Below are 115,343 nucleotides of genomic sequence, written 5' to 3'. Positions count from 1 at the left end.
ATGTGCGGGCTGGCGAACCCTTTGGGGTGGACAGCTACGGCCTTTACCAACCGGTGCGCTGGACGCGCTACGCCGTGAATCCGCTTGCCGCCCTGCCGCCCATGACCAACCGGGCGGCCCTGCCCGCCGGGCCTAAAGTGCTGCCCGTTCTGGATTCGGCCACCACGCGGCCTGGCGAGGCGTTTCGTTTTGCTGATGCAGGCCTGTATGCGTTGCGCGTGGGCGGTGCGGGTGGTGTGGCGCCCCGCACCCTGGCCGTGCTGGTGGCCGAGAACAATTACCCCGCCCTTACCACCGCCGCCGAGCTGATTGAGCCGCTGCGCTACCTCACCACCAGCCAGGAACGCCAGCACCTCACCGATGCGCCCGACCCCAAGCGCGCCGTAGATAGATTCTGGCTCGACATTGCGCAGGGCAACCAAACCCTCGGCAAGGACCTGATTCGGCGCTATTACGGGCGGGTGACGGCGGCCAACCACCTTTTTGCCGCCCACAAGGCCGGCTGGCTCACCGACCGCGGCTTGCTGTACGTGGTGCTGGGCCCGCCGCCCAGCGTGCGGCGGCTGTATAATGGCGAGGAGCGGTGGTTTTATTCCGAAGGCGGAGTGAACGGCGGACCCGTTACCTACACCTTCCGCCCGCGGCCGAGTACCTTTGCACCTGATTACTACGAATTGGTGCGCCGACCCGAGTACGAATTGCTCTGGTATGCCGCCGTTGAAAAATGGAGAACCCCACCGACCGCCCTGACCGGCCCGAACGTCCCGCGCGCCCGGTAGCCGGCCGCCGCTTCTACGACGGCGCCAACCGCCCCGTCACCCCCAAGCAGTTCCGCCCCGACCGCGGCGGCAGCGAGTTCGACGACCGCCCCGCCCGCCCCAAAGGCCGCGGCGGCAGCGACAACCGCGACGAAGCCGCCGGCGACCGCACCGGCCGCTCGGACCGTGGCGAATCGCGCCCGCCCTTCCGCGAGCGCAGCAGCGGTGGTTCGGACGACCGGCCCCGCTACGAAAACCGCCCCGCCGCCGACCGCAGCATCGACATGCTCTTCGGCCTGCGCCCCATTCTGGAAGCGCTGAGCGCGGGCCGCACCTTGGAGAAAATATTCCTGCTGCGCGGCACCAAAAACAGCCTGGTTTCGGATATTTCGACGGCTGCCCGGGCGGTCGGTATTCCGGTGCAGCTGGTGCCCGGCGAAAAGCTCGACGGCCTCACCCGGAAGAACCACCAGGGTGCTGTGGCCTTCGTGTCGCCGATTGACTACGCGCCGCTCGAAAACATCGTAACGGGCTTGTTTGAAGAAGGCAAAGTGCCGTTTCTGCTGCTGCTCGACCGGATTACGGACGTGCGAAACTTCGGCGCCATTGCCCGTACCGCCGAGTGCCTGGGCGTGCAAGCCATTGTGGTGCCCGGCCGCGGTGCCGCCCAAATCAACGGCGATGCCCTGAAAACTTCGGCCGGCGCCTTGAACATTCTGCCGGTTTGCCGCGAGAATAATTTGCAGGAAAGCATTCGCTTTCTCCAGCAGTCGGGCGTGACCATTGTGGCCTGTACCGAGAAAGCCGACGATGCCGTTGGGGCAGCGGAAATTGATTTCACTGGCCCCGTGGCCGTGCTCATGGGCTCGGAAGAAGACGGCATTTCGCCGGAATTGCTGCGCCTGGCCGACGTGAAGCTGAAGGTGCCCATGGCCGGCCAGATTCAGTCGCTGAACGTGAGCGTGGCCGCCGGCATCATGCTGTTTGAAGTGGCGCGGCAGCGAGTGCAGGCTTCGTAGAACAACAGCTCCCCTCCTTGGTAAGGAGGGGATGCCAAGCCGCAGGCTTAGCTGGTAGTTGGGCAGTTGCGCCGTTAGCAACCTAAAAACGACCTATTGGGAAAGCTTGAGAAGCTCTGCCAATAGGTCGTTTTATTTTATTGTTCCGGTGTCGTTCAACGAAGTCAACCACCCCAGTTTTCGCTACCGCGAAAACGTCCCCTCCCCATCTGAGGGGAGTTGGTTTCTGCCCTAATTGTACCCGTTGCCCTTTTTGGCCTTCACGTCGGCCACAAAGTCCTTTACGCGCTGCTCTTCGCTGCGCTTGCAAATCAGCAGCACGTTGTCGTACTCGGCCACGATGTAGTCTTCTAGGCCTTGCACGACAACCAAGCGCTCGGGCGGCGTTTTAATGACGCAGCCGGTGGTGTCGTAGAGCAGCACGTCGCCGCTCACCACGTTGTCGTTCTCGTCGTGCCGCCCGATGCGGTGCAGGGAATCCCAAGTGCCCACGTCGCTCCACCCAAAATCAGCGGGCAGGACGTACACGTTGTCGGCTTTTTCCATCACCCCGTAGTCGATGCTGATGTTGCGGCAGCGGGAATACGCGCGTCTGATGAACTCTTCTTCTTGCGCCGTGCCCAGCATCTCACTGCCTTCCTCAAAGACTTCGGCGATGTCGCTCAGGTAATGATGAAAAGCGGCCAGAATAACATCAACCCGCCACACAAACAGCCCCGAATTCCAGAGAAAATCCCCGCTGTCGACAAACATGCGGGCCAACTCCAGATTGGGCTTCTCGGTGAAGGTCTTGACTTTATGGAGTTGCCCACCGGGCAGGGACTGCTCGTCCATGTACTGGATGTAGCCGTAGCCCGTGTCGGGCCGGGAGGGCTGAATACCAAGGGTAATGAGCACATCGTTGGCCCGCGCTGCCGCCACGGCAATGCCCATAAGCCGGATGAATTCATCGTCGCGCATCACGGCGTGGTCGGCGGGCGTGACGATGATGGTGGCCTTGGGGTCTCGTTGGGCAATGCGGTAGCTGGCGTAGGCAATGCACGGCGCCGTGTTGCGCCCGATGGGTTCGCCCAGAATCTGGTCGGCGGGCAGTTCCGGCAGGTGCTCGTGCACCAGGTCCTTGTAGTCCCGATTCGTTACCACGAAAATATTTTCCCGCGGACAAACCGTGGCAAACCGGTCAACGGTAAGCTGAAGCATGGAACGCCCGACGCCCAGAACGTCATGAAATTGCTTGGGGTGTTGTGTGCGGCTGAATGGCCAGAAACGGCTACCAATGCCGCCGGCCATCACGATTAGGTACGTGGAATTCATCGAAGCAAATGTAAAGCAGAAGGAGGGACGGCTTCAGTATACGCGTTACACCAACCCCTCGCGCAATAAATCATGCAGATGAATGAAGCCGGCAAACTGCCCGTCTTCCGTCACCACCAGCTGCGTGATGTTGCGCTGCTGCATGCGCGCCAATGCCTCGGCAGCAAAATCTTCGACGTCGATGGTGGCAGGGTGGGGCGTAAGGATGTCGCGCGCGTTGAGCTTTTCCAGGTCGGAAAAGCTGCCGAGCATGCGGCGCAGGTCGCCGTCGGTGATGATGCCAGCGAGTTGGCCAGCCGTATCGAGCACGGCCGTAGCGCCGAGGCGCTTGCCCGAAATTTCCAGCAACACCTCTTTTAGCGGTGCGCCTTCGGTCACTTGGGGGCGTTGGTTTTGCCGGCTCAGGTCGCCCACTTTCAGGTAGAGGCGCTTGCCGAGCGTGCCGCCGGGGTGCAAGCGGGCAAAATCGGCGGCGGTGAACTGGCGGCTTTCGAGCAGGCACACGGCCAGGGCATCGCCAAGGGCCAGGGCGGCGGTAGTGCTAGTGGTGGGGGCTAAGTTGTTGGGGCAAGCCTCCTTTTGCACCGGGGCGTGCAGGATGTAGGTCGCCTGCTGACCCAAGTACGAATCGGCGTTGCTGACCAGCGCAGCCAGCGGCACGCCTTTGCGGCGCAGCAACGGCACCAACACCTTGATTTCGGGCGTGTCGCCGCTCTTGCTGATGGCCACCACAAAATCCTCGGGCTGAATCATGCCCAAGTCGCCGTGAATGGCGTCGGCGGCGTGCATGAACAGCGCCGGCGTGCCCGTGCTGTTGAGCGTAGCCACGATTTTGCCCGCAATGTGGGCGCTTTTGCCGATGCCCGTAACCACCACGCGGCCCTTCAGCTGCAAAATGGCCTGCACGCAGTTCACAAAGTCGGGCGTGGCGGCGAGAGCATTGGCCACGTCGTGCAGGGCCGCGGCTTCGGCGTGCAGCACCTGGCGGGCAATGGTCAGCACGTCAGTAGCGGCAGCAGCATCAGGAGCAGTTGGCAAGGCGGCGGATTGGGGGGAAGCGAGCATGGGCGGGGCAAATGGAGGGACCACAAAATTGGGACATAGAAACTAAGCCGAGCACCGGGCCCCTACCCCAGGGCAGGCCACGGCCAGGGCTAGACTTGGGTATTCTCTATGTTCAATCCTAATTTAAGGCTTCTTGTGGTGGCGGTTATTCCAAGCAAAGAATCCTTACGCTTCAATATGATTAAATTGTTTTCCACAATTCACGAAAAACACCATTTTTTACGCTGAAAAAGTAGGCTCGTGCTTATCTTCGTAATGAACCGTGCGTCCGCACGCATGCCACCTGAGCTCCCGCCCCATGCCGTCTGCTGCCCTACAAGAAGCCCCGACCCTCGTCGCCGATTTAAAACATACACTAAAAGAGGTTTTTGGCTACGGTCAATTTCGGGGCACGCAGGAGGCTGTTATTCAAAACGTACTGGCCGGCCATAATACTTTCGTCATAATGCCGACGGGCGCTGGCAAAAGCCTGTGCTACCAGTTGCCGGCCTTGGTGGTGCCGGGCACGGCCATCGTCATCTCGCCCCTCATCGCCCTGATGAAAAACCAGGTTGACCAATTGGCCGCTTTCGGGGTTAATGCCCAGGTGTACAATTCGACGCTGACCAAAACGGAGATGAATCGGGTGAAGAAAGACGTGATGAACGGCGACGTTCGTCTGCTCTACGTAGCCCCGGAAAGTCTTACTAAGGACGACACCATTGAGTTCTTGTTGAAGTCGACCATCAGCTTCGTGGCCATCGACGAAGCCCACTGTATTTCGGAATGGGGCCACGATTTCCGGCCCGAGTACCGTAAGATTCGCGGCATCATTGACAACCTGGGCGGCAATGTGCCCATCATTGCCCTCACGGCCACGGCCACGCCCAAAGTGCAGCTGGACATCCAGAAGAACCTGCAGATGGACGACGCCTCGGTGTTCAAAACTAGCTTCAACCGCACCAACCTCTACTACGAGGTGCGCGCCAAGCACAACACCAAGAAGCAGTTGATTCAGTACGTGAAGCAGCACAAGGGCAAGGCTGGCATCATCTACTGCCTGAGCCGCAAAAAGGTGGAGGAGATTGCCGAGCTGCTGCGCGTGAACGACGTACGCGCCCGCCCCTACCACGCCGGCCTCGACCAGCAGGTGCGCATCGACAACCAGGATGCTTTTTTGAACGAGGAATGCGACGTCATCGTGGCCACCATTGCCTTCGGCATGGGCATCGACAAGCCCGATGTGCGCTTCGTGGTGCACTACGACGCACCGAAATCCATTGAAGGCTACTACCAGGAAACCGGCCGCGGCGGCCGCGACGGCCTGGAAGGCAACTGCCTGATGTTCTACAGCTACGACGACATTCTGAAGCTGGAGAAGTTTAGCAAAGACAAGCCCGTGACCGAGCGTGATAACGCCCACCAGTTGCTGGCCGAAATGACCAACTACGCCGAAAGTGCGGTGTGTCGGCGGCGCCAACTGCTGCACTACTTCGGCGAGCAACTGGACACGGATTGCGGCTTTTGCGACAACTGCAAGCACCCCAAGGAGCGGTTCGAAGGCAAGGAGGCCGTGGGCCTGGCCCTGCGCGCCACGGTGCAAACCGAAGCGCGGTTTAACCTCAACCACATTGGCCAGGTATTGCTGGGCCTCAATAACCCGCACATTGAGAGCTATGCCCACAACGCGCTGCCGGTGTACGGGCAGGGCAAGGAGCTGGGAGACGCGCAGTTCTGGCACTCGGTGCTGCGCCAGTGCTTGCTCAATGGCTTGCTGGAAAAGGACATTGACAGCCTGGGCTTGGTCCGCATCACCGAAAAGGGAATCGATTTCATCGAAAACCCGCGTTCCATCACGCTCACCAAGGACCACAACTTCGATGAGGAGCAAAAGGCCGACGAGGAGAAAGTAGAGGAGCAGCAGGCCGCAGGGCACGACGAGGCCCTGTTCGTGCAGCTCAAGGAGCTACGCAAGCAGGTAGCCAAGCAGAAAAACCTGCCGCCCTACGTTCTCTTCCAAGACCCGAGCCTGAAGGAAATGGCCACCACCTACCCCACGTCGCTGCACGACCTTACGCACGTGTCGGGCGTGGGCCAGGGCAAGGCCCAGAAATTTGGCGCGCCGTTCGTGGCGGCTATCAAAAAGTACGTGGAAGACAACGACATCGAAACCGCCGAGGACGTGGTGGTGAAGTCGGCCGTGAACCGCTCGAAAATCAAGATTTACATCATCCAGCAAATCGACAAGAAGATGATGCTGGAGGACATTGCTTCGTCCAAAGGCATTTCGATGGGCGAATTGATGGAGGAAATCGAGCACATCTGCTACTCCGGCACTCGGCTGAACATCGATTACTACCTCGGCGAGATGGTGGAAGAAGAGGCTCAGGACGAGATTTACGACTACTTCATGACGGCTAGCACCGACAATATTGCGGTGGCCATGACTGAGCTAGGCGACGATTTTACGGAGGAAGAGCTGCGCCTGGTGCGCGTGAAATTCCTGAGCGAAGTGGCCAACTAGCCAAGACCTTTTGCGCCGTAGCCGGCGCCAACAAAAAAGCCCCGCTTCATCAGCAGGGCTTTTTTGTTGGCGCCGTGCGGGCAGATAATTTGAACCGTCCCCGCGTTGAGCGCGTATTGACAAGCGTACGTATTGTGCTGCTTAGCTGCTATTTCCGGGGATATATATGTGGGTGTTTTTTGCTTTGCTAGCGGCAATGGTTTCCGCTTCCGTTGTCACTTTGTCCAAAGCGGGCATCAAGAATGTTCCCCCGAGCCTGGCATTTGCCGTGCAGGCCGTGCTCATCATTCTGGTAGCTTGGGGCACGGTGCTGTGGGAAGGGCTGCTGCCCGATATTGGCAAAATCGAGCGTCGGAGCTGGGTGTTTCTGATTGCCGCGGGCGTACTCACGGCGGCTTCTTCGCTGCTGTCTTTCCGGGCGCTTTCCATTGGCGATGCCTCGCGCGTGTCGCCGCTCACGAATGTGGCACTGGTGTTCTCGGTGGTGCTGGCGGCCGTGTTCCTCAAAGAGAAGCTCACGTGGCAGGTGATGCTGGGGGCGGCGCTCATGGCCAGCGGCGCCATCGTCATTGCCATGGCCAAGCCTTCGGAGAAAACGGATACGGGCAAAAAAAATGGTCGCCCCGAAAGCGGAACGACCATTTACGAATCCAAGCCGACGGCCCGGGTCTAGCAGTACTCTTCGAACGCGCCTTGCAGGTTGTTCACGATGCGCATGGCGTCGGAACCTTCGATGTGGTAGCGCTCAATCATGTGCACCAGCTCGCCGTCTTTGAACAGGGCGATGCAGGGCGACGAGGGCGGGTACGGCAGCAGGTGCTCGCGCATCTTGGCCACGGCTTCGGTTTCCATGCCGGCAAATACGGTCACGAGCTTGCCGGGCTTCTTGTCGGCGCTGGCCAGGGCCATTTTCAGGGCCGGACGGGCTTTGGCGGCGGCGCAGCCGCACACCGAGTTCACGGCCACCAGCACGGTGCCTTCGTTCGAAGCCAGTGCGGAATCAACTTCCTCGGGGGTCATCAGCTGCTCAAAACCCACTTCGGTGAGGTCTTGGCGGATGGGCGCCACCATGTATTCGGGATAAACTGCCATTGTCTTGTAGTTAAAAAGCGGGGGGGCCGCGTGCGGCACAAAAGTACGAATGGCTAAAGCATTAGGCGGCACGGAAAGTTTCGCGGGGGATTGGCGACGTTCACGCGGGAAATTCGTCCCCTTACCCTCGAGCGGGCATCGGTTCGGTGTAGTTAGTAGCGTGGACTCTGCGAGTCCGCGCCCCGGTCGCGCCGTTCGGGTTTCGTTCTAGCGGGCGCGGACTCGCAGAGTCCACGCTACAGTCATCAGCTCCCATCAGGCATTTTTCGGGGCCGGGGCGAAGTTTAAGGCACAATCGTCTCAATGCCTCCATCGGCGCGGCGCTTCATTTCCGTGACTTTGATGTTGCGCAGCCAGGTTTTGCCCGAGAGCTGGGTGTCGTGGTAGAAGATGTACCACTTGTCCTTGATGGGCACGATGGAGTGGTGCGTGGTCCAGCCCTGCACCGGCTTCATGATGACGCCCTGGTAGGTGAAGGGGCCGGCGGGCGAATCGCCGGTGGCGTACACCAGCAGGTGCGTGTCGCCGGTGGAGTAGGAGAAGTAGTACTTGCTGTTGTACTTGTGCAGCCAGCCGCCCTCGAAGAACCGGCGGTTGTTGTCGCTGGCCAGTAGCGGCTTGCCGGCTTCATCCAGAATGACAACTTCCTTCACCGGCCCATCGAATTTCTTCATGTCGGCCGTCAGCTTGGCCATGCGGGCGTTGAGGGCGGGCACGTTGCCGTTGGGCTCTTTTTCGGGGGCGTTGGGATTGTATTTGCCGCCCTGCCAGCGCTGGAGCTGGCCGCCCCACAGGCCGCCGAAGTACATGTAGGAGCTGCCGTCGGTGTCGGTGAACACGGCCGGGTCGATGCTGAAGCTGCCGGCAATGGGCGCGGGCTCGGCCTTGAAGGGGCCCGCGGGCGACTTACTGGTAGCCACACCGATGCGGAACACGTCCTGCTTGTCCTTCACAGGAAAGTAGAGGTAGTATGTGCCGTTTTTGAAGGCTGCATCGGGCGCCCACAGCTGCCGGCCGGCCCAGGGAATGTTCTTAATATCCAGCGCCACGCCGTGGTCGGTGACTTTGCCGCCAATGCTGTCTAGGGACAGAATATGGTAGTCGCGCATGGCGAAATGGTCGCCCTTGTCATTCTCCGGAATGCCGGCTTCGATGTCGTGCGACGGGTAGATGTAAATCTTGCCCTCGAATACATGCGCCGAAGGGTCGGCCGTATAAATGTTGCTGATTAGCGGCTCGGACAGCGGCTTTTTGGCGGTGGTATCGGCTTGCGCAGTTGACGCTTCGGTCGCGGTTTCCTGCTTGGTAGGATTGCTCTGGCAGGCGCCGACTAACGCCAAAGAGGCTGCCAGCACCGGGCCGGCTAGTTTCGTTTTCAAAGAAGTAAGCATGGGGGAATTTTAGGAAATGACGGCCGTTTTCACCGCTTATAAAAGGCGAGCAGGGGGCGTAGCTGGCACGCCAGCCCGCGAGGATGTGGCGCAAATATAGAAGCCCCCGCCATCCGTGCAACCCTTTGATTGATAATGGTTTTTATTCAAAAACTACCGAAACCGATTGTGATAGGCTGCCCCCAACCATCTGCCTTAAGCCTCGTTTATTCCGGCCAGGGCCGATAACTATTTTGCGCCCAAATGCTTTTATCAACCGGCTGCCTGCGGTAGCCCATTACCCAGGATTTTCTTCGCTCATCATGGACACGACAACAGATACCACTTTTCGCCGAATCTTTCAGGTTATCGATGGCAACAAAAAGGCCGTGGGCGACGGCTTCCAGGTGACCAGCCCCATGCCGGGGCCGCGCATCCGCCAGCTCAGCCCTTTCCTGCTCATCGACCACATCGGCCCCATGACGGTGGCCCCCAGCGACAAGCCCCTGGGCTCGCCGCCCCACCCCCACCGCGGCTTCGAAACCGTGACCATTATGTACCAGGGCGTGCTCGCGCACCGCGACACGGCCGGCCACGCTGGCAACATCGGCCCCGGCGACGTGCAGTGGATGACCGCCGGCGCCGGCCTCATGCACGAAGAGCTGTACGAGAAGGAATTCACCCGCCAGGGCGGCACGCTGGAAGTGGTGCAGCTCTGGGTGAACATGCCCCAGAAGGACAAAATGGCCCCGCCGAACTACCAGGATATTCCCGCCGCGGCCATCAAAACCCTGCCCACGCCCGACGGCAAAGGCACCATCCGCGTGATTGCGGGCACCTACGAAGGCGTGAGCGGCCCGGCCACCACCTTCTCGCCCATGACCATGCTCGACGTACACCTCACGAAGGGCGCCGAGTTGACTCTGAACTTGCCCGCCGACTACAACGTGGGCCTTTACGTTGTGAAAGGCGACGTGCAGCTCCACGGCAACCGCCCTGCTGCCACCAAGCAGCTGGTGGTGCTGGGCTGGGACTCCCAAGAAGCACACATCACGGCCACGGAGGACAGCATTGTGTTGGTGCTGGCCGGCGAGCCCATTGAGGAACCGCTGGCTACTTACGGGCCATTTGTGATGAATACTAATAAGGAATTGATGCAGGCCATTGCCGATTTTGAGAGCGGCGCAATGGGCAAGTTTGAGGACGACGAGTAAAAAGCAACGACACCTGAATAAACAGAACGTCATGCTGAGCGCAGTCGAAGCATCTCGCGTGCAATAGTAATCTGACTTAATACCACACGCGAGATGCTTCGGCTCCGCTCAGCATGACGGCCTTTTTTTGCCTGCCTCGCTTCGTTCCTGCGTCTACCGGCTGCCGTAGCGCTGGCCGAAGAAGTCGCCTTTATTCCAAGTGGGGCGCACGGGGTTTTGCGCCACCTGGTAGCCAATTAGGAAGCAGAACTGCACGTATTTCTTGCCAGCTTCGAAGTCGAAAGCGCCGTTGATATCGTCCTGCGGTTTGTGGTAAGTGACAGCGCGCCACTTCTGCACCTCTTCGCTGAGGTTGTTTTTGCCGTCGGCGGTTTTGTTGCCGTATTTGATGTGCAGGGCGGGGATGCCGGCCGTTACGAAGTTGTATTGGTCGCTGCGGATGAAGCGGTTTTGCTCCGGCTCGGGGTCCGGCTCCAGGGCAATGCCCATGTAGGCGGCGGCGCGGGCCACGGGCTCCAGCAGCGTGGAGTGCTGGCCGCCCAGCGCCACCACCGACAGCAGCGGCGCAATGATGGTGGGCATGTCCATGTTCACATCGGCCACGATGCTGGCTTTGGGCACCGTGGGGTTGGCGGCAAACGCGGCCGAACCGAGCAGGCCCAATTCCTCGCCAGTCATAAACACGAACAGCATGCTGCGCTTGGGCTTCTCCTTCAGCTTGGAGTAGATTTTGGCAATTTCCAGCACGCACGCCACGCCCGAGGCATTGTCGTGGGCGCCGTTGTTGATGGAGTCACCCTTCACCGGGGCGGTGATGCCGAGATGGTCGAGGTGGGCGGAATGCACCACGTACTCCTTGCGCAGCGTGGCATCGGAGCCCGTGACTTTGCCCACCACGTTGTAGCTCTCAATGTCCTGATACGTGGACTGCGCGCTGGCGCTGACGATGGTTTTCAACGGCGACGAAGCCGGCTTGCCGCCCTTCATTGAGGCAAAAACCGTAGCCGTGTCCAGCCCGGCCGTTTGCATGAGGCGCTGCAGCGTGGCGGCGCTAACCGCCGCGTAGAGCTGCTGCTGGCTGCTCACGGCAAAGGTGCGCGACGCCGCCACCTTGCCCTTGGGACCCAGCACGCTGTAGGTGCCGCGCTTCAAATCCGGCAGCGCGCCGGCGCGGGTCGAGGCCACAATCAGCCCCACGGCCCCGCGTTTGGCCGCCGCCTGCAAAATGCCCGACAAATCCTGGCTGGCCGAGGCCACCGTGGAGGCAAACGTGCGGGGCGCGCCGCGCACAATTACCACCACTTTGCCTTTCACGTCGAGGCCGGCGTAGTCGTCGTAGCCCAGCTCGGGGGCGCTGATTCCGAAGCCCGCAAAAGCTAGCGGCGCATCCGTAACGGTGGTAGCGGGCAGTTCGGGGCTGGGGTAAATGATGTAGTCCTGGCCGGCCGTGAGCGGCGTGGCTGTTTGGCCCTCGCGGGCCGTGAAGATGGCGCCGGGCTTGAGGAAAGCTTTCCGCAGCTTTATTTTTTGAACGTAAGTTCCGCCTTCGCCGGCGGGCTGCACGCCCAGGCTTTTCAACTGCTTCGTGACGTAATCGACGGCCATCTGGTAGCCGGGCGTGCCGGCCTGGCGGCCCTGCAGGCGGTCGTCGGCCAGGTACGCAATGTGCGCTTTGATGGCGGCGGGCTGCACTTGGTCGAGCACTTGCTTGACGGGGGCGGGCACCGTGAGCGGCGCTTGCGCCTGCGCAGTGCCGGTGAGGCTTACGCTGGCGAGGATGCTTAAAGAGAAAAAGAACTTCATTAGCATTTAAGTGAATACCACGAATTACAAAAGAACGTCATGCAGAGCGCAGCGAAGCATCTCGCGTGCTACCACTAATCTTGACGATTGAATTACTAACACAAGCAAGATGCTTCGCTGCGCTCTGCATGACGATACAAATCATGGCATGCTAACGATTATTTCAACGCCAGAATCTGTTTCAACTCCGCGTCCGTTACCGTGAGGAGGCCTACTTTGGGCAGGCGCTCGGTGAGGGTACGCCAGTTGGGTTCCTGCTTGAATATGGGGCGGAGCAGGGCCAGCGCGGCGGGCACCTGCTGCTTGTTGGCGAGGGTGATGGCGTGCCAGTACTTCATTTCCAAGTTTTTGGGAAACATCTTTTCGGCGGCCTCATACTCGCGGATGGCGGTGGGCATGTCGTTTTTCTCCACGGCGAGGTCGCCGGCGTTCATGTGCTCGTAGGCGCGGTGCAGGCTCAGGAGGCGGCGCAGCTCGGGGAGCGGGGCGGCGTGGTCGTCCACGCGCAGGTCCACGAGGCGGTCGGCCCAGGGGCCTTCGGTGGCGGTGCCGCGCACCACGAGCAACGCCGCCGATTGCCGGCCGCGAATGTCGCCGCCCTGGGCTTCGGCAGCCTCGAGGGCGGCCAGCACCCGCTCGGCCAGGGGCAGTTTGGCGTTCTGCTCGTAGGCCTTGGCCATGGCGGGCCATACTTTGTCGGAGAGCATCATGTTGGCCTGCACCGAGAACTGAGTGCCGGTAATGTGGCCGGCTTTGTCGACGCATTTTTTGCCGGTGTGCACGGCCACGCGGCCCTGATTGTCGAGGATGGCGACTTGGCGCACGTCGCGGCCGTCGTCGTTGGAGAGTAATTCGTCCAGCGCTTGCTGGGCGGTTTTGCCACTTTTCAGCAGTGCCAGCCCGCGCAAGCCGAAGGACTTATTCGTGAACGACTGCGTGGCCACCACGCCCACGCCGGCCTCGCCCCAACTTACGGACGTGCCCACCGAAAACCAGTGGCTTTGTACGGCCACGGCCATTTCGCCGGTGGCCGGGTCGCGGGCTACAATGCTGAAGGTATGTGCAAAAGGGTCGGTAGTGGAGTACATCTGCGCCGTGGCGGGCAGAGGCAGCAACAAGAGGAACAGCAGCGGCAGCAGGTATTTGTGCAACATGGAATGGGGAAGAAGAGTGGGATTGATAGAGCGGCCAAGGTACGGGCCGGAGCCCACGACTGCAGCCGTACCACCCAAACCGAATTGCACCGGTTGGGTTTACCTTGCCTCCCTACTCTCACCATGCCTGCTACACCTTCGCCCGTTGTCCGCGTTTCTCACCTCAGCAAGCGCTTTGGAGCGCACACCGTGGTGCAGGAAGTGAGTTTTGAGCTAGCCGCCGGCGAAACCCTGGTGCTGCTCGGGCCCAGCGGCTGCGGCAAAACCACCCTGCTCAAGATGCTCAACCGGCTGATTGAGCCCGACAGCGGCACGGTGGAAATCAACGGCCAGAATGTGCTGCGCCAGCAGCCCGAAACCCTGCGGCGCGGCATCGGCTACGTCATTCAGCAAGTGGGCTTGCTGCCGCACTACACCGTGGCCGAAAACGTGGCCGTGGTCCCGCGCCTGCTCAGGCACGCGCCGGCGGCCATTGCGGCGCGCACCACGGCCCTGCTCACCCGGTTGCACCTGCCGCCGGAGCGCTACGCCAACCAGTATCCGCATCAATTATCGGGTGGGCAGCAGCAGCGCGTGGGCCTGGCCCGCGCCCTGGCCGCCGACCCGCCCATCATCCTCCTCGATGAGCCTTTCGGCGCCCTCGACCCGCTCACCCGCAGTAGCATCCGCCGCGAGTTTCGGGAGCTGGAGGAGCTGCGCAACAAAACGATGGTGATGGTAACTCACGACGTGACCGAAGCCTTCGAGCTGGCCGACCGCATACTCTTACTTGAGGCGGGGCAAGTGCAGCAGCTGGGCACGCCCCGCGAGCTGCTATTTCAACCAGCCAACGACTTTGTGCGAAGATTTTTCGCAGCTGAACGGCTGGCGCTGCAGTTGCGCACCCTAACGTTGGGCGACGTTTTTGGCGACATTCCGCAATTGAATAGGTTAGATAACAACCCCGGCAGCTCAGACACTTTCAGTATTCAAACCACGGTAAATGAAGCCCTGGAGGCCCTGACCAGTGCCGACGATGCTTCCTCCGCATTGCCTTTTACGGTGGCGGAACTTATGGCCGCGTTCGGGCAGGCGTTGCAACGAGAGGAGGACGCATGGAAACGCTAACCGCGCTGCTCACCTTTTGGCGCGAGCAGGCCGGCAAGCTCGGCGAACAAACCCTGCAGCACATCGGCCTAACGGCGGGCTCGCTGCTGCTGGCGGTGCTGCTGGGCGTGCCCGTGGGGCTGTGGCTATCGCGGCGGCCGCGCTGGGCGCCCCTGGTGCTGGGGCTGGCGGGCGTACTGCAAACGGTGCCCAGTATTGCGTTGCTCGGCTTCCTGATTCCGCTGCTGGGCATTGGACCGAAGCCGGCCATTTTCGCGCTGTTCTTGTATTCGCTGCTGCCTATTATTCGCAACACGCTGGCCGGCATTCGGGGCGTGGCACCAGCCGTGGTGGAAGCCGCCCGCGGCCTCGGCCTCACCGACGGGCAGGTGCTGGGCCAAGTAGAATTGCCGCTGGCGCTGCCAGTGCTGATGGCGGGCATTCGCACAGCGGCCGTTATCAATGTGGGCGTGGCCACGCTGGCGGCCTACGTGGCGGCGGGCGGGCTGGGCGAATTCATCTTCGGGGGCATTGCCCTGAACAACCCGGCCATGATACTGGCCGGGGCCCTCCCGGCGGCCGGACTGGCGGTAGCTTTTGATGCGCTGCTGGGTGGCGTGCAGAAGCTAAGCGCCCGCCGCCTGGGCCAAGTGGGTGTGGGCCTGCTGGTGGCGTTGCCGCTGCTAGGCGCGCTCTACCTGCTGCCCCGCGCCACGGGCAAGCTGCTGGCTGGCTTTAGCCCCGAGTTCGTGGGCCGGGCCGATGGCCTGCCCAGTCTCACCAAAACCTACGGCCTCACGCGCTTGCCCAGCGTGGTGCTGGCTCCCACGCTGGTCTACGAAGCCGCCCGCAACGCCAACGTGGACGTCATCGACGGCTACTCTACCGATGGCCGCATTCAAGCTTACAACCTCCGGGTGCTGCGCGACGACCGCCGCGTGTTTCCGCCCTATTACGCCGTGCCCGTGGTGCGCCCCGCCCTACTGCGCGAACACCCCGAGCTGACCGCCGTGCTGGCGCAGCTCGATGGCCAGATTTCGGATTCAGCAATGACCAACCTGAACTACCGCGCCGACCACCTCCACCAGTCGCCCCAAGCCATTGCCGAAGGATTTTTGCGGCGGCGCGGGCTGTGGCGGGCACCTCGCCCCAGCGTGGAAGGCGCCCCGGCCGTGCGCCTGGGCTCCAAAATTTTTGCCGAGCAGTACATTCTGGCCGAGATGTATGCCGCCCTCATTCGCGGCAATACCAACCTAGCCGTGCAAACCAAAACCGGCCTCGGCGGCACCACCATCTGCTTCGATGCCCTGCGCGACGGCGCCATCGACCTCTACCCGGAATACACTGGCACGGGCTTGCTCGTGCTGCTGCAGCCCACGCCCGCCGTGGTCGATTCACTGGGCGGCCGGCCCGATGCCGTGCTCAACTACGTGCGCCACGAATTCCGGCGGCGCTACAATCTGGAATGGCTGGCCCCGCTGGGTTTCAACAACACCTACGCCCTGCTCATGCGCCAGCAACAGGCGCAGGAATTGGGCATTGCGTCGGTGTCGGAGTTGGGGCGGTACTTGCGGCAGTAAATAATAACAAAAGGCTGTCATGCTGAGCTGGCGAAGCATCTTTTAACCTCTGAACAACTTGTTCTAACCTCAGAAGATGCTTACTTCGTCAGCATGACAGATGGTGCGAGCAAGATGCTTTGCGGCGCTTGGCATGACGGACTTTTAGCTCAATTTTTACCCATGACTTTTCGCCTCACCACTGCTAACCCCGCCGATGCCCCGCGCCTCACGGCCCTCGTGAACAGCGCCTACCGCGGCGACTCGTCCCGCCAGGGCTGGACCTCCGAAGGCCACCTGCTTGACGGCCAGCGCATCGACGAAGAAGGAATCCGCGAAATGCTGGCCGTGCATGATGCCGCCATGCTGCTCTGCCTGAGAGAAAACGACGAGTTGCTGGGCAGTTTCTACGCCCACTCCACGGGCAACAAAGTCTACCTGGGCATGCTGGCCGTGGCGCCCACGAGCCAGGGCCAAGGCGTGGGCAAATTCCTGATTCAAGGCGCCGAGGACTACGGCCGCCAGCACGGCTGCACGGTGAGCAAGATGACCGTCATTTCGGTGCGCCCCGAACTCATTGCCTTCTACGAGCGGCTGGGCTACCACCAAACCGGCGCCACCGAGCCCTTCCCCACCGACCCGCGCTACGGCATCCCCAAGCAGCCGCTGACGCTGCTGGTCTTGGAGAAACCTTTACAATCCCACCGTTTGAACAAGCAGCTAAATAGGTTCCCTTAGCATTGTGTTCGTCTAAGCCAATAAACAAGAGGATTCCAATCTGTTACTCGTCAATTCTTCGACGAGTGTTTTCACTGTCTTGAATTTGGTTGGTTGCTCAAGACATCGAAGACAATAGTGGTTTCTTTTCAACCGGGGCCTTGTGCCCGGGCCCATCAAAGTCCATCCGTATTTTTACAGCGATGACCGCGCTGCGTTCAGCTTCGAGTTGCCCCATGCGGGCTGCCCCAACGTGTAGCAGGATTTTGCCAGACACAGGCTGTATGTGTTCGCCTGGTTACCCCATGCGGTCCTTTATCGAAAGATGAGAAAGCGAATGGCGAAATACCATCCGCCTTTAAACACCGGCTTCTTCAAATGGTGGGTTGCCGACCTACCCGTTTTCAACCTAGTCTTTCAATAACTAGTGGGCGTTGCCGTGTGGAAAAGTACCGAATTGACAGCGGCCTAGCGTCGTTTCAAAGGCTCCTTTTGTTTTTCCGACCGATAAAGTGAAGGACGGCGCCGGACAAGGAAAAAGCTACCTTTACCCTTGGCTCAGCAGGCTCAAATACCTCCTTCCTGCTTCTCTTTCTATCGCTCTTCCCATTGCGAATGCTCCCTTTCTACCAATGCAACACGAATGTTATCCGTTACCTGCTTTTACTGCTCTGCTTCTTTTCGCGCGCGGGGCAGGCGCAAGCGCCGATAAGTTGCGATTTGGTGGCCTTGGATGCACCGACGCCTCAGGCGGACAGTTTTTTTGGTTCTCGCGTCAGTATCGGAACACGTTTCGCCATTACGGGAGCGAATGGCAATCCAACCACGCGGACGCCCGGCAGCGCGCAGATATATGAGTTTGTCGCAGGGGCCTGGGTCCATCGCCAGACTCTGAGCGAGGCAACTTCGTTGCTTGCGGACGCCTACGGGAACAACGTGTACATTGACGACTCGACGGCGGTGGTGGCGGCGTACAGCTATTCTCGGCCCAGCGCACCGGGCCAGATTGGAGCGGTGTACATCTACACCCGGCAGGGCAGCCAGTGGGTCAAGACTGGTTTCATTTCCAATCCGAGCCAGACTACGTCCACGTTTGGGTGGGCCCTGGCAAAAAGTGGCACAGACTTGGTTATCGGCAACGGCGACTCCAACATAGCACTGACCAAGTCTGTGTTTGTCTACCGGCAGCCGCCGGTGCCCACGCAGCCTTGGACGCTCGTGGCGACGCTAACGCCGTCAGCGACTACTTTTGGATATGACTACGGGTACAGCGTGGCCATTGACCGAGACAACTTGATTGTGGGCGCTGTTGACCGCTTCACGCGCGGGCGCAACGCCGCTCACTTTTACCACCGCACCCCGGCGGGCGTGTGGCAACTGGAACAGGTTGAGTCTTATGCCAGTGGGACGCTGGCCAGCAATACGGTGGGTGTACGGGGCAACTACGCGGTTATTGGCACGGATTCCAACCAGGGGGTTCGCATCTACGCACGCACCGCGGCCGGCTGGCAGCTCCGCCAAACGCTGTTTAGCCCTGACAGCTTTGGGGGCCGCTTTGGCCTCGCGGTGGCCATCAGCAACAATGTTTTGCTAGTGGGCAACCCGACTGGCGGGGTGTTGCCTGTGTTGTGTGGCGTCGTGTTTCGCTACGAACTGCAGCAGGGCGTGTGGCGCTTGCAGCGGCGCTATGCCGTTCCGCAGCCGCTCACGGGCGATGCGCTCGGCGTGTGGGTTGGCCTTGACCCCGCCAGCAACAACCTCATTATCGGCGCCCCACGCCGGACGTCGAACGGCATTGCGCAGGCGGGGCAGGCCTTTGTCGAGTGGGGGCCGGTGATTCAGCCGCCGCCCTCTCTCTGTGCCACGGCTTTACCAGTTTTGCTTCAGGCGACAGGCCCCGGTGGGACGTGGGCGGGGCCCGGAATTACCAACCCACAAACGGGACGGTTTGACCCTGCCCGGGCGGGCGTCGGCGCGCATGTTATTACCTATTTGCTCGTGGCAGGGGGCTGCACTCACCGGGATACCGCTGTGGTTACGGTGAAGCCCGAGTTGCGAATTACCCGTCCGGTTCTGCCGCAACTGACGTGTGCCCGCGATACGACGATTACGCTGGCCGCCAATGCCCCCGGGGGCCAGTGGAGTGGTTTGGGCATCACTGACCCGCAAACGGGTGCCTTCCATACTGCGGCCGCGGGCCCAGGCCGTCATGTCCTTTCCTACACCCTGAGTAGCGGCAGCCTCTGCGGCATGCAAGACACCGTCAGCGTAGTGGTTGGCGCCGTGGCGGTGCGGCTGCTAGCCGTTCCGCGCCTGTTCAGTTGCGCCCACGACACGGCGTTCACCCTAGGCGCTATGCCGCTGGGGGGCACTTGGCACGGGGCCGGCGTCACCAACCCAACCACTGGCACCTTTAGCACAGCTGCGGCCGGGCCAGGGCGGCATGTACTCACCTACCGCCTACCCGGTACCGGTGCCTGCGCGAGCCAGGATACTGTGAGCGTCGTGATTGCGCCCGTGGCAGTGCGCGTGCTCACGCCGTTGCTCACGGTGTGTCGCCTCGACTCCACCCTAACGCTGAGCGCCGTGCCAGTTGGCGGCGTGTGGCGGGGTACTGGTATTATCGATGCCCAGCAGGGATATTTCCGGCCTCCGGCTCCTGGGCGGTACGTGCTGCGCTACGAGTGGGGCAGCGGAGCCTGCCGCGCAGCCGATTCAGTGGCAGTGGTGGTCAGCCCGGTCCCCACGCCGCTGCTGGCCCCGAGCGGCGTGGTCGAGCTGCGTTGCGGGCAGTCCGCTGGGGAACTCCGGTACGAGTCTGCCCCACTGCCCGGTGCACGCTTGGTATGGCAATACGCCCCGGCCCCCGGTTTACCTTGGCAAATGCTGGCCGTGGGGAATGGGCAGCCCACCTACCAGCCAGCGCAGCCGGGGTTGTACCGACTCGAGGTGGTGCAGAACGGTTGCAGCGTGCGCTCCGCGGCCACGGAAATTCGGGTAGAAACCGTTCAGACCTGGCCGGTTCCCAATGTTTTTACACCAAATGGCGATGGTATCAACGATGCGTTTGAGTTGAAGCTGCAGCACCCGCGCACCTCCCGCCTGCAGGTCTTCAATCGCTGGGGCCGCGAAGTATTCACCGCTACCACCTACGGCCATTTCTGGACAGGAACCGGGGCCTCGAATGGGCTCTACTACTATATCTGGCGCTATACTACCGAGTGCGACCCCGCGGAACGCGTGGTAAAAGGCTGGGTGGAAGTCGTGCTCTAGTATTCTCCTTTCGCTACAACTGCTTGTTAAATCTGCCAGCCCTGCTGGAGATGGCTATGCTTCGGGTGCCAAGTGATAGCTGGTGCTGCGCCCCTCCGCACCATTGTGCACCCGCCCTCCCTTTGTCCACAAGATGGGCGATGTCGTGGCCGGCCGTATTTGAGGAGAAGTGGGCCATGTGTGCCCACTTCGAGGACGTGAACTGGCCCTCGAAGCCATCGAGCAACCGCGTGAGCAATTGAGCGAGCGGTCCAATAGGTGGAGCCTGTAGATGTGCACCGTGTTGCCCGGGCGCACCTGCAAGAGCAGTTTGCCGAGTTCAGCGCGGGCCGCCAAGGCGCCAGAGTCCTTCTTTGGGTTAACAAGCTCGCAGGCCGGCCTAGGCGAGAGCATCGAGTTGCAGTTCTAAACTGTAGTTGTGGACCAAGACACGGGCGTATCCAATCGTCATGAAGCGGAGGTTAGAAAACTTATCGGATGGCGCAGTTTCGTAAACCTTAATTAATAGAAGGATTTATTAAATTCGGTATTCACAGTAGATAGCTGTTTGCGTCTCTTGTGGAACACGCAGGCTGGCCAGATTAGCGATTCACTGAAAAGAACCAAATGCTAACTGTGATTGTCAGAGTTGCTTTTTATCTTCTTAACCACTAGGGATGCCATGATGGCCTTCTGCTTTGCCTGTTACAGCAGGGCGGCTTTCAATGCCCTTTTCGTTTCGGTTAGCGCAATAACTTTCTCAATGCGCTGAGCCACTACGTGACGCCCCACAACCGGCAAGAGGGGTCAAAGCCTTGCGGATTGGGTTGATTTTTGTCGAAGCCAACCGGACGTGCGAACGCCTCATTCGGCCCGGAATAAACTAGTTCATATCCCGCCGTCTATCTACTAATGCGTGGGGACACACCGTTATTCTACGAGATGAATGGCAGTGGGAGCTGCAAAGCCATGCAGAGAAGTTACTGTCACGAGACTGCCACATGAACAGGCAGTTTGCCCAGTAGACGCCATCGCCCACACTTTAGGGCAAGTGAGCTGTTTCCTTCATCTTCCTTCATCGGCAAAACCGGAGTGTCGACTTTATTACTTGGGAGCGCTAATTCGCACATTTTTGCAGGTAGAAGCTGGGTTTTAGTAGCCATTTAGGGCCTATTCAACTACCACCTACACCTGTTCAGCGAAACGGTCTGACTAATAAAAGGAGAGCGTTTTTCACTGTAAATGCTCGGGTAGTTCGTATTCGTGGACATCGTACCAATCCAGCCAAAAATGGCACCTACACGATGCGGGCCAAGGCGTGCACGTTGCGACCCGTAAGTACGGTCGCGAAGCACGTCTCCTCGGTCTCGAGCACGAATGTGCAGGACCAAGTTGTCGCCGAAGAGCTCATCGACCCAGTACCCGACGGGGCAATAAACCTTAAAGTGAGAGCCATACGAGCAGGCCTAATGGCCGTGGGTTCGCAAAGCCAACCGGTCAGCAGGCCGAGGGCCGACGCTTTTACACTTCAGCGAAACGGTCATGATAGAAAAGGAGCCGTTCAATTGACAGCGCATCGCCCATTAGTCGCGCCAGAGTCCCCACTTGAAGCGTCACGGCTATTGTTGCCAGTGGTAGTAAAACCGAGGGCAGCGGCCCCTTGCCTACGACGGGATGTGGACCGCTACGTGAAACGGCGGGCAGCCTTCCCGCGCATGAAGAAGGGCCGCTCCCTCCGGGCTCAGCCGCCGGTCGATGCGCAACGCCATTCAGGTGAATAAATGGCTTGATATCTCATTAGGACTGCTTTAAAAAATTTGACATGATACATTTTGCTTGCGGGCTGTAGTTACTGCGCATCAATTGCGGTTCTGTCAGCATAGGCAGGACATTAAAGCTTCCACTTGGTCATGTAGAACTGATGTGGGAGAAGGCTTGAAATAGGCTCCATTCTGCTCGCAATTATTGGGCGGCCAACATGGTTCCCACTATCTGTTATTATAAAGAGCGAATTCGGTTCAGCGTTTATCCTCCTAGCACCTTATTAGTAAATCGGGAATTGTGTGGGGTTTTCGAGCGACACACTACCCTTCTTGGCGGTTATTATAGAGGATGTATACGTCGTTTATCTGCTTGACTTAGCTCGGCCACCTTACCCTGCGTGGGGCGGCTAATTGGCAGAAATGTTCTGCCCTACCGTGATGCTCTAGCTGTTCTCAGGCTAATATCAACGGTTTTTAGGCTTTCGAGTAGACCATTAAATAGCATAGCCGCGAAGGAGGATTAGTAATGGAGCCAGCCCATCACTATTATTCCTTTTTGCCCAGAATATTTGGCCCAGCAGTAATTAAATCAGCAACTCTTATTCGCCCCGATATCGCATTCATTAACAATAATTTAGCACGTTAATCGGAAACTATAGCCGCAATGGCTATACACGCACATTCTCCAGTGTACGCTTGATAACCTAATTCGAGAAGTCGACTAGCAAGTCGTATCCCCACTGGTAACAATGCAGTCATAATGCAAAACAGGTTGGCTTGGTAAAGTACAGTTTATCCCAAAGTGGAATATCAATTGAATAATAGTGGGGCAACTGGGCATCTAACTGTGCAGATAAGGGGCAAATTAAACAAGCTCATCAATTTATAAGTCATAAAATTTAATGATATTGTATAAATTATTTCAACTCCTATTGCTCACAAACACAAGCTTATTTAATTTAGTCAAAGGGTAATTAATAAAGCAAATTTACCATATTATACATCAACACGACGTGCCATATTTACGCACAAAATGCAAGCCCATCAGTATTACAAGCGGTTTACAATGTTCTAATACAAAGACCAATCTAAGATGTAAAGTTAAAATTATTCAATATACACTATCACCATATATGTAATAGCTATGAACCGTTTTTCAGCACCGCAATGCCATTCTTGCCCAAGTCGTCATCTGTCCCTGCTTCAGTGCTGCGGACCAACTGCACAAGACGAAATTTCGCTTCATAAATCAGCACAACACTACGCAATTGGACAGACCATATTCTTGGAAGGAAGCAATCCGGCAGGGTTATACTGTGTTCACAGTGGAATGATAAAAATCTCCAAAATCGGTGGTGATGGCAAAGAGCAAATCATTCGACTTGCCAAAGGCGGAGACATCCTCGGCTATCGAGGGCTGGTGACTGGCACCCTGCACTCAGCTTCGGCTATTGCCATCGACGATTGCATTGTCTGCTTAATACGAAAGCCCGATTTCTTCCAGCAGATGAACGAAAACAAGGAGTTTTCCAATGGCTTGCTTCAGTTGCTTTCCAAAGCACTTGGGGAAACCGAAGAACGCATGCTCCACCTGGCATACAAGCCCGTGCGCGAACGCCTCGCCGAGGCCCTGCTCCTGCTCCTGCGAACCTTTCGCACTGAGGAAAACCCCGAAGCGCTTACCTTTTCAATCTTGCGCGATGACCTGGGCGCACTCATGGGCACCACGAAGGAAACAGCGACGCGGATGCTTTCCGAATTCAAAGCCGAAGGCATGCTGAGCACCCACGGCAGTGCTATTACCATTCGCGACCCCCTCAAATTGGTTAGCATCGCGACGCAGTACGATTAGATTCAATGGAATTGCCACCTGCTAAATCGTACCAATTGGTGAGTATCTATCAGCCAGGCTTATGTATCGGTGGCTAATAATAGCAGCACCGGAATGGGGCTTTGCTGAAAAAGCGCTGCCATAGTTCCCGCGCAAAAATCGGTTTCTGCCAGACTACGGTGCCGAATAATTAGGACTAATAAGTCCGCTCGGATTTGCTTTACGCCCGCTAATATGCCTGCTACTAGATTATCGGCCTGAATTTCCAGAGCGGCAATGGACGGATAGCGCGTAGCCAAGCCGCATGCCAAAACGGATTGCAAGGCGTCGGCCAGCGAAGAATAGGACTTTGGTATCGGCGCGTGCAACACGGCGATTTTAATGGGCAGGGTGAGCAACAACGCGTGCATAGCCCGTTGCCCGTGCACCAAGGTAAAAGGGTCACCATCTGTCACGAGCGCAATACGCAAAGGAGGTGCTTGGGCTTCTGTATTTTCCGGCACCAGCAGCAACGGTTGACGGGTCGTTTGCAACAAGGAATGCACGGCTTTAGCCAACTGCCCAAGCGGGTACGCCGTGCTTGGCAGGCGCTGCATGACGACCAGCAACGGCTCTTGTTCCACCAGCGCGGCCGCCAATTCTTGTGGCATTACAGCTCTCGAATCATCGACATTTCCGATAATGGTTGTAATTCGGTTGCCGGGATAAAAAGCCTTTATCGTGAGCGTGTTACTGCTTTCCAATGCCTGCGTAGCACGGGTATTCACCCGAAACTCGCGCAGGGGCACAGCCATCGTTCTCGCCAAGTGCGCCGCGTAGGATACGGCTTCCTGCGAAGACGAAAGGCCTTCACTAAGTACAACGATGGAGGTTGACATGAAAACAAGGCTTGTAGACCCCAAAAAGGCTACTTAGCAGAACATGGCAGCCTAGTTGTAACGCATCCAGGCTGCTACTAATCGTCTAATCTGTATATAAGCACCACCATTCGATGACGGAATAGCTAACGGTCCGGCTTAGCTGTCGTGACATAAAGTTCTTATTCCGCTTCGTTATCATAAATGACCCTGCATAGTTCCATGAATGAGGTTAGTCAGCTTATTCAACATTGCTGATAGGACCAATTTATCAGCAGCAGTGATGCTACGTGAGACCAAAAGACGAATACGTGACAGGCCTGCAAGTGAGCGGCCTGGAATATTGAGCGGCCATCGTGGCCACTCGGCTTACCGGTGGTGGGCGCGTCGGCGCTGCCGCGCGGAGAAATTGCCACGGGCATTGCGGCAAGACGTTAGGCTGGCCCGGCACTTAATCAGCAGACGGCAGCGCCAAAAAAAGCCCAAGTTTACGGGTCGCACTTTTTCAGCGGCGACATGCGAAACGGCCCACGCTGGCCCTTTTTTGTTCTATGGCCCGGCTCGACGGCCTGCGGAGGCATGAAATGCTTACAACCACCATCCCGCCCCCGCGCCGCCAAGCTGCAGCAGGCTACTCCTTGGCAAAGCGCAGACTCTGGCCGCGGAGCGAGCCGCTGAGCACGCGTAGCACGTAGGGGCCGACCGGTAGCGCTGCGGTGGCCAACGGCACGCCCGGCCCCTGGGGAACCGCCCGCACCCGCTGGCTGCCCGCGAGCCGCCCCTGCGGGGTATAAATGCCCAGCTCGAGGATTTCGGCCGTGTCTACGGGCAACTGGAGCAGCGTTTCGGCAGTAACTGGATTCGGGTACAAACTCAGCGCCGGGGCAGCCGAACCCAGTACATTCGAACTCTCAATCAACGCGGCGTCGGGGCCAATTTTAACCCTGTTTCGGATGAGTTTTTGTTGCCAGAGGGCGAGTTCGTTTTGCTCGGTGGCCAGGGTGATGGGGTTGGGCAGGTGGACGGTGCCGGTGCAGGTGGCGCAGGCGCCGTTGGACAGGTCGTGGCGGCCGGGGTAGGGAATGGAATAGGCCGGGTTGCGGTAGCCGATGGTGTTGTTGCGGACGGTGTTGTTGAAGAAGATGGCGCTCGAGGCCTGGGTGCCGTTGAAGACGGCCGTGGCCGCGTGCACGGCCCGCAGCGCGGTGCCGTCGGGCAGCCGGGCGCTGGTGACCAGGCGGTTGTTGTAGTAGTGGATGTCGTGGCCGGCGGCGATGTTCATGGCCGCGTTGCAGGTCGAGACGAACTGGTTGTTGTACGCATTCACGAACGCAGTTGTCATCCGCCTATTCGTCATCAACAGAGCCGTTGCCTGGGTGGCCGTCATCTGGCTGGCTTTAATCTGGCTCACTGCCGGTACGGGTGTGCCGTCGGTGGTCATGCCGGTGCCGGTGAAGGTGGCGGCGGTGGCGGGGAAGGGGTAGGCGCCCTGCACGTAGTTGTCGTGGACCCGGGCCGGGCTCTGGGCCGTGCCGCCGGAGTTGTAGAGGTTGATGTTGTCCTCCACGGAGGAGAGGTTGGGCTCGTTAATCACCTGGTTCCAGGCAATTTCGATGCCGGGCAGGTTGCGCACCGTGTTCAGGCCCACGAAGTTGGCGATTTGCGTGCCCCCGTTGCGGGTGCGCCCGTCGACGTTGCGCACCCGGTTGCGCAGGATGCGCACGGTCTGGTTGGCCGAGCCGTCGCCGCTGAAGCGGTAAATCGTGAAGCCGGTGGTGTGCTCGAGGTAGTTGTGCTCGGCCCGGATGTTGCGCGCGTTGGTGGCGGCCACGAACCGGCCGCGGCCACGATTGCTGCGCGTGGGCACGGTGCCGTAAGCCCGGCAGTGAAGGATGGTGAGGTCGGCCGGCGCGCCGTTGGCCTGAATCAAATCGCCGGGGCCGACGAGCACGCAATTGAGCAGGGTGACGGGGGCCGAGGTGGCGATGGTCACGGCCGGCGTGGCCGAGCTCGTGCTGCGGTAGTTGCCCGTGTAGGCCCCCCCCTGCGTGATGGTTATCGGTCCTTGGTACACCACCGATGGCACTATCAACCCGCGCGCGCCCAGCGACTTCAGGCCCGAATTCACCGGGAGGGCCGACTTCGGCCATATGAGGAGCCGGTCGACGGCGTTTGCCAGCGAATTGCCGCTGCTATTGGCCGGCGCGCCAAAGTCCGGTAGCAAAGACAAGGTCCAGGAAAGGGCCGCCACAACAAAACAGAAACAAGCCGTGCTTTTCATCATGTTGCTTAGAGTTAAATGGTGCGCTTTCCTTGCGGTTTTGCTGGGCCCTTCCGGGCTATTGCTTTGGCCGACTGCTTATGTGCTTGCGGCCATTGCCTGCTACCCCAATCGAGCAGCTACGGGGCCAGCGCCGCTGACTGGGCTGCCCGCCGCTGAATGAGCGCACGGCTGGCCCAGATACTGGCCCGGTTACGCCACACGTAGCGGTACGCTCGTAGCGAAGGCCGCTCCAGCAGCAGGCAGTAGAACAGTATACCCAGCTGTCGGGGCAGCGCCCGGAGCCATAGGCGCACCAACTGGCCGGCCGGTGGATTTTTGAGCAGCAGCAGCCACTGGTTTTTCACCGCGTCGGCCTTGATGGCGGCGTGCAGCCGGAGCCGGCGGCGTAAGTCAGCAGGCCGGAATTCGCGCGGGTGCAGGGCTCGGCACCGGGGCTCAAATAATGTGCGCCAGCCGTAGAGCTGCCCGCGCCAAGAAATGTCCCAGTCCTCCTTGTGCGCAAAAAACCGTTCGTCGAAAAAGTAGCCCTCTACCCGCAGGTCATCAACGAAAGCGCGGCGGTAAAGCGGCAGGGCACCGTCGGCGCCGTCCACTTCTTCCGTGGTCAGCGTCAGCTCGTGCAGCAGCCGGCCGTGGTAGCGCAGGGCATAGCGCCCGCCGGCCTGCCGTACCAGGCCCGCGCTGTCGATGCGGGGATTGGCGCCGCGGCTTTGCAGCAGCAGCCCGCACACCGTACCGATGGCCGGGTGGGCCTGCAGGGCCGCCACCGCCTGGCTCAGGTAGTCGGGGTCCATTTCTACGTCGGGGTTCACCAGGAGCACGGCGTCGGAGGTGCTATGGTTCAGCGAGTAGTTGTGGCCGCCGCAAAACCCCGTGTTGCGCTCCAGGCGGTGCAGTTGCACCCGACTATCGGCGGCGGCCACCACGGCCACGCGCGCGCAGGTGGCATCACCTGACCCATTGTCGACCACCCAAACGGCAAAATCGGGGTAGGTCTGGGCGAGGCAGGCCGCTAGGCACGCCTCAATGACGTCCGCGCTGTTCCAAGTGACGATGGAGAGCAGAATGTGGGCCATGAGATGAGGAATTCAATTTATCGAAGAGCCTTTCGCATTAGCTGGCACTGCCGCCAATAGGCGGCAAATAGCTGCGCGCAACTGGTCTGGGTCTATCCATAGGTCGAGGTGCCGGGCGGCGTTGTGGTTGGTGCTGGCGGCGCTGGGCTGGCCGGTGAGCCAGTGGTAAGGCAGGCCGACGCGGTAGCAGATTTCCATCGACTCGGGCCCGACGTACGCATCGGGGTGCAGTTCCAGCACGGGCGTGCCCGGCGTGGCAAACACGAGGTTGGTCATGCCCGCGCCCAGCATGCCAATCAGCGCATGGGCGCCGCTGAACAAGTGGACTTTTTCGGCGAAGGAAAGGTCGCTGAGTACATAGGAGTGGAAGTTGAACTCACGCAGCACTTCCTCCACGGCGGACTCGTTGAGCAGGCGGCGCATGGCGGCGTCTCGGCGGCTGATGAACACGCGGGGAGAAAAGCGGGCGCCGGTGAGCGATGCAGGCAGGTAAGCACGGCGCAGAAACGGGCCCAGCCAGAACGGCAAGTGCCGGCCGTTGCCCCGCACCGGACTGGTCACGAGGAGTTGTTCGGCCCGCAGGTGCCGGTGCGTGGCCACGTCGATGAGTTGCTCGGGCCGAATGCCCAGCGCCAGCAGCGACTCGCGCACGAAGCTGCAGTGTTTATCGTAGACCAAAAAGTAGTCTATTTCAGCAAACAGGCCCGCTTCGCGCACCAAGTGCAGGCGGGGGACCGAGTCGATGAGCCAGTGGTAGTAGTTGCCCATGGCCGCGCCCCCGCCCGCCAGCAGGCTCAGCACGGTGCCGGCCACTGGCACGGGTTCCTCAAAATAGAGTTGCTCAAAAATGTTGTTCTGGGCCGGCGCCGTCATGGTCCAGCCCCGCCGGGTGTGCTGAAACGACACGTCGCCGACGAGCTTATTATCGGCGGCAATCACGGCCACGCTGTCCCAGTTATCGGCGTAGAGTCGCCCGTGGGCCAAGGCCAGCACAAAGGCTTCGGACATTTCCTGCTCGAAACACGGCTTGCCGTGGCCCACGCTTTCGTACACCGACACGGCCTCGTTGAAGCCCGTGGGCACTTCCAGGCGGGAGGTGTAGGCGGGCACCACCGGCCAATAGCGCGCACCTGACGACGCATGGCGGGCCAGCTCACGGCTGCTGTCGTGGATGCCGATGGGGCGGTAGTGCAGGCGGTGGGGCAGCCATTCGCGCAGCACCCGGCCCGCCCGGCGTTTCACTCGGTTCAATAAATCTGGCATGAGAAGAACCCGACGCCGGGCTGTTGTTTTGAACAAAACCTACACCCACCACAATGCGCTAGAAGATGGCGGCCAGCAGCGCGCGGTTGGTTAATCAACTTTTTGACCTGCCTTTTCTGTCCGCTTCGAGAGGAAATCACGGCGGTAAACGTCCTCAATGCCTTCCCGCAAAGCGATGGTGTAGCCCCAGCCTAATCTGCACATTTTGCTAACATCAAGCAATTTGCGCGGAGTGCCGTCGGGCTTTGAATAGTCGAACTGAATGGCTCCTTCGTAGCCGGTTATCTCCTTAATCAGCAGGGCCAGGTCCCGAATAGAAATGTCCAGCCCCGTACCAATATTGATGGGGTTGGCGCCAGTGTAATGCAGCATCAGGTGCAGGCAGGCATCGGCTAAGTCGTCGACGTGCAAAAACTCCCGGCAAGGGGTGCCGGTGCCCCATATCTGCACTTCGGGCAGCTTTTGCACCTGCGCCTCGTGGAACCTGCGCAGCAGGGCCGGCAGCACGTGCGAGTTCTGCAGGTGGTAATTGTCGCCGGGGCCGTACAGATTCGTCGGCATGGCGCTGATGAACTGGCAGCCGTATTGGTCGTGCAGTGCCTCACAGAGCTTAAGGCCCGCTATTTTGGCAATGGCGTAGGGTTCGTTCGTGGCCTCCAGCGGCCCCGTGAGCAGGTATTCTTCCTTGATGGGCTGCGGCGCGTGCTTGGGATAAATACAGGAGCTGCCCAAGAACAGCAGCTTTCTCACTTCATGCCGGTGGCTTTGCCCGATGACGTTGGTGTTTATCAGCAGGTTATCGTAGATAAAATCGGCCCGGCAAGTGTTGTTTGCGACGATGCCGCCCACTTTGGCGGCAGCCAGGAAAACGTAGGCCGGCTTTTCATCGGCGAAAAAGGCGGCGACCTCGGCTTGGTTGCGCAGGTCCAGTTCCTGGGAGCTGCGCATGACCAGGTTCCAAAACCCGGCCCTTTGCAGCCGGCGCACCAACGCTGACCCCACCATTCCGCGGTGCCCGGCCACATAAATTTTAGCGTCGCGTTGCATGAGCGTGGGGGTTACGCGTTATTGATGCCTCTCTCCTACTCGTAGGCGTTTGCGGTGGCGTGGCCGCCGGCTTGCAGGTAGGCGTCGCGCTCGAAGAGCCGCAGGTCGGCCCGCACCATTTCTTCCACCAGCGCGGCCAGGGTGTAGCGGGGCGCCCAGCCCAGGTCGCGCTGGGCCTTGCCGGGGTCGCCAATGAGCAGCTCGACTTCGGTGGGCCGGATGTATCGTTCGTCAATCTGCACCACCACGGTGCCAGTTCGCAGCTGGTATTCGGGATGGTGGCAGGCCTTCACCCAAGCTTGTTCGTGCACGCCCTCGCCGCTGAATTCCAGCTCGATTCCCAGCTCGGCAAAAGCCAGGCGCACGAACTCGCGCACCGTAGTGGTCACGCCCGTGGCGATGACGTAATCCTCGGCTTTGTCCTGCTGCAGCATGCGCCACATGGCTTCCACGTAGTCCTTGGCGTGGCCCCAATCGCGCTTGGCGTTGAGGTTGCCCAGGTACAACTTGGCTTGCAGGCCCAGGGCAATCTGGGCCACGCCGCGCGTGATTTTGCGGGTCACAAAGGTTTCGCCGCGCAGCGGGCTTTCGTGGTTGAACAAGATGCCGTTGCAGGCATACATGCCGTAGGCTTCGCGGTAGTTTACCGTAATCCAGTAGCCGTAGAGCTTGGCCACCGCGTAGGGAGAGCGGGGGTAAAAGGGCGTGGTTTCGGACTGCGGCACCTGCTGCACCAGCCCGTAGAGCTCGGAGGTACTGGCCTGGTAGATGCGGGTTTTTTGGCCGAGGCCGAGAATGCGAACGGCTTCCAGCAGGCGCAAGGTGCCCATGCCGTCGACGTCGGCGGTGTACTCCGGGGTTTCGAACGACACCCGCACGTGGGACATGGCGCCGAGGTTGTAAATCTCATCGGGCTGCACCTGCTGGATGATGCGAATCAGGTTGGTGGAATCGGTCAGGTCGCCGTGGTGCAGGAAAAGGCGGCGCTCACCCTCGTGGGGGTCTTGGTAAAACTGGTCAATCCGCTCGGTATTAATGAGCGAGGACCGACGCTTGATGCCGTGCACTTCGTACCCTTTGCCGAGGAGGAGTTCGGTGAGGTAAGCCCCGTCCTGGCCCGTTATGCCTGTGATTAATGCGCGCTTCATAAGCCCATGGGTTGAGGAATGGATAGCCGGAAACAGCACCGGAAAGGCGGCAGTCTTACAAAGCTCGCGGCGCCCCCAGTCCCGAAAAATGAGTAGCATCAATTTTGGAAGTAGCCCTCCTCATTTTTACGGTACCCACTAGAGTTGACTTTGTGTCCTTCGCTAGCGGTTTATCCCGCTTGCTGCCGTGGCTACCGCACTGTCTGCTGGGCTTTCCCTCAGGCATATGCTCGCGCCAATGCGCTTCAATCCCGGTCTGTTTCGGTCTTTTTAGAGCATTGGGAAGCAGCCATAACCTGCCATACCGCGCCGCTGGCCGAGGAGGCCACAATTCGCCGGCGGCAGGCTTCATGCGGGCCTCTTTTACGGTTCAGGCAATGGTAAAAACCCAGCCATTAGGCAGTTATAATAAATGAGCAGCCTTAATGCAGAAAGTGATGCTGCTCATTTTTAAGGATTGGAGCGCGGGCGAGGTTTGTAAGGTCGCCGCACCCAGGATTTTACCTCAGCGGTGGCAATGCCCGCTAAATAGCTCCCCAAACCGGCCAAGCTGTTGCCCGAAACCCACCTCGGCTGGACTTCCAGAACCCTCTCACCCGCCTTTCTATGCCCACTACCCGATACGTCTCCTTGTGGTTGATGGTGCTGGGGGCGTTGCTGCAACTAGGCGGCTGCATTGAGCAGCGCCGCCTGCCTTATATACAGAACCCGCAATACTCAGCCAGCAGCCCGATAACCGTGGCCAATGCGCGGCCGCAGTACCGGGTGCAGGCCAACGACGTGCTGTCCATCCGGGTGCAGAGCGTCCAGTCCGAATTCAATGAGCTGTTCAACACCACCGACACGCGGACCATTTTCAACAGCGACCCCGGCGTCATGTTCCTGAGCGGTTATTCGGTGACCGAAGACGGCGAAATCAGCCTTCCCACCGTCGGCAAGCTCAAGGTGGGCGGCCTCACGGTTGAGAAGGTGCAGGAACTGGTGCAGCAGCGCGTGGGCAGTTATGTGCGGGGCGCCAACGTGATGGTCCGGCTTCTGAGCTTCAAGATTACGGTGCTGGGCGAGGTCCGCGCGCCGGGCCGCTACTACGTGTACAACGGGCAGGCCAGCGTGCTCGAAGGCCTGGGCTTGGCCGGCGACCTGACCGAGTTTGGCAACCGCCAAAACGTGAAGCTGATTCGCCAGCTGCCCACGGGCTCCGAAGTGGTGCTACTCGACCTCACAGATGGGGCCTTGCTGCGGTCTCCCTACTTCTACCTCCTGCCCAACGATGCACTGTACGTGGAGCCGCTAAAGGCCCGCACTACCCGCGCCAACGCCAACAACCTGGGGCTGGTTTTCTCGGCCATTTCAGCCGTTGTGCTCCTGCTTGGCTACATCCGCTTGAATTAACCGCCCACCAGCAGCCGCTGACTTTATTTCTGCTTCTGTGGTATGAAAACGCCCTCCGCCCCCGCTGCCTCTGCCGACGAAATCGACTTGAACGTGCTGTTTTTCAAGCTGCGCAGGCGGTGGCCGGTCTTCGTCGTATCCCTTCTGCTGGCTGCTGCCGGAGCCTACCTCTACCTCCAGGTGACGCCCCCGGTCTACACCTACCGGGCCACCATGCTGCTGGGCGACCAGGCCACGGGTTCCAAGCGGGCGCAGGACCTGCTCCAAATGCTGGAAGTGCAGCAAAAGGGACTGAAGATGGAAGACGAGCTCGGGCTAATTACCTCCGCCGGCACCGTGCAGCAAGCCGTGCGCCGCCTCCCCTACGCCGTCGAATACCACCAGGAGCCCGCCACATGGCTCAACGGGTTCCGGCCCTTGGTGGTGCGCCAGCAACCCGCCACCGCCATGCCTTTTGCCGTGGCGCCCGCGCTGGCCACCCCGCAGCTCACGAACGTGCGCGTGTACGTGGAGCCCGCCGGGCCGGGCCGCTTCCGCTTGCACGCCGATGCCAAGCGTGGCCAGCTGGTGGACCTGCGCACCGGCTACCTCATGCGGGAACTGACCGACGTGCACCTCGACGAAACGGTGAAGGCCGGCGATACCCTGCGGCATCACCTGCTGCGGCTGGTCATTCGGCCCAACCACACTGTGCCCTTCGGACAGACGGGCGAACGCCACTCCTTTTTGCTGCGCGACTTGCCCACGGCGGCCGGCCTGTATGCCAGCGGCCTGGCCGTGCGGCCCCTCGCCCACGACTCGCGCATTCTGGAGCTGCGGCTCAAAAGCACCGTACCGGCCCATGCGGTCATGTTTCTTGACACGCTGATGGCGGGCTACGTGGCGGCAAATTTGCGCGAGAAAAACAACACGGGCCGCAAAACGCTCGCCTTTATCGACGAAGAAATTGCCAAGCTGGGCCATGCGCGCCGGCAGGCGGCCGATAAGTTGTCCGAGTTTCGGTCCAGCCAAGGCGTGGTGGATGTGGGCGCGCAGTCAACCGCCGGCATTCAGCGCCTGAATGCGCTGCAGACGGCGCGGGCCCAGGCGGCCACCCGGCAGCGGTATTGCCAAGACATGCTGGCCTACCTGCGGGCCAACCGCGACGCCACCCAAATGGCGTCGCCCAGCAGTGCGGGCATCGATGACGGGGTGCTGAGCAGCTTGATTTTACAACTCGGCGAGTTGAACGGCCGGCGGGCCGCCCTGAAAGTGAGCGGCAGCGACAACAACCCCCTCATTCAAGTGGTCGACGAGAGCATTCGCTCCACCAAGCAGGCCCTGATAGAAACCCTCACCAACATGAGCCGCACGGCCAGCATCGGCCTGCGCGACCTGGACGCGCAATTGGGCCAGATTCAGGGACAAATCAGCCGCATGCCCGAGAACGAGCGACAGTTCAGCCTGCTCAAAGGCCAAAATGATTTCAATGAGAAGAAGTATACTTTTCTGGTAGAGCGGCGCAGCGAGGCGGCCCTGGCCCTGGCTACTAATGCGACTGACAAACACATCGTGGACCGGGCACAAGCTGCTGGCAGTGGCCCCGATGCGCCCAATCCCAAGCTGGTGGGCCTGGTGGCCCTGCTGGCGGGCCTGCTCCTGCCCGCGGGGGCGGTGGTGCTCCTCGACAAAACCAACCGCTCCATTCAGGGCCAGGAAGACCTTGCCGAACTGACCGATATCCCGGTGCTCGGCATCGTGGCCCACGGGTCGCGCGCCGACACCCAGGACCTGCTCCACAAATCCAAGGGACCGCTGGCCGAGTGCTTCCGCTCCATTCGCGTGAACCTGCAATACCTCGACAAAGGGCCCAAAAAGAAGGTCCTGGGCGTTACCTCCTCAATGCCCGGCGAAGGCAAAAGCTTCTGCGCGGCGAACCTAGCCATGGAACTGGCTAGCACCGGCCACCGGGTGATTCTGGTTGAAACCGACTTGCGCCGCCCCACGCAGGCTGGCTATTTCAAAATACCCTCCGATGGGCCGCACGGCTTGGCCAGTTTCTTAAGCGGGCGAAGCTCGCTGGCCGAGGCCTGCCGCCCGAGCGAAGTGCCAGGCCTGGACTTGTTGCTGTGCGGCACCCCGCCCACCACGCCTACCCACCTGCTGGAAAGCTCGCGCCTGACGGAATTGCTGCAAGACTTGCGCACCGAGTACGATTACGTGGTGCTCGACACGCCCCCGATGGTGCTGGTGGCCGAATACTTCGTGCTCATGCGCTACCTCGACGCCACGGTTTATGTGGTGCGGCACAACCACACCGACCGCAGCCTGGTGAGCCGCGTCAATGAGCTGTACGAGGCCGGCAAAATCCGCGAAGTGTACATCATCATCAACGACGTCCGCCTCACGCGCAGCTACGAGTACCGCCACCAGCAAAATGCTTACGGCTACTACCGCTAATCCTTTGGCATGTTCTCATGGCCAGCACCAACAACCTCACCGCAAGCACCCTGCATAGCATTAGCTGGACCACCGCCGCCACCGTCGTGACGGCCGTGCTCCAGATTGGCTACACCGCCGTCATGGCCCGCTTGCTCACCCCGGCCGCTTTCGGACTGGTGGCCTTGGCCGGTGTGGTGCTGCGGTTCGGCACGTACTTCTCGCAGATTGGCCTGGAGCAGGCCCTGGTGCAAAAAGCCGAGATAAGCGAAGAGGACGTGCGCGCCGCCTTCACATCGGCGGCCCTGCTCGGTGGGCTTTGTGCGGCGGTACTGGCGCTGAGTGCCCCGCTGGCTACGCTGGTGTTTCAGGAGCCGGCCGTGGTGCCGCTCGTGCGGGTCATGAGCCTGGGGCTTTTGGTGAATGGCTTGTCCGCGACGGCTTTGGCCATTCTGCGGCGGCAGATGGCGTTCCGCACCCTGGCGGTGCTCGAAACGATTTCTTACGTGCTGGCTTACGCCGGCTTGGGCATTGTGCTGGCCTGGCGGGGCTTTGGGGTGTGGAGCCTGGTGGCGGCTAGCTTGGCGCAGGGCGTGCTGGTGGCCGTGCTGGCCTACGGCGCCACGCGCCACAGCCTGCGGTTCTACTTTCACTGGTCCCGCTACCGCCCGCTGCTGAGCTACGGCTGGCGCATCTCGTTCACCAGCTTTCTGGAATTCATCACCAGCTCGCTCGATACGCTGCTCATTGGGCGGGTGCTGGGGGCCACGCTGCTGGGCATCTACAACCGGGCGGCCATGCTCATTACGCTGCCACTTTACTTGCTCACGCACAGTGTGTCGCGCGTGGTATTTCCCGCGTTCAGCCAGATTCAGGCCGATGTGGTAAAGCTGCGCGCCGTGTACCTGGGCAGCGTGACGCTGGTAGCGGCCGTGGTGCTGCCCCTGGGGGCGGGCGTGGCCGTGGCGGCGCCGGTGCTGGTGCAAACGCTGCTGGGGCCGGGCTGGGAAATGGCGGTGCCGGTGCTGCGCATTTTATGCGCCGCCGTGCCGCTGAGCCTCATCACCATGTTTGCGGGCATTGTGTGCGATGCCCGTGCCACCCTGCGCGCCAAAGTCAACGCAAACTTGCTGGCTCTGGCTACCCTAGTAGGATTCTTCTGGCTGCTGCACGGCTACGGTCTAGTAGGATTTGCGGGCGCGCTCGTGCTTAATGAAGGAGTGCGCACCCTGCTTTATATGCGCCTCATGCACTTGGACCTTGGACTCTCCTACCGGCGCCTAAGCGCGGCCTATGGGCCTGGGTTATTGCACGGGGCGGCGGTAGGCGTGGCGCTAGGGGGAGCAAGCTTAGCATTAAGCTACTGGGCTTTGCCGGCACCCACGGCGCTGGCGCTGCTTATGCTGGGTGGAGCCCTCGTGTTGGCCATGCTGATGCTGGCTTGGCCGCGCCCGCTGCTGCGGCGCGAGCTCCACAGCCTGCTGAGTCGCTTAGCCGTGGGCCAGGCGCCGGGGGCGCCGGGGCCTGCTACGCGGGCATTGGCGCGCTACCTGCAGTTTCTGAACCAATCGGCCCCGTTTGCCGGGCGGGGTGTGCCGGAGCTTGAATCGGTTTCTTCCCTCCAGTCATGAACATTCTGCTGACTTCATTTCTGCATCCTGACGCGCCGTCCGGGGTGCGGGTGCATTACTTGCAGTTGGCCGCGCAACTGCGCTTGCAGGGGCACCTCGTGGACGTGGTGACACCCGCCACGCTCACCGGCGGGCGGCGGCACCTGCTGGCGGCCCTGCGCCACGTGCTCCTGCGCTTAGGGCCCAGGGCCCAAGCGCTAGCGGGCAATATTTCGTGCTTCCTGCTGGTGTGTTGGGGCATCAACCGACGCCGGGCTTATGACGTGGTGAACGCGCAGGACGTGGGCAGTGGAGTGGCCGCCCAGTGGGTCCTGGGGCCGCGCGTGCCCGTGGTGGTTACCGGCCACTTCAACGAGCACCCTGCCACGGAGCAGCTTCGCCAGCAGCCCTGCGCTGGCCGGGCGGCACGGGGCGTGCGCCGCTGGTACGACGCATTGCTGGCGCGGACCCAGTACTTCATCAGCGTCTCGGTCTTTGGGCTGCGCCTGATTCGCCCTTTCCTGCCGGCCTCTGCCGAGTGCCGGGTGGTGCACAACGGACTGGACCTGGACGCATTGCGCGCCCGCCCGGCCCGGGTCGACCTGCGCAGCCGGTTTCCCCATCAGCAGATTATTCTCAACATCGGGCAGTTGGAAAGCCGTAAAAATCAGGGACTACTGGTGGATGCCGCCCGCGAACTGCGCCAGGTGCGCACCGACTTTGTAATAGGGCTGGTGGGCAAAGGCGAAGACGAGGACTTACTGCTCCAGCGCATTGCCGCCTACGGCCTGCAAGCCCATGTCGTTCTGCTCGGCTACCACCACGACGTGATGCCCTGGCTACGGTGCGCCGATTTATACGTGCACGTAGCCAGCCACGAAACCTTCGGCTTGGTGCTCCTCGAAGCTGCCGCAGCCGGCGTGCCGGCCCTGGCGCTGGCCGTGGGGGGCGTACCCGAAGTGCTGCACGCTACGCCCTGTGCGCTGCTGCCGCCCGCTACTGACGCGGCCGGCTTGGCTGGTCAATTACACCACTGGCTCAACGCGCCCGCACTGCGCCAGAACCTGGCGGACCGGCAAGCCGCCAGCGCCACCGCCCACTTTGGCGTGGCCCGCATGGTGAGTGAAACCCTGGCTTTTTACCGGCACGCTATCTGGCACCATCGGCTTCAACTGTTGGCGGTGGGGCATCCGTCCGGGTGCCCGGCAGCGCCCTCGCCTGCGGCCCTGAGTGGAAGTTGATGTTGACCCTTTGCCTGCTGCCTGCGCCTTGCCATGACACTAAACCTGCGCTTTTTATATCTGCTGCCGCTGCTGGCGATGCTCTTCACCAACCCCGCCCTCAATGCCTTCCTATTGGGCAGAGAGGACGAGGCCGGAGGGGCCCGACTGTTGGAGTACGCCCTGATAGGCCTGTCGCTGCTGGCGGTACTGACCTACTACCGGTACCTGGAAGGCTATATGCGGCTGTGGTTCTGGGTGGTGGTGGGCGGCGCGCTGGCCCTGTCCCTGGAATCGTACGCCCATTGGCAGTCGTGGGTGAAGTACCCGCACGTTTTCAGCAAGCTCACGGAGCTTCTGCCGCTATTTGGGCTTTATGCATTTTACCGCCGCTTCCCGCCGCCTTCGTTTGGGCAATTGGTGGCGGTGCTGCTGCCGCTGCTGCTGCTCAGCCTATTCATTATCTATCCCGAAGCCCTGTCGCTGAGTTCGTTTCTGACAACCGAGCGCGGCTTCAGCGTGACATCGGCCTACCTGCTGCTGCCCGTGGCGCTGCTGTGCCTGAACTGGTATCTGACTGCGCACAATTTTATGTATGGGCTGGCCTTTTTGTTGTGCCTCGTGCTGATAGTGTTTTTGCAGCACCGCACGGTGTGGGTGTGCACGGCGGTGGCGCTGCTGGTAGACGTGGCACTGGTCGCCCTGCGCGTGCCCGGGGCCCGGAGCTGGGGCAGCCGGTTGGCGGTGCTGGCTGGGCTGGGGCTTGCGCTGGGCATCACCAGCGGCCTGGCCGTAGTGCTCGACAACCCCGACGTAATGCAGAAGCTGGCCGCCAGCATCGACGACATTCAGAACCCCACGACGCAGGGCACGGGGACGTTCCGCATGGAACAGTTCCGCGCGTACTTCCCCTTGGTGGAAGAGCGGCCCCTGATGGGATGGCGCATGGAAGGTTTTGAACTGCCCATTCAGTTCTTCAACGCCGACTCGGGGGAACCGGTGTGGGCCGACTTCACGGGCCATCATTTCCACAGCTTTTACCTCGACCGCCTGTTTTACTTCGGGGGGCTGGGCGTGCTGCTGGTGCTAGTTGTGCCCGTGGTAGCACTGGGCCGGCATCTGCTGCAGCGCACCCCGCTCCCTAGCAGCATGGCCGCGCTGCTGGCCTTTGCCGTCACCTTCCCTGTGTTCGGGCTTTCCTACGACTGGCCCAGCTACCTCTACGGCCTGCTGGGCCTGCTACTGGCCATCACCAGCCGGCCGCTGCCCGTGCTCGAGCCAGCCCGGCGCCGGCCGGCCCGCAAGGCCGTTTCCCTCACCTCTTATGCTCCCGCCCCATGAAGATTCTTTGGCTCGCGGCATATCCGTCGCCGCACATCACGCGCGAACACCCCGTGCCCTGGGTGGTCACCCTGGCCCGCCTCGTCAGCCAGCACCCCACCGTGGAGCTGACCATTTTGAGTTGGAATTGGGACCTGAAGCACCCGGTTGAAGAGTTCAACCACCAAGGCATTCACTTTATATATCTCCGCACTCCACTGTCTCGCTTCGACATCCTTACCCTTTACCAGACGCGCATCCGGCGGACGGCCGCCTACCTGCGCCGGCACTGCCACCGCTACGACCTGATTCACCTGCACGGCTCGGAACTGCAGTTTCAGGCGGCCACGGCGGGGCTGCCGGTGCCGGTACTGCTCTCGGTACAAGGGCTGGTTTCGGAATGCGTGAAGGTGCTGCCGGGCGTGTTTTCCTGGCGCCGGCTGCTCTGGAACCTGGCCGGCTACTACGAGCGGAAGTACCTGCCGCAGGTACCAAATTTTTCCTGCCGCACGCACTGGGATACCGCGCAGGTGGCCCGAATGTGCCCGGGCAGCCGAATTTTTCATAATTGGGAAGCCATTCGGGAAGCATTTTTTTCGGCGGCCGCCCAGCCCCGGCTCGCCCCCACCGGGCGGCCCATGCTGCTATTTATGGGCGGCACGCAGCTGATGAAAGGCTACCACGAAACCCTGGTTGCATTCGACCTCATCCGGCAAACTACCGATATGCGGCTGGTGGTGGCCGGGGCCGTGAACCCCGACGAACTGGCCGAGGCGCGCCGGCGCTTCCCGTTGCAACACGCCCAACCCGCCGACATCGAGTACCGCGGCTTTCAAACGGCGGCTCAACTCGCCCAATTATGCCGCGAGGCCGTGTGCCTGGTTCATCCCTCCTACCTCGACAACAGCCCCAATAGCGTGTGCGAAGCCCAGGTGGCCGGCTTGCCCGTGGTGGCCACCAACGTGGGCGGCGTCAGTTCCCTCATAGAAGACGGACGCACAGGGCTCTTTGCCGACCTCAACCCGCGCAGCCTGGCCGACCAAGTCCTGCGCCTCCACCACAACCCCGCCTTGCGTGCCCAACTGGCCCGGCAGGCCATGGCCGTAGCTCATCGGCGCCACAACCCCGAAACGGTGCTGCGCCGCACGGTAGAAATCTACGAGGCCATCTGCCACCGCGGACTCACGCCCCCGGCAGCCGTGCCCACCGTGGCCGAAGCTTCCCTGGACGCAATCACCGCCCTACCTCATGAAAGTACCGCATGAAAGCGCCCCATCCTGTAACACCCTCCGCCGAAGCGGACAGCCGCCCTGACCTCCAGCCCCCGGTCCTGCTCCTGATTTTTAACCGGCCGGATGCGACGGCGCAGGTACTGGCGCAGCTGTTAAAGGCCGGCGTGCGCCGGCTTTACGTGGCCGCCGACGGGCCGCGCCCCGGCCACCCCACCGATGCCGCGCGCTGCGCCGAAGCCCGCGCGCTGGTGCAAGATGCCGGCTGGGGGCCCGACTGCGCGGTGCGTACGCTGTTCCGAAACAAGAACCGGGGCTGCGGCACCGCCGTGGCAGAAGGCATCCACTGGTTTTTCGAGCACGAGGCCGAAGGCATTATCCTGGAAGACGACTGCTTGCCCGCGCCCGATTTTTTTCCGTTTTGTGCCGAGCTGCTGGCCCGATATCGCCACGACACCCGCGTGATGCACATCAGCGGCAACAACTTTGGCCCGGGCGCTGGGGCCGCCCTGAGCCCGGGCCGCCCGTCGTATTATTTTTCGCAGCAAATCCACAGCTGGGGATGGGCTACCTGGCGGCGGGCCTGGCATTTTTTTGACATATCCCTGCGCGACTTGCCCGAGCTGGCCGACAGTGGGCACCTCCGTTCCAGCTTCAGCAGCCGCCTGGAAGAGTGGTACTTTCTGCGCAAGTTCTGGGACCTGTACGACGGGCCCCGGCCTTCCACCATTTGGGACTACCACTGGCATTTTGCGCGGGCCGCGAACTCGGGTCTCGCCGTTATGCCCGCCGTCAACCTGGTCACTAACATAGGGTTCGGCCCGGAACACGCCACGCACACCCACGACCCCGCCGACCCGCACGCGGCCCTGCCCACCGGCACGTTGGCCTGGCCCCTGCACCACCCCGCCCACGTGCTCTGCGACCGGCCGCGCGACCGGCGCCAGTTCCGGGCCTTTTTAGTTGGGCGCCTGCAAGCCAAGCTGCGGCGGCTGCTGGGCCGCGCCGTGACTCCTCTATTCGTTTTGGTCACTATTTACTCCGCTTCCGCATGAGAATTCTTCTTTCGGCCTACGCCTGCGACCCCACCCACGGCGGCGAAGACGGCAATGGCTTCAACTGGGCCTGGGAACTGGCAGCGCGCGGCCACGAGGTGTACTGCTTCACCGCTGTGGTGGGCCGTGAAAACATCCTGGCGCGCTTAGCAGATAGCTCCCAAGGGCCTTCCCCCGCGGGCCTGCACTTTGTATTTGTGGGCGTGCCGGCGTGGGTCGATTTTCTGTACCGCTGGCAGTTTGGCGTGTACCTGCATTACATGGTGTGGCAGTACCGGGCCTGGCGTGCAGCGCGCCCGTACGATGCGCGGCGGCCATTCGATTTAGTTCACCACGTCACGTTCGGCAGCCTGCAATTTGCGTCGTGGCTATGGCGCTTGGGCCGGCCCATGGTGTTCGGGCCCATAGGCGGCGGGGAGGCGGCACCCAAAAGCTTGCGCCGCTACCTGCCCAACTGGTTCAAAACCGAAACGATGCGCAACGCAATCAGTTGGCTGCTGGTCACCTTTGACCCCAACGTGCGGCAAACCTTGCGGCGGTCTGCTTTGGTGCTGGCCTCCAACCGCGAAACCGTCGCCCTGGCTCGGCGCCTGGGTGCCGCGCGCGTGGAATTGGCCATGAATGCGGCACTGCCGCTAGACTACTTTCCGGCGGCGTACCCGCCCCGGGCCCCGTTGGCGGGGCGGGCGCTGCGCATTCTGTGGGTGGCGCGGCTGTTCCCGCGCAAGGGTCTTCATCTGGTGCTGGAAGCCTTGGGCCGCGTGAACCCAGGGGTAGAGTTCCACCTCGATATTTATGGCGACGGGCCCGTGGCGGAATTGGTACCGGGCTGGATTGCCGCTGCGGGCTTGCAAGCTCGGGTGACCTGGCATGGAGGCACCCCCTACGGCACGTTACGGGACATATACTTATCCCACGACCTGTTCATGCTCTGCAGCCTGCGCGACGCCTACGGCGTTCAATACCTGGAGGCCATGGCCATGGGTCTGCCCATTCTCTCGCTCGACCACCACGGGGCCGCTGATTTTATCCCCAAAGAAGCGGGAATCAAGGTGCCGGTTGGGCCGCCTGAGGCCACTACTGCAGCCCTGGCCCGTGCCGTGGAGCACCTTTACCACCACCCGGCCGAACTGGAACAGATGGGCCGGGCAGGCTGCGCTTTTGCAACTCAGTACGGCTGGCCGGCCCTTGTCGAGGGCCTGCTTGAGCGTGTGGCCCTCGTGCGGGCCTGTGCGCCGCCCACCGTCGGGCAGCAGTCTTCACCCTTGCAGCATTCCACTAGGCTGTGTGCCGAAGGCGTGGTGGAGAAGCGCTGAAAGCGTTGCTTCGGTCCTACAGGACGCAGTCGAAATACCCAATAGGCCCTACGCTCATGCTTCACATTGTCATTCCCGTTTTCAACCGTTTGCATTTCACGCGTGCTTGCCTGCAGTCTTTGCGGCGCCAAACTCACCAAGCCTTCCGGGTCATCGTTGTCGACGACGGCTCCACCGATGGTACGAGTGAGCACCTGGCGCAGGAATTTGCCGAGGTGGAAGTGCTCCGCAGCAGTGGCGACCTGTTTTGGACGGCGACAGTAAACCTGGGCATCCGCCGCGCCCTGGCCCTGGGCGCCGACCGAGTGATGACCCTCAACAACGACGTGGTAGCCCCCCCGGACTTTGTGGAGCACATGCTGCTCTGGTCGCAGCGGCAGCCGCGGGCGTTGATGGGGCCATTGGAATTAGACGCGGCCACCGGCAAGCCCGTTTTTGGCGGAGAACTATTCAGTTTTCTTACCCACCGCACCCGCAGCCTTCTCGATATACTTGGCCCCGACCAGCGCACCGGGCTGCACCCGGTTACATTTTTGCCCGGACGGGGCCTCCTGGTGCCCGCCGAGGTATTCCACACCGTGGGCTTGTTTGATGAGGGCCGCCTGCCGCATTACCTCGCCGACTACGATTTTACCAGCCAAGCCCGGCGGCAAGGCTTCCCGGTATACGTCAATTACGCCACCCACCTCCTCACCTACCCCGACGAGAGCGGCCAAACCCAAACCCGGCGGCACCGCAGCTTTCGCGGCTACTACCAGCACTTGTTCGGCATTCGCGGCGGCGGCAACCTGGCCAATTTCAGCCATTTCGCTATCAAGAATGCTCCTGCTACTTACCTGCCCTTGTTCTTGCTGAATGGCTATGTCCGGCGGTTGGTGGGCTATTTCCTGCACTAGAGCTGCTAGCAAACTAGTTAGCAAGCACCGCCGGAGTTAATTTCATCCTACGCTCCGGGCAGCTAGGCAGGCGGTGCTTTCGCTGCGCACAGCATTTCGGTTGAGGTACTGGCTTCTCAGGTCCCTGCGCCATAACCCGGGTGCCGCGCCACCGCGCATGCAAGGTGAAATCCTGCGTTGAAAGCCACCACCGATTGATGAAAACCAGGGTTTAGACAAGAAATTTTCTTTGCCCAATACAGCCTGCCTTGGCTTTGCGCCGGGGTGGGCTTTTGTATTTGGAGACTGCACAAAACCCACGGAAACCAGGCCAGACAATGGTCCAAACTGCCTTTCGAGCGGAGAAAAAAAAATAAAAAAATAATTTTTTTTCTCTAAGGCATCATTGCGCCAAATCCGCAAAAAAACGCGACAGAAATAATTTCCATTGCTTTTTTACGCTCTGTATTAATGATGCCCTATATCCAAATCAAATCAGAATTTGGACAAAATCGAGACGCTTTTTGGATTGTTCAGTATCTTTACCTAAACAATAGAACGTGCGGCGGGCAAATGACCCGAGGGAAAAACATAGGTTTTTCAGATACAAAGAGAGCAGTGGGAGCAGTTTTTAGCTATTAAAACAAAGCTGGCTTTTTGGTAGGATGAGCAAACTGTGCTGTCACGAGAAATTATAGTGACGGAGAAATTATGCCTGTTATTTTGGAATAGAAGCGGTTTTTTAGCTTTTATGATTAGTGAAAGTGATAATGATTCCGGGGTGGTAGTATCCCGGAACCTGCCGATAGCGGCAGTGATTGCGTAGCGCGTTGAGGCGAGGCTACGAGCTCATACCTAGTTCGTGAAGTTGGGAAAACGTCGATGAAGTTTCGGAGAATACCTCGCTTTTTAGAACAGGATTTTTGTATTTTTTTTTAGTCTTTTAAACAGCACTAAAAAGATTCCCTAACCCATTACTGCTCAGTTTTGAAAAATTCATCTTGGAAAAATAATATCTCGTCACATGTGCGGGGTATCCTCGCTTTGCTAGCCTTGGTGCCGGCAGTAGCAGCGGCCCAGAACGTGCCGTCGGTAACGTACCAGGGGCCGATAACCATCACGCAGGGGGGCACCTACACGGGCAACTACCGCAGCACGAGCTCGGCCACGCCGGCCGTGACCATCGCCACCACGGCCCCCGTCACCCTGCTCAACTGCGTGCTCGTCGGCCCCGGCGATTTGATTCAGGCCAACGGCGCCGTGGCCGACCTGAGCGTGCTCCACTGCCGGGCCTACGGCACCACCCCCACCCAGGACAACCGCTACCGCGGCCGGTTCGTGGCCGCCACCAACGCGCGCAACATCCGGGCCGAGCACAACTACCTCGAGCACACCACCGGCTTCACGATTTACCGCTTCAGCGGCGACGGCTCGGCCAACCAGACCGTGCGCATCCTGCGCAACCGGGTGCGCAACGTCGACGGGCGCACCCGCAACGGGGGCACGCAGATTGCCAACTTCGTGGGCCTGAACACGGTGCGCAACCTGGCCAATATCGAAATTGCCTGGAACCAGGTGATTAACGAGCCCAACCTCTCCTCCGTGGAGGACAACATCAACCTCTACAACTCCGGCGGCACGGCCCAGAGCCCGGCCAAAGTCCACGACAACTACGTGCAGGGCGCCTACCCCTTCCCCGCCACCGCCGCCACCTTCACCGGCACCGGCATGACCACCGACGGCGGAGCCGTGGGCTCGGCCAGCGAGACGGCGGCGTTTATTAATGCGTACAACAACCAGTTCGTCTCGACCTGCAACGCGGGCATGAACATCGCCGCCGGCCACGACATCAGCTACTACAACAACCGCATCGTGACCAGCGCCCTGCTGCCCGACGGCACCCCCTTGCGGGCCGTGTACGCGGCCACGTCCGTCTTCAACGGCAACCGCGCCCCGAGCTCCATCTTTTTCAACAACACGATTCGCAACAACACCATCGGCTACCGCAACCCGGCCTATTCCATTCCCTACCCCGGCCGCCACGACCTGTCCAACGGCGCCTGCGCCACCTGCACCGGCACCGTCCACCTGCCCAACCCCATCACCCTGGCCACCGAGCAAAACGAACTCACCCTCTGGCAGCAAAAACTCGCCCAGAACGGCATTGTCATCGGCCCCAACGGTACTAGTTCGCCAACAACACCCGCCAACACGGCGCCCGTTGTGCAGTTGAGCGCGCCGGCCACCGCCACGGTGGGCACGGCCCTGGCCCTGACGGCCACGGCCAGCGACGCCAACGGCACGGTGGCCCGGGTGGAGTTCTTCAGCGGGGCCACCAAGCTCGGCGAGGACACCACCGCCCCCTACGCCTTCAGCTTCGCCCCCGCCGCGGCCGGCACGCTGAGCCTGACGGCCCGCGCCACCGACAACGCCGGCGCCGCCACCACCTCGGCCCCCGTGGCCGTGACCGTGGCCGCCACCACCACGAGCCCCACCCCAGCCCCGACCACGGGCACGTTTTACCGGGCGCTGAACCTGGGCGGACCGGCCCTGACCATCGACGGCCGCGCCTGGGAGGCCGCCGCCGGAGCCTCGGGTTTCACGACTAACGCCCCCAGCTGGTCGAGCCCTACGGGAGCCCTGAGCCCGGCTACCGATGCGGCCCGCGCCACGATGCTGCGCACGGTCTTGTTTGGCACGGGCCCTACCTTGGCCCTGGCCGTGCCCTCCGGCAGCTACAACGTGTACCTCTACATCTGGGAAGACAACGCCCCGGCCATTGTCAACATCCAAGTTGAGGGCCGGACCGTGCGCACGGGCTACAGCACCGGCAGCGCCGGCCACTGGGAGCGCCTGGGCCCCTACGCCGCCAACGTCACCGACGGCACCCTGAACGTGTCCACCTCCGGCGAAAACGTCAACCTTTCCGGCCTAGAAATCTATAAAGCCACCTCCACAACCGCCAACACGGCGCCCGTTGTGCAGTTGAGTGCGCCGGCCACCGCCACGGCGGGCACGGCCCTGGCCCTGACGGCCACGGCCAGCGACGCCAACGGCACGGTGGCCCGGGTGGAGTTCTTCAGCGGGGCCACCAAGCTCGGCGAGGACACCACCGCCCCCTACGCCTTCAGCTTCGCCCCCGCCGCGGCCGGCACGCTGAGCCTGACGGCCCGCGCCACCGACAACGCCGGCGCCGCCACCACCTCGGCCCCCGTGGCCGTGACCGTGGCCGCCACCACCACGGGCACAACCAACTTGGTGCTCAACGGCGGTTTTGAGAGCGGGGCACTGTCTCCCTGGCTGACCTGGCTCAACGGCGGCAAAGCCGGGCTGAGCAAAACCGTTACCCGGGCCGGCACCTACACTGCCTGGGCCGGCGGTGGCGTAGCCTACCTGTACCAAACCGTAAAAGGGCTGCGGCCCAACACCACTTATACCCTCACCTGCGACGTATCGGCGCAGAGCACCAGCGGAGCCTCGGCCTGGGTGGGCGTGAAAAACGCGGGCACGAGCGAACGGCACCAGGAAGTGGGCAACACCAGCGGCGGCTGGCGGGCGGTCAGCCAGACCTTCACCACTGGCAGCACGGCCACGACGGCGGAGGTCTACCTCTGGATTGGGGAGGCAACCACCACGGCCTGGATAGACCAGGTGCGGGTGGCGCCAGCCAGCAGCACCCAAATGCAGAGTGCCCAGCTGGCCGAACCCCGCTCCACGGCTGAGGCCGGGGCAGCTTTGAGCGTGTACCCCAACCCGGTTGGGGCCAGCACGCAGCTACACTTGCCCGTGGCCACGGCCGAAATCGTCGAGCTGGGCATTTACACCGCCCAGGGCAAAACCATAAGCCTCCAGCGCGTGGCAGCGGCCCCCCAAGGGCCAGATGCAACGGTAAATACCGCTGCGCTACCGGCCGGCTCTTACGTGCTGCGCGTGCTCAGCGGCTCGCTTCGCGGCCAGAGCCTGCACTTTGGCAAAGAATAGCCCACAAAAGGCCGATTAGTATTCTGTACCTTACAAAAAGGCCGGACCCAATGGGTCCGGCCTTTTTGGGTGCGCCGGCTTCCTGGATTTGCGTTTTAGGCGCACCGTCGGTAGCCTAATCAGGGGCGAGCACCTCCAACAGCATCGGCTGAAAATTGCGCCGGTCCGGGAACGGCCAGCAAGCCGCAATGAAAAGAAGGCTTATGGCAGGCTCGGCTGCGGTACTTGGGTGCGCTGGGACAGGTCGGCCAGCAGCGGAGTGCCTGGCTCGTAGCGGCTGATAATGTCCTGCGGCAGGCGGGCGAGGTCGGAAACCCGGTAGAAATCAACGAGGTTGGTGCCCGTACATCGCGAATCTAGGTTGGGCGCGCCGCGGTGGTTCAGCAAATCATCTAAGTGCACGGTGCGAAAATCAATACTCCAGCGGGTTTTGCCGGTTTCGTTGTGCACGGTCGAGTGCATTTGAGCCCCCGCAAAAATGGTGACGCCTCCGGGCGGCAGCACCAGCCGGATTTGGGGGTCGGCCTCCAGGGGTTTGTAGGCCTCCGGGCGGGGTCGCTGGTCGGGCTCGCCGGCCGCTTTGAGCCGGGCTCCCTCTGCAAACCAGGCCTTCATGTGGTAGTGCTCCGACCCGTTCGGCACGGCCTGGTGCCAGTAGGCCGGGTGGAAAGCGACGGCATTGCCCGACTCGTGCGCATAAACCGGGAACCACCAGTTGAGTTGGCTGAGGCAAGCTGAAAACCAACTGTCGCGGTGAGTCTCAAAACGGTGGGCCATCCCGCTCACCAGAAAGTCGTGGCTGGTGGCCGAGCGCAGGCGCGGCACGTCGAAGTACGTTTTTTCGGGGTCACAGCCAAAGTCCCGCAACAAATTCTGCATCAGCTGCTTGGTACGCGCGCTGTTGATAAACTCCGGCTTAAAAGTGGCCAGCAGGTCGTCGAACTCGCTGGCACTCATCGCGTGCTGTGCCGTTTCGGGGTCCAGGTCGCCAAAAGCAGCCTCGGTCAATTCGCGGGCGTAGTTGACCAGGGCCAGCACACTGGCGCGTGGCTGAAACGCAAACAGCTGCCCCTGGTAGAGCTGGGCCCGCCGCTCGTCATCGGCAAGGGGCGAATCGAAGAAAATAGTATTCATCATTGGCGTAGGGTTGAGAGATGATGGAGCAAGGGTCGGATTGATGGCGCTTAGTGGGCCCGACTTTTTCGGCAGTTATTAATTTGGCAAAACGTCGAGTAAGTCGTGGGCAATGAGCACCTGAACGGCGCGCTGTATCTGCGCAAAAGGCAAGCCCGCGCGCTCCGCAATGTCGAGCAAGCTGTGCTGCCCATCCGAAAGGTTGAGCACCCACAGCAGCGCGAGTTGCCCATTGGGCTGCGCGGCCACGCCCCCGACGGAACCATACAGGCCCCGCCGGCCCAGCGCCGGCTCGCCGTAAGGGCAGCGGTTTTGATACCGGCGGTTGGCATCGAGCACGGCCAGCGCCTCCTGGACAAGAAGCAGCGAATCGGCCAGCACCCCGGGCCTCACCAAGTCGAGGTTGTCCGCCGAGGTGTGGTACTCGGGAAATTGAGCGTAGGGCGTGCGCGAGAGGCAGCCCACGGGCAGGTTGAAACCCGGCGAGCAGTACTGGCGCTCGTCGTAGCCGTAGGGAATGAAGTCGATGATGTGATGGGGCACCGCCGCTTCGCGCAAGGCCAGGGCCAGGGCCCGGTCGACATCGGCCGTGGCGCGGCGCGATTTTTTGTAGGTAAAGGCGCCCTCCCGGCCGAGCAAACTCAACACCAGCCCGTGCCGGATGCGGGCCACGGCCTCGGCGTTTTTGCTGAGCCAGGTGATAGCCCCGATGGTGCCGGGGGCAAACACAAACCGGTAGCTGTAGCGGTGCCCGCCTTGCGCCAAGTGCCGGGCCAGGAACACCGCCACCGCCACCGCCGACAGGTTGTCGTTGGCCAGCGAAGGGTGGCAGATGTGGCAGGAGATAAGCACTTCCTCGGCTAGTTCGCCCGGCAGCAGCAACTCCCCATACGTCAGCGCGCCCTCGGTCAGGCTGCTGTCGATGCAAACTTCATAACGGGGCTCCTTAAGCGCTGAGAGCTGGTGCTGGGACAGGCAAAAGCCCCACGTTTCGGTGTAATAGGACGTGCGGTACGGTATCAGCGTGGGCTGCTCCGGCAGGGAATGCAGGTGCGGTTTCATTTCCTCGAGCGTGAACCAGCCGTGCACGGGCACGCTGTAGCCCAGCACGTGCAGGTTGTGGTACCGGAAATCAACCACCCGCTCCCCCCGCTCGTTTTTGATGTAGCCGTCGCGAATATTCCACTCGCGCGGCACGTGCCAGTCGAGCACGGGCGTACCGGTGGGCACCTCGTGCACCTGCAATTCCGGCAGGTAAGCGCCCAAAATGGCCAGCGTCTGGCGCACGCCATCGCCCGTGATGCTGCGACAAATCGGAAACAGCTGGCGCACCAGCTCGTGCATGGCCGCACCTTGCTCCGCTTGGGCATCAGCAGCAGCGGGAGGCGGAACGGGCGCCGGGCGGGAAGAAGTCAAGGTAGTCATGGGCCTTGCGCTAAGGGCAACGGGGATGAGGTGCAATAGCTGCCTACAACAGCAGTTTCCGCACGTAGAATGCTTCGGCGTAGGGGCTGTCGCCGCCGGCTTGCATGCCGCGCAGCCGGGGCAGCGCCCGGAAGGTTTCGGCATCGAACCAATGCTTGGAGGCCTGGCTGGGGAAGCTGGTCAGTAGCAATTCGACCTTGCGGGCCAAGTGGGCGGCCGACAAGGCCACGAAGCAGGCAGGGTTGCCGAGGTCGCCGTCGAACTTGGGGATTTCATACTCCCAGATTAAGTGGTTGCGGAACGTGTTCCAGGTCAGGTCCGACACCAGGCGGTGGTCCTGGTGCAGGTCGTGGCGGTAATGGGTGAGAATGAGGTCGGGCGAAAAGCTCTTCAGGCGCTCAAAATCGGCTTTTATGGGTTCCAGTTCCTGCGGCAGCAGGCCGTCGCGGTAGCGGTGCACCACCACCTTCGCATCGGGGGCGCCGGCCAAAAAGTGGGCCGCCGAAGCGTGGGCCTCGCCTGCCCGTTGGTCGTTGCCGGCAAACACCACCCAGCAAATTGAGTGCACCTGCCCGGCGGCTATCAGGCGCAGCAGCGTGCCGCCGGCACCTATTTCAATGTCGTCGCTGTGCGCTCCGAGGCACAGCACCCGGAGGCCCTTTGCTGGCAGGCCCCAATTCAGCATACCGTTTGCAGCACGGGAGTGGAATGGGCAGCCGGGGCGGCGGCATGGCGCCACACCTCCCACGGCGGGCAGCCTTGGGAATGCAGTTCGTCGAGGGCCAGCTTGTCCTTGAGCGTGTCCATGGACGCCCAGAAGCCATTGTAGCGGTACGCCATGAGCTTATTGTCCACTATCAGGCGTTGGAAGGGCTGCTCCACCAGCTCTTCGCCCGGCCGCAGGTAGTCAAAAATCTCGGGGCGCAGCACCATGAAGCCGGCGTTGACCCAGAGCCCCGCACTGGCAATGGGGCTGATGCTTTTCACGTGGTTATCGGCCCCAAGGGACACCACGTGGAAGCTTTGGGTGGGCTGGTACGCCATGAAGCAGGCCACGGGGCCTTGCCGGTGGAAGTTGGTCAGCATGGCGGGCAGGGGCAAGTCGGAGAGTACATCCGCGTAGTTGACCATGAACACCTCGTCGTCCTGCACGTAGCGCTTCACGGCGGCCAGGCGCTGGCCGATGTTGTTGGTCAGGCCGGTATCGACGAGGGTAATGTTCAGGTCGGCCGCTTCGGTGGCCCGCTGCACGTCGCTGCGAAAGAAGTAGCGCCGGAAGGCATCCGCGTTGTGGCCCAGGCACAGGATAAACTCGGTGTGGCCGTAATGCGCGTAGTAGCGCATCAAGTGCCACAGCAAGGGGTGGCGCCCGATAGGCACCAGGGCTTTGGGGGTGCGCGGAGAGTAGTCGCGGATGCGCAGACCGAGTCCGCCACAGAAGAGTATAACTTTCATGACACATCAATAGCTAAATATGAAAGGAAGGGACCAGAAAGAGCTTATTTTTAATAGGTCTTATCAGTATTGTTATGGGTACACTGTTACCTCGGGGATGGGCACCACAAACTGCCCGCCCCAGCTCCGGACAATGGCCATTTGCTCCATGATTTCCTCGCGCAGGTTCCAGGGCAGAATCAGCACGTAATCGGGCCGCGTTTCCAGAATGTGGTCGGGGTGATAAATCGGCAAACGGGTACCGGGCAGGAAATTGCCCTGCTTGTGGGGGCTCAGGTCGACGGTGTAGTCGACAAAATCGGTGCGAATGCCGCAGTAGTTGAGCAGGGTGTTGCCTTTGCCGGGCGCCCCGTACCCAACCACCGCCTTCCCTGCTCGTTTGGCCTCAATCAGGAAGGTGAGCAGCTTGCGCTTGGTTTCCTGAACGCGGGCAGCAAAGCCAGTGTAGAACTCCAGGGTGCAGATGCCGGCCCGTATTTCCAGGGTGCGCAGGGCCGATACGGCCGGCGTGACGGCCAGGGCCGGGTTGGGGCAGTTGGTATGGCGGGCGTGGATGCGGAGGGAGCCGCCGTGGGTGGGCAGTTCTTCCACGTCGAACACGGCGAGGCCGTGGCGCGCAAAAATGTGTTCCACCGTCCAAAACGACAGGTAGCTAAAATGCTCGTGGTAGATGGTGTCGAACTGATTGCCCGCCACCAGGCGCAGCAAGTGCGGAAACTCCATCGTGAGCACGCCTGTGGGCTTGAGCAGCTGGCCCAGCCCCGCCACAAAGTCGTTGATGTCGGGCACGTGCGCCAGCACGTTGTTGCCAATCAGCATGTCGGCCTGGCCGTGGCTCGCGGCTACTTCGCGGGCCGTTGCCAGCCCAAAAAACTTGCTCAGCGTGTTGATGCCCTTGCTACGGGCGAAGGCCGCGACGTTCTCAGCCGGTTCGATTCCCAGTACCGGCAGCCCTTTTTCAACGAAATACTGGAGCAGATAGCCGTCGTTGCTGGCCACCTCCACCACGCGGTGCTCGGGGCCCAAGCCGTAGCGCGCCACCACCATATCGGTGTACTGGCGGGCGTGGCGCAGCCACGAGGGCGAATACGAGGAGAAATAGGCGTAATCGTTCGGGAATACATCAGTGGGCGACACCAGGTCGCCCACCTGCACCAGCAGGCACATCTGGCACACGCGGGCGTGCAGGGCATAAAAGGCCTCGGCGCGGTTGAAGTTCTCGGGCCGCACGTGGTCCTGGCACAGCGGCGAAGTTCCTAAATCGACGAAGGTGACGTGCAGCGGCGCCCCACAAAAGCGACAGGCGTGCGCCGGGGCCGCTTCCGGAGAACCAGCCGGGTCGGGTAAAACCCGCGGCAATTGGCCGACGAAGTTGTCGGTGGGTTCGGGCACCAGGGTGGTTATCATAGCCATTGAAAGAATCAGAAGGGAAAGGCACTATTGCTTGCAGAAAAAGGGAAAGCGAGGGCGCGTCAGCCCGGGGGTGGGCTGCGGGCGCCACGGGTTGGCACTCTACAAGGGCACTTGTTGCCGCGCAGGGAACCGCGTCTCAGCGAGGCCACGCACTGGGGCCGGGCGCGGGGAAGCACTGCGGGCCAGGTTTTTGGGGCATTATTGGGCAGTTTCATGCAATTGAAGTTGCGGCGGTGGGCGCGCCAAGCTTAGTCAATCGGGAGGGGCTGGGGCACGCGCTGAAAATCCGGGTGGGCCTGGTCTTTGGCCGATATCAGCTTTGGGAGCGCAGGCCACACAATGCCAATGGCCGGGTCATTCCACCGCAGGCCACCCTCGGCGCCCGGCGCGTACATGGCCGACACCTGGTACGCCACGTCGGTGTGGGGCGCCAGCGTGAGGAAGCCGTGGGCAAAGCGCGGCGGCACGAATAGCTGCCGGTAGTTATCCGCGGTCAGCTCCACTCCTACCCACTGGCCAAACGTTCGGGACTCTTCCCGCAAGTCCACAATCACGTCGTAGATGGCCCCGCGGGTGCACCGCACCAGCTTGCTTTCTTCGTGCGGGGCATGCTGATAGTGCAGGCCCCGCAGTGTGCCCGCGGCGGGGTTTGAAGAGAGGCTGGCTTGCTGGGGCGGTAGGTAGATGCCGTGGGCCGCGAACTCGTCTTTGCACCACGAACGGGCAAAGAAGCCCCGCTCGTCGGTGCGGCGTTCGAGGTCAATGATAAAGGCTCCCGCCAATTTGGTTTCGGTGAAAATCATGGCTGGTTTATTGGGTGTTGACCAGGTCATTCCAATTCATTGCCTGGCGCCTTTAGGTCATCAGGGCCGTTTTGCTTCGCGTCACCGGGCTGGCGGCAGTGGCGTGGCAGGCCCAGTTTAACTGCTCGGTTAGCTCGCCCGCTTCGCGCAGGGCCGTCAGCTCACGCAGGCGCATGAGCCGCGAGCTGCGGAATTGGGCATCGGAGAACCGCAGGGCCAGCAGCCGCTCGTGGAGCTCCGCAATGGTGGCGGCGAGGCTGTGCCGGGGCTGGTGGTTGGGCGCCAGCTGCCGGAACAAGCCAAAGTCAACGCGGTAAGAGCGCCGGTCGGGCGCGGCGGCGGGATTGACGCTGATGCGAGTGCCGGGCAGTGCCTCGGCCACCGCTGCCGCCAGTTCCCCCACGCGGTAGTTCCATTCGTCGGAGCCCGCGTTCACGGCAAGAAAGGCGCCGCCCCGATTAGCCTGTCGGCCGATGGCCCACTCAATGGCCCGGGCCATGTCGCGCACGTGAATGAGCGGCCGCCACGGCGTGCCGTCGCTGAGAATGCTGATTTCGCCCGTGGTCACGGCGCTGGCCACAAAGTCGTTGAGCACCAAGTCGAGCCGGAGCCGGTCGCTCCAGCCGCTGGCCGTGGCAAAGCGCAGGCACGTCACTGCAAATTCCTCGTCGGCGAAGGGCGCCAGGTCCTGCTCGCTGGCCATTTTGGAGCGGGCGTAGGCCGTGAGCGGATTGAGCGAGGCCGTTTCGTCTTTTGCTTCGTCGCCGCCCGTGCCGTACACACTGCAGGAACTGGCAAACACGAAGGCCCGCACGCCGGCTGCCTTGGCCTGCCGGGCCAATTCAATGCCCGCGCGGTGGTTGATTTCCATCGTCACGGCCTCGTACAGGTTGCCCATGGGGTCGTTGGAGATGGCCGCCAGGTGCACCACGGCGTCCACGCCAGCCAGCAGGCCGGGCGGGAATTGGCGCACATCGCCAAACTCCTGGCGGTTGAGCCGCGACTCGGGCAGCCGCCCGGTTCCGGTCAAGCATTGGGCAAAAAAGCCCAGGTCGTAGCCAATTAGTTCGGCATCGGGGAAGGTCTGGCGGAGGTGCTGTACCACGCCCGGACCCACGTAACCCATGTTGCCAGTAATAAGAATGCGGTTAGGTATCATAGCAAATCAGGTAGATTATCATTGAATAACTTATTGTTTTATAATTATTTATAATTGATTTGTAGGATGAGGTGGCGAGCCTGAGGTGTGGCCACTAACTAGGCGCGCAAGTGCCGCCCGAGCCAGCAGGTACACGAACCAGGTATTTGTGACGAAGTAGCGCCCCGCCAAGCGCCGGGGCTCCTGCCACAGCCGATAGGTCCATTCCAGCCACAGCCGCCGGGCCCAAACGGGCAGGCGGGGTTCCAGGCCGGCGTATACCCGAAAGGCCTGCCCCACCCCCAGCATGCACGCCCGGATTTGCCCCCGGTGCGCGGCCATCCATTGCTCTTGTCGGGGGCAGCCCAAGGCCACAAACAGCAAATCCGGGTCGGCCGCGTTGATGGCAGCCACGTCGGCTTCCTCTTCGGCTGGGGACAGGGGCCGAAACGGGGGGGCGTGCACCCCGGCAATGCGCAGCGCAGGCAACTCGCGCCTTGCCCGTGCCACCATGGCCGCCAGCACCGCCGCGGTGGTGCCGTAGAAGTACACGGATTGGCCCCGTTCGGCCGCGGCGGCGAGCAGGGCCGGAAGCAGGTCCATGCCGGCCACCCGTGCCTGGGGCGTGCCGTGAAACCAGCCGACGGCGGCAGCTACGGGGCTGCCGTCGGGGGTTACCACGTTGGCCTCAACCAGTATTTGCCGGAAAGCGGGGCGGCGGTGGGCTTCGACCAACATGTGCGCGTTGGCGCAACAAACGTAGGCCGATGACCGGGCGGCGCCGAGTTGCAGGATGGCATCGACAAAATCGGCCGGGGTGCCCGTCGAAATGGCCGTATTCAACACCTGGCGCTTGTGGAGCAGAGCGTGCATAACCAGTAGTTAGTAAGCGTTTTCTTCGCCGTGTACGATGTTGCGAACCGTTTTCCCGATAATCCGCAAGTCCAAGCCAAACGACCAGTTTTCCAGGTATTTAAGGTCGTACTCCACACGTTTCTCCATGGCGTTGGGAGCGCGCGTTTCGCCGCGCCAGCCGTGCACTTGGGCGTAGCCGGTGATGCCCGGCAACACGGCATGGCGCAGGCGGTAGGTGCGGATGTGCTTGGAGTATTCTTCTAGCTGCGATACCAAGTTGGGGCGTGGCCCGACCACCGACATGTGGCCCAACAGCACGTTGAAAAACTGCGGCAATTCGTCGAGGTTGTACTTGCGCAGGTACCTGCCGACTTTGGTTACCCGCGGGTCGGCCCGGGTGGCCTGTTCTTCCGGGCGGCCGTGGTTGTGCACCATCGTGCGCAGCTTATAGCACGGAAACAGTTGGTTGCGCCGGCCCGGCCTCAGCTGTTTGAAAAACACCGGCCCCGGGGAGTCGATTTTAATGGCCAAGGCCAGCAGGGGCAATAGCACCGGAAAAACGCCGCAAATTATCAGCAGGGAAAAGCCGATGTCAAAAGTCCGCTTCAGCACTAAGTTGGTCCACATTGACAGCGGCTCACGGCGCACCGTGAGCACGGGCAAGTGGTCGCAGTAGTACATCTTCACGTCTTGGCCCAGGGTGCCGTGGTAGTCGGGCACAATGCGCAACGACAGAAAATTCTCTGCGGCAAAAGCCGTAAGCTCTTCAATCAATGATTGTTGAGTAAGGGGCAGGGCAAAATATATTTCATCAATGGGCGTGCGCCGACAGTACTCCTGCACTTCGGCCACGGAACCTTGCACGAGGTGGCGCAGGGCGGGTGGCACGTCGCCATCGGCAAAAAAGCCTTTGAACTGGGTGCCGTCGGAGTCGTGGGCCCGCAGAAAGTAGTAGAGCTTCTGCCCGCTCTCGCTGGCCCCCACAATAATGAAGCGACTGTGGGGCTGGGCAAAATGACGCGTGTAAAGCCGGTAACAAAACGCCAGCACGAACCGGCCAAGTACCACGCCCACAATGGCAAAGCCATACACCGTGGCCAAGTGGGGAAGTGGCAGCCACTGCATCCGCAACAACAGGCCCACGCCAAACAGCAGCAACCCGTGCACCAGGAAAGTACGCAGCACGTAGCCGAGCTTTTCAGAGTAGGAAATGAGGCGGTCCAGGCGGAATATGTTAGCGTATTCCCGTGAAAGAATCCACCACAGCAGCGCAAAGGCAACAAAAAAGGAGGCTTGATTGGCGAACTGCCAAGTGTCTAATAAAAGAAAGCCAGCCACACGAAAGGCCACGAAAATGATGGCTACATCGATGAGTGGTAGAGTTATTCGGTTGGAGTCAGAGTAGTGGGCATAGCGTTCCATGGCTGGTTAAGGTTAATCAGGAGTGGAATGCGGAGCATGGGCGAATATGACGATGTAAAGGACAATTAATATTTTTTATCAAAAAATGACATGATTTCCTTTTTTTATTATGCAAAATCATTTTGTTGGAAAGAGGTACACCAATAAGCCTGCAAAAAACTGTAATACAGACATTTACCTTTAAGCATCTTTTTTTTCTAATTAAGCTCTCTTGTAATAGGGAATTTGATTTCCGTAATTCCTATCCGAGTTTGTTTCCGATAGCTTGCCTGAGCTGATAGCATAATGATTTGCGGCTCTAACTATATTATTACTAGTTCACTATACAGGTATTTGATTAATATTTTTTTAAAAGGCGCGAGAAGTCCTCCTTCCTCCTTAGATATTCAGCGCGTCCCTCCGGCCCACAATACCTGCACGACTAGTTTCAAAATAGACCGTATTCAAGAATGGGGTCTATTTTGCTTTCGGTCTGGGAGTACCGGCGATAGTCGTATTCCGCAGCGTTGACCCAAAAATTGCGCAAGGGTGCCTCTACAAACAGGGCGGCATCAAGCCGTTTGCAGTTCATCAAAGCATAGGGCAGGGGAACGTTTTTTATCCAGATTAAGGTAGAGCTGCCCATGAAACGGGGCGAAAAAGCAGTTCCCGCTCGGCCAGGACCTAGTCGTGGACCTAGCTGGCCGTGAGCGGAGCCCGCACGGAGCAGCCGAGCGCATTGGAGAGCAAGTGCAGCTTCGTACTCACGCCCTCGCAGTTGCGTTCGAGAGCATTGGCCATGCCAGCTTGGTAGGAGCGCTATTGGTCTCCGCTCAATTTATACTGCGTTTTTACCGCCTAATTTAACGGTCCACACGTCCTAATTATTAGCAGATAACAGCTCGGAAAGCTGTGCTTTTTGCACCACATTTAATACCAGAATCTATTCTTCTACAAGTTACAAAATATTGGCATTCTACTCAATAGAGAAACTTATGTGCTTAGTGGAGGCGTCTGGCAGGCTAACCTTCACTTTTCCCATTTCTATGTACAACCACAAACTCACGCATCACCTACTTCCTGTTCTCGGCCTGGGTCTGCTCTTCACCTTTGGGTGCAGCAAAGAAAACCCGACCCCAACCGACCCTTCTATCACCGCCGTTTCGTCGCAGGCAATTGCGGCCGGCACCCCGGGTTTTACCCTTCGTTCCAAGCACTACATCATCATCGCGGCGGGCGACGAACTGCCGGCCGGCATTGAGGGCCTAACCACCGCCGCCAACGGCAAAGTCACGAGCGTGTTGCAGGAAGTTGGCCTAGCCCTGGCCACCTCCGACGACCCGGAATTCGCGGCCAAAGCGGCCAAAATCACCGGGGTTCGCTCCGTTGTGCGTGATTTCACCTACCAAGGCTTCAACCCCGAAGCGCGCGCCGTGGAGGCCGAAGCTCTCAACGTGAACCCGGCCAGCACCGGCGACAGCAACCCCTACCTGCCGCTGCAATGGGGCGCCACGGCCATCCAGGCCCCGGCTGCCTGGAACGCCGGCGCCTTGGGCGAGAACGTGCTAGTGGCCGACCTCGACGGTGGCTTTGAGCTGACGCACCCCGACCTGGTAGCCAACATTCAGGGTTCCAAATCCTTTGTTCCCACCGAGCCGGCGCAGTTCATGGGCGCGGCCAACAAATCCAGTCACGGCACGCACACGGCCGGCACCATCGCGGCGGCCGACAATTCCATCGGCGTGATTGGCGTGGCCCCTAAAGCCAAGCTTCTGCTGGTGAAAGTACTGGCCGATGCCGGCTCCGGCTCGTTTTCGTGGATGCTTCAGGGCATTCTTTACGCCGTGCAGGAGCGGGCCGATGTCATCAACTTAAGCCTGGGTGCTGCCATTCCGCGCCACGACCAGTACCTGGACGAGAACGGCAAAGTGGTGAACGATACCAAAGCCATTCAGGAGCTGCTGGTGGCCATCAACAAAGTCACGAGCTACGCCACCAAAAATGGCGTTACCATCATTGCCTCGGCGGGCAACGACGCCAACAACGGCAACCAGGACAAGTCCACGGTGCACATTCCAGCCGATGCGACGGGCGTGATTTCGATTTCCTCCACTGGCCCCATGGGCTGGGCTCTCGACCCATTGAAAGCTAACCTGGACCGGTTTGCTTCTTATTCGAACTACGGCACGTCGGCCATTGACTTTGCTGCTCCCGGCGGAGACTTTGCCCTGCCCGGCTCTGCCATCGTGAACTTCCGCGGCGTCACGCAGTACGCCTGGGCCCTCGACATGGTCATCAGCACCGGCCGGGTATCGGTCGTGAACGGCATAACCCGCGGTAGCTACACCTGGATGGCCGGCACGAGCATGGCCGCGCCGCACGCCACCGGCATTGCGGCACTCATCATCGGCCGCAACGGGGGCAGCATGGACCCCGTGCGTGTGGAAGCCGCCCTGCGGGCCTCGGCCGATGACCTCGGCCAGCCCGGCCGCGACGCCTACTACGGCCAAGGTCGCCTCAACGCCTTCCGCGCCGTGTCACAGGCCCAATAATTCAGGTCGCATTTAACTTGAAAGGTGCTTCGGGGACAGGTATTCGTACCTGTTCCCGAAGCACCTTTTTTTGGGCGGCACTTAGACAACGTCGTTGCGGAGGCGCCGCATTTTTTCACCATGCAGTCCGGCAGCTTATTGCGCCAGTTTCTCGGCCCGAAACAGGTCGTCGGCGGCTTGCAGGAGCTTGGCGCGCAGCTTGGGATTGTAGTCTGGGTGGGCCTGCAGGAAGGTTCGGACGGTGCTGGCCGCCGCTGGCGACTGGTACCCTCCCAGCGTAGCCTGCAGCCAGGAATACGGGAAGAAAATATCACCCGTCAGCTGGATTTCTTCCAACAGCTCCAAGCTCGTGGGCAGGTATTTTTCCGAGGCAGATTGCCGCAACGGGTGGTGCAAGTAGCCCAGCGCAGCCGAGACCCAGGCTTCCTTTTCGCGGTTCTTCTCGTCCTTCAGCGAGGCAAAAAAAGCGTCGCGGGTGGCCACGTCGGGCGCAAGGGCAGGCATCAGAAATTCTAGCCGGCGGCGGCGGTCCACGTTTTTGACGCGGGCGAGCTGCTGGACCAGAATGGATTCTGGCGCTGCGCCCGGCCCGGCCGGGTAGTCACGCACTGCCAGCGCCAGGGCCAAGGCGGTGTAGTCGTCCTCGGTCAGCTTCACGCCGTTGGGCGCTTTTTCCGTTTGCCAAATTTGGTAGAGGCGGGCCTGCGCGGGCCGGGAAAGGGCGATGGATTGGTAGGTTTTGAAAAGCAGCTTTTTGGAATTGCCCGCGGGGTTTTGCTGCAAGGCCGCCCATAGGTCCTGCTCCAACCCCGGCCCCACGGTCAGCCGCTGCGCCGGGCTGAGGAAGTGCCAGAATATGTCGCTGGCCTGGCCCGTGAGCAGCTTCAGGTTCAACTCCTCAGGCTCGCGGGTGAAAGCCTGCCGATACACCGTGAGCAACTCAAGGGGCTTGATGACCTGCCCGTTGAGCATGTTCTCATACAAGTTTACGTAGGCAGCGGCACGGGCCACTGGGTTTTTCAAGCGGGCCACTTGCGCGGTGAGCTGCGAGGCCACCGGAAACACACCGTAGCCGAGGCCGGTGGAGTTGAAGAGAATGAAGCTGGGCACCGGCTCCCCAACCGCCTGCGTCAAGGCCACGGCGCGGTCGGTCATGTTTACGGTCAGTTCTTTGGTGCGGCCACCGGGGTACACCAGCAGGATTTCGAAGAGCTGCGGCCAGAGGCGTTCGGAGCCATCTTCGGCCCGTTGCGTGAGGGTGAGTTCGGTGATTTTGCCGCCGATGGTTTTCAGGGTGTGGGCGAAAACGGGGCGGCCGGGCTGGTTCACCCACACTTGGTTCCAGGCCTGCAGGTCGGCGGGCGTGCGGGCGTCCAGCAGGGCAATGAGGTCGGGCCAGGTGGCGTTGCCACCAGCGTACTTCCGCAGGTATTCCCGCAGGCCTTGCTGGAAAGCTTCGGGGCCCATCAGCCGCTCCAGCTGCCGCATCATGATGGGCGCTTTGTGGTAGATGATGTTGCCGTAGAGCGAGCCCGCGTCCTGCAAGTTGGCCAGCGGCTGCCGAATGGGATTGGCCCCGGCTGTGCGGTCGATGCCGTAGGCGGCGGGGTAGTGGTCGATGACGAACTTGAGGTCGTAGTTCGAATTTTTCACGGCCACTTGCGTGACCTTATCGGCCATGAAATTGGCAAATACCTCCTTCATCCACACATCATTGAACCACTGCATGGTCACCAAATCGCCGAACCACATGTGGGCCGTTTCGTGGGCCACCAAATTGGAGCGGGCCAGCAGTTGGTCCTGCGTGGCGCCCTCGTCCAGAAACAGCGTCGACGCCTTGTAATCAATGGCTCCCACGTGTTCCATACCGCCGTATTGAAAGTCCGGAATCGAGACGAAATCAAACTTCTGAAACGGATAAGGCAGGCCGGTGTACTGCTGCATAAACTGCAGCGCATCGGCATGCAGCTGGAAAATGGAGTCAAGGCTAAGGCGCAACTTGGCCGGGTCGGTTTCGCGGTGCAGCAGGGTCATGGAGCGGCCGTTCAGCGTGCGGTTTAGGCGCGAAAATCTGCCCGCCGCGAAGGAGAACAAGTAGGTGCTGATGCTGTCGGAAGTAGCAAACTGATAGGTTTTAAACCCTGGCACTCTGCCATCGAGAGTGGACTCAGTCGAGTCAACCAGCGGGGCATTGGCCACAGCCTGCCACAGCCGCGGTACAGTAAGGGCCAGCTTAAACGTAGCCTTCAGATTGGGTTGGTCGAAGACCGGGAAAACGGTGCGGGCGCGGTCGGGTACCAGCAGCGTGTAGAGGTAATCGGCGTTGCGGTTCAGCGACTGTTCGCCGGCCACGAGGCGGATTTCGGTCACGTTTCGACCCCGCTTCAAGGCAGCGGCGGGTAGCACGAGGTGCTCGTTGCGGTAGTCGATGGGTACCGGCTGGCCGTTCACTACCACGCGCTGTAAATTCGCCGTGGGTGCTTTGAAATCGAACTGCACCGGCTGCTGGTTGTCGCGCAGGGTGAATGACACCGATTCGACGGCAAGAATCGGCTCGGTTTTCTGGGCCGGAATGGTCAACTGGAGGTCGTACGCCACGCGGCTGATGTTCTCTTTGCGCGCAATGGCTAACGCCTCGGAAACTCCGGTGGTGACGGATGGCAACGTGGCCTCGGCAATGCTCGCCGCGGGTCCGGCAGCCGGTAATAAGTTGGCCGTAGCCAGGGACTGGCGCTGACAGGCCGTGGCCAGCAGCACCAGCAGAAACCCGCCAGCCCTGCCATATTTACGGAAGCGAAAATTCATCAACGAAGGGTTCGTGGAGAAAACGTCAAAAGTAACCGCCAGCACGTGAGCACCGCCCCTAAACTGCCGCCCGCGCCGGTGGTCCGGCTGTTTCCACTGGGCGACGCTGCCATTGTGCTCGAATTCGGCGACGCCATCAGCCCGGCCACGCACCGCGCCATCCAGGCATTCAGCGCGTATCTGGCGCAGCACCCGTTCACCGGCCTGCGCGAGTACGTACCCGCCTTCACCACCCTCACCGTGTACTACGACCCGTGGCTGCTGAGCGAAGACGGCCGCTACCAGCCGTATGAAAAAGTGGAGGAAATCTTACGGCAGATGCTCCCCAAGGCGGCAGCCACGGCACAAGCAGCGACATACCCGGCGGTCGAAATCCCGGTCTGCTACGGCGGGGTTTTCGGTCTCGATTTGGCGTTGGTGGCCGCGCACACCGGCCTCTCGCCGGCCGAGGTAATTGCCCGGCATTCCGCTCCCGAATACCTCGTTCACATGATTGGCTTTGCGCCGGGATTCCCCTATTTGGGCGGAATGGATGAGCGGCTGAGCACCCCGCGCAAAGCCCAGCCGCGCCCGCTGGTGCCGGCCGGTGCGGTAGGCATTGCCGGCCCCCAAACCGGCATTTATTCCCTGCCCACGCCGGGTGGCTGGCAGCTCATCGGCCGTACGCCAATCCGCCTGTTCGACCCCGAATGGGCGCAGCCCAGTCTGCTCCAGGCCGGCCAGCACCTGCGCTTTGTGCCCATTGAGGAAACCGAATTTCACCGCCTCCAGCAGCATGAGCCTTAGCATTCGGCGGCCCGGCCTGCTCACTACCGTGCAAGACCTCGGCCGGCACGGCTACCAGAAAGACGGCATCCTGGTGAGCGGCGCCATGGACGCCACCGCCCTGCGCGTGGCCAACCTGCTGGTGGGCAATGAGGAACACGCGGCCGGCCTGGAAATCAGCCTCATGGGCCCCGGCGTCCGCTTCGAAACCGACCACCTGATTGCCCTCACCGGCGCCAATCTTTCGCCCACCCTCAATGGCCAGCCGGTGGGCCTGCATCGGCCGGTTTGGGTAAGTGCGGGCACAGAGCTGGCTTTTGGCGCGCCGGTGGCCGGAAGCCGGGCATATCTGGCGGTGGCGGGTGGCTTTGCGCTGGCGCCGGTGCTGGGCAGCCAGGCCACGTATCTGCGCGCCGGTTTTGGGGGCCTGCACGGCCGGGCCCTGCAAGCCAGGGACCTGATTCCCGGCGCCGCCCCTACTGCCCTTGGCCGGAAGTTGATGCAGTTGCTGGCCTCCAATGAATCCGGAACTGCTTGGCAATCGGCCCGCTGGATGCCGGAGCCCGCGCTTCGCCCCAGCCCTCCGGCGAGCCCCGTCATTCGCGCCATTCGGGGGCCGGAGTATGGGCAGTTTTCAACCCAAAGTCAGCTTGATTTCTGGCAGCAGCCGTTCTCTGTCACCACCGAAGCCGACCGCATGGGCTACCGGCTGCAAGGGCCGGATTTGATACGCCAGACCACGGCGGAAATGCTGTCCACGGCCGTCACGTTTGGCACGGTGCAAGTGCCGGCCAGCGGCCAGCCCATAGCTCTCATGGCCGACCACCAAACCACGGGCGGCTATCCGCGGCTGGCTCAGGTTATTACTGTCGATTTTTCGACCCTGGCCCAGCTGCGGCCGGGGCAAAGCATCCAGTTTAAAGAGGTTTCTTTGGCCGAAGCACAGGCGCTGTACCTTGCGCAGGAACGGCGGTTGCGGGCCCTAAAGCGCGCCATTGAATTTAAGATGTTATAACCCAATTCCAACGGTCATGCAGAGCGCAGCGAAGCATCTCGCGTGCCACCACTAACCCTAACGATTGGCTTACTACCACACGCGAGATGCTTCGCTGCGCTCTGCATGACGGGCTTTTTTGACTCTATAAAACAACTATGATTCCAACCCTTACCGTTGATTTAAACTGCGACATGGGCGAAAGCTTCGGCGCGTGGAGCTTGGGCAATGACGCGGCCATTTTGCCTTTCGTAACCTCAGCCAACATAGCCTGCGGCTTCCATGCCGGCGACCCTGCGGTGATGAAGCAAACCGTGCGCGCAGCCCTACGCCACGGCGTGGCCATCGGTGCGCATCCCGGCCTGCCGGATTTGGTGGGGTTTGGGCGGCGCGACATGGCAATCTCGGCCGAAGAAGCTTTTGACATGACGGTCTACCAGCTGGGCGCCATCGCGGCCGTGGCAAAGGCTGAGGGCGGGCAACTGCACCACCTCAAACCCCACGGCGCGCTCTACAATATGGCCGCCACCAACGCTGCTTTGGCGGAGGCCATTGCCGAAGCCGTGTACAAGGTGCAGCCCGAGCTCACGCTCTACGGCCTGGCCGGCTCGGAGCTAACCAAGGCCGGCGAGAAACTGGGCCTTCGCACCGCCCACGAAGTTTTCGCTGACCGCACCTACCAGGCCGATGGCACCCTCACCCCCCGGCGCCAGCCCGATGCCCTGATTACCGACGCCGACGTGGCCATTGCCCAGGTGCTGCGCATGGTGCAAGCGGGCCAGGTGCGCACTCAGCAAGGCCACGATGTAGCCATTCGGGCCGATACCGTGTGCCTCCACGGCGACGGCGCCCACGCCCTGGAATTTGCCCAACGCCTGAACGCCGCGTTGCGCGGAGCTGGCGTGACGCTGCAAGCCGGCCTAAAACCCACCGCCTCGTGAAGCCGAATAAGTTTCGTTTGTTCGGCGGGGCCAGCCTGGGGGCGGCTTTCCTGATGGCCAACTCGTCCATCGGGCCGGGGTTTCTCACCCAGACCACGGTATTTACCCAGCAACTGCTCACCAGTTTCGGGTTTGTGATTCTGCTATCGGTGGTGCTGGACGTGGGCGCCCAGCTCAATACCTGGCGTATCTTGACGGTAAGCGAGTTGCGCGCCCAAGACCTGGCCAACCAGCTGCTACCCGGGCTGGGCTACTTCCTGGCGGCGATGGTGATTTTGGGCGGCTTTGCCTTCAACATCGGCAACATTGCGGGCTGCGGGCTGGGGCTGAACGTGCTCACGGGCATGTCGTTCGAGCAGGGCGCGCTGGTGAGTTGCGGAGTGGCGCTGGTGCTGTTTTGGGTGCGCGAAATCGGGAACATGCTTGACGGCTTCACCAAAATTCTGGGCACGGTCAAAATTTTACTCACGCTGGGCATTGCCTTTAGTGCGCACCCTCCCGTGTTGCAGGCGCTGCACCACACGCTGCTCCCGGTGCAGATTAGCGCGGCGTCCATCGTCACGATTGTGGGCGGTACGGTGGGCGGCTACATCACGTTTTCGGGCGCGCACCGCCTGCTCGACGCGGGCATTACGGGGCCAGGAAGCCAATCGGTGGTGACGCGCAGTGCCATCAGCGGCATTGTTATTTCCACCATCATGCGGTTTGTGCTGTTCCTGGCCATTGTGGGTGTGCTTAGCCACGGGGCGGTGCTCGACAAAGACAACCCCGCCGCCAGCGTGTTTCGGTCGGCCGCGGGCGAGGTGGGTTTCCGCATTTTCGGCGTGATTTTATGGAGCGCGGCCATCTCCTCGGTGGTGGGCGCGGCCTACACGTCGGTGTCGTTTTTCAAGACGTTTCACCCCGTGTTTGCGCGCTATGAGCGGGGGTGTATTTCGGTGTTCATTGTGCTGTCCACGGCCATTTTTGTGCTGGTGGGCAAGCCCACGCAGCTACTGGTTTTCGCCGGTTTCATCAACGGCCTGATACTGCCCATTGCCCTGGCCATTGTACTGGTGGCCGCCACCAATAGTCGCATCATGCGCGGCTACCGGCACCCCCGGTGGATGCTGGCCGCCGGCTGGGTGGTGGTGGTGGTAATGGGCGGGCTGAGCGTGCCGTTGCTGGTGGAGCAGGTGGGCGGGCTGCTGCGGTAAGGATGGACCTCACCCCTGCCGGGCACGGCCCCGCCCCCCTCCAAAAAAGAGGGGAGTCCGACGGAAAGTAGCGCGGACTTTTAGTCCGCGAGTTGCATGCTTCATCGTAACTATACACGCGGACTAAAAGTCCGCGCTACTTCCCCACCATGCTCCCCAACCCCTACCGCCGCGAAACCCTGGTGCAGCAACTCACTGCTGTGCAGGTGTGGGACCTCCTCGTCATCGGCGGTGGGGCCACGGGGCTGGGCGTGGCGCTGGATGGCATCAGCCGCGGCTACAAAACGCTGCTGCTGGAACAGGCGGATTTTGCCAAAGGCACCAGCAGCCGCAGCACCAAGTTGGTGCACGGCGGCGTGCGCTACCTGGCCCAGGGCGACATCGGGCTGGTGCGCGAGGCGCTACATGAGCGGGGACTGTTGCTGAAAAACGCCCCGCACCTGTGTCACAACCAGTCTTTCATTATCCCGAACTACAACTGGTGGGGCGGCGCCTTCTACACCATCGGCCTGAAATTGTATGACCTGCTGGCCGGGCGTCTGAGCCTTGGCCCCTCGGTGCACCTAAGCAAAGCAGAGACCCTGCAACAGCTCCCGGGCCTGCGCCCCAGCGGCTTGCGCGGCGGCGTGCGCTACCAGGACGGGCAGTTCGACGATGCCCGCCTGGCCGTGAACCTGGCCCAAACCTGCATCGACCACGGTGGTACGGCCCTCAACTATTGCGCCGTGCAGGGGCTGCTGAAAGATGCCCGCGGCCGTCTGCACGGCGTGCGCGCCACCGACCTCGAAACCGGTCTGGCTTATGAGCTACGCGCTAAAAGCGTGGTGAATGCCACCGGCATTTTTGTGGACGAAGTGCGGCAGTTCGACGAGCCAGGCGTGCGGCCCTTGGTGCAGCCCAGCCAGGGCGTCCATTTGGTGTTGGACCGGTCCTTCCTGCCCGGCGACGCCGCCCTCATGATTCCCAGTACTGAAGACGGCCGCGTCCTGTTTGCGGTGCCGTGGCTGGGCCGCGTAGTGCTGGGCACCACCGACACGCCCGTACCTACCGCCAGCCTCGAGCCCCGGGCGCAGGAAGCCGAAATCGACTTTCTGCTGCGCACCGCCGCCCAGTACCTCACCACACCGCCCACCCGCGCCGACGTGCAAAGCATTTTTGTGGGCCTGCGCCCGTTAGCCGCCGCGAACAACGGCAGCACCAAAACCAAGGAGATTTCGCGCAGCCACAAAATCCTGTCCTCGGCCAGCGGACTCGTCACCATCACGGGCGGAAAGTGGACGACGTACCGCCGCATGGGCCAGGATGCCGTCGATAAGGCAATTTCCCTGCGGCAGTTGCCGCCCGCTCCCAGCCGCACCGCGCAGCTAGCCATTCACGGCGCGGCTAACAACGCTGGTTTAAAAGAACATTTCGCGTCTTACGGCAGCGATGCCGCCGGGCTGCGGCAGCTACTTGCAGCAGAACCTTCTTTGGGCGCGAAGCTTGATGCGAAGCTGGAATTTCTGCAAGCCGAGGTGGTGTGGGCGGCCCGCCACGAAATGGCCCGTACCGTGGAAGACGTGCTGGCGCGGCGCGTGCGCCTGCTGTTTCTGGATGCGGCAGCGGCTGTGCGCGTGGCGCCCACCGTGGCTGCGCTGCTGGCCCAGGAGCTGGGTTTTGATGAAAAGTGGCAGGCGCAGCAAGTGGCGGCATTTGGTGAGTTGGCGCGCGGGTATTTGCTGGTGGAGGTTTCCTCAGGGCTGTAGCGTGGCCGTACCCGGAGGGGCTCTGCGAGTCCGCGCATTACAGGAGTCGTTCGCCCACGCGCGGACTCGCAGAGTCCGCGCTACATTGCTACATTAGTTCCCAGCCTTTTACATTGGAAATGCCATGAATCCCTCATCCGAAACGCCCTACGCGCCCGGCCTCACCAGCCCGGACCTCGCCCCCACCCTGCCGGCCGAGCGCACCTGGGGCACCGGCAACTACGCCGCCCTCTGGATTAGCATGAGCCTGTGCATTCCCACCTACATGCTGGCCAGCTCGCTCATCGAGGGCGGCATGAACTGGTGGCAGGCCCTGCTCACCATTTTCCTGGGCAATAGCATTGTGCTGGTGCCCATGCTGCTGAATGGCCGGGCCGGCGCGCAATACGGCATCCCGTTCCCGGTGTTTGCGCGGGCCAGCTTTGGCGTGCGCGGGGCCAACGTGCCGGCGCTGCTCCGGGCCATTATTGCCTGCGGCTGGTTCGGCATTCAGACCTGGATTGGCGGCTATGCCCTCTACCAAATGGCGGTGCTGTGGGTGCCGGGTTTGGCCACGCTGCCGCCCATTTTCCCGGCCAGCTGGGCCCTGGAAACCGGCCCGGCGCTGGTATTCCTGCTGTTTTGGCTGCTGAATATGTACGTGGTGTACCTCGGCGTGGAAAGCATTCGGAAGCTGCTGATGTTCAAGGCGTTTTTCCTGCCGGTGGCGGCAGTGGCGCTGCTGTGGTGGGCCATTTCGGCCGGCAACGGGCTAGGGCCGATTTTGGCACAGCCCAGCAAATTCACGTCGAGCGCGGCGTTTTGGGCGTTTTTCTTTCCTTCGCTCACGGGCATGGTGGGGTTTTGGGCCACACTTTCGCTCAATATTCCGGACTTTACGCGCTACGCCACCAGCCAGCGCGCCCAGCAGATGGGCCAGGCGCTGGGCCTGCCCACATCCATGACCTTGTTCTCGTTTGTGGGCGTGGTCGTGACCTCAGCCACGTTCGTCATTTATGGCAAAACCATTTGGGACCCGGTGGTGCTGGCGGCCAAGTTTGAAAGCAAGCTGCTGGTGAGCGGGGCCATGCTGGCCGTGGCCTTGTCCACGCTGGCCACCAACATTGCGGCCAATATCGTGAGCCCGGCCAACGACTTCGCCAACTTCTCGCCCACCCGCATCAGCTTCAAAATGGGCGGCTACATCACCGGCGTGCTCGGCGTGCTCATCTTCCCCTGGAAGCTCATTGCCGACCCCTCGGGCTACATTTTTACCTGGCTGGTTGGGTATTCGGGGTTGCTCGGGCCCATTGGCGGCATCATGATTGCCGATTACTACCTCATCCGCAAGCAGCAGCTCGACGTGCCTGACCTCTACCAGTACCACGGCCGCTATGCCTACCGCCACGGTTTCAACGTGGCAGCCATTGTGGCGCTGGTGGTGGGCATTTTGCCCAACGTGCCGGGCTTCCTCACCGCCATTGGCGCGCTCGATAAAGGCGCGGTGTGGCCGGGGCTGGTGGCCGTGTACAACTACGCCTGGTTTGTGGGCTTCCTTGTGTCGGGCGTGGTGTACGTGGTGCTCATGCGCTGGCAACCAGCCTCCCGGCCTGCCGAGCGGGCAACCACTGCGGCAGCGCAACCGACGCCATTTCTACAGTAAAACCCTTCCTCTTTTATGGTTGACGTCGCCGTCCATCACGATAATGTTGTGTTCACTATCCAAGGTGCGCACAAGGTGTTTGCCCTCAAAAACCAGCTCACCATTCCGCGGGCCCACGTTACCGGGGTTCGTCCCGACCCGGAAGCAGCGCAGCACATCGAGGGCCTGCGGGCTGGAGGCACCCACGTGCCGGGCGTCATCACGGCCGGCACGTTTTATTTGGATAATCAAGGCAGCCAAAAGCCTTCGTTTCTCGACGTATCCAACCCCGCAAACACTGTTGTGATTGCGCTGCGCAACGAGGAATACCACCAGCTTATCATCGAAGTGAAAGACCCGGAGGCGGTAGTGGCGCTGCTGGCAATTTCCGGCTAAGCGCTAGCTGTCCCCTAGTTCCTCATGCTCCGCTGGAAGGACATTCTCATCTTCGCCAAATACGGCAACCCCGAGCCCGCCCGGCGCGTGAAACATACCGACGCCGAATGGGCCCGCTTGCTACCGCCCGAGCGGTACCGCGTGCTGCGCCAGCAGGCCACCGAGCCGCCCTACCGCAACGCCTATTGCCGCGTCTACGAACCCGGTGAATACGCCTGCGCGGGCTGCGACAGCGTGCTTTTTGCGGCGCAGGAAAAATACCACGCCATATCGGGCTGGCCCAGCTTCCGGCAGCCGCGCGCCCGCAACGCCATCCGCTACGTCTTCGATGAAAGCTTTAACATGCAGCGTGTTGAGGCGCGGTGCAACGTGTGCGGCGGCCACCTTGGCCACGTGTTTCCGGACGGCCCCGCGCCCGGCGGACTGCGCTATTGCATCAATTCGGCGAGCCTGCGAAAGGTGGATGTAGAAGGCATCGGTAACTAACGGGAAGCGCGCCTCGTCTGATAGGAGCACTGGGGCTGCGCCACGGCGCTGAATTCTCCCTGTTCTCCTGCCTTTCCATCATGGCCAAACTTCCTTCCACGCCTTCTACGGCAGACTTTACCGGCTTCGTGCGGGTACGCGGCGCCCGCGAGCACAACCTCAAAAACGTCGACGTTGACATTCCGCGCGATGCGCTGGTGGTATTCACCGGCGTGTCGGGCTCGGGCAAGTCCAGCTTGGCGTTCGGCACGCTCTACGCCGAGGCCCAGCGCCGCTACCTGGAGTCGGTGTCGCCCTACGCCCGCCGGCTGTTTCACCAGATGGCCGTACCCGAAGTCACGGCCATCGACGGGCTGCCACCGGCGGTGGCCTTGCAGCAGCAGCGCGGCGCCCCCAGCACCCGCTCGTCGGTAGGTTCGGTGACGACGCTCTCCAACCTGCTGCGGATGCTGTACTCACGGGCCGGTGACTACCCTGCCGGCCAGGGCATTATCTACGCCGAAGCCTTCTCGCCGAACACGCCCGAGGGCGCTTGCCCCACCTGCCACGGCCTGGGCCGCGTGTACGAAGTGACGGAGCAAAGCATGGTGCCCGACCCCACGCTCACCATTCGGGAGCGGGCTATTGCGGCCTGGCCGCAGGCCTGGGGCGGCCAAAACCAGCGCGACATCCTTGTGACCATGGGCTACGACGTGGACACGCCCTGGCAGGAGTTGCCCCAAAAAGACCGGGACTGGATACTCTTCACCGACGAGCAGCCCGTGGTGCCGGTGTACCCCGGCTACTCCCCCGCCGAGACCCAGCGCGCCCTCAAACGCCGCGAGCCCCCGAACTACATGGGCACCTTCACCGGCGTGAAACGGCACGTGCTGCACACCTTCGCCACTACCCACAGCCCCCTGATGAAGAAGCGGGTGGCGCAGTACATGCTCAGCAGCGACTGCCCCACCTGCCAGGGCAAGCGCCTGCGGCCGGAGTCGCTGTCGGTAACGTTCGCCGGCATTGACATTGCTGAAATGTCGCGCCTGCCCCTCAAGCGCTTGGCGGGGTTGCTGGCGCCTTTTGCCAACGGCACGGCCCGCAAACAGGCGCACGATACCGAACACCCGGAACAGGCCATCGTGGCCCGGCGCATAGCCGAAGACCTGGCCGCCCGCTTGGCCGTGCTGCTGGATTTGGGCCTGGGCTACCTTTCCCTGGAGCGCGCCACGCCCACGCTTTCGCCCGGCGAATTGCAGCGCCTGCGCTTAGCTACGCAGCTGTACTCCAACTTATTCGGCGTGGTCTATGTGCTTGATGAGCCTTCCGCTGGCCTGCACCCGGCCGATACCGAAGCTTTGTTGGCCGCGCTGGCGGGCTTGAAGGATGCCGGCAATTCGCTGTTTGTGGTGGAGCACGACTTAGACGTGATTCGCAAGGCCGATTGGTTGGTGGACGTGGGGCCCGCTGCCGGCGAAAAAGGCGGCCACATCCTCTACAGCGGCCCACCCGAAGGCTTGAGACTGGTAATGGAATCGCAGACGCGCCGCCACCTTTTCGCCGATTCCGAACCGTTGCTGGCCCGCCGCGCGCCGCGCCAGCCCATGGGCTGGCTGCGGCTGGCCGGCGTCACGCGCAACAACCTGGACCAGCTCGATGCCGCCTTTCCGCTGGGCGTGTTCACCGCCGTCACCGGCGTGTCGGGCTCGGGCAAATCCAGCTTGGTGAGCCAGGTATTGGTGGAATTAGTAGCCGAACACCTGGGCCAAGATGTTTCGTTTGAAGAGGAGGACGCCGACGCCCTGGACCAGCCCGCCCCCGTCACCCTTGGCGGGCAAATCACGGGCGGCCTGGAAGGCATCAAGCGGCTGGTACGTGTCGACCAGAAGCCCATCGGGCGCACGCCGCGCTCCAACATGGCCACCTACACCGGCTTATTCGACCACGTGCGCAAGCTATTCGCGGCTACTCCCGATGCCAAAAAGCGCCGCTACGACGCCGGCCGTTTCTCCTTCAACGTGGCCAAGGGCCGCTGTGAAAATTGTTCGGGTGAGGGCTTCGTGATGGTGGAGCTGCTGTTTCTGCCCAGCGTGTACGCGCCCTGCCCCGTGTGCCACGGCGCCCGCTATAACGCCAAAACCCTGGAAATCCAGTACCGCAACAAGAACATTGCCGACGTGCTGGGCCTGACCGTGGACGACGCCTGGGCATTTTTCGTCGAAGAGCCGCCCGTGCACCGCGCCCTCACCGTGCTGCGCGAAGTGGGCCTGGGCTACCTGCGCCTCGGCCAGCCCGCTACGGAGCTGAGCGGCGGCGAGGCCCAGCGCATCAAGCTCGCCACCGAGCTGCAGCGCATCGGCCGCGGCAACACGCTCTACATTCTCGACGAGCCCACCACCGGCCTCCACCCCTCGGATGTGGAAAAGCTGCTGGTGCAACTCGACGGTTTGGTCGAAGCCGGCAACACGGTCATCGTCGTCGAGCACGACATGCGCGTGGTGGCCGGCGCTGACTGGGTCATCGACATCGGCCCCGGTGCGGGCGAGGAAGGCGGCCGCGTGGTAGCGGCCGGCCCACCAGCCGAGGTGGCGCAGGCAGCCAAAAGCCGCACTGCCCCCTATCTGACCCATTTCCTGCAACTGCCATGATGCCGCTCTTGCCGTCTCTGTCCCTACCCCGAAGTAACGCCTCAGGTGCCAGGAGAGCTGATATATATGATACAGGGCAAGCCCTTGGTAGAAAGGAGCTGCATCAGACGTGCTCCACGCCCTTAGATGGCCAGCACCTTGGCCTCAAATACGTCGTTGGGTACAAAGGAGCGGTTTTTCACCTTCGTTTTGTAGGCGTATACCGTATGGATGGAATAGCCCAAGATGCGGCTAATCTGCTCGCTGTCGTTGATGCCCAGGCGGATGAGGGCGAAAATGCGCAGTTCGGTGGTCAGCAGTTGGTCGTCGGCAAGCACCACCCGGTCGGACTCTGGGAATAGGGCGTTAAAATCCGCCACGAAGGATGGAAACAACCGGATAAAGCCCGTGTCAAACCGCTTGAATAAATCGAGACGCTCGGCCTTAATGTCAATGTCTTCCACCACCCGTTGCGCTGTGGCTACTTGCTTGGTTTTCAATAGTGTGCTGAGCTTGCCCTGCAGGGCTTCCAGCTGGTTTACGTAGCGCGAGGCATTGCTGAAATAGTAGCCGATGTACTCCTCTTTGATGTGGTTGGCCTCGTTCAGGTTGTGGTTGAGTTCTCGTAACTGGTCGTTCAGTTGCTGCTGCGTAGTGTTGAGGTTTTGTAACGCCTCGTTGTTGCCGTGCAGGCGCTGGTTGGTGGCGGCCAGCAACTGACCGGCGCTTCGCAACCGCCGCAATTGCAAGTAGATAACAACGGCCAAGCCCAGCACCAGCGCGGCTAGGCCGCCAATGGCCCACGCGTAGGTGCGGGCCTGCTGGCGCTGGCGTTCCACGGAGGTTATTTTTTGGCCATCGATGAGCGCGGCAATGGGCGACATCTCCAGCAAACGTTGCCGGGCGCGGAAGAAAACAGCCGTTTCCTTGGCCGCGTTGATGTAGCGGTACGCCCGGGCCAAGTCGTCGTGCTGGTAGCAATAGGCCGAGACGTTGAAAAGGGCAATGCCTTCTTTGGTGGCCGATTTGATGTCGTTGATGGCTGCCAGCGTCATCAACTCCATGGCCTTTTCGGGGTAGCCGGCCTGCTGGTAGATGATGGCCAACGAGCTGGCGTTGACCGCTACTTGGTGCGGCGTCAGGGGCAGGCGCAGCAGGCCGGCGTAGGCAGCGGCCCCGGCGCGCAGGTCGTTAAGCTGCCGGGCCTGGAAGATGAGCTGCTTGAGGTGCACATACGAGCCCGGCGGCTCGTTCCGGGAAACCGAATCGGCATAGGCGTACGCCTGGGCTTTGTAAAGCGGTTTGAAGTAAGCGTCCTGGTCGTACTCGGCCAGCTCGATGCACACGATGCTATAGACTTCGTAAAACTCCGCGTGGTAGCGCGGCTCCAGCCGCCGCACGTTGATGACTTTTAGCGTATCGAACGCATCCTTAAACAAGCCGGCCGAGCGCAGGGTGTGCGCGAGTTTGGTGCGGGCCACCTGCAGCTTTTCTGGGCTGCGCAGCCGCCGGGCCAGCTGGCCCAGCATGAGGCTGTAGGCAAAGGCCGAGTCGTACTTGAATTCTTGGTATTCGTCGCAGATAAATAACGCCAGTTCAAACCGCGCGGCGTCGTCGCCCTGCCGGGCACGCAACTCCGATTTCAGCACGGCCAACCGGTCGAGTCGTTGCTGGTCGTAAGTGGCTTGCCGGGCTAGGGTTTGGTCGAGCACTTGCAGAAGGCTGTCCGTTTTGCCGTCGCTGGCGCGGCTGGGCATGGCCAGCAGCAGGCAGCAAACTCCTACCCACCAAGCGCGGGGCCAGCCGCCCAAGCGCGAAGCAGCGAGGCGGCGCGAGGCCACTGCCGCGGCCGCGACAACTGAGAGGCGCATCAGCGAATTAATGACAAAGTGAGTAGCAGGTGGTGCCATTACGCGGGAGAGCTGTCAATTAGATTCCTGTAAAGCTTTTCGGCATCCAATGCCCAAACCTACTCAGAACAACGGCACGGTGCGCCGTAGCCGTTGCTACCAGCCTACCAAAACTTGGCTGGTAGTTGAAAGCAATAGACTTTGAACAGGCGGCGAGGCATACATATTCGGTAATATCAGGTGTAATAATTAATTGATATTTTTTGTTTATTATCCCGATTTATAAACTTGATTTTAAGCAATTTATGCTCGTGAATTGTTGATATTTTTATCAAAATAGCCAATGCAGGCGTCGGTTCTGGCTCACAAGCCAATTGTTTTGCCAAACCTAACCGGTGCCTTACTGCAAACGATTGTGATATAAGCGTTGGCTACTGGGCTACCCGTCGTCTTCGTCAGCGCACTTGCCGAATCCGTCCTTCGCTCTGATAAATACCTGACCAGAACGTGGAGCCAAGTACCACCACGCTGTCGGTTGCGGAATGCACGCCAAGCCCGTGGCGTAGTTCCGAATCTGTTTCCTCTGACCCTCTGGCTGCGGCCCAGCAGTGTTGCTCCTTTTGGGGCTTGCTCGCCGCGCAACTACTGGCACTAGGAGCTCCGGGCTACCGGCCCGGAGAATTCAATGTACCTGAATGGCAATCCCTGACGCCGCAGTTGTCAGGAACAAGAGTGCCCATTACTAGCCGCTTACACTTTGTTTCCCACCACAAATTTTACTCATGAGCAATAACTGGTACCCGCAAGACAACCTACCCACTCCACGGGAGTCTAGGCCACTACTGAGCGCAAGGGCAAGCCGCTGGAAGGCCCTGTTCTTAGGTTTTTTATCCCTGCTGCTTCCACTGCTGAGCCAGGCCCAAGCCACGCGGGCCGTTTCGGGCAAAGTGGTTGACAGCAAGGCAACCGGCCTGCCGGGCGTGACGATTCTCGTACCGGGGACCGCCGTGGGCACCAGCACCGGGGCCGACGGCAGCTTTCAGCTTCAGGTACCCGAATCGGCCACCACCCTTTCGTTTTCCTTCGTGGGCTACGGCTCGCAGGTAGTCGCCATCACGGGCAAGTCTACGGTTGAGGTGAGCCTGAAAGAAGATGCGCAGGCGCTGGCCGACGTCATTGTGGTGGGCTACGGCACCGCACGCAAGCAGGACGTGACCGGGGCCGTGGCGGTCATCGGCGAGAAGGACTTCAACCGGGGCACCTTTACCTCGCCCGACCAACTGCTGCAGGGCCGCGTGTCGGGCGTGCAGGTGGGCAACAACAGCGGGCAGCCCGGCGGGCCGGCCACCATCCGCATCCGCGGCAACTCGGCCGTGACCGGCACAGGCCAGCCGCTGTACGTCATCGACGGAGTGCCGCTCGATGGCCGCTCGGCCCGCCCCGGCCTAGTAGCGTCTAACGACATCGGCTCCGGCGCCGACAGCAACCCGCTCAACTTCCTGAACCCCGACGACATCGAGACCTTCACGGTGCTCAAGGATGCCTCGGCCACAGCCATTTATGGCTCCCGGGCCGCCTATGGCGTGGTGCTGATTACGACCAAAAAAGGAAACGCCGGCGCCCCTGTCCTCACGGTGGGCGCCTCGACGGGCTTCTCTACCTTGCTGCGCCGCCCCGAGTTCCTCGACGCCGGGCAGTACCGAGAGGCGCTGACCTACTACAACGCCCCGGCCGCCAACGACAAGGGCGGCAACGTGGATGCCCTGAAGGAAATTCTGCAGACGGGCCGCTTGCAGAACTACAACGTGGCCATGAGCGGCGGCGGCGAAACGGGCCGCTACCGGCTGTCGCTCGGTTACCTCGACCAGGACGGCATCGTGCGCAAAACTGGCTTTAAGAAGTACAGTGCCAACCTTTCGACAAACCTGCAATTCCTGGAAAGCAAGAAGCTGGGGCTCGATATCAACCTCACCACCAGCCAATTTCGCGAGGAGCTGGCCCCGATTACGACCGATGCCGGCTTCCGGGGCAGCCTCATTGGGCAGGCCCTGCAGTGGAATCCCACGCAGCCGCTGCGCAACGCCGACGGCTCGCTGTTTGTGCAGGCCGGCGACGTGGTGAACCCCTTGGCCGCCCAGGAGTACTACAACGACAACTCGCGGGTGACCACCATTCTGGCCAGTGCCGCGCCTTCCTACAAGTTCACCGACTGGCTCTCGTACCGGGCGCTGCTGAGCGTGAACTACAACACTGGCCAGCGGCGCACGTCCATCGACCAGCGCCTCATCAACTTCCCGGGCATCGAAAACCAGGGCTTCGCCAGCATCAGCAACAACGAGCTGGTGACGCAGCAAATCGCGCACACGCTGAACTTCAATAAAGCCGTGGGCAGCAGCCTGAACGTGAACGCCGTGCTGGGCTACGAGTACACGAAGTTTTCGAACTCGGGCAACAACCTGAATGCGTTCGGCAACCCGGCCGCCGGGGGCTTCGGCGTCTTCGGCCTCGACTATACCAACTACATTCAGTATTCAGCCTCGGGTTCGCGCCAGGCTTCGTCGTTCGTCGACCCGTCGTCGGCGCTGCAATCGGTGTTTGGGCGGGCCATCCTCAACTTTAAGGAGCGGTACGTGCTGACCGGCACCCTGCGCCGCGACGAGAGCAGCAAGTTCGGCCCCAGCAACCGGGTGGGCTACTTCCCCTCGTTTGCCGTGGCTTGGGATTTGGCCCAGGAATCGTTTTTCCCCGCCGAGAAGCTGAGCCAGCTCAAGCTGCGGGCCGGCTACGGCCTCACCGGCAACCAGGAGTTTCCGGCGGGCGCGGCCCAGTACCGCTACTCCCTCGACAACAACGGGGCCCAGTCGCCGCTCAACGACGAGAACAAGGACCTGAAGTGGCAGTCGGATGCCCAGTTTAACGCGGGCTTCGACATTGGCGCGCTTGACAACCGCCTGACCTTCACGGCCGATTACTTTTACAAGCGCACCACCGACCTGCTGTTCCCGACCACCCCCGGCGAGCCCCGGCCCGCCAACGCGGCCATTCGCTGGGAAAACCTGGACGGCAGCATCGTGAACAAGGGCGTGGAAATGAGCCTGAACGCCGCGCTAGTGCGCAACGATAAAGTGGACGTGAGCTTCAACGCCAACGCCACCTTCATTCGCAACGAGGTGTCGGGGCTGGTGGGCGCGGCCATCCCCACTGGCGCCATTAACGGACAGGGCCTGTCGGGCGCGCTCTCCCAGAGCATTCAAAACGGCTACCCCATCAACGCCTTTTTCCTGCCCCAGTACAACGGGCTCGACGAAAACGGACTGTCTAATCCCTTCGGCGCCATTGGGTACGCGGGCAGCCCCAACCCCCGCACGCTGCTGGGCCTGGGTACCAACGTGCGCTACGGCAAGCTCGCCCTGGTGGCCAACATGACCGGCGTGTTCGGCCAGTACATCTACAACAACACCCTCAACGCCGTGGGCAACGTGGGCCAGATTGGCGCGGGCAAGAACATTGCCGTGTCCACGTTCGAAAACGACGTGAAAGAGGCCACCGGCAACGCCTCGGCCGCTTCGACCCGCTACCTGGAAAAAGGCGACTTCCTGAAGCTATCCAACCTGACGCTGTCCTACACCCTCGGCGACTTTGGGAGCTTCGCGAAGGGCGCCCGCCTGTACGTGACCGGTCAGAACCTGCTCGTGCTCACCAGCTACGACGGCTTCGACCCCGAAATCAACACCGTGAAGCGCGGCGCCAACCAAGTGCCTTCGGTTGGCATTGATTACCTGCCCTACCCGAGCGCCCGCACCTTCACGTTCGGCGTCAACTTCTCCCTGTAATTCTTACTTTTTCCCACCATGCGATATACCAAAATTATCGGGGCAGCCGCCGTATTGGCGTCGCTGCAACTGCTGAGCAGCTGCTCGATTACCGAAAGCCTGGACGGCCAACTCACGCAAGACCAGATTCCGAAAGGCGACCCCTCGGCCCTGCTCACGGGCGTGTACAACTCGCAGCGTGACCCAATTCAGGGCTGCGTAAGCGTTTTTGCCCTCGAAGAAGTATCGACCGATGCCCGCATCATGCCCACCCGCGGGCCCGACTGGGACGACAACGGCAAGTGGCGGCAGCTGTTCAACCACACCTGGGACGCCAACAACGAGCGGGTGCGCGAAACCTATACCCAACTCAACGGCATCATCTACTCGTCCACCGACCTGCTGCGCTTCAACCCAACAACGCAGCAGCAGGCCGAGGCCCGGTTCCTGCGGGCCTGGGCCAGCTTCCTGGTGCTCGACCTCTACGACCAAGTGCTGTACCGCGAGCCGGGCGAGAGCCTAGCCGAGTTTGCCCGCGTTCGCAAAGGCTCGGAGGCACTGACGTGGATTGTGAGCGAAATCGTGGCCGTGCAGAAGGACCTGCCCGACGGCCCCGTGAGCAAGGCCAACAAGGACGCCGCCCGGGTGCTGCTGATGAAGTGCTACCTCAACAAAGGCGTGTACGCCAACCGTCAGTCGCCGACGTTTGCCGCCGCCGACATGAACCAAATCATCACGCTGGCCGACGAAATCATCAACAGCAACCGGTACTCGTTTACGCCCAATTACTTCGACAACTTCGCGCCCAACAACGGCGCCATCGGCCGCGAGAACATCTTCACGCAGGAGAACACCTACGGCAACAGCGGCCCCACGCGCGACTTCTGGAAGTTCGTGTCGCACTACAGCATGCGGCCCGTAGACGGCTACAACGGCCCGGCCACCACGGCTGAGTTCTACGACCTGTTTGAGCCCGCCGACAAGCGCCGCGGCGTGGCTTACCAAAGCACGGGCGGCCCCGCCAACCCGGGCGGGCGCATCAACGTGGGCTTTCTGGCGGGCCAGCAGTACAACCTGATTACTGATGCCCCGCTTACCACGCGCGCCGGCGCGCCGTTGGCGTTCACGAAGGACATCAACCTGCTAGAAACCGGCCCCGACCTCGAAGCCAAAGGTATCCGGCCCCTGAAGTACCCCGTCGATTACGTGAGCGAGGTGAAGGGCGGCAACGGCGCCGAAAACGACCACGTGAGCTTCCGCCTGGCCGACGTGCTGCTGATGAAGGCCGAGGCCATCCTGCGGGGCGGCACGGCTACCAGCGCCGGTTCTTACGGAGGTACTCCCCTGGCCCTGGTCAACGCGGTGCGCACGCATCCCTCGCGCGGAGCCAGCGCCCTGCCCGCCCTCACCCTGGACATACTGCTCGACGAGCGGGGCCGGGAGTTATACAGCGAGTCGTGGCGTCGGCAGGACCTGATTCGCTTTGGCAAGTTTCTGCAGGCCCGCAAAGACAAGCCCCAGAGCGACCCCAAGCGCCTCATCTACCCCATTCCGCAAACCCAGGTCGACGTGAACCGCAACATCGCGCAGAACCCCGGGTACTAGTATTTGTCCTCTGCGGTAGCCCCGAGCAGGCCGTTGGTTGCTGCTGAACCGCAGTGGCCAGCGGCCTGCTTTGCGGTAGCTGCGGCTTCAGCAATTGGGGCATAAGACTGTTTCACAAGCCACAGTTAGGTCCATCTAGGTCCATGACAAACGCACGATTTACCCTGGCACTACTGGCTCTTTGGGGCTTGGTCGCGGCTTGCAATCAGACGTCGACCAAGACGGAAACGGCAGTTTCAGCCGCGGCCGATAGCACTACCGTGGCCAAAAAACCCGGTTGGTGGAAGGAAACTGTGGTGTACCAGATTTACCCGCGCAGCTTCCGGGACAGCAACGGCGACGGCGTGGGCGACCTGCGCGGCATCATTGCCAAACTCGATTACCTCCAAGACCTGGGCGTGGGCACCGTATGGCTGAACCCGATTTACGCCTCGCCGAACGACGACAACGGCTACGACATCTCGGACTACCGCCGGATTATGCCCGAGTTCGGCACCATGCAGGACTTCGACGCCCTACTCAATGGCTTGCACCAGCGCAACATCAAGCTGGTAATGGACCTGGTGGTAAACCACAGCTCCGACGAACACGAGTGGTTTAAACAGGCCCGTTCCTACCGCACCAACCCCTACCGCGACTACTACCACTGGTGGCCCGCCGAAAAAGGCAAGCCCACGCCGCGCTGGAGCTTTTTCGACGTGAACAGCGACGCCTGGAAGTACGACTCACTCACCAACTCCTATTACCTGCACTACTTCTCGCGCAAGCAGCCCGACCTGAATTGGGAGAACCCCAAGCTTCGCCAGGAAGTGTATAAAATGATGCGCTTCTGGCTGGACAAGGGCATCGACGGCTTCCGCCTCGACGCGTTTCAGTTTGCCGCCAAAGACACCACCTTTCCGGTGTTGCCGGCGGGCTACGAGAAGAACATCATCAAGTACTACGGCCACGGCCCGCACCTGCACGACTACCTGCAGGAGATGAACCGCGAGGTGCTAAGCAAGTACAACGTGATGACCGTGGCCGAAGGCGCCGGCAGCGGCCCCGCCGACGCCATGCTCTTCGTGGACCCCGCTCGCAAGGAGCTCAACATGGCTTACCACTTCGAAGGCGTGGACCTGGGCTTGGGACCGAAGGGCTTTCAACTCGCCGAGTTCAAGCGTCTGTACACGCGCTGGGACAGTGCTTTTGCGCAGAAGGGCTGGCTGTCCATCTTCCTCGGCAACCACGACCAACCCCGGATGGTGAGCAAGTTCGGCGACGACCGGCCGGCGTTTCGCGCGCCCTCGGCCAAGCTGCTGAACACCTTCATTCTGACCATGCGCGGTACGCCTTACTGTTACAACGGCGACGAGTTGGGCATGAGCAACATCCGTTTTGATAAGATTGAAGACTACCGCGACGTGGCCACCCGCAACGGCTACCAACAGGTGAAAAACCAGGGTGGCAACCTGTCCGCTTTCCTGGCCACGGCCAAGCGCTTTGCCCGCGACAACGGCCGCACACCCTTCCAGTGGGATACCACCCGGAATGCCGGCTTCACCACCGGTACGCCCTGGCTGAAAATCAACCCCAACTACCGGGACGTGAATGCCGCCGCGCAAGACCAGGACCCCAACTCCGTGCTCAACCATTTCCGGCGGGCCACGGCCGTGCGCCAGGAGCATCCGGTGCTGGTGCACGGCCGGTATCAGTTGCTCGATGCGGCTAACCCGCATATCTACGCCTACACCCGCACCGAGGGGCAGAACAAGGCGTTGGTCGTGCTCAATTTCAGCTCGGAGCCGCGCTCTTGGCTGCTGCCCGCGGGCCTGCAGCTGAGCGGCGCGCCCTGGCTCAACAATTACCCCACATTTACCCCCGCTGCGACGTTGGCGCTGGAGCCCTGGCAGGCGCTGGTACTGCCGTTGCGCTGACGTCTTTTAATCCCCTTGAACTTGTTGAAGTGTCTCTGCTAGGAGTGGTGGGATACTTGCTTCGCTGCAGCGAAGCGGCAGAGATGCTTCGACTAGTTCTGCCGGGCGTTTTATCCGCCTATTATTTCGGTGGTAGCCGGCCTGTTTTTCAATTCCTTTTCTACATGTTAAGAGCTAAACCCGAGCAGTTGAAATACCTAATAAGCGTCTTGGCGCTGTTGTGGGTGGCCACTGCAACTCCGGCCGCCGCCCAGGCGCCCGACCCCTGGCGCATTGCGGCCGACAAGGTGGACCCGCGCAATTACTACGGCGCCACGGTGGCCAATGGTATGATTGGCATCGTGTCGTCGCCGGAGCCGTTTCAGGTGAAAAGCGTGGTGCTGGCCGGGGCGTTTGACCAGTACGGCCGCGGCCGGGTGAGCAACTTCCTCAACAGCTTCAATCTGCTGAACATGTACCTGGAAGTGGACGGCCGCCGGCTCTCGGGCCAGGACGTGCGCAACTTTCGCCAGGAGCTGGACCTGCGCCACGCGGCCATGACCACCACGTTTGACTACGCCGACAAGGCCACCATCCGTTACACGCACTACGCCCTGCGGCACCTGCCCTTCACGGTGCTGATGGATGTGACGGTGACGGCCAAAAAGGACGTGGCCCTGACCGCCGCCAGCGTGATGGACGCGCCCGACGCCCTGCGCGAGGTGCAGAACTACTACAACGAAATCGACCGGCCGCACACCACGCTCAGCCTGCTCACGTCGTCGGCCAAAAGCTCCACGGGCAAGCTGCAACTCTGCGCGTCAAACAGCTTTTTGTTTGAAGAGCCGCACGGGCAGGAGCCGCGCGTCATCCACGAAATGTGGGACAGCAACATGCACCTGATGAAGTTCAGCAAGGCGCTGAAGGCTGGGCAGGCCTACACCTACGCCGTGGCCGGCTCGTCCATTACCTCGGCCCACCACCCCGACCCGCTGAACGAGGCCGAGCGCCTGACCATTTTTGCCCGGCTCGAAGGCAAGCAGCGCCTGCTGGCGTTCCACGCCAAGGCCTGGGACGAGCTGTGGAAAAGCGACATCCAGATTGCCGGCGACGCCCAGGCCCAGCAGGACGTGCACTCGATGCTCTACCACCTCTACAGCTTCTCGCGGGCGGGCACCGAGTATTCGCCCTCGCCCATGGGCCTCTCCGGGCTGGGCTACAACGGCCACGTGTTCTGGGACGCCGATTTGTGGATGTTCCCGGCCCTGCTGGTCCTGCACCCGGACATTGCCAAGTCCTTGGTGGAGTATCGATTCAAACGCCTGGAGGCGGCCCGGCACAACGCCTTCGCCCACGGCTACCGAGGCGCCATGTTTCCCTGGGAAAGCGCCGACACCGGCGTAGAAGAAACGCCCGTCTGGGCCCTGAGCGGGCCGTTTGAGCACCACATTTCGGCCTGCGTGGCCCTGGCCGCGTGGCAGTACTACTGCGTGACCCAAGACAAAGCCTGGCTGCGCGAAAAAGGCTGGCCCATCCTCTCCGCCACGGCCGATTTCTGGGCCAGCCGCGTGGAGCGCAACGGCCCCGGCCGCTACGACATCAAGAACGTGGTGGCCGCCGATGAGTGGGCCGAGAACGTCGACAACGACGCCTTTACCAACGCCGCGGCCCAGGTAAACCTGCAAAACGCCACGGCCGCCGCCAAGCTCCTCGGCCTGCCCGCCGACCCCGACTGGCTTCTGGTAGCCCGCAACATCCCCATTCTGAGAATGGCCGACGGCGTGACCCAGGAGCACGCCTCCTACAAGGGCGAAGGCATCAAGCAAGGCGACGTGAACCTGCTGGCCTATCCGCTGAACGTCATCACCGCGCCGGCTCAAATCAAAAAAGACCTGGCCTACTACGAAACCCGCGTGCCCAACGAAGGCACGCCGGCCATGACGCAGGGCATTTTCGCGCTGCTGTATTCTCGCCTCGGCGATGGCGACAAGGCCAAATTGTGGTTCAAAGATGCCTACGAGCCCAACCTGCTGCCGCCCTTCCGCGTCATCGCCGAAACCAAGGGCGGCACCAATCCCTACTTCGCCACTGGCGCGGGCGGCGTGTTGCAGGCCGTGCTCATGGGCTTCGGCGGGCTCGACATTACGCCGGCCGGCCTCGTGCAGCGCAAAAGCACGTTGCCCACCGGCTGGCAGTCGGTAAAGCTGACCGGCGTGGGCCCGCAGCGCAAAACGTACACGGTGGGCCGCTAGCATCCCGGCCCTCGCCTCCTATCCCTTTCCTCTATGCGCAACCTATTTTTTGCCATTCTACTGGTCGTGGCCGGCCCGGTGGCGGCCCAAACGCTGCCCGCAACGCCCCGCCAGCTCTACCCCGGCTTGTTCGAAGCGGTGCAGCTCACCGGCGTGTACCCGGACAATAAAACCTTCGTGGATGCCGTGCCCCGGATGGCCCCGGCCGACGTCATGCGGGACTACAACGCCCAGAAAAAAGCGGCTGGCTTCGACCTCAAAGCCTTTGTGGCGGCCCACTTTATTGCGCCGGCCGCGGCCGGGGGCCAGTACCGCAGCCGCGTCGACAAAGGCCTGCGCCTGCACCTCGACACGCTTTGGACGGTGCTGCAGCGCAACCCCGATTCGGTGCAGCGCTACTCGTCACTGCTGCCGCTGCCGTACCCCTACATCGTGCCGGGCGGGCGGTTCCGGGAGGTGTACTACTGGGATTCCTACTTCACCATGCTGGGCTTGCAGCAGAGCAAGCGCACGCCCGTTATCCGGAACACCGTCGACAACTTTGCCTACCTGCTCGATAAGTACGGCTTCATTCCCAATGCCAACCGCACCTACTACCTCACCCGCTCCCAGCCGCCGTTTTTCGCGCTCATGGTAGGGCTGCTAGCCAAGGACGAAGGCGAGAAAACGCTGCCGCGCTACCAGCCGCAGCTACTGAAAGAATACGATTACTGGATGGCCGGCGCCGAAAAACTCAAGCCCGGCAAAGCCACCCGCTCGGTGGTGCGCCTGCCCAAGGGCGAGCTCCTAAACCGCTACTGGGACAGCAGCGACCAGCCCCGCGAAGAGTCCTACACCAAAGACGTGGATGCCGCCAAGCGCAGCAAGCAGCCCCCGGCGCAGTTCTACCGCAACGTGCGCGCCGCCGCCGCTTCGGGCTGGGATTTCAGCACCCGCTGGTTCGGGCCTGACGGCCAGCTGGGCTCCATTCAAACCACCGACATCGTCCCGGTGGATTTGAACTGCCTGCTGCACAACCTGGAAACGACCATTGCCCAGTCGTACCAACTGCAGGGCAACGCCGCCCGCGCCGCCGATTTCCTGGCTAAAGCCGAGCGCCGTAAACAGGCCATTCTCGCCTACTGCTGGGATGAAAAATCGGGGTGGTTTCAGGATTATAACTTCCGCACTCGGAAAATATCTACCATAAAGACGCTGGCGGGCGTCTACCCCCTCCAGTTTGGCATCGCCACCCCGGCTCAGGCGGCGCTGGTGGCCACCGGCCTGCAGCGAGACTTTCTTAAAACCGGCGGCTTGGTCACCACTCTCAACCGCGGCGAGCAGCAGTGGGACGCCCCCAACGCCTGGGCCCCGCTGCAGTACATGGCCATCGACGGCCTGGAACGCTACCAGCAGTCCGGGCTGGCGCGCACCATCGCCACCCGCTGGATAGAGCTGAACACTAACGTATTTGAGCAAACGGGCAAGATGATGGAGAAATACAACGTCATTGATACCAGTCAGAAAGCTGGCGGCGGCGAATACCCCTTGCAGGACGGCTTCGGCTGGACCAACGGCGTACTACTCAAGCTCATTAATCAGTATCAGCCCGTTAATAAATAGTTAAAATACTTAAATAGAACCTCAATACCCCAAATGATTTGAGTGCTGCATCGTGCGAAATAGCTGCCGAATTGGCTCCCTTCGCATGTGGACCTTTGAAGCTGGAATGAGCTGCTCGCTCCAGATTGATGGAAACCCTCTCAATTGCCGCACTCAACATCTTCTACACTGTCCTAAGACGCTGGATTTTTTGTTACCGCCTTTTAAAAGGCCAGAAACAGTTATTGTGTGTAGTGCCCTTCGGGGAAAAGAAAAGGCCGTTCTCCATATGGAAAACGGCCTTTTAGGTAGCGGGGACTGGACTCGAACCAGTGACCTTTGGGTTATGAGCCCAACGAGCTACCAACTGCTCCACCCCGCACTGTTTGTGATACAAAGGTAGGGGGCTTTTTCGGGAAGGCAAGCTATTTTCTTGGAAAATCAGGCCCGTGGTTAGTGAGCCACTGACTACCAAGCGAGTATTTTATTAAATCATGGGACTAAGCCCGGTCGCTGGTGGTCTTCACCAGGTTGATGCCGGCCATGAAGAAGATGATGCCCACTATAAACGGGACTGCGGAATTGGCTTTGCTGAGGCCGATGCCGCCGATGCCTAGAAATGCAAGGGCACCGATAATGATGCCAACGATGCCCAAAACGGTGAGAACTGTGCCAAAAGTGCGTTTCTGGTTCATGGAAATAGTTGAAGAGAGTACTAGTCAGTAAGAAAGTCCCAACAAGCCAGGACTGCCCCTCATACGATAGATACCCACAAATAGATAGCGCCTGTACAGTGCCGTTGAAACACCTGCTTAAATGCGAGTAGGAAGCATGGCTCGTCAACGCTGCAGCCGACAGCTTGCTAACGCACTAGCACAGGGTTGGCCATTCATGATGAGTATGATTTATGGAATTGCCGGAGCTGGCTTAACCATATTCATATATTGCCGACAGCAGCAGGCCCGAGTAGCGGGCCTGCACACCGGGCCGCTACTCGGGCCTTATCCATAGGCCGCCACCAACCTCGTTGTAGCCGTATACACTGGCGCTTACCCTCGATTTTACGTTGACGAATGACCCCTCTTTTTTTCACTACGCCGCGCACGGCCCGCTACCTGAGCCTGGGCGAGCCCGGGCCGGCCATCGAGCACGTATGGGTGTGCCTGCACGGCCACGACCAACCCACGGCCGACTTGGCTGAGCAGCTCCGCAACCTCGACACGCCCGAGCGCCTGCTACTGCTTCCCGAAGCTCTGAGCCGCCACGCCCTGGCGCGCACCAATGGGGAGGAGCCGCGCACCGGCGCGGCGTGGTTTGCGCCTGATTCGCTGCTGGCCGACCTAGCGGACCTTAGCACTTACCTCGATTCGCTAACCAAGGAAATACTGGCCAAGTGTGCTCCGGGCACGCCGGTCACGGTTATCGGCTTCGGGCACGGAGCGGCGGCGGCTTGCCGCTGGCTAGCGGGCACCACCGTGGACTATATCCGGCTGATTATGTGCGCGCCCGTGTTTCCGATTGAGATTGACCGCCGGGCTACCCTGGTGGCCCTGCCCGAGCGCCCGGTGCTGGTGATAAGCACTACCAACGACGCCTACACGCGCGAAACCATCGGCGAGGGCCTGATGCAGGACTTGCTGGACGTGGGCCTGAGCGCCCAGCAGAGAATCGTCGATTCGGGACCGTTGCCGCTGGCGGCCCTGGGCGCCAGCGCCCCCGTTTAAACAACTGCCTGCATGCGAAACGAGCTGGCTGGGGTAGCCCAAATCTTAAGAAGTCTTTCCCGTTACTGCACAGGTTTTAGCACTAAAGAGGGAGCGGTGTACTGAAACCGGTTTTTAAAACGGTCGAGGGGAGCTTCCACGAAATGCCAGGAAGCGGCGCTCAGCACGGCCAGCGCGGGCAGCAGCGCCAGCAGCACGGGCAGCGGCCCCATCAGCAGGGTCCGCTCGGCGGCGGCGGGCACGAAGTGGTACACCAGCCGCTGCCAAAACACCAGCAGGGGCAAATGGTACAAATAAACTCCGTAGCTGCGCTGGCCCACCCACTGCGCCACCGGATGATTTAGCACCCGCTGGGCTACGAAGTGCGGCCTGTTGAGCAGCCAGTTGACGGTAGTAAACGCCGCTAGTGCTCCCAGGCTGACGTAACCCAGTGCCCAGGCTTCGGCCCAGGGGCCGCCCGTGTCCAGCCACGTTCTGAGCCCGGCACATAGCACCCAGGAACCGGCTACGTAGCGCCCGCGGGCCAGCCGGCGCAGCCACATCTGCCCCTGACACAAGCGCAGCATGGCTCCCAACGCAAACAAATCGAGGCTGGCGGGCAGCAGTAAGTGCACCATGCCGGGTCCGTGCCAAGCCGCCCAACCCACGCGAAAGGCTGGGCCACTGGCCGCTAGCACCAGCAGCGCCCACCGCCGCCGGCCTACCACGCCCAGCACCAAGGGCCATAGCAGGTAAAATTGCTCATCGACTGCCAAGGTCCAGTAATGCCCCACACCGTCGCCCCAGCCTTGACTTTTGTAAATCAACAGATTGGCACCTGGCAACAGAAACCACCACGGATGTTCCCGCACGGTGGCCAGGGGCAGCAACGCGCACCCGGCCAAGGCCAAATAATACGGCGGAATAATGCGTAGCACCCGGCGGGCGTAGAAGGTGCCCAAGCGCCGCAGCCACGGGCCGGGCGCCCCCACGTAGGCGTCGTATTTCCACGCAATGCCCGAAACGAGGTAGCCGCTGAGCACAAAGAACAGGCAGCGGCCCATCTCGCCCAATGGAAAAGGCGGTTGCAGCCAATGGTGCAGCACCACCACGCCAACCGCCACGGCGCGCAGGCCGCTAAGCTCGGGCCGGTAGGCAAGGGAAGTGGAAGGAGGCGACACCGCACAAAAATAGCAACGCGACGGCCGATGCTGCCGCCGTGGCAACGCCGCCCTGACAATGTCAGCAGCGCTGGCTGGCGGCAACGATGTTCCGTACCTTTGCGGCCTGCTTTTATTTGGTTGCCGCGCATGAATCCAATCCTGGTGCAGGACTTCTTAGAAATCAGCTACCGGACCGACTTGGACTTGCTGGTGGGCCGGTGGCTGCGTCCCATTGAGCTGCCGGAAATGCAGCGCGGCTACCAGCTGCTGCTCGACGCGGCCCAGGCGGGCGGCTGCCGCCGCTGGCTGCTGGATGTGCGCCGACGCCAAAACACCCACCAGCTAGGGGCCCGCTGGATGGTGACCACTTGGCTGCCGCAGCTGGAACCCCGGCTGGGGGGCCGCACCCGGCTGGCCTACCTCATGGCCCCCGTGTACCTGCGCGACGAGGCCGCCGACGCGGCTTTTCCGCCGGCGGCGTATTTTGTTGACAAGCCGTTCATCGGCGAGCGGTTTATTGAAGAAAGTGCCGCCATTGCGTGGCTCGGCGCCTAACCACCCAATTCTGGCCCTTGCGCTGCCCCGGCCCAGTGCCCGGGCCTTGTTCCACTCTTTCGCTCTCTAGTTTTCTCGAATGGCAGACAAACGCTCCCCGGCCCTTGGCTTCATCTTTATCACCATCCTGATTGACGTTATCGGCCTGGGCATCATCATTCCGGTGGTACCCAAGCTCATTCAACAGCTCACCGGCGAGGGCTTGAGCCGGGCATCGGAGTATTCAGGCTGGCTCACGTTCGCCTACGCCAGCGCGCAGTTTTGCTTTGCTCCGGTCATTGGCGGGCTCAGCGACAAGCTGGGGCGGCGGCCGGTGCTGCTGGCGGCGCTGCTGGGCCTGGGCCTCGACTACATCTTCCTCACCTTTGCCCCCACGCTGACGTGGCTTTTCGTGGGCCGCGTCATTGCGGGCATCACGGGGGCCAGCTTCACCACGGCCACGGCCTATATTGCCGACATCAGCACGCCCGAAAAGCGGGCCCAGAACTTTGGGCTAGTGGGCGCGGCCTTTGGAGCGGGCTTTATCATTGGGCCGGCAATGGGAGGTTTGTTGGCTGATTTTGGGTCGCGGGTGCCGTTTATGGTGGCGGCGGGCCTGAGCTTGTGCAATTTTCTGTACGGGCTTTTGGTACTGCCCGAGTCGCTGGCGCCTGAGCAGCGGCGGCCGTTTGAGTGGCGGCGCGCCAACCCCGTGGCTTCGTTGCTGCGGCTACGCAACTATCCGGCGGTGCTGGGGCTGGTGGCCGCCTTGGTGCTGATTTACCTGGCGGGCTCGTCTACACAATCGGTCTGGACGTTTTACACCATGCTCAAGTTCGGCTGGACCGAGCGCCTGGTGGGCATTTCGCTGGCGGTGGTCGGGCTGTTTTCGGGGCTAGTGCAGGGTGGCTTGGTGCGCATCGCCATTCCAAAATTAGGCGCGGCGCGGGCCATTATCATTGGCCTGGCCTGCTATACGGTAGGCTTTGTGCTGTTCGCGTTTGCCTCCCAAGGCTGGCTGATGCTCGTATTTCTGGCGCCCTACTGCCTGGGCGGCTTAGCTGGCCCGGCGTTGCAGGGCACTATTTCGAACCAAGTTCCGGCCAATGAGCAGGGCGAACTGCAGGGCTCACTCACCAGCCTCATCAGCGCCACGGGCGTGGTCGGCCCGTTGATAATGACCCATTTATTCGGCTACTTCACCCGGCCCTCGGCGCCGGTGCAGTTTCCGGGGGCGCCGTTTTTGCTGGGGGCCGTGCTCACGCTGGCGAGTGTGGCGCTGGCGGTGCGCTCGTTGCGCAAGCACCCGCCGGTGGCGGCCGGCGCGGCCGTTCCGGAAACCGTGCCCGTTCACTAGCTTCGGGGCTGGCACCACTAGGCGAGTGTTGCGTAAACCGCTTACTTTGCCCGTCGTCCTGCCCTTTTGCCTATGTCGTCCGATATTCCTGCGCCGCTCATTCACTTTTCCCACCGTGCCGACCTCGACATTCTGGTGGGCCGCTGGGGCTACCAGCCCGACCCGCGCGAGCTGCCCGCGGTGTACCAGCAGATGACGGACGTGGCCCTGCAGGCGAAGGCGCGGTTCTGGCTGCAGGACATCCGCCGCCGCACCCTCAACGACCCCAACACCACGCTCTGGCTGCTCGACAAGTACTTTCCCGACATGGCGCGGCAGCTGGGCGGCCGCTTGTACCTGGCCTATCTGGTGGGCCCGGCGCTCCAGGAAGCCATCATCAACCGGCCGGGCTACATTTCGGCCGAGGCCTACGACGACAAGCCGTACGCCATTTCATTTTTTGGGGACGAGGGCGCCGCTATCCGCTGGCTACAAATTCAGCAAACCGATAAGGTGAAGTGAGGGCCGGGCAGCTTCCCGTAGTGCCGGACGCAATCGAACACGAATTATTTTCTTTCACAAAAACGCCTTTCCTGCGCAGGAAGGGCGTTTTTGTTATTTGCATATTCTGTTTTCCAACCGACGATTTGTATTACTACGAATATTTCGTAGATTTACGACACAATCGTAATTGCCCCACTCCCTCAGCTCATGGAACGCCTCACCCAACCCGAAGAAGACGCCCTGCACGTGCTCTGGACCCTGCCCGGCGGGGGCTTCGTCAAGGACATACTTGAAGGCCTGCCGGCGCCGCGCCCGCCTTACACCACGCTGGCATCTACGCTCCGCAACCTGGAGCGCAAGGCCTTTGCGCGCAGCGAGAAGCTGGGCAACTCCTACCGGTTCGTGCCCCTGATTTCGGCCGATGAGTACCAGCGTCGCTCGCTGGGCACGCTGGTGCAGCAGCATTTCCAGAATTCTTATAAGGAACTGGTGTCCTTTTTCGCGCAGGATGATAAAATCAGCGCGGCTGATTTGCAGGAAATCATCAAGCTCATCGAAAACAAAAAACCCGAATAGTGATGTCGCCCGTTCTGCTCTATCTGCTGAAAGCCAATGGGGCGCTGCTGCTATTTGCAGTGGCGTATTTCGGGCTGCTGCGCCGGCTCACGTTTTTCACGCTGAACCGCTTTTACCTGCTGTTTGCGCTGCTGTTTGCAGCCGTGTATCCGGTGCTGCCCGTGCCCGCGCTGCTGCCGGCCGAAGCTGCCTCGGGCCCGACGGCGGCGATGGTGGCAATCGTTCCGACTATAGCCGGCGCGGTGGCCAGGCCAACAGCTCCGGCCCTCGATTGGGAACTGCTGGGGCTGAGGCTTTATGCGGGCGGCGCGGGGCTGCTACTGGCCCGCCTGCTGGTGCAGTTGCTCTCGTTGTGGCGCCTGCGACGGACGACGCGGCCGGCAGTGGTGCACGGGCAGGCCATTCGGGCCCTGCCGGGCGCGATGAGCCCATTTTCGTTCTGGCAAACCGTCTACCTCAACCCCTTGCAGCACCCGGCCGCGGAGCTGGACGCCGTGCTACGCCACGAGCAGGTGCACGTGCGCCAATGGCACACCCTGGACGTGCTGCTGGCCCAAGTGGCGCAGGCGCTGGCGTGGTGCAACCCCGCCGCGTGGCTACTGCGACGCGCTCTGCTCGACAACCTTGAGTACCTGGCCGACCGAGCCGCTCTGCAAACCGGCCTCGACCGCCGGGCCTACCAATACAGTTTGCTGCGCCTCAGCCACGGCGTGGGCGGGCCTTCGCTTGTTTCCCATTTCACTTTTCCATCCCTCAAAAACCGCGTTGCCATGATGAATACTCCATTTTCTTCGACTGGGCAGTTGGCCCGCTATTTTGTGGCCGGGCCGCTGGTGCTGGCCGTGACGCTGGGCTTTTCGGCGGCGCGCGCCCAGAGCGCGGGGCCGGCGGTACCGGCGTCCGCGTTGGCAGCGGCTGGTAATGCGGCCAGCCCGTCCCGTATCTATTACATGGATGGCCAACTAACTAGCCTGAAGGGCAACGACGATTTATTTGGCGACGTTGCGACGATGAAGATTCTAAAAGGCAGCCAAGTGCAGCAGGTACTGGGACAGGACGTTGCAGCCGATTGGGCCGCGGTTATCACGACCAACAAAAATCGTAATCGGGCGGATGTACTGGCCCTGAATAAGAAAGTTGATGCGGCAGGGGCCCAGGATACCCACTTCAAAATCGGTCCCGCCGTTGCCCCGGCCAAGCACCAGCTGCCCGCGGGCATCAAGACTTACCTTGCCAAAACCTACCCGTCGGCGAAGCTCACCAGCTGGGCCATTAGCGAAAAGGCTTCGGAAAAAGCACCTTACGTCCGCTATCTGGCGGGTATCACTCAGGGGCCTGAAAAACGAATGCTCTACTTCAACAATGAAGAGCAGCCGGTGACGCCCGCGCCCAAAACAGCTGAACGAGGAAGTACGGCCGAACGGAAGCTCGGCACCGCAGTCGGCATCGAATTGCTGCCCAAAGGCAAAGGCTTTGCGCCCAGTCCGGCCACCACACTATCAACGGCGCAGGCCGAGCCGCCGTTTTATTACATCGACGGGCAGTTGCAGAAGCAAGGCGCAAGCGCTAACGTGTTGAATAATGTTGCACCCAACGACATTGCCAGCATGAACATTTTCAAAGGCTTACAAGCCCGCCAGCTGTTCGGTGCCGGCAAAGAATCGGGCGTAATTGTAATCACGACGAAAGCAAATCAGTCGCGCCCCGATGTACTGGCGTTTAACCAGAAGGCCGGTATCGGAATCGGAATTGCGCCTGCTCCTGCCACCGGCCCCGAAAAACAAGTAGGCACGATGTATCTAGCCGCGCCAGCACTGGCGTACATCACCAAAAACCATCCCGATGCGCGCCTAATTAGCGTAACCGAAATTCGCGCCGCCGACGGCAAGACGCCGCTCTACAAGGCCGAAATCGCGGTGGGCCGCCGCCCGGAGTACTTGGTATTTGACGGGCAGGGCCAATTAATTCCGTAGTGTACTAGTGGAAACCAGCGCGTAACGCCCCAACAACGGCTCAGAGCTGTATCGGCGGTTGCGGGAGCAGATATATGAGCCATTGCTTGGAAGCACATAGTTGCTGACTGACAACAAAAGAAGGCCCCACGATGCGTGGGGCCTTCTTTTTTATACCATTAGTATAAAATCCGCACAAAGGCGCGGTTAATGAGCCGAGCTTTTTTGCCGCTGGCCGCCTTGGTTGCCATTGCCGCGCTGGCCGTCGCCTTCTTGCACGGGCACGTCGGTTGCCTGCTTGCCCATGCGCTCCGAGAGTTGTCCCTGGCCGGTTTGGGTGCCTTGAATTTGAATCTGGTGGCGCATGGTTTTTTCTTCGTCCTTGGGCACAACAACGCGCAGCACCCCGTCCTCAAAATTGGCCTGAATCTGGCGAGGCTCCACGGTATCGGGCAGCTGGAACGAGCGCTGGAACGTGCCGTACGAGCTTTCCACAATGTGGTAGCGGCGGTCCTTGCGCTCGTTTTGGAACTGGCGTTCCCCGGAAATGGTCAGGCGCCCTTGTTGGAAATCCACCTTGATGTCTTCGCGCTTTAGGCCGGGCAAGGACACTTCAATTTCGTAGCCCTTTTCGGTCTCGTACGCGTCGACTTGCGGCGAGAACGCACTCACCCGGCCCCGGCCGGCGATGCTGTCCTGAAAGAACCGGTCGAGCATGGTCGAAAAACTCTGCGGCATTACGTCGCCGAAAGAGTCCTGATACTTTTGAATAGCCATGACACTAAAATTTTTAAGGGTGAAACAAGTATAAACGTTGCCTTTCCGGCACGTTGTTTTACTCACCTAACCGACAGCAAGTTTCATAAAAAAGCTGCCATACTGAACCGTAGGGGCACATTTTTTACTATCAACCGCTCTTTTTTGAATGGCCCTGCTTGCTGCTTTTGGCCAAGCACTGCCCAAGGCCGGCGGCGCACGCACGAGTGGATACCAAGGTGGGAGCTTTTTCGATGTTCAATTTTTATTTCGGCGTTGAAAAACGAATGGCAATGCGTCATTTTTAGCATTGGCGCAAGCTTGTTTTACCTATATAGCGCTTAGAGGCGAAGGCCGAATTGTTCAATTAATTATCTTTGTCGAATTAATTCTGTAGATTGACCTAAGAGGCGTTAAAACGTTTGTTATTAGAGATAATCAGGTTTTCGTCTCCGTTTGCCCACACTACCACTTTATTTTTTTAATCATATTATTATTGCCAATGGTGCAAATTTACTTTTCTATCCGGCCGTTGCAGTTGCTGCGGGTCGCCTTTTTGCTTTTTATCGCCTTAGGAAGCGCACAAGCGCAAAGCCCGAGCGCCCCCGCGTTGCCGAGTCCGGCCGACACGCTGCGCTCTATGCCGGGCGTCGACCTGGAGGACGTGTATGTAGCGCCAGCCGCCGTTGACACCAAAGAGTGGCTCCTGCTCAACGCTGACATCCAAACGGAGCTGGGCGGGGCCGTGAACAACCTCTACAACTTCAAGTTCGACCAAGCCGAAAAGCAGTTCCGGTCGTTGCGTCGGCGCTACCCGCAGCACCCCATGGCTTATTTCCTGCTGGGGCTGAATACGTGGTGGAAAATAATGCCCAGCAACACCCATAACAAGCAGTACGACAAGCTTTTCTTCGCCTACATGGACACGGCCATCACCAAGGCCGAAACCATGTACCGGGCCGATTCGCGCAACTACGAAGCCGCGTTTTTCCTCTCGGCCGCCTACGGTTTTGATGCCCGCCTGCACGCCGAGCGCCGCGACTGGGCCAAAGCCACCGTGAGCAGCAAGCGTGCGCTCACGTATTTGCAAAAAAGCCGCGAGGCCAACGGCCTTAGTCCCGAATTTGTGTTTGGCGAGGGCTTGTTCAACTACTACGCCGTTTGGATTGGCGAAGAATACCCCTTGCTGCGTCCGGTACTGCTGTTTTTCCCGCGTGGCAACCGGGCCACTGGCCTCGCCCAACTCAGCAACGTGGCGCAAAACGGCTTCTATACGGCCACCGAAGCCCGGTTTTTTCGCATGCGCATCCTGGGCAGCACCACCGAAAACAGAACGGCGGCCGCGCTGGAATCGGCCCGAACCCTCACCAAAGACTTCCCGGACAACAGTTGCTTTCAGCGGGCCCACGCCCAGAACAGCTTTGCCCAGGGCGAGCTAGCCGAGTGCGAACGCACCAGCCGCGACATCTTGGCCAAGGTGAACCGCGGCCTGCCCGGCTACGAGGCCTACAGCGGGCGCATGGCGGCTTTTTACCTCGGCTACGTAGAGCAGCACCGGCGCCGCAACACGGCCGCCGCCCAGGATTACTACCGGCGCTGCATTGTGTTTTGCGAAACGGTAGGCCAGGTTAAAAGTGGCTTTTATCTGTTTTCGGTGGTCAATCTGGGCCGGTTGGCCGCCTCATCCAACAACGCCGAGGAGGCACGGCGCTACTACCGCTTGGTGCTGGAAAAAGCCGAGCGCAAGTCGGACCTCCACAAAGAAGCCCGGGCGTATCTGAAGAAGCACGCCCCCGCCACCGCAAGCATCTCCAACCTGGCGATGGGCAACTAAGAATAACTTCAGCAATGCACACAAAACGGCCCCGTCCCCTCCTCAGGTGAGGTTGGAACGGGGCCGTTTTGCTTGCATTGCCGTCTAGCCCTCCATCACCTTATTCTGGTGGGTGATGGATTCCAGGTGCACGGCGGCCAGGTACTGCTCCACAAAATCGGTGGAGAGGCCCACGGACTGGCCCTGGCGCGTGGCGCGCTCCAGCACCTCGTTCCAGCGGGCGGTTTGGAGGATGGTGATGTCGTTTTCCTTTTTGTACTGCCCGATTTTCTCGGCCACGGCCATGCGGCGGCCCAGCAGTTGCATAATCTCGGCATCGAGCTGGTTGATTTGCTCGCGGAAACTGGCCAGCGCCGTGAGGAATTCGCGCTGGTCGGTGGTTTCGTGGCGCCACACCAAGCCCTCAATGAGGTCGCGGAGTACCTCCGGGGTGATTTGCTGCTTGGCGTCGCTCCAGGCCGCGTCGGGGTTCTGGTGCGATTCTATCATGTTGCCGTCGAACCCGAGGTTGAGGGCCTGCTGGGCCACGGCGAATAGCGTGTCGCGCCGGCCACAAATGTGGCTGGGGTCGCAGAGCAGCGGCATTTCGGGCATTCGGCGCTTCATTTCGATGGGCAGGTGCCACATCGGGGCGTTGCGAAAATCGGTGTTGCCGTAGCTCGAAAAGCCCCGGTGAATGAGGCCCACGTGCGTGAGGCCGGCTTTTTGCAACCGTTCCACGGCGCCCACCCACAGCTCTAGTTCAGGGTGAATGGGGTTTTTGACCAGCACCGGTACGTCCACGCCGCGCAGCACGTTGGCAATTTCCTGCACCGAAAACGGGTTGCCGGTGGTGCGGGCGCCCACCCACAGAATGTCGACCCCAAAAGCCAGGCAGTCTTCTACGTGCTTGGCGGTGGCCACTTCCACGGCAATGGGCAGGCCGGTAAGCTCGCTGGCTTTTTTAAGCCACGGCAAGCCCTTGGTGCCCACGCCCTCAAACATGCCAGGTTTGGTGCGCGGCTTCCAGATGCCGGCACGTAGGGCCTGCACTTTGCCGGTAGCGGCCAGGCGCTGGCAGGTATCGAGCACCTGCTCTTCGGTTTCGGCCGAGCACGGCCCTGAGATGAGGAACGGTTTGTCGTCGGGCTGCCGGTTGAACAGCGCGGATTTCATGGTCGGTATCATGGGTATTGGGGTTGATTTTGTTTCTGTTTGTGGTCATGCAGCACGCAGCAAAGCATGACGGGCTTTTTTGTTTGATTAGCTGCTTCTCACGGCAGGATTTTGCGAATGTGATTTGCCAATTGAATTTGCTCGGTGAGGCCTTGGTAGTCTTCCTGCGCCAGCAGTTCGCGCAAGTGCTGGAGCTGGTGTAAATGCTCATCGAGCACATCGAGCACGTTCAGCCGGTTCTGCCGAAAAATCGGCACCCATGTAGCGGGCGAGCTTTTGGCTAGGCGCACCGTGGACTCAAAACCGCCGCTGGCCAGGTCAAAAATGCGCTGTTCCTCTTTCTCCTTTTCGAGCACCGTGAGGGCGAGGGCAAACGAGGTGATGTGCGAAATGTGCGACACGTACGCGGTATGCAAGTCGTGGTCGGCGCCATCGAGGTAGAGCAGGCGCATGGGCAACGCGTGAAACAGTTGCTCCACGATGCGCACAGCGTCGGCGTCGCTATTGGCCGCGTCGCAAATCACCACGGTTTTGCCCTCAAACAGGCCATTGATAGCCGCTTCGGGGCCCGAGTGCTCGGTGCCGGCCATGGGGTGCACGGCCACAAAACGGCCCCGGTTGGGGTGCTGGGCCACGGCGGCCAGCAGTGCCTGCTTGGTCGAGCCCACATCGATAACGACCTGATGCGCGGCCGTGGTGTCGAGCACGGGCGGCAGCACGGCCACCATGGCGTCCATGGGCACGGCCACGACGATGAGGTCAGCTTGGCGCACAGCCCTGTCCAAGTCGGCTTCGACTTCGTCGACCAAGCCCAGTTCCAAAGCGCGGCGGGCGTGGGCGTCGTTGGCCTCCACCCCAATGAGCCGCTGCGCCAAGCCGTGGTGGCGCAAGCTGAGCGCCAGCGAGCCACCGATGAGGCCCAGACCGATGATGGTAACGTTCATTTGGTTTGTTGCTTGATATAAAACGGTCATGCTGAGTGCAGTCGAAGCATCTCGCCCGCTTCGTTGCGATGGATTAGAATCACTGCTGCGGTAGAGATTCTTCGGCAGGCTCAGCATGACCTGCCTTTTGTGCGTTTTTCCAAGTATTTACGCGTGCTAACGCCTCGCGCAGCACGCTTTCCGGCTGGCAGAGGCTGGCGCGCACGTACCCATTTCCATTGCTCCCAAAGATGCCGCCCGGCGTCAGAAACACCCGCGAATCAGCTAGTACGGCATCGCTGAGGGCATAGCCATCGGCAAAGCCGGTGGGCACGGCGGCCCAGATGAACAGGCCCACCTGCCCCGGCGCGGGCGCACAGCCCAAGGCGCGCAGCAACTCAACCACCAGCTCGCGGCGGGCGCGGTAGGTGGCATTCAACTCCGTAAACCAGTCGTCGCCCAATGCCAGCGCGGCCACTGCGGCCTGCTGCACCCCCAGAAACATGCCCGAATCCATGTTGCTTTTGAAACGGAGCACGTCGGCCAGCAAATCGGCCCGGCCTACCAGCATTCCCACTCGCCAGCCGGCCAGGTTGTGCGATTTGCTGAGAGAGTTCAGTTCCAGAGCCACTTCGCGGGCGCCGGGCACGGCCAGCAGGCTGATGGGCGGCGTTTCGTTCAGGATGAAGCCGTAGGGATTGTCGTGCACCAACAGGATTTCATGCTGCCGGGCGAAGGCCACAAGGCGCGTGAGAAAGGGCAAGTCGGCGGCCGTGCCGGTGGGCATGTGCGGGTAGTTCACCAGCATCAGCTTCACCCGCGCAAGGTCGGTTTGGGCCAACGCGTCCAAGTCCGGCAGCCAGCCGGTGGCTGCGGTGAGGTCGTACTCGCGCACTTCTGCCCCGCAAATCTCCGCTACGGCGCGGTACGTCGGGTAACCGGGGTTTGGGATGAGCACCGCGTCGCCGGCTTCCAAAAATGTCATTCCGATGTGCATCAAGCCCTCTTTTGAGCCCAGCAGTGGCATGATTTCGGAGGCCGGGTCCAGGGCCACATCGTAGTGGCGCTGGTAAAAATCGGCCATGGCGCCGCGCAGGGCCGGCGTGCCTTGGTAGCCCTGGTAGCCGTGAGCCGTGGGCAGTGCCGCAGTGGCCGTGAGAGCGGCCGTCACGCTGGGGTGCGGCGGCAAATCGGGGCTGCCAATGCCCAGGTTGATGATGTTGGCTCCGGCGGCGTTGAGGGCGGCCAACTCACGCAGTTTGCGCGAGAAGTAGTATTCGCCGGTGTGGGCCAGGCGGCTGGCAACGGGCACTTGCATACGGGTTTCGGAATTCGTTGTCATGATTGTTAAGCCAGTTGTTGGGCCGCTGGGGCCGTAGCGGTGTCGCTGGGGGCCGTGTTCCACTGCCCGCGGCGGTAGGCGCCCAGCACACGCAGTTCCTCCGTCACCGCTACCAAATCGGTGAGCAAGCCCTCCAACTGAGCCCGCGAGTCAAATTCCACGTCGGCGTGAAAGCCGTAATGCCAAGGCTGGCTGGGACGCGGGCACGACTGCAGCTTGCTCAGGTTGAGGCCGTGCGCGGCCACGCGGGTAAGCACCGCGGCCAGGCTGCCGGGCGCGTGGCTGGTGTAGAAATAGAGCGACGCTTTATCGGCCTGTGGGTCGGGCTGGGCGGTGTCGACCCGTTGCAGCACCAGGAAACGGGTGTAGTTGTGCGGGTCGTCGTGGATGGCGGGCGCCAGGACTTGCAGGGCGAACTGCTCGGCGGCCTGGGCGCCGGCCACCACGGCCACACCGGGCGTGCGGTTTTCGGCCAGCAATTGAGCGCTATGGCCGGTGTCGTCAGTTTCGACCAGTTTCCAATGCGGGTGGCGGTCCAGGAACTCGCCGCACTGGCGCAGGGCCATGGGGTGCGAGTGCACAGCCTGCACCTCCGCCAGCGTGGTGCCGGGCAGGGCCAACAGATGCTGGTGAATGGGCAAATAGACTTCGCCCGTCACCTGCACGGCGTGGCGCTCCAGCAGCAGGTAGTTGGGCAGGATGCTGCCAGCCAGCGAGTTTTCCATGGCCATCAGGCCGGCTTCGGCGGTACCGTTCACCACGTGGGCCACCACCGCGCCAAACGTAGCACAGGCCAACAACGCGGGCGCGGCCCCGAAATACTGGCGGGCGGCTACTTCGTGGAAGCTTCCCTGGAAACCCTGAATGGATACGTGCTGGGGCATGAGTTAAACGTTGAAACTGAGCAATAAAAAAGGGCCTCCGTTGTGCGGGGCCCTGGGGTTGTTGGCAGCGAGTGTGGTGGTTAACACTGGCAACAGCGGGCCGGCTTCTTCAGATAGAAGAAGTAATAACCGTAAGTAAAAAAGACCTGCTGCGTGGGTACCATGATGCAAATGGGCATTAAAAAAGCGCCTTCCCGATGAACGAGCGGCGCTGGAAAAGTTTGTTGGGTTAGCTACAAACAGCGGCTCGTTCTACGCGGCGGCGTAGAAGTAATAATAGCCAAAAAAGAAGCGCGTCTGGAGCATGTTGGTGGTGAATGCAATGGCAAGTTAGGCAGGAGTTTGGGAAATGCAAACCTTGCGTGTAGTACGTGCGCCTTCAATTCGGCAGATTATCAACATACGGTACACGGTCATGCAGCGCGCAGCGCAGCATATCGAACCATTCACTATTGCACGCGAGATGCTTCGCTGCGCTCTGCATGACGTTCATTTGGATTCCTAACTGCCTTGGTTGGTTTATAACCTTCACGCCCAAAACCAGGTTTAGCCGGCTTGGTGTTTCCATTTGAATCTGTCTCATGATAAAGCTATTTGAACCCCTCGCCCTGCGCGGCGTCACCTTGAAAAACCGCATTGTGGTGTCGCCCATGTGCCAGTACAGCAGCGTTGATGGCTTTGCCACCGACTGGCACCTCGTGCACCTCGGCGGGCGAGCCGTGGGCGGGGCGGGCCTCATCATTAGCGAAGCGGCGGCCGTATCGCCGGAAGGCCGCATTAGCCCCGACGACCTGGGCATCTGGAAAGATGAGCACGTGCCCATGCTTCGCCGAATCACGGACTTTCTCACGGCCCAAGGCAGTGTGCCCGGCATTCAGTTGGCCCACGCCGGCCGCAAAGCCAGCACCTATAGCCCCTGGAAAGGCGAAGGCGCCGTGCCCCAAAACGAGGGCGGCTGGCTTCCGGTAGGCCCCAGCGCCATCGCATTTGCCCCTACCTACGGCACCCCGCAAGCCCTCGATGCGGCCGGCGTGCAGCAGGTAATTGCCGATTTCCGGGCCGCGGCGGCGCGGTCGCTGGCGGCCGGTTTTCAGGTGATTGAATTGCACGCGGCGCACGGCTACCTGCTACACGAGTTTTTGTCGCCGCTGAGCAACCACCGCACCGATGCATACGGTGGCACGTTTGAAAACCGCATCCGCCTGCTGCTGGAGGTAGTAGCCGCCACCCGCGAAGTGTGGCCCGAGGAATTGCCGCTCATCGTGCGCATTTCTGTTACCGACTGGACCGAAGGCGGCTGGAACGCCGACGAATCGGTGCAGCTGGCCGCCATGCTCAAAGTGCGCGGCGTGGACATGATTGACTGCTCTACCGGCGGCAATGTGCCCAAGGCGCCCATTCCCGTGGGCCCTGGCTACCAGGTACATTTTGCCGAGCGCATCAAGCAGGAAACCGGCATCCTGACGGGCGCGGTAGGCCTCATCACCACGCCCGCCGAGGCCGAAGCCATCCTGGCCAACGGGCAGGCCGATGTGGTGCTGCTGGCCCGCGAATTCCTGCGCGAACCCTATTTCCCGCTGTATGCGGCGCACGAATTGGGCACGGAGATGCCGTGGCCAGTGCAGTACGAGCGGGCCAAGCCGCGGGTGCAAGCGGCAGCCGGACAGCGGTAGCTCAGTAGCGCGGACTCTGTAGTCCGTGTCCCCGGCAGCTACCGAAACGGTCACCGTATGGCGCGAGGACGCGGACTACAGAGTCCGCGCTACATTCCGCACCCACTTGGCCGTGACCAACAGCTGGCCTAAGTGCCGGGTGGTGTGCTCTGCCGCGTGCGTCAGGATGCCGATGACGGTGGAAGAGACCTGCGCCCGACCCACGCCGCGCACTTCAGCCAAGCTGCTTTCGGGGGTGGCGCTTAGCTGGTTGAGAGCGTTATCAACTTCCTGACTGAAACGCTGCACCAGCCGTTGCACCGCATCTGGGGTAATGGGCAGCGGCGGAGTCTCTGCATGAAAATCGGCGAATTGGCTTTCCGATAAGGGCGCGGCGCGGGCATAGGTCAGGAGGCGGTTGAGCACGCCGGCCAGGTGCTGGAGGTGGAAGCCCACGGAAGCCACACCGGCAGGCCGCTCGTTGATGAGTTCAGGCGGGAAGCCTTGCATCGCGGCGATGAGTTCTTCGCGGGCTTGCAGCAGGGCGTGGGCTACGGGCTGGAGCAGCGGTGGCACCCCGGGCAAGGGGCCGCGCAGCCATACTTCGAGGGCTGGAGGAGTGGACATACGGAGAGTTTTTAAATAGTTAAAAGAACGTCATGCAGAGCACCGCGAAGCATCTCGCGGGCCACTGCTAACCTTGGCGATTGGTTTACTTTCTGCACGCGAGATGCTTCGCGGCGCTCTGCATGACGTTCTTCTTGGGGCGTCAAATTATCAACGGCGCTTACAAGTCTTACTTTTGTGATTATGTCTGGTATTAACGATGCGCTGCGCGCTGCTGCCGACCAGTTCGGCACCCCCCTTTACGTTTACAACTCCGCGACCATCACCGGTCAGTACACCAAGCTTAAAAAAGCATTTTCGGGCCACAAAACCCGCATTTTCTACGCTTGCAAGGCACTGAGCAACGTGAGCATTCTGCGCCACATTCACGGCCTGGGGTCGGGACTCGATTGCGTGAGCATCAACGAGGTGCGGCTGGGGTTGCACGTGGGCTTCGCGCCGGATGACATCCTGTTTACGCCCAACAGCGTGACGTTTGAGGAACTGGTGGAAGCCAAGAACCTGGGTGTTAATCTGAACATCGATAATATCTCGCTGCTGGAGCGGTTTGGGGCCACGTTTGGCGGCTCGTATCCGGTGTGCGTGCGCCTGAACCCGCACATTGAGGCGGGCGGCAACTACAAGATTCAAACCGGCCACATCGACAGCAAGTTTGGCATCAGCATTCACCAGCTGCGGCACCTGGAGCGCGTGGTGAAGGGCACCGGCCTGCACGTGAAGGGCCTGCACATGCATACCGGCTCCGAAATCAAGGACGTGGGCGTGTTCATGCGGGCCTTGGAAATCCTGTTCGATGCCGCCGGCCGCTTCCCCGAGCTGGATTTTCTGGACCTGGGCTCGGGTTTCAAAGTGCCCTACAAACCCGGCGATGCCGAAACCGACGTGAACACGCTCGGCAAGCAGGTGGCCGAGGCGTTCAAAACCTTCGAGAAGGAATACGGCCGGCCGCTGGAGTGCTGGTTCGAGCCGGGCAAGTACCTGGTGAGCGAATCCGGCTACCTGCTGGTAAATGTTGCCGTGGTGAAGCAAACCACCGCCACGGTGTTTGCCGGCGTCAATTCGGGCTTCAACCACCTGATTCGGCCCATGTTCTACGACAGCTACCACCACATCAGCAACCTGACCAACCCCAAGGGCGCGGAGCGGCTGTACACGGTGGTGGGCAACATTTGCGAAACCGACACCTTCGCCTGGGACCGGCTGCTGCCGGAAATTCGCGAAAACGACTTGTTGGCTTTTCACAACGCCGGCGCCTACGGCTTCGAGATGAGCAGCAGCTTCAACTCCCGCACCCGCCCGGCCGAAGTGCTGCTGGAAGACGGCCATCTGCGGCTCATCCGCCGCCGCCAGACCTTCGAGGACCTGCTAGCCGGGCAGGTGGACGCCGAGGTAGCCGAAAAAGTGAGCTAGGCGCGAGCCTGCTTACTTGGCACGCCGCAGTAGATAGCCAGTGTCGGGAATCGAAGTTCCAGATGAGAGAGTGGTAACGTTGGTGCACTCCCAGCCCTGGCTGCTCATGTAGTTGAGAGCTCCCGGCACCGAAGCCAGCTTGCGAACGGTGGCATTGGCCTGTGTCAATTCAAGATTTTGAGGAGCATTTTTTACGCTTTGCCCGAACTCTAACCGTACATCTTTGCCATCAAAATAGCTGCTGTTAAGCACCAAAATGCAGTACTCGTATTGGGGCGCTCTGGCTGCTGGCGAAGCCGGTACGGTTTGGGAGAAGGCGGCGGGCGCAGCCAAGCCAAATGCCGCGAGGAACACGAACGTTTTGAACATGCTGAGGTAGAATAATGTGTGCCCAAAGCTACACGCCAAACGGGCTTTGCTGCTCCGCGAACCGAGGCCCGGTTAGCGCTGCTCCAGCAGCCATACCATGGCCGGCGCTTCGGCTTCAAATGTGCGGTAGGTGTGGGCCAAGTTGCGGGTAGCCATCACCAATTGGTTCATCGAAAGGCGGGCAAACACGTTGTTGGCCACCAGCACGGCGCCGTAGCGGTAACCGTGGTTTTGCACGGCGTAGGGCAGCCATTCGTTGGTCATCCAGGCCTGCTCGGCCGGGCTGAAGGGGGCCATGTCGCGCTGGTCCACCAGAATTTTATCCCAATTCCGGCGGCTTAGGGCCTGGGCCACGTGCGTGAGCAGCGCCCGAAACTGCAGGATTTCGCGCGGACCGGGCCGGTACTCAAGCCGCAGGTAGCCTTCGGGCTCTTCCCAAATGCGACCGTTGGCGTTTTCAAAATAAAGCGAACGCGCGGGTTTATTACTCAACTAAAAAGAACAAAAAGGAGTGTTCCGGCACGGACACTGCAGCCAAAAAAACCGGGCATGCACCCGTAAACGTAGCCCCAACCGCCAACTACCCCGTCCGGTTACACTGAAGTTGGAATTCCCTGGTTTTTATCCCTTCCAGCTGCCAAAAGCCCCGCGCTGGTAGTCGCGGTAGGCCTGCTGAATTTCGGCTTCGGTGTTCATCACAAACGGCCCGTAGGACACGATGGGCTCGTGGAACGGCAGGGCGTGGCCGAGCAGCAGCACGGCATCGGTGTTGGCTTCAATCGTCAGCTCGTCGCCGTCGTGGTTGAACTCGACCAGTTGCAGCGCCTGGGTGTCGGCGCCGTTCACGCGCAGGCTGCCGCGCACCACGTAGAAGAAAATGCTGCGCGCCGCCGCGATGGGCAAGGTAATGGCCGCGCCCGCCGGAAACTCCAGCCACGCCAGCGCCACATCGGCCAGCGGCTGCACGGCGCCCGCGGTGCCGCCCCAGGTGCCCGACACGGCGTGCACCACCACGCCGCCGTCCAGCGTCACGGTCGGAATTTCCTCTTTTTGCAGGCCGATGTAGCGCGGGGCCACCATTTTGTCCTTGGCCGGCAGGTTCACCCACAGCTGCAGGATTTCGAGCGGCCCGCCCTTTTGCTTGAAATTATCCGACGAAACTTCGGCGTGAATTAGGCCGCTGCCGGCCGTCATCCACTGAATGCCGCCGGCTTCAATCACGCTTTCGTGCCCGCTGCTGTCCTTGTGCAGGATGTCGCCTTCCAGAATAAACGTCACCGTTTCGAAGCCCCGGTGCGGGTGCGGGCCGAAGGGTAGGCCATTGTTATTGGGCCGGTACACCTGCGGGCCGTGGTGGTTCAGGAATAAAAACGGGTCGATGTGTTCGACGGATTCCGTGGGCAGGGCCCGGTAAGTAGTAAGGTCGGCAATGGGGGCGCTGATGGCGCGGTGCTGCTGCTTGATGGTGCGCATGGGAAGTTCTGTTAGAAAGACGGGGACGGGCTAACAAGCCAGGACTACCCCGAAAGTTTAGGCCGGACGCGTGAATAACTGGCCCTGGGAAGGCCGTCCTACCCCGCGCTCCACGGGCCTTTTTGGGCCAGCTAAGCGGAACCAATCATCCACGGCCACCGGGTCAAATTCAGGTACATTTGTAGCCCTGGTTTTTACATTCCGCATTCTGAATTAGATGAGACTTTTTACGCCTGCTTTCTTGGTGGCCGGTGTGGTAGCCGTTGCCACTCCCAGCATTGCCCAGCAGCTCACGCCCATTGGCGTCATTCAGGGCACGGGGGTGCTGGCCACTACCGGCAATTACACGGTGGAGGGCATTGTGACCGGCGTGTACGCCGGCCTGAGCCCGGCCGGGTTCTACCTCCAGAACGAGGCGGCCGGCGCCGATGGCAACCCGGCTACTTCCGACGCGCTGTTTGTGGTGCAAACCAACCCGACGGTGGCCGTGGGCCAGAAAGTGCGCATCAGCGGACTGGTGCAGGAAATTGCCTCCACGCCGTCGTTCAACCAGGCCGTGCTCACCGGGCCGGTCGTCACGGTGCTGTCCAGCGGCAACGCGTTGCCGGCTTTTGCGCTGGTGGACAATGCCACGTATTCGAGCGCGACGGCCGAGGCGTTTGAAGGCATGCGGGTGCAGTTTTCCGCCCCCGTCACTGTGTCGGATGTCGGGGCGGTGAAATCGCGCGGCGAGCTGACCATTTCGACCCGCGGCCTAGTGTATCAGCCCACCCAATTTGTGGACCCCAACGACGACCCGGCCACCGGCACCAGCAGCGCGGGCACCTCCAACGCAGCGGCCGTGACGGCCTACCAGGTGGCCAATGTCAGCAAAGTACTGCTGCTCGATGACGGGCGCGCCGCCACCAGCCCCCAGCCCATCCCCTACCTCGACCCCGCCACCCAAACCGTGCGCGTGGGCAGCACCGTGGCCAGCCTGCGCGGCATTCTGGGCTATGGCAACGGCCGGTGGCGCGTGCAGCCCCTGGCCGGCCCCGATGCGCCGGTGGTAACCGTGGTGCGGCCGCCGGTGCCCACTTTCGGCCCCATCGATGTGAAAGTGGCCAGCTTTAACGTGCTGAATTACTTCAACGGCGACGGGCTGGGCGGCGGCTTTCCCACCTCGCGCGGTGCCGACACCCCGGCCGATTTTGCCCGCCAGCGCAGCAAAATTCTCGCTGCCCTTATTCAGATGAATGCGGATGCCGTGGGCCTGATTGAAATCGAAAACGACGGCACCGGCCCCAACTCCGCCATCCAGGACCTGGTGAACGGCCTGAACCAGGCCCTGGGCGCGGGCACCTACGCTTTCGTGGAAGACGGCGCCTTCCGCCAGCCCAACAACACCGACCTCATTCGCTGCACCATTCTCTACAAGCCGGCGGTGCTCACGCCCTACGGCAACGTGCTGCTGGCCCCCGCCACCGGCATTTTTGAGCGCCCACCCGTGGCCCAGCTCTTCACCACCCGCACGGCCGTGGCCGACACATTCGCCCTCATCGTCAACCACTTCAAGTCGAAAGCCAGCGGCAGCGGCGCCAACGCCGACCAGGGCGACGGCCAGGGCGCGTCGAACCTGCGGCGCAAAGGCCAGGCCACCGGCCTGGTGCAGTTTATCAACGACGTGGTGAAGCCCGCCGGCACGCGCTACGTGCTGAGCGTGGGCGACTACAACGCCAACTACGAAGAAGACCCCATGGACCTGCTGCGCGCCGCCGGCTTGCTGGTCGGCAGCCCGCCCAGCAGCGCCTCCTACGTGTTCAGCGGCCAAAGCGGCTCCCTCGACCACGCGGTGCTCACGCCCAACCTGGCGGGCCACGCGGCCGTGGAGAAATGGCACATCAACGCCAGCGAGCCGGTGTTTCTGGAATACAGCGTGGCCGGGGCCAACACCGACATCACCAGCCCCTTTCGCTCCTCCGACCACGACCCGATTCTTATTGGCCTGAATTTCAAGAGCGTGGTAACGGCCACCGCCAAGTCCGGCGCTGGGGTAGAGCTGCAGGTATTTCCCAATCCCGCCACGGGGGCTTTCACCCTGCGCATTGCGGGCGTGCCCGGCCCGCAGCCCCTGACGCTGGAAGTGACCTCCTTGCTGGGCCAGCGCGTGCTGACGCTGCAGGGCCCGGCCGAAGTGCTGCAGCGCGAACTGCTGCGCCGCACGGCGCGGCTGGCGCCCGGCAGCTACGTGCTGCAGCTGAGCGGCCCTGGTTTCAGCCGCACGCAGCGGGTGGTGAAGCAGTAGCGGGGCAAACGGCAGGATTGTGGCCGGGGCTACCTTTGCCCAAGAACAAACCGCCCATGAAACCACGCCGCAAACCCGTTTCGACGGCCCGCAAGCCCGACTATTTCCCCGAAAGCCAGGTGGTTGAAGGCTGGGATGCGCGGCACCTCGCCGGCCAGCCCGAATTCGACGAGTACCACTTCATCAACTGCGATTTTACCGGGGCTGACTTGAGCCACAAGCGCTTTGCCGACTGCCTGTTTGAACGCTGCAACCTGTCGGCGGTGCGGCTGGCGGGCACGGCGCTGCAAAACGTGGCCTTTGCCGAATGCAAGCTTCTCGGCTTGCAGTTTATGGCCTGCCGCGACATGCTGTTCGGGGTGCATTTCGACCACTGCCAGATGCGCTACGTCTCCTTTGCGGGGCGCAAGATGCCGGCCACGCGCTTCGAGCGGTGCGCACTGGACGAGGCCGATTTTGCCGATGCCGACCTCTCGGGCGCCGTTTTTCAAGACTGTTCGCTGGCCGGCGCCGTCTTTCAAAAAACCCAGCTGGTGGGCGCCGATTTCACCACCGCCACCGGCTTCACCATCGACCCCGAAAGCAACCCGCTGCTCAACGCCCGCTTCAGCCTGCACGGCTTGCTGGGCGTGGTTTCGAAATACGGGCTGGTGGTGGAATAAGCCCCACCCTGGCGCCGCCAACTCGGTGGTGCTGCGCCTGCTCAGAAGAATCGGTGCGATGACCGGCACGGCCTGTTTTTCCTTTTCGCGCACCGTGGTATTCCTCTGTGGCTAGTAGATTGCGCGAGAATTCCCATCTATCGCCGAAAGGGCTGCTTTGCGACGAAGCGGCCGGCCTGCTTTCGGTCCATTGTCAGCATGCAGTGCCGGAGCACTGATTGGGCCTTGTCCGATTTTTCTCCGGCAGTGTCAGGGCTTGTCGCCACCGGCTTATCCCCGGGGCGCGGGTATTTATTCACCTCGCTACAACTTTCAGATGGCCAATCGCCGCGCTTCCATAACTGACCTAGCCAAGACGCTGGGCCTCTCCCCTTCCACCATTTCGCGGGCCCTCAGCGACCACGACGACGTGAGCGAAGCCACCAAGCAGCGGGTGCGCCAGCTGGCCGAAGAGCTGCACTACAAGCCCAACCAGCTGGCCGCCGGCCTGCGCCGGGGCCGCAGCAACACGCTAGGCGTGCTGGTGCCGCACATCACGGGGCACTTTTTTCCGCAGGTGGTGCACGGCATCGCCACCGAGGCGGCCAAGCTGGGCTTCAACGTGATGATTTGCCAGTCGAACGAGGACGCCCGCCAGGAACAGAAAAACATCGACCTGCTGATGAATTCCCAAGTGGAAGGCATCTTGGTGTCGCTGTCCAACAGCACGCACAACTACAGCCACTTCGAGGAGGTGCGCCAACAGAACATTCCGCTGGTGTTTTTTGACCGCGTGATGGAAGATTTCCGGGGCAGCAACGTGAGCTCCGTTATGCTCGACGACTACCAGGGGGCTTACCAGGTGGTGGCCCACCTCATCGAGCAGGGCTGCACCCGCATTGCCCATTTCACGGGCCCGCTGCACCTCAACATTCACAAAAACCGCCACCAAGGCTACCGCGACGCCCTCACCGCCCACGGCCTGCCCATCGACGAGGAACTGATTGTGTTCTGCGACATGAGCCAGAAGGGCGGCATCCAGGCCATGCGCCAGCTCGTGAAGCTGCCCAAGCGGCCCGATGGCTTGTTTTCTTCCAACGACCTGGCCGCGGTGGGCGCCCTGCAAGTGGCCAAAACCCACCGCATGCGCGTGCCGCAGGACATCGCCATCGTCGGGTTCAGCAACGAGATGTTCACCAGCCTCACCGAGCCCATGCTGAGCAGCGTGGACCAACGCTGCGAGCAAATGGGCAAAACCGCCGTGCAGCTGCTCCAGAAAATGCTGAAAAGCGGGCCCAATCGCCAGGGCCCGCCCCGGCCCATCGTGCTCAAGCCCAAGCTGCTGGTGCGCGAGTCGTCGCAGCGGCGATAAAGCCGTCAACGGACAACCGGGAAAGCCGTAGGAAGCCATTCGCGCCGCTTGCTTGTTAAGCAGCGTGGGTTCCTTGTGCTTTTCGATGATTGATTCTGCTGCCGTTTCTCCTGCTCCCGCCGCCAAGGCCACGCTCTGGACGCCTTTTATGTACACCGTGTTCCGCGCCGTCTGGATTGCGGGGCTGGTGTCGAACGTGGGCACCTGGATGCAAAACGTGGCCGGCGTATGGCTCGTTACCACCCTCACCACCTCGGCCCTGCTCGTGGCCCTGATGCAGACGGCCACCAGCCTGCCGGCCTTTCTGCTGAGCATGCCCGCCGGGGCCATGGCCGACCTGATTGACCGCCGCAAGCTGCTGCTGTTCACGCAGGCGTTTATGGCGGTGGTGGCCACCGTGCTGGGCGTGCTCACGCTCACGGGCGGCATCTCGGCGCTGGGCGTGCTGGGCTTCACGTTTCTGCTGGGCATGGGCGCGGCCCTGAACGCGCCCATCTGGCAAACCGTGACCGTGGAGCTGGTGCCCCGCACGGCCCTGCCCTTTGCCATTACCCTGAACGGGGTCAGCAACAACATTGCGCGGGCCATTGGGCCGGCCATTGGCGGGGCCGTCATTGCCTATTACTCGCCGGGGTGGGTGTTTGCCCTGAATGGAATTTCGTTTCTGGGCACCTGGTTGGTGGTGTACTTCTGGAAGCGCGAAGCGACCGTGACCAGTGGCCCGACCGAGAATTTTATGGGGGCCTTGCGGGCCGGCATGCGCTACGTGCAGTATTCGCCGGCCATTTACGGGGTGCTGGTGCGCACGTTTGCCTTCTCGTTTGGCACGGCGGCCATGTGGGGGCTGATGTCGGTGGTGATTGCCCGCAAGCTGAACCTGAGCTCGGGGCACTACGGCGTCATGCTGTCGTGGCTGGGGGCGGGCGCCGTGACCGGCGCGTTTCTGATGGGCCGGGCGGGCAACCGGCTCAATTTCAACCAGCGCGTGCTGCTGGGCGTGCTGGTATTTGCGGGCACCAACGTGGCCCTGGCCCTCATCACCCAGATTTATCTGCTGTACGCCGTGATGTTCTGCTCCGGCATTGCGTGGCTGATGGTGATGACCAGCTTCAGCACCACCGTGCAGCTGAGCGTGCCCAAATGGGTGCAGGCCCGCGTGATTAGCGTCTACATGCTGGTGTTTCAGGCGGGCATGTCGGTGGGCAGCTTGGTGTGGGGCCAGCTGGCCGACCACAGCACCCTGGAAATGGCGCTGCTGGTGGCCGCCGGCTGGATGCTGCTCAGCGCCCTGCTGGCCGTGCCCTTCCCCATGCGCTCGGCCGAAAACCTCGACCTGGCTCCCGCCGAACACTGGCCCGACCCCGACGCCGACAACCACATCGACCCCGACGACGGGCCCGTGGTGGTGATGATAGAATACCAGGTAGAACCCGCCGACTGGCCCGCCTTCCGGGCCGCGGCCGAGCAGCTCAAACGGCTGCGGCTCCGCGACGGCGCCCTGCGGGCCGGCGTGTTCTCCGACGTGGCCCGGCCCACCCAAATCACCGAGTTTTTCTACGTGGCCACTTGGGGCGAGCACCAGCGCCAGCACCACCGCTTCACCCGCGAAGACTTGGCCGTGGAGGCCCAGGTGCGCCAGTTTCACCGCGGGCCGGAGGCGCCGCGCGTCACCCATTTCCTGGCCTTCCCCAACACCTCAAACGTGGAAGTAGCCACGCCCATGCAAACGCTGGAAAGCCAGCGCTAAGCCGCGTTTGCAGATGGGGCAACGGCGGGCATTTCGTTCAGAGAATCGCCTGCAAGTCGCTGAGCTGGTCGATGCGCACCGGGGCTTCGGCCGCCGTGAGCTGGCCAAATCCGTAGGTGGCAAAAATGAACGGGACGCCCGCGGCCTGGCTGGCCGCTAGGTCGCCGGGGGTGTCGCCCACGTACACGGGCGCTTGCAACCCAAACTGCGCCACCACTTGCCGGATGTTTTCCGACTTGGGCAGCTTCTTAGTGCCAAAGCACTGGTGGCCTTCGAAATAGGAAGCCAGCCGGCTGTTCTCAAAAAACGCCTCGACGTAGCCCAACTGGCAATTGCTGACAATGAACAGCCGGTAGCCCCGGCCCCGCAGGTAGCCCAACACCGCTTCCAGGCCGGAATACAACGTGCCGCCGGGCTGTTGCGCGGCCTGCAACTCGTGGCGGGCGCAAAGCGCACGAAACTCCTCAAACTTATCGGCGGGCAGGTTGGGAAACAGCCGTTCGTACACCACTTCGTAGGGCTGGCCGGTCACGGCCTGCACCTGGGCCAGGGTCACGTCGTTATCGATGTAGCCGACGCTGTTTCGGGCCGTTTGAAAGGCCAGGGTGATGGCCGCCGAAGCATCCCAAAGGGTGCCGTCGAGGTCAAAAATGATGCTGTCAAAATGCGTAGGCATACAATTAGTAGTGGAGGCTGAATAGCAGCAAAGATGCTACCCGCGGCCGGCACGCTCCAGCATCACAATAGGTTCGCCTTTGTAGGTGGTGCGGGCGTATTCGCGGTAGCCAAATTTTTCGGCAATGCGCAGCGACGGTTGGTTATCGGGATGAATGATGCACATGGTGCGGGCGTGGTGAAAGTGCACATCGCCCCAGGCAATGGCGGCGGCCACGGCCTCGGTAGCATAGCCTTGGCCGTGGGTGTCGGGCGCCAAAACCCAACCAATTTCCGGCGTGTCGCCAATCGGCGGCTCGATGTTGCGCTTGCGGTCCACGTACCCGATGGCCCCGATGAAGCGGCCGCTGGCTTTTTCCTCAATGGCCCAGAAGCCGTAGCCCATCAGGGCCCAGTGCCCGGTGCTGCGCAGCAGCATGCTCCACACGTCCTCAGTGGGCATGGGGCCGGGGCTGAGGTAGCGGTAGAAGTCGGGGGCTTGGCCCATGGCCGCGTAGGCGGCGAAATCATCGGCCCGGTAGCCGCGCATGAGCAGGCGGCTGGTTTCCAGCATCGGCACTGCTTGCAACCCAAACCCGGCGGCATTGCTACTTGACATAACGGTTGAATAGCCCTGGCGAGCAGGGGAAAGTGAGAAACGCGGCAGCAGCGCCGGCCGGACAAAGAAAAGGGCCCCGACGCATTTCGCATCGCAGCCCTTCGCTTTGTTCTGGTTGTTCTAGCGTTCGCAACCTACCAAGACCCGCTGTTGTCGTCGGTGCCATCGAATCCGCCCCCGCCCACATCGCCGGACGAGGGGTCGTCGTACGAAGAAGCGTTGTCGTCGGAAGAGAAATAGTCGGGCGAAGCATTATCGGCCGACTCATCGGCGGAGAAATAGTCCGGGGCCGGGGTGTCGGAGCCGCCGTCGCGGGTCGAGAAATAGTCGTTGGCCGCGCCAGTGCCCACAGCGCCCGCCCCGGCCGCTCCCGCCGCGGTGTTGGGGTCGAAATTGCTGGTTCCTTCGCCGGCCAGGCCCTGGCCCGGGGCTTCGTGGCCCGAAGCCATGCGGTTGCCCAGGTAAGCGCCCGCTGCCGCTGCCGCACCAGTGGCCAGGATGCCGCCCATGCCGCCGCCACCCATACCGCCCATGCCGCCGAAGCCTCCTCCACCAAAGTTGCTGCCGCCGCGCTGCACGTTGCCGGGCCCGTTATTGGGGCCAACATTGGGGTTGCGATTGGGCAGAAAATCCGGGGCGGGGCTCGCCGAAGCAGAAGACGAAGCAGGGGCAGCCTCAGGCGCACTCTTGCGGCGGAACAGCCGCGATACCACCCACAGCAGTCCGCCACCGGCCACTACCATCATCAGGATGGTGCCAATGCCGAAGCCGGACGGGGTTGAATCGGTGCTGGGCGGGGTCAGGAGCGGGTCGTTTTCCACGCCCGGCGACTTGGCCACGTCCACATCGGCCGCACCAGGGGCCGTTAGGTTGGCATCGGCCCCTGCCCCGGTGCCGGCAGCCGAAGCGTTATTGGTTTGCGCGCCCTGCGGCGCCGAATCCGGGTTGGCCGTGGCCATCAGCGTATTCAGGCCCGTGCGCAGCCCCGCGAAATAGTCTCCTCGCTTGAAACCCGGCGTCATCTCGCTGATAACGCGGCTTGTAACGCTGGGCGTAATCGTGTTTTGGAGGCCGCTGCCGGGCTGAATGGTCACTTGCCGCTCCTGCTTGCTGAGGAGCACCACAATGCCGTTGTTCTTGTCGCGCTGGCCCACGCCCCAGGCTTCGCCCAGCGCCCGGCCGTAGTCGGCCACTGTGCGGCCGTCCAGCGACGGCACCGTCACCACCACCACTTGGGTGCCGGTGTTGTCGGCGTAGCGACGCAGGCCGCTTTCCAGCTTTTTGGCATCGGCCGGGGCCATCATTTGGGCCTGGTCGTTCACAAATTTGAAGGGCGTGGGGCGGGGCGGTAGCCCGGCATCCCCGCCAGACTGCGCGGCCATGGGCTGGCCCAGCCCGGCCCAGAGAAATGCGAAAACTATTAACAACAGACGATGCATGGCGCCGGAGATAAGGAGGTGAAAAAACGGTTTCAAGCCTTTTACGGCTTCCTTATCAGGTTGGCTGTTTTTGCGGT

General features: G+C 61.4%; 86 protein-coding genes and 1 tRNA gene (1 of these 87 only partly in view). 48 read left to right on the top strand and 39 right to left on the bottom strand.

Going from position 1 to position 115,343, the window contains the following annotated elements; translation table 11 throughout:
* Positions 1–779: the 3' portion of a GWxTD domain-containing protein gene (locus tag I2I05_RS02640; protein ID WP_196280638.1), read on the top strand. Its footprint begins 526 nt before the window's first position; the window shows 779 of its 1,305 coding nt (coding positions 527–1,305); its start codon lies off the left edge, out of view; it ends in the stop codon at positions 777–779.
* The gene (gene rlmB, locus I2I05_RS02635) at positions 725–1,777 is read left to right on the top strand and encodes a 23S rRNA (guanosine(2251)-2'-O)-methyltransferase RlmB (protein ID WP_317192305.1); all 1,053 of its coding nucleotides are present in this window, start codon (positions 725–727) and stop codon (positions 1,775–1,777) included. Before I2I05_RS02640 ends, rlmB begins: the two co-directional genes overlap by 55 nt.
* Positions 1,778–2,008: 231 nt before the next feature.
* On the opposite strand, the gene I2I05_RS02630 is transcribed toward rlmB, so the two are convergent.
* A complete protein-coding gene (locus tag I2I05_RS02630; protein WP_196280637.1) occupies positions 2,009–3,091 on the bottom strand; it encodes a mannose-1-phosphate guanylyltransferase in 1,083 nt (360 codons plus the stop codon).
* Positions 3,092–3,136: 45 nt separating this feature from the next.
* On the bottom strand, positions 3,137–4,156 hold the full coding sequence (locus I2I05_RS02625; protein WP_196280636.1) for a KpsF/GutQ family sugar-phosphate isomerase: 1,020 nt from the start codon (positions 4,154–4,156) through the stop codon (positions 3,137–3,139).
* A 298-nt stretch (positions 4,157–4,454) separates the two neighbouring features.
* Between I2I05_RS02625 and recQ the strand changes: the two genes are divergently transcribed.
* Together recQ and I2I05_RS02615 are read left to right on the top strand one after the other, a co-directional pair.
* Entirely contained in the window at positions 4,455–6,659 is a 2,205-nt protein-coding gene (recQ, locus tag I2I05_RS02620) for a DNA helicase RecQ (protein ID WP_196280635.1), read from the top strand.
* Between the two features lie 166 nt (positions 6,660–6,825).
* The gene (locus I2I05_RS02615; protein ID WP_196280634.1) at positions 6,826–7,332 is read left to right on the top strand and encodes an EamA family transporter; all 507 of its coding nucleotides are present in this window, start codon (positions 6,826–6,828) and stop codon (positions 7,330–7,332) included.
* Here I2I05_RS02615 and I2I05_RS02610 read toward each other — a convergent pair.
* Complete coding sequence (locus I2I05_RS02610; RefSeq protein ID WP_068189753.1) at positions 7,329–7,751, bottom strand: BrxA/BrxB family bacilliredoxin; 423 nt, start codon at positions 7,749–7,751, stop codon at positions 7,329–7,331. The two genes, I2I05_RS02615 and I2I05_RS02610, sit on opposite strands and share 4 nt — an antisense overlap.
* Positions 7,752–8,035: 284 nt before the next feature.
* On the bottom strand, positions 8,036–9,142 hold the full coding sequence (locus I2I05_RS02605; RefSeq protein ID WP_196280633.1) for a glycoside hydrolase family 43 protein: 1,107 nt from the start codon (positions 9,140–9,142) through the stop codon (positions 8,036–8,038).
* A 302-nt stretch (positions 9,143–9,444) separates the two neighbouring features.
* On the opposite strand from I2I05_RS02605, the gene I2I05_RS02600 reads away from it, so the two are divergent.
* Positions 9,445–10,335 (top strand): pirin family protein, encoded by an 891-nt coding sequence (locus I2I05_RS02600; RefSeq protein ID WP_230688091.1) that lies wholly within the window; start codon positions 9,445–9,447, stop codon positions 10,333–10,335.
* Between the two features lie 153 nt (positions 10,336–10,488).
* On the opposite strand, the gene I2I05_RS02595 is transcribed toward I2I05_RS02600, so the two are convergent.
* Together I2I05_RS02595 and I2I05_RS02590 are read right to left on the bottom strand one after the other, a co-directional pair.
* Positions 10,489–12,138: a M28 family peptidase gene (locus I2I05_RS02595; protein WP_196280632.1), complete on the bottom strand. Its 1,650-nt coding sequence runs from the start codon at positions 12,136–12,138 to the stop codon at positions 10,489–10,491.
* 158 nt (positions 12,139–12,296) lie between these two features.
* Positions 12,297–13,292: a DUF1028 domain-containing protein gene (locus I2I05_RS02590; RefSeq protein ID WP_196280631.1), complete on the bottom strand. Its 996-nt coding sequence runs from the start codon at positions 13,290–13,292 to the stop codon at positions 12,297–12,299.
* Positions 13,293–13,415: 123 nt separating this feature from the next.
* On the opposite strand from I2I05_RS02590, the gene I2I05_RS02585 reads away from it, so the two are divergent.
* From I2I05_RS02585 to I2I05_RS02565, 5 genes are all read left to right on the top strand, one after another.
* On the top strand, positions 13,416–14,399 hold the full coding sequence (locus I2I05_RS02585) for an ABC transporter ATP-binding protein (RefSeq protein WP_196280630.1): 984 nt from the start codon (positions 13,416–13,418) through the stop codon (positions 14,397–14,399).
* Positions 14,387–15,958 carry an ABC transporter permease/substrate-binding protein gene (locus I2I05_RS02580; protein ID WP_196280629.1) on the top strand — a complete coding sequence of 524 codons (1,572 nt, stop codon included), beginning with the start codon at positions 14,387–14,389 and terminating at the stop codon, positions 15,956–15,958. The genes I2I05_RS02585 and I2I05_RS02580 overlap by 13 nt, the downstream gene beginning before the upstream one ends.
* Positions 15,959–16,120: 162 nt before the next feature.
* Positions 16,121–16,675 carry a GNAT family N-acetyltransferase gene (locus tag I2I05_RS02575; RefSeq protein ID WP_196280628.1) on the top strand — a complete coding sequence of 185 codons (555 nt, stop codon included), beginning with the start codon at positions 16,121–16,123 and terminating at the stop codon, positions 16,673–16,675.
* Positions 16,676–17,563: 888 nt separating this feature from the next.
* Positions 17,564–19,927, top strand: a complete 2,364-nt coding sequence (locus I2I05_RS02570) for a T9SS type B sorting domain-containing protein (protein WP_196280627.1) — start codon at positions 17,564–17,566, stop codon at positions 19,925–19,927.
* 2,886 nt (positions 19,928–22,813) lie between these two features.
* A complete protein-coding gene (locus I2I05_RS02565; protein ID WP_196280626.1) occupies positions 22,814–23,521 on the top strand; it encodes a Crp/Fnr family transcriptional regulator in 708 nt (235 codons plus the stop codon).
* A 59-nt stretch (positions 23,522–23,580) separates the two neighbouring features.
* Here the strand turns inward: I2I05_RS02565 and I2I05_RS02560 are convergent, their stop codons facing one another.
* The 6 genes from I2I05_RS02560 to gmd form a co-directional block, all read right to left on the bottom strand.
* Positions 23,581–24,378 carry a hypothetical protein gene (locus tag I2I05_RS02560; protein ID WP_196280625.1) on the bottom strand — a complete coding sequence of 266 codons (798 nt, stop codon included), beginning with the start codon at positions 24,376–24,378 and terminating at the stop codon, positions 23,581–23,583.
* A gap of 610 nt (positions 24,379–24,988) precedes the next feature.
* Positions 24,989–26,587, bottom strand: a complete 1,599-nt coding sequence (locus I2I05_RS02555; RefSeq protein ID WP_196280624.1) for a hypothetical protein — start codon at positions 26,585–26,587, stop codon at positions 24,989–24,991.
* Positions 26,588–26,757: 170 nt separating this feature from the next.
* Positions 26,758–27,717, bottom strand: coding sequence for a glycosyltransferase family 2 protein (locus I2I05_RS02550; RefSeq protein WP_196280623.1), 960 nt, complete (start codon positions 27,715–27,717; stop codon positions 26,758–26,760).
* Positions 27,718–27,729: 12 nt separating this feature from the next.
* Positions 27,730–28,980, bottom strand: a complete 1,251-nt coding sequence (locus I2I05_RS02545) for a glycosyltransferase family 61 protein (RefSeq protein WP_196280622.1) — start codon at positions 28,978–28,980, stop codon at positions 27,730–27,732.
* 90 nt (positions 28,981–29,070) lie between these two features.
* The gene (locus I2I05_RS02540) at positions 29,071–30,027 is read right to left on the bottom strand and encodes a GDP-L-fucose synthase family protein (protein WP_196280621.1); all 957 of its coding nucleotides are present in this window, start codon (positions 30,025–30,027) and stop codon (positions 29,071–29,073) included.
* A gap of 35 nt (positions 30,028–30,062) precedes the next feature.
* Positions 30,063–31,175 carry a GDP-mannose 4,6-dehydratase gene (gmd, locus tag I2I05_RS02535; RefSeq protein ID WP_196280620.1) on the bottom strand — a complete coding sequence of 371 codons (1,113 nt, stop codon included), beginning with the start codon at positions 31,173–31,175 and terminating at the stop codon, positions 30,063–30,065.
* A gap of 606 nt (positions 31,176–31,781) precedes the next feature.
* Between gmd and I2I05_RS02530 the strand changes: the two genes are divergently transcribed.
* The 10 genes from I2I05_RS02530 (at position 31,782) to I2I05_RS02485 (ending at position 47,591) form a co-directional block, all read left to right on the top strand.
* A complete protein-coding gene (locus I2I05_RS02530) occupies positions 31,782–32,567 on the top strand; it encodes a polysaccharide biosynthesis/export family protein (protein WP_196280619.1) in 786 nt (261 codons plus the stop codon).
* 42 nt (positions 32,568–32,609) lie between these two features.
* The gene (locus I2I05_RS02525) at positions 32,610–35,006 is read left to right on the top strand and encodes a polysaccharide biosynthesis tyrosine autokinase (protein WP_196280618.1); all 2,397 of its coding nucleotides are present in this window, start codon (positions 32,610–32,612) and stop codon (positions 35,004–35,006) included.
* Positions 35,007–35,023: 17 nt separating this feature from the next.
* The gene (locus I2I05_RS02520; protein ID WP_196280617.1) at positions 35,024–36,616 is read left to right on the top strand and encodes a lipopolysaccharide biosynthesis protein; all 1,593 of its coding nucleotides are present in this window, start codon (positions 35,024–35,026) and stop codon (positions 36,614–36,616) included.
* Positions 36,613–37,836 (top strand): glycosyltransferase family 4 protein, encoded by a 1,224-nt coding sequence (locus tag I2I05_RS02515; protein ID WP_196280616.1) that lies wholly within the window; start codon positions 36,613–36,615, stop codon positions 37,834–37,836. The genes I2I05_RS02520 and I2I05_RS02515 overlap by 4 nt, the downstream gene beginning before the upstream one ends.
* A 33-nt stretch (positions 37,837–37,869) precedes the next feature.
* Positions 37,870–39,156, top strand: coding sequence for an O-antigen ligase family protein (locus tag I2I05_RS02510; RefSeq protein ID WP_196280615.1), 1,287 nt, complete (start codon positions 37,870–37,872; stop codon positions 39,154–39,156).
* A complete protein-coding gene (locus I2I05_RS02505) occupies positions 39,153–40,400 on the top strand; it encodes a glycosyltransferase family 4 protein (protein ID WP_196280614.1) in 1,248 nt (415 codons plus the stop codon). The genes I2I05_RS02510 and I2I05_RS02505 overlap by 4 nt, the downstream gene beginning before the upstream one ends.
* Positions 40,397–41,419 (top strand): nucleotide-diphospho-sugar transferase, encoded by a 1,023-nt coding sequence (locus I2I05_RS02500; protein ID WP_196280613.1) that lies wholly within the window; start codon positions 40,397–40,399, stop codon positions 41,417–41,419. The genes I2I05_RS02505 and I2I05_RS02500 overlap by 4 nt, the downstream gene beginning before the upstream one ends.
* Positions 41,416–42,735 (top strand): glycosyltransferase family 4 protein, encoded by a 1,320-nt coding sequence (locus I2I05_RS02495; protein WP_196280612.1) that lies wholly within the window; start codon positions 41,416–41,418, stop codon positions 42,733–42,735. The genes I2I05_RS02500 and I2I05_RS02495 overlap by 4 nt, the downstream gene beginning before the upstream one ends.
* A 56-nt stretch (positions 42,736–42,791) precedes the next feature.
* The gene (locus tag I2I05_RS02490) at positions 42,792–43,631 is read left to right on the top strand and encodes a glycosyltransferase family 2 protein (RefSeq protein ID WP_196280611.1); all 840 of its coding nucleotides are present in this window, start codon (positions 42,792–42,794) and stop codon (positions 43,629–43,631) included.
* A 1,005-nt stretch (positions 43,632–44,636) separates the two neighbouring features.
* Positions 44,637–47,591: an Ig-like domain-containing protein gene (locus I2I05_RS02485; protein WP_196280610.1), complete on the top strand. Its 2,955-nt coding sequence runs from the start codon at positions 44,637–44,639 to the stop codon at positions 47,589–47,591.
* 201 nt (positions 47,592–47,792) lie between these two features.
* On the opposite strand, the gene I2I05_RS02480 is transcribed toward I2I05_RS02485, so the two are convergent.
* The 10 genes from I2I05_RS02480 to I2I05_RS02435 all read right to left on the bottom strand — a co-directional run bounded on the left by I2I05_RS02480 (position 47,793) and on the right by I2I05_RS02435 (position 57,861).
* Positions 47,793–48,728 carry a hypothetical protein gene (locus I2I05_RS02480; RefSeq protein WP_196280609.1) on the bottom strand — a complete coding sequence of 312 codons (936 nt, stop codon included), beginning with the start codon at positions 48,726–48,728 and terminating at the stop codon, positions 47,793–47,795.
* 75 nt (positions 48,729–48,803) lie between these two features.
* Positions 48,804–50,150, bottom strand: coding sequence for a DUF4910 domain-containing protein (locus I2I05_RS02475; protein ID WP_230688090.1), 1,347 nt, complete (start codon positions 50,148–50,150; stop codon positions 48,804–48,806).
* Between the two features lie 43 nt (positions 50,151–50,193).
* The gene (locus tag I2I05_RS02470; protein WP_196280608.1) at positions 50,194–50,835 is read right to left on the bottom strand and encodes a PIG-L deacetylase family protein; all 642 of its coding nucleotides are present in this window, start codon (positions 50,833–50,835) and stop codon (positions 50,194–50,196) included.
* Positions 50,829–51,605: a sugar phosphate nucleotidyltransferase gene (locus I2I05_RS02465; RefSeq protein WP_196280607.1), complete on the bottom strand. Its 777-nt coding sequence runs from the start codon at positions 51,603–51,605 to the stop codon at positions 50,829–50,831. The genes I2I05_RS02470 and I2I05_RS02465 overlap by 7 nt, the downstream gene beginning before the upstream one ends.
* 72 nt (positions 51,606–51,677) lie before the next feature.
* A complete protein-coding gene (locus I2I05_RS02460) occupies positions 51,678–53,012 on the bottom strand; it encodes a class I SAM-dependent methyltransferase (protein ID WP_196280606.1) in 1,335 nt (444 codons plus the stop codon).
* A 254-nt stretch (positions 53,013–53,266) separates the two neighbouring features.
* Positions 53,267–53,821 (bottom strand): dTDP-4-dehydrorhamnose 3,5-epimerase, encoded by a 555-nt coding sequence (rfbC, locus tag I2I05_RS02455; RefSeq protein WP_196280605.1) that lies wholly within the window; start codon positions 53,819–53,821, stop codon positions 53,267–53,269.
* A gap of 52 nt (positions 53,822–53,873) precedes the next feature.
* Positions 53,874–54,980, bottom strand: coding sequence for an NAD-dependent epimerase/dehydratase family protein (locus I2I05_RS02450; RefSeq protein WP_196280604.1), 1,107 nt, complete (start codon positions 54,978–54,980; stop codon positions 53,874–53,876).
* A 48-nt stretch (positions 54,981–55,028) separates the two neighbouring features.
* On the bottom strand, positions 55,029–55,832 hold the full coding sequence (locus tag I2I05_RS02445) for a WecB/TagA/CpsF family glycosyltransferase (RefSeq protein WP_196280603.1): 804 nt from the start codon (positions 55,830–55,832) through the stop codon (positions 55,029–55,031).
* A 9-nt stretch (positions 55,833–55,841) separates the two neighbouring features.
* Entirely contained in the window at positions 55,842–57,236 is a 1,395-nt protein-coding gene (locus tag I2I05_RS02440) for an exopolysaccharide biosynthesis polyprenyl glycosylphosphotransferase (protein WP_196280602.1), read from the bottom strand.
* Positions 57,237–57,663: 427 nt separating this feature from the next.
* On the bottom strand, positions 57,664–57,861 hold the full coding sequence (locus I2I05_RS02435; RefSeq protein ID WP_196280601.1) for a hypothetical protein: 198 nt from the start codon (positions 57,859–57,861) through the stop codon (positions 57,664–57,666).
* A gap of 400 nt (positions 57,862–58,261) precedes the next feature.
* Between I2I05_RS02435 and I2I05_RS02430 the strand changes: the two genes are divergently transcribed.
* Positions 58,262–59,767: a S8 family peptidase gene (locus tag I2I05_RS02430; RefSeq protein WP_196280600.1), complete on the top strand. Its 1,506-nt coding sequence runs from the start codon at positions 58,262–58,264 to the stop codon at positions 59,765–59,767.
* Positions 59,768–59,902: 135 nt separating this feature from the next.
* On the opposite strand, the gene I2I05_RS02425 is transcribed toward I2I05_RS02430, so the two are convergent.
* Positions 59,903–62,572, bottom strand: coding sequence for a M1 family aminopeptidase (locus I2I05_RS02425; RefSeq protein WP_196280599.1), 2,670 nt, complete (start codon positions 62,570–62,572; stop codon positions 59,903–59,905).
* Between the two features lie 45 nt (positions 62,573–62,617).
* Here I2I05_RS02425 and pxpB point away from each other — a divergent pair, with 45 nt between their 5' ends.
* The 9 genes from pxpB (at position 62,618) to uvrA (ending at position 73,343) form a co-directional block, all read left to right on the top strand.
* The gene (pxpB, locus tag I2I05_RS02420; protein ID WP_317192304.1) at positions 62,618–63,358 is read left to right on the top strand and encodes a 5-oxoprolinase subunit PxpB; all 741 of its coding nucleotides are present in this window, start codon (positions 62,618–62,620) and stop codon (positions 63,356–63,358) included.
* Positions 63,348–64,352, top strand: a complete 1,005-nt coding sequence (locus I2I05_RS02415) for a 5-oxoprolinase subunit C family protein (RefSeq protein WP_196280598.1) — start codon at positions 63,348–63,350, stop codon at positions 64,350–64,352. The genes pxpB and I2I05_RS02415 overlap by 11 nt, the downstream gene beginning before the upstream one ends.
* Positions 64,353–64,489: 137 nt before the next feature.
* The gene (locus tag I2I05_RS02410; RefSeq protein WP_196280597.1) at positions 64,490–65,272 is read left to right on the top strand and encodes a LamB/YcsF family protein; all 783 of its coding nucleotides are present in this window, start codon (positions 64,490–64,492) and stop codon (positions 65,270–65,272) included.
* Complete coding sequence (locus tag I2I05_RS02405; RefSeq protein WP_317192303.1) at positions 65,269–66,468, top strand: NRAMP family divalent metal transporter; 1,200 nt, start codon at positions 65,269–65,271, stop codon at positions 66,466–66,468. Before I2I05_RS02410 ends, I2I05_RS02405 begins: the two co-directional genes overlap by 4 nt.
* A gap of 149 nt (positions 66,469–66,617) precedes the next feature.
* A complete protein-coding gene (locus I2I05_RS02400) occupies positions 66,618–68,213 on the top strand; it encodes a glycerol-3-phosphate dehydrogenase/oxidase (protein WP_196280596.1) in 1,596 nt (531 codons plus the stop codon).
* A gap of 124 nt (positions 68,214–68,337) precedes the next feature.
* Positions 68,338–69,855 carry an NCS1 family nucleobase:cation symporter-1 gene (locus I2I05_RS02395; RefSeq protein WP_196280595.1) on the top strand — a complete coding sequence of 506 codons (1,518 nt, stop codon included), beginning with the start codon at positions 68,338–68,340 and terminating at the stop codon, positions 69,853–69,855.
* Positions 69,856–69,870: 15 nt separating this feature from the next.
* Positions 69,871–70,230, top strand: a complete 360-nt coding sequence (locus I2I05_RS02390; protein WP_196280594.1) for a hypothetical protein — start codon at positions 69,871–69,873, stop codon at positions 70,228–70,230.
* Between the two features lie 24 nt (positions 70,231–70,254).
* A complete protein-coding gene (gene msrB / locus I2I05_RS02385) occupies positions 70,255–70,716 on the top strand; it encodes a peptide-methionine (R)-S-oxide reductase MsrB (protein WP_196280593.1) in 462 nt (153 codons plus the stop codon).
* Between the two features lie 80 nt (positions 70,717–70,796).
* Positions 70,797–73,343: an excinuclease ABC subunit UvrA gene (gene uvrA / locus I2I05_RS02380; protein ID WP_196280592.1), complete on the top strand. Its 2,547-nt coding sequence runs from the start codon at positions 70,797–70,799 to the stop codon at positions 73,341–73,343.
* Between the two features lie 122 nt (positions 73,344–73,465).
* Here the strand turns inward: uvrA and I2I05_RS02375 are convergent, their stop codons facing one another.
* A complete protein-coding gene (locus I2I05_RS02375) occupies positions 73,466–75,193 on the bottom strand; it encodes a DUF6377 domain-containing protein (RefSeq protein ID WP_196280591.1) in 1,728 nt (575 codons plus the stop codon).
* A 761-nt stretch (positions 75,194–75,954) separates the two neighbouring features.
* On the opposite strand from I2I05_RS02375, the gene I2I05_RS02370 reads away from it, so the two are divergent.
* The 5 genes from I2I05_RS02370 to treF all read left to right on the top strand — a co-directional run bounded on the left by I2I05_RS02370 (position 75,955) and on the right by treF (position 86,338).
* Positions 75,955–79,005 (top strand): SusC/RagA family TonB-linked outer membrane protein, encoded by a 3,051-nt coding sequence (locus I2I05_RS02370; RefSeq protein ID WP_196280590.1) that lies wholly within the window; start codon positions 75,955–75,957, stop codon positions 79,003–79,005.
* Between the two features lie 18 nt (positions 79,006–79,023).
* Complete coding sequence (locus I2I05_RS02365; protein ID WP_196280589.1) at positions 79,024–80,589, top strand: RagB/SusD family nutrient uptake outer membrane protein; 1,566 nt, start codon at positions 79,024–79,026, stop codon at positions 80,587–80,589.
* A gap of 143 nt (positions 80,590–80,732) precedes the next feature.
* Positions 80,733–82,505: a glycoside hydrolase family 13 protein gene (locus I2I05_RS02360; RefSeq protein ID WP_196280588.1), complete on the top strand. Its 1,773-nt coding sequence runs from the start codon at positions 80,733–80,735 to the stop codon at positions 82,503–82,505.
* 164 nt (positions 82,506–82,669) lie between these two features.
* Positions 82,670–84,736, top strand: a complete 2,067-nt coding sequence (locus I2I05_RS02355; protein ID WP_230688089.1) for a glycoside hydrolase family 65 protein — start codon at positions 82,670–82,672, stop codon at positions 84,734–84,736.
* A gap of 33 nt (positions 84,737–84,769) precedes the next feature.
* Positions 84,770–86,338: an alpha,alpha-trehalase TreF gene (treF, locus tag I2I05_RS02350; protein WP_196280587.1), complete on the top strand. Its 1,569-nt coding sequence runs from the start codon at positions 84,770–84,772 to the stop codon at positions 86,336–86,338.
* A gap of 288 nt (positions 86,339–86,626) precedes the next feature.
* Here treF and I2I05_RS02345 read toward each other — a convergent pair.
* Together I2I05_RS02345 and I2I05_RS02340 are read right to left on the bottom strand one after the other, a co-directional pair.
* Positions 86,627–86,699: transfer RNA gene (locus tag I2I05_RS02345), tRNA-Met, on the bottom strand.
* Between the two features lie 118 nt (positions 86,700–86,817).
* The gene (locus I2I05_RS02340; protein ID WP_196280586.1) at positions 86,818–87,012 is read right to left on the bottom strand and encodes a hypothetical protein; all 195 of its coding nucleotides are present in this window, start codon (positions 87,010–87,012) and stop codon (positions 86,818–86,820) included.
* Positions 87,013–87,390: 378 nt separating this feature from the next.
* On the opposite strand from I2I05_RS02340, the gene I2I05_RS02335 reads away from it, so the two are divergent.
* Positions 87,391–88,041 carry a hypothetical protein gene (locus I2I05_RS02335; protein ID WP_196280585.1) on the top strand — a complete coding sequence of 217 codons (651 nt, stop codon included), beginning with the start codon at positions 87,391–87,393 and terminating at the stop codon, positions 88,039–88,041.
* A gap of 62 nt (positions 88,042–88,103) precedes the next feature.
* Here the strand turns inward: I2I05_RS02335 and I2I05_RS02330 are convergent, their stop codons facing one another.
* Complete coding sequence (locus tag I2I05_RS02330) at positions 88,104–89,201, bottom strand: acyltransferase family protein (protein WP_196280584.1); 1,098 nt, start codon at positions 89,199–89,201, stop codon at positions 88,104–88,106.
* Between the two features lie 129 nt (positions 89,202–89,330).
* Between I2I05_RS02330 and I2I05_RS02325 the strand changes: the two genes are divergently transcribed.
* From I2I05_RS02325 to I2I05_RS02305, 5 genes are all read left to right on the top strand, one after another.
* Positions 89,331–89,738, top strand: coding sequence for a hypothetical protein (locus I2I05_RS02325; RefSeq protein ID WP_196280583.1), 408 nt, complete (start codon positions 89,331–89,333; stop codon positions 89,736–89,738).
* A 79-nt stretch (positions 89,739–89,817) separates the two neighbouring features.
* A complete protein-coding gene (locus tag I2I05_RS02320) occupies positions 89,818–91,074 on the top strand; it encodes a TCR/Tet family MFS transporter (protein WP_196280582.1) in 1,257 nt (418 codons plus the stop codon).
* 72 nt (positions 91,075–91,146) lie between these two features.
* Complete coding sequence (locus tag I2I05_RS02315; RefSeq protein ID WP_196280581.1) at positions 91,147–91,575, top strand: hypothetical protein; 429 nt, start codon at positions 91,147–91,149, stop codon at positions 91,573–91,575.
* A gap of 189 nt (positions 91,576–91,764) precedes the next feature.
* On the top strand, positions 91,765–92,133 hold the full coding sequence (locus I2I05_RS02310) for a BlaI/MecI/CopY family transcriptional regulator (protein WP_196280580.1): 369 nt from the start codon (positions 91,765–91,767) through the stop codon (positions 92,131–92,133).
* Between the two features lie 2 nt (positions 92,134–92,135).
* Positions 92,136–94,106 carry a M56 family metallopeptidase gene (locus I2I05_RS02305; protein ID WP_196280579.1) on the top strand — a complete coding sequence of 657 codons (1,971 nt, stop codon included), beginning with the start codon at positions 92,136–92,138 and terminating at the stop codon, positions 94,104–94,106.
* Between the two features lie 186 nt (positions 94,107–94,292).
* Here the strand turns inward: I2I05_RS02305 and I2I05_RS02300 are convergent, their stop codons facing one another.
* Positions 94,293–94,862 (bottom strand): Hsp20/alpha crystallin family protein, encoded by a 570-nt coding sequence (locus tag I2I05_RS02300; RefSeq protein WP_196280578.1) that lies wholly within the window; start codon positions 94,860–94,862, stop codon positions 94,293–94,295.
* A gap of 481 nt (positions 94,863–95,343) precedes the next feature.
* Here I2I05_RS02300 and I2I05_RS02295 point away from each other — a divergent pair, with 481 nt between their 5' ends.
* Positions 95,344–96,675, top strand: coding sequence for a tetratricopeptide repeat protein (locus I2I05_RS02295; RefSeq protein ID WP_230688088.1), 1,332 nt, complete (start codon positions 95,344–95,346; stop codon positions 96,673–96,675).
* Positions 96,676–96,759: 84 nt separating this feature from the next.
* Here the strand turns inward: I2I05_RS02295 and I2I05_RS02290 are convergent, their stop codons facing one another.
* The 4 genes from I2I05_RS02290 to I2I05_RS02275 all read right to left on the bottom strand — a co-directional run bounded on the left by I2I05_RS02290 (position 96,760) and on the right by I2I05_RS02275 (position 100,979).
* Positions 96,760–97,842 (bottom strand): chorismate mutase, encoded by a 1,083-nt coding sequence (locus I2I05_RS02290; protein ID WP_230688087.1) that lies wholly within the window; start codon positions 97,840–97,842, stop codon positions 96,760–96,762.
* Positions 97,843–97,928: 86 nt separating this feature from the next.
* Complete coding sequence (locus I2I05_RS02285; protein WP_196280577.1) at positions 97,929–98,774, bottom strand: prephenate dehydrogenase; 846 nt, start codon at positions 98,772–98,774, stop codon at positions 97,929–97,931.
* A 79-nt stretch (positions 98,775–98,853) separates the two neighbouring features.
* A complete protein-coding gene (locus I2I05_RS02280; RefSeq protein WP_230688086.1) occupies positions 98,854–100,095 on the bottom strand; it encodes a pyridoxal phosphate-dependent aminotransferase in 1,242 nt (413 codons plus the stop codon).
* A gap of 5 nt (positions 100,096–100,100) precedes the next feature.
* Positions 100,101–100,979 carry a prephenate dehydratase gene (locus I2I05_RS02275; RefSeq protein WP_196280576.1) on the bottom strand — a complete coding sequence of 293 codons (879 nt, stop codon included), beginning with the start codon at positions 100,977–100,979 and terminating at the stop codon, positions 100,101–100,103.
* Positions 100,980–101,560: 581 nt separating this feature from the next.
* Between I2I05_RS02275 and I2I05_RS02270 the strand changes: the two genes are divergently transcribed.
* Complete coding sequence (locus I2I05_RS02270; protein ID WP_196280575.1) at positions 101,561–102,652, top strand: NADH:flavin oxidoreductase/NADH oxidase; 1,092 nt, start codon at positions 101,561–101,563, stop codon at positions 102,650–102,652.
* A 75-nt stretch (positions 102,653–102,727) separates the two neighbouring features.
* Here I2I05_RS02270 and I2I05_RS02265 read toward each other — a convergent pair whose 3' ends face one another.
* On the bottom strand, positions 102,728–103,258 hold the full coding sequence (locus I2I05_RS02265; protein WP_196280574.1) for a DinB family protein: 531 nt from the start codon (positions 103,256–103,258) through the stop codon (positions 102,728–102,730).
* 183 nt (positions 103,259–103,441) lie between these two features.
* Between I2I05_RS02265 and lysA the strand changes: the two genes are divergently transcribed.
* Positions 103,442–104,668, top strand: coding sequence for a diaminopimelate decarboxylase (gene lysA / locus I2I05_RS02260; protein WP_196280573.1), 1,227 nt, complete (start codon positions 103,442–103,444; stop codon positions 104,666–104,668).
* A 12-nt stretch (positions 104,669–104,680) separates the two neighbouring features.
* On the opposite strand, the gene I2I05_RS02255 is transcribed toward lysA, so the two are convergent.
* The 3 genes from I2I05_RS02255 to I2I05_RS02245 all read right to left on the bottom strand — a co-directional run bounded on the left by I2I05_RS02255 (position 104,681) and on the right by I2I05_RS02245 (position 106,510).
* A complete protein-coding gene (locus I2I05_RS02255) occupies positions 104,681–105,037 on the bottom strand; it encodes a hypothetical protein (RefSeq protein WP_196280572.1) in 357 nt (118 codons plus the stop codon).
* Between the two features lie 72 nt (positions 105,038–105,109).
* Positions 105,110–105,529 carry a hypothetical protein gene (locus I2I05_RS02250; RefSeq protein ID WP_196280571.1) on the bottom strand — a complete coding sequence of 140 codons (420 nt, stop codon included), beginning with the start codon at positions 105,527–105,529 and terminating at the stop codon, positions 105,110–105,112.
* 129 nt (positions 105,530–105,658) lie between these two features.
* Positions 105,659–106,510 (bottom strand): pirin family protein, encoded by an 852-nt coding sequence (locus I2I05_RS02245; RefSeq protein WP_196280570.1) that lies wholly within the window; start codon positions 106,508–106,510, stop codon positions 105,659–105,661.
* A gap of 217 nt (positions 106,511–106,727) precedes the next feature.
* Here I2I05_RS02245 and I2I05_RS02240 point away from each other — a divergent pair, with 217 nt between their 5' ends.
* The 4 genes from I2I05_RS02240 (at position 106,728) to I2I05_RS02225 (ending at position 112,554) form a co-directional block, all read left to right on the top strand.
* Positions 106,728–108,794: an ExeM/NucH family extracellular endonuclease gene (locus I2I05_RS02240; RefSeq protein ID WP_196280569.1), complete on the top strand. Its 2,067-nt coding sequence runs from the start codon at positions 106,728–106,730 to the stop codon at positions 108,792–108,794.
* 56 nt (positions 108,795–108,850) lie between these two features.
* Complete coding sequence (locus I2I05_RS02235) at positions 108,851–109,456, top strand: pentapeptide repeat-containing protein (protein WP_196280568.1); 606 nt, start codon at positions 108,851–108,853, stop codon at positions 109,454–109,456.
* Between the two features lie 316 nt (positions 109,457–109,772).
* Positions 109,773–110,807, top strand: coding sequence for a LacI family DNA-binding transcriptional regulator (locus I2I05_RS02230; protein WP_196280567.1), 1,035 nt, complete (start codon positions 109,773–109,775; stop codon positions 110,805–110,807).
* An 85-nt stretch (positions 110,808–110,892) separates the two neighbouring features.
* Positions 110,893–112,554: an MFS transporter gene (locus I2I05_RS02225; RefSeq protein ID WP_196280566.1), complete on the top strand. Its 1,662-nt coding sequence runs from the start codon at positions 110,893–110,895 to the stop codon at positions 112,552–112,554.
* A 37-nt stretch (positions 112,555–112,591) separates the two neighbouring features.
* Here the strand turns inward: I2I05_RS02225 and I2I05_RS02220 are convergent, their stop codons facing one another.
* The 3 genes from I2I05_RS02220 to I2I05_RS22095 form a co-directional block, all read right to left on the bottom strand.
* Positions 112,592–113,230 carry an HAD family hydrolase gene (locus tag I2I05_RS02220; RefSeq protein WP_196280565.1) on the bottom strand — a complete coding sequence of 213 codons (639 nt, stop codon included), beginning with the start codon at positions 113,228–113,230 and terminating at the stop codon, positions 112,592–112,594.
* A gap of 36 nt (positions 113,231–113,266) precedes the next feature.
* A complete protein-coding gene (locus I2I05_RS02215; RefSeq protein ID WP_230688085.1) occupies positions 113,267–113,827 on the bottom strand; it encodes a GNAT family N-acetyltransferase in 561 nt (186 codons plus the stop codon).
* A 134-nt stretch (positions 113,828–113,961) separates the two neighbouring features.
* Entirely contained in the window at positions 113,962–115,266 is a 1,305-nt protein-coding gene (locus I2I05_RS22095) for a TPM domain-containing protein (protein WP_196280564.1), read from the bottom strand.
* Between the last annotated feature and the right edge of the window lie 77 nt (positions 115,267–115,343).

The sequence above is a fragment of the Hymenobacter jeongseonensis genome (assembly GCF_015694725.1).
Taxonomy (GTDB): Bacteria; Bacteroidota; Bacteroidia; order Cytophagales; family Hymenobacteraceae; genus Hymenobacter; species Hymenobacter jeongseonensis.
Note: the sequence above shows the minus strand (reverse complement) of the source record. Positions and strands in the feature narration are given on the sequence as shown.

Excerpts from the sequence above, each read along its gene's own strand:
- I2I05_RS02615 (WP_196280634.1), top strand. The coding sequence starts at position 6,826 with ATGTGGGTGTTTTTTGCTTTGCTAGCGGCAATGGTTTCCGCTTCCGTT.
- I2I05_RS02295 (WP_230688088.1), top strand. The coding sequence starts at position 95,344 with ATGGTGCAAATTTACTTTTCTATCCGGCCGTTGCAGTTGCTGCGGGTC.
- I2I05_RS02315 (WP_196280581.1), top strand. The coding sequence starts at position 91,147 with ATGTCGTCCGATATTCCTGCGCCGCTCATTCACTTTTCCCACCGTGCC.
- I2I05_RS02560 (WP_196280625.1), bottom strand. The coding sequence starts at position 24,378 with ATGTCAACCTCCATCGTTGTACTTAGTGAAGGCCTTTCGTCTTCGCAG.
- I2I05_RS02600 (WP_230688091.1), top strand. The coding sequence starts at position 9,445 with ATGGACACGACAACAGATACCACTTTTCGCCGAATCTTTCAGGTTATC.
- I2I05_RS02320 (WP_196280582.1), top strand. The coding sequence starts at position 89,818 with ATGGCAGACAAACGCTCCCCGGCCCTTGGCTTCATCTTTATCACCATC.
- I2I05_RS02510 (WP_196280615.1), top strand. The coding sequence starts at position 37,870 with ATGACACTAAACCTGCGCTTTTTATATCTGCTGCCGCTGCTGGCGATG.
- I2I05_RS02565 (WP_196280626.1), top strand. The coding sequence starts at position 22,814 with ATGAACCGTTTTTCAGCACCGCAATGCCATTCTTGCCCAAGTCGTCAT.
- I2I05_RS02335 (WP_196280585.1), top strand. The coding sequence starts at position 87,391 with ATGACCCCTCTTTTTTTCACTACGCCGCGCACGGCCCGCTACCTGAGC.
- I2I05_RS02540 (WP_196280621.1), bottom strand. The coding sequence starts at position 30,027 with ATGCAACGCGACGCTAAAATTTATGTGGCCGGGCACCGCGGAATGGTG.
- rfbC (WP_196280605.1), bottom strand. The coding sequence starts at position 53,821 with ATGATTTTCACCGAAACCAAATTGGCGGGAGCCTTTATCATTGACCTC.
- I2I05_RS02285 (WP_196280577.1), bottom strand. The coding sequence starts at position 98,774 with ATGAACGTTACCATCATCGGTCTGGGCCTCATCGGTGGCTCGCTGGCG.
- I2I05_RS02445 (WP_196280603.1), bottom strand. The coding sequence starts at position 55,832 with ATGCACGCTCTGCTCCACAAGCGCCAGGTGTTGAATACGGCCATTTCG.
- I2I05_RS02605 (WP_196280633.1), bottom strand. The coding sequence starts at position 9,142 with ATGCTTACTTCTTTGAAAACGAAACTAGCCGGCCCGGTGCTGGCAGCC.
- I2I05_RS02230 (WP_196280567.1), top strand. The coding sequence starts at position 109,773 with ATGGCCAATCGCCGCGCTTCCATAACTGACCTAGCCAAGACGCTGGGC.
- I2I05_RS02220 (WP_196280565.1), bottom strand. The coding sequence starts at position 113,230 with ATGCCTACGCATTTTGACAGCATCATTTTTGACCTCGACGGCACCCTT.
- I2I05_RS02440 (WP_196280602.1), bottom strand. The coding sequence starts at position 57,236 with ATGGAACGCTATGCCCACTACTCTGACTCCAACCGAATAACTCTACCA.
- treF (WP_196280587.1), top strand. The coding sequence starts at position 84,770 with ATGCGCAACCTATTTTTTGCCATTCTACTGGTCGTGGCCGGCCCGGTG.
- recQ (WP_196280635.1), top strand. The coding sequence starts at position 4,455 with ATGCCGTCTGCTGCCCTACAAGAAGCCCCGACCCTCGTCGCCGATTTA.
- I2I05_RS02545 (WP_196280622.1), bottom strand. The coding sequence starts at position 28,980 with ATGCCAGATTTATTGAACCGAGTGAAACGCCGGGCGGGCCGGGTGCTG.
- I2I05_RS02305 (WP_196280579.1), top strand. The coding sequence starts at position 92,136 with ATGTCGCCCGTTCTGCTCTATCTGCTGAAAGCCAATGGGGCGCTGCTG.
- I2I05_RS02530 (WP_196280619.1), top strand. The coding sequence starts at position 31,782 with ATGCCCACTACCCGATACGTCTCCTTGTGGTTGATGGTGCTGGGGGCG.
- I2I05_RS02490 (WP_196280611.1), top strand. The coding sequence starts at position 42,792 with ATGCTTCACATTGTCATTCCCGTTTTCAACCGTTTGCATTTCACGCGT.
- I2I05_RS02375 (WP_196280591.1), bottom strand. The coding sequence starts at position 75,193 with ATGCGCCTCTCAGTTGTCGCGGCCGCGGCAGTGGCCTCGCGCCGCCTC.
- I2I05_RS02255 (WP_196280572.1), bottom strand. The coding sequence starts at position 105,037 with ATGTTCAAAACGTTCGTGTTCCTCGCGGCATTTGGCTTGGCTGCGCCC.
- I2I05_RS02290 (WP_230688087.1), bottom strand. The coding sequence starts at position 97,842 with ATGATACCGACCATGAAATCCGCGCTGTTCAACCGGCAGCCCGACGAC.
- I2I05_RS02430 (WP_196280600.1), top strand. The coding sequence starts at position 58,262 with ATGTACAACCACAAACTCACGCATCACCTACTTCCTGTTCTCGGCCTG.
- I2I05_RS02610 (WP_068189753.1), bottom strand. The coding sequence starts at position 7,751 with ATGGCAGTTTATCCCGAATACATGGTGGCGCCCATCCGCCAAGACCTC.
- I2I05_RS02525 (WP_196280618.1), top strand. The coding sequence starts at position 32,610 with ATGAAAACGCCCTCCGCCCCCGCTGCCTCTGCCGACGAAATCGACTTG.
- I2I05_RS02495 (WP_196280612.1), top strand. The coding sequence starts at position 41,416 with ATGAGAATTCTTCTTTCGGCCTACGCCTGCGACCCCACCCACGGCGGC.
- I2I05_RS02520 (WP_196280617.1), top strand. The coding sequence starts at position 35,024 with ATGGCCAGCACCAACAACCTCACCGCAAGCACCCTGCATAGCATTAGC.
- I2I05_RS02625 (WP_196280636.1), bottom strand. The coding sequence starts at position 4,156 with ATGCTCGCTTCCCCCCAATCCGCCGCCTTGCCAACTGCTCCTGATGCT.
- I2I05_RS02395 (WP_196280595.1), top strand. The coding sequence starts at position 68,338 with ATGAATCCCTCATCCGAAACGCCCTACGCGCCCGGCCTCACCAGCCCG.
- I2I05_RS02340 (WP_196280586.1), bottom strand. The coding sequence starts at position 87,012 with ATGAACCAGAAACGCACTTTTGGCACAGTTCTCACCGTTTTGGGCATC.
- lysA (WP_196280573.1), top strand. The coding sequence starts at position 103,442 with ATGTCTGGTATTAACGATGCGCTGCGCGCTGCTGCCGACCAGTTCGGC.
- I2I05_RS02390 (WP_196280594.1), top strand. The coding sequence starts at position 69,871 with ATGGTTGACGTCGCCGTCCATCACGATAATGTTGTGTTCACTATCCAA.
- I2I05_RS02595 (WP_196280632.1), bottom strand. The coding sequence starts at position 12,138 with ATGAAGTTCTTTTTCTCTTTAAGCATCCTCGCCAGCGTAAGCCTCACC.
- I2I05_RS02505 (WP_196280614.1), top strand. The coding sequence starts at position 39,153 with ATGAAGATTCTTTGGCTCGCGGCATATCCGTCGCCGCACATCACGCGC.
- I2I05_RS02360 (WP_196280588.1), top strand. The coding sequence starts at position 80,733 with ATGACAAACGCACGATTTACCCTGGCACTACTGGCTCTTTGGGGCTTG.
- I2I05_RS02400 (WP_196280596.1), top strand. The coding sequence starts at position 66,618 with ATGCTCCCCAACCCCTACCGCCGCGAAACCCTGGTGCAGCAACTCACT.
- I2I05_RS02470 (WP_196280608.1), bottom strand. The coding sequence starts at position 50,835 with ATGCTGAATTGGGGCCTGCCAGCAAAGGGCCTCCGGGTGCTGTGCCTC.
- I2I05_RS02325 (WP_196280583.1), top strand. The coding sequence starts at position 89,331 with ATGAATCCAATCCTGGTGCAGGACTTCTTAGAAATCAGCTACCGGACC.
- I2I05_RS02370 (WP_196280590.1), top strand. The coding sequence starts at position 75,955 with ATGAGCAATAACTGGTACCCGCAAGACAACCTACCCACTCCACGGGAG.
- I2I05_RS02300 (WP_196280578.1), bottom strand. The coding sequence starts at position 94,862 with ATGGCTATTCAAAAGTATCAGGACTCTTTCGGCGACGTAATGCCGCAG.
- I2I05_RS02245 (WP_196280570.1), bottom strand. The coding sequence starts at position 106,510 with ATGCGCACCATCAAGCAGCAGCACCGCGCCATCAGCGCCCCCATTGCC.
- I2I05_RS02265 (WP_196280574.1), bottom strand. The coding sequence starts at position 103,258 with ATGTCCACTCCTCCAGCCCTCGAAGTATGGCTGCGCGGCCCCTTGCCC.
- I2I05_RS22095 (WP_196280564.1), bottom strand. The coding sequence starts at position 115,266 with ATGCATCGTCTGTTGTTAATAGTTTTCGCATTTCTCTGGGCCGGGCTG.
- I2I05_RS02280 (WP_230688086.1), bottom strand. The coding sequence starts at position 100,095 with ATGACAACGAATTCCGAAACCCGTATGCAAGTGCCCGTTGCCAGCCGC.
- I2I05_RS02240 (WP_196280569.1), top strand. The coding sequence starts at position 106,728 with ATGAGACTTTTTACGCCTGCTTTCTTGGTGGCCGGTGTGGTAGCCGTT.
- I2I05_RS02590 (WP_196280631.1), bottom strand. The coding sequence starts at position 13,292 with ATGTTGCACAAATACCTGCTGCCGCTGCTGTTCCTCTTGTTGCTGCCT.
- I2I05_RS02435 (WP_196280601.1), bottom strand. The coding sequence starts at position 57,861 with ATGGGCAGCTCTACCTTAATCTGGATAAAAAACGTTCCCCTGCCCTAT.
- uvrA (WP_196280592.1), top strand. The coding sequence starts at position 70,797 with ATGGCCAAACTTCCTTCCACGCCTTCTACGGCAGACTTTACCGGCTTC.
- I2I05_RS02235 (WP_196280568.1), top strand. The coding sequence starts at position 108,851 with ATGAAACCACGCCGCAAACCCGTTTCGACGGCCCGCAAGCCCGACTAT.
- I2I05_RS02225 (WP_196280566.1), top strand. The coding sequence starts at position 110,893 with ATGATTGATTCTGCTGCCGTTTCTCCTGCTCCCGCCGCCAAGGCCACG.
- I2I05_RS02480 (WP_196280609.1), bottom strand. The coding sequence starts at position 48,728 with ATGATGAATACTATTTTCTTCGATTCGCCCCTTGCCGATGACGAGCGG.
- I2I05_RS02275 (WP_196280576.1), bottom strand. The coding sequence starts at position 100,979 with ATGCCCCAGCACGTATCCATTCAGGGTTTCCAGGGAAGCTTCCACGAA.
- I2I05_RS02630 (WP_196280637.1), bottom strand. The coding sequence starts at position 3,091 with ATGAATTCCACGTACCTAATCGTGATGGCCGGCGGCATTGGTAGCCGT.
- I2I05_RS02580 (WP_196280629.1), top strand. The coding sequence starts at position 14,387 with ATGGAAACGCTAACCGCGCTGCTCACCTTTTGGCGCGAGCAGGCCGGC.
- I2I05_RS02550 (WP_196280623.1), bottom strand. The coding sequence starts at position 27,717 with ATGGCCCACATTCTGCTCTCCATCGTCACTTGGAACAGCGCGGACGTC.
- I2I05_RS02415 (WP_196280598.1), top strand. The coding sequence starts at position 63,348 with ATGAGCCTTAGCATTCGGCGGCCCGGCCTGCTCACTACCGTGCAAGAC.
- I2I05_RS02270 (WP_196280575.1), top strand. The coding sequence starts at position 101,561 with ATGATAAAGCTATTTGAACCCCTCGCCCTGCGCGGCGTCACCTTGAAA.
- rlmB (WP_317192305.1), top strand. The coding sequence starts at position 725 with ATGGAGAACCCCACCGACCGCCCTGACCGGCCCGAACGTCCCGCGCGC.
- I2I05_RS02465 (WP_196280607.1), bottom strand. The coding sequence starts at position 51,605 with ATGAAAGTTATACTCTTCTGTGGCGGACTCGGTCTGCGCATCCGCGAC.
- I2I05_RS02450 (WP_196280604.1), bottom strand. The coding sequence starts at position 54,980 with ATGATACCTAACCGCATTCTTATTACTGGCAACATGGGTTACGTGGGT.
- I2I05_RS02215 (WP_230688085.1), bottom strand. The coding sequence starts at position 113,827 with ATGTCAAGTAGCAATGCCGCCGGGTTTGGGTTGCAAGCAGTGCCGATG.
- I2I05_RS02410 (WP_196280597.1), top strand. The coding sequence starts at position 64,490 with ATGATTCCAACCCTTACCGTTGATTTAAACTGCGACATGGGCGAAAGC.
- I2I05_RS02355 (WP_230688089.1), top strand. The coding sequence starts at position 82,670 with ATGTTAAGAGCTAAACCCGAGCAGTTGAAATACCTAATAAGCGTCTTG.
- I2I05_RS02500 (WP_196280613.1), top strand. The coding sequence starts at position 40,397 with ATGAAAGCGCCCCATCCTGTAACACCCTCCGCCGAAGCGGACAGCCGC.
- I2I05_RS02425 (WP_196280599.1), bottom strand. The coding sequence starts at position 62,572 with ATGAATTTTCGCTTCCGTAAATATGGCAGGGCTGGCGGGTTTCTGCTG.
- I2I05_RS02310 (WP_196280580.1), top strand. The coding sequence starts at position 91,765 with ATGGAACGCCTCACCCAACCCGAAGAAGACGCCCTGCACGTGCTCTGG.
- I2I05_RS02575 (WP_196280628.1), top strand. The coding sequence starts at position 16,121 with ATGACTTTTCGCCTCACCACTGCTAACCCCGCCGATGCCCCGCGCCTC.
- I2I05_RS02515 (WP_196280616.1), top strand. The coding sequence starts at position 36,613 with ATGAACATTCTGCTGACTTCATTTCTGCATCCTGACGCGCCGTCCGGG.
- gmd (WP_196280620.1), bottom strand. The coding sequence starts at position 31,175 with ATGAAGCGCGCATTAATCACAGGCATAACGGGCCAGGACGGGGCTTAC.
- I2I05_RS02585 (WP_196280630.1), top strand. The coding sequence starts at position 13,416 with ATGCCTGCTACACCTTCGCCCGTTGTCCGCGTTTCTCACCTCAGCAAG.
- msrB (WP_196280593.1), top strand. The coding sequence starts at position 70,255 with ATGCTCCGCTGGAAGGACATTCTCATCTTCGCCAAATACGGCAACCCC.
- I2I05_RS02365 (WP_196280589.1), top strand. The coding sequence starts at position 79,024 with ATGCGATATACCAAAATTATCGGGGCAGCCGCCGTATTGGCGTCGCTG.
- I2I05_RS02460 (WP_196280606.1), bottom strand. The coding sequence starts at position 53,012 with ATGATAACCACCCTGGTGCCCGAACCCACCGACAACTTCGTCGGCCAA.
- I2I05_RS02475 (WP_230688090.1), bottom strand. The coding sequence starts at position 50,150 with ATGACTACCTTGACTTCTTCCCGCCCGGCGCCCGTTCCGCCTCCCGCT.